Source organism: Paenibacillus xylanilyticus, from assembly GCF_013359935.1.
Classification (GTDB): Bacteria; Bacillota; Bacilli; order Paenibacillales; family Paenibacillaceae; genus Paenibacillus; species Paenibacillus xylanilyticus.
The window spans coordinates 173,015-288,357 of the sequence record NZ_JABMCB010000201.1; the positions used below are offsets into that span (position 1 = coordinate 173,015).

Here is a 115,343-nt window from a genome sequence, read left to right on the forward strand (position 1 = left end):
CTCTTATCTACACCCAAGACTTGAGCAGAACCTGCTAGCTCGTTGGTTAACAGTTTATTTGGCGGAATCTGCTGTTTGTCCACTTCACTCACGTTAATATCAAACCCGAGTGAGGCCAGCTTCAGCATCTGTGTAGGGCTGAGATCTGTCTCAATATACGGAGCAACAGCCTCCAGGATGTCCGGAATTTTAAAGAGTGACGTGGTACTTTGCAGCTTTTTGGCGAGCTCGGTCATGAAGATTCGCTGCCGCTCGGTACGGGTGAAATCGGAGGTGGCATCATGCCGGAAACGCACATATTGAAGGGCCGTTTTGCCATCCATGTGCTGAAGTCCTTTTTTTAGATCAATATCGTACATATGTTTATCAGCTTTGCTGGTGTAATACATGTCTTTTTCCACATCAATATCTATACCATCGACAGCATCGACAAGAGCCATAAATCCGATGAAATCGGTGTATACGTAATGCTGGATCGGGATACCGAGCAGATTGCTTACGGTTTGTTTGGTCAATTCTGCGCCGCCGTAGGAAAAGGCAGCGTTAAGTCTACTTTTGCCATGTCCGGGAATATCCACATACGTATCTCGCAGGACGGAGAATAAATGCGCCCGTTTGGACACGGGATCAATGGAAGCCACCATCACGGAATCCGAGCGTCCTGCATCGTCACCTCTGGAGTCACCCCCGAGAAGCAGGATGTTTACACGTTCCTTGCCTTCCCACTTGGGAATTGGAGTCGTTGAAGTGTCGTTGCCAGGGTCTGTCTGAGGAGTGGATGTGGACGATGAGGAAGTACCTGAAGCGGTTGAGATGCTATTGGCAAAATGAACAATGGAATATCCGTAATATACAAGGACACCCGTTACGGCAAGTGCCAGGGTCAGGGTCGTCCCCCACAACCATTTTTTAAGCATAATCTTCACCTTTCTATTGTTGAACTGATATGTAACCCAAACCATTTTAACAAAAAGTAAGGAAAAAGTCCTCTTTGATTTCGAATATTCGGTCAGTAGTCGTATTGTTTGACAAATAGTTGGTGGGTATTATAGTGTAAAAACGAATCACGTTTTATGTAATGGAGGTATGAACACACTTATGAATCAATCTGTCTTTAACTGGATCAATCAGTTCGCGGACCAGGTTCCGCCTCTGGACTGGTTCATGATTACTTCAGCCGAATATGCAGTGTGGGTTATGATTGCCCTTCTGGTTATAGTCTGGTTTCTGGGTAATCCGTCCAAGCAGCGTATTGTCTTTTATGCATGTGTAGCGTCCATTCTGGCCCTTGGTCTTGCCAAGTGGGGCATTTCCCCGGCAGTAGGTCATCCAAGGCCGTTCGTGGAAGGGAATGTGCATCAGCTGGTTCCGCATGTACCGGATCCCTCTTTTCCAAGCAAACATGCCTCGTTTGTATTTGCGCTTGCTGCCGCTTCATTTTTCATCGGACGCCGTTTCGGATTGTGGATGCTGCTGCTTGCCGTGCTGACGGGTGTCTCGCGTATATATGTGGGTGTGCATTATCCGGGAGATATTTTGGGCGGATTTATTCTGGGCAGCCTGGTCAGCGTCATTCTGATCGCGACGCGTCACTATACCAAGTCGATTCCGGATTTCTTTATCAACATCCATCGGCGGGTTTTTCGGTAGAAATGAATGGATGCCATTGAGTAGGGAAGGGCGTACACTTTACATTAGAGTCTTGAGTTTTTGGCTAGACCAAAGACTTAAGGCTTTTTTGTTTTTATTTTCGAAGTTACATGAAATTTCTGAAAATTAAATTCGCATATCTACAATTCATGTCGATAGGTGTCGATATATTATTCATATGTATTAGTTTATGGCTAATTTGAGGAGTGGGGAAAATGAGGTTAACGATTCGCATGAAGTTGTTGGCTGGGTTTCTGGTTGTGGTTGCATTGCTTGCGTTTGTAACTACCTATGCATTGACTCAGATTCAGGGGATGTCCAAAACTTCTGAAGAAATCGACCAGATGTGGATGCCCAGCGTTAGTCTGCTTGGCACGATGAACGGTGATGTTTCCGATGTGGAGCGTCAGGCTCTTGCAGCCATTGTTGAGACGGATGAGAATTCAATTGCAGAGATAAGTGAATCCTTGGAGCAGCTGAAAGTCAAGATTGAGGATGAGCGCAAACAGCTACTTGAGCTTGTTAAGGGCAGTGACGAGGCAATGGCACTGTATAATACGTTCAGCACCAACTATGATGCCTATTTGGCGAAAATGCCTGAATTTGTAGAGCTGGGTATGGCTAATAATTTCGGGGGAGCCAGCAGGCTTCATACAGAAGCCTATCCATTATGGGATAAAGCCAATGATAGCATTGCCCAGTTGATTACGATGAGCAATGAATTAGCGGGACAAGCTACAGCTGACTCGTTGGATGAAGCCAATAGTGCCTTTATCATCATTTTGGTAGTAACAATTATTGCCTTCCTGATCGCAGTCTTTATTGCATTCTTCATTGCTAGCATTATCTCGAGACCGATTCAAAAGATGAACGCTTCAGCGATGCTGATTGCGAATGGTGATCTAACAGGTGAAACGATCATGCTTAAAAATAAGGATGAGCTTGGCACGTTGGCTACTTCCTTCAACACGATGACGGAAAACCTGCGTGCGATGATTCAGTCCGTTTCCATGACTTCCGAACAGGTAGCCGCTTCGTCGGAAGAACTGCTGGCGAGTTCAGAGCAAAATACGCAAGCATCCGAGCAAATCTCCGCGACGGTCGAGCAGTTGGCTGTCGGCACTTCGGACCAGGTGAACATGGTGAAACGTTCTTCCCAGGCGATGAGTGAGATGGCCATCGGTTCGGAACAGATTGCAGAGCTTGCTCAGAGTGTATCCGTATCTGCTGTGGATGCAGCGAATCAATCGGCTGAAGGGAATATGATTATCCAGCAGGCTGTGGATCAAATGGGATCGGTTCGTACTTCCATTGCTTCACTTACTGAGCTCGTTACAGGGCTGGGAGAACGTTCTGCTGAGATTGGCAGCATCACAGAGGTAATTAACAACATCGCCCGTCAAACCAACCTTCTTGCATTGAATGCCGCGATTGAGGCTGCACGTGCAGGGGAACACGGACGAGGTTTCGCCGTTGTTGCCGGAGAGGTTCGTAAATTGGCTGAAGAATCATCGGAATCCGCGCAAAAAATTACGGAACTGGTACAGCTCATTCAGAATGATACGAACCATGCGGTACAGGCGGTAAAAGTGAACAGCAGTGAAACCGAAGCCGGAATAGAGATGGTTACTGCGGCAGGACAAGCCTTTGAGCAAATCTCGGAAGCAGTAAACAAGGTCGCTGGAGAAATTCAGGAAGTATCTGCCGGATCGGAAGAAATGTCAGCAAGTACGGATGAAGTGGTTCGGTATGTGGACCAAATCTCCAACATAGCTGAAGAGGCATCAGGCGGAGTACACAATGTCTCTGCGGCAACCGAAGAACAGCTGGCTTCCATGGAAGAGATTGCATCTTCAGCAGCTTCTCTTTCCAAAATGGCAGAAGAATTGCAGGAACAGATCAACAAATTCAAAGTATAGAAACTACCAGAGACGGTTACTTCATGCGCGCGATCAGGCGTCATGAGTAACCGTCTTTTTTGCTCTAAGGTAATTTTGACCTATCTATTTTTCGAGAAGAGAAGGAATGCCTGAAGTAGCTGTTAGGAATTTGAATCAATAAAGCGGCAGTTTCTGTTGATTGTGGACATAGTAATGTTTACCACTTATGGAAATTAACATTGCGATGGTGGGTATATGGACCTATATTCTGATTTAGTTGAAATAAACTACCCGTAACGGCTGGAAACGAAGTGGTATCAAATAGTTACAATATTTTAACCTTTGGGAAACACTTCATATTCCTGCTGTTTTCCATGTGGATGACGGTTTCATTCCTGATTCTTAGTGCTCAAATGGCCTGAGATGAATACAGGACTTTGGTCTGATGATCGCAATGGACAGCCCGTTTACAATGGGGCAAGCCCGGAGAGAACGAAGCCAGGTTAAAATTCTGTAACATCAGGGGGAACACGACATCATGAACTGGAAAAGCAAAATCATTACCGCAAGTCTAACAGCAACGATGCTGATGGGAAGTCTGACAACAGGAGTACTAACGGCACCGGTTTCCGCAGCAGCTGTTGAACATTCCAAACTGAAAGTAATCTGGGGAGTTAACATGCGTACTTCACCATCATCTTCTGCTGGCGTTGTTCGTATGGTACCAAAAGGGGAGACTGTTACCGTACTTAAAAAATCCGGATCTGCATGGTATAAAGTACAAGATTCCAGCAATCGGACAGGCTACATATCCTCTTCTTCAAAATACACAAAAGCTGTTAGCGGAAGCACAACGACTTCCGGTTCGGGCAGCAGTACTTCTGAGACAGGCAGTGCAGCTGTAGAGAAAGTTATTGCCGCTGGCATGAAATATTGGGGAACACCTTATGAATTCGGAGCGAGCAGAAACAGTACCGCTACTTTTGACTGCTCCAGCTTTGTCCGCCAGGCATTTATCGATGCACTCGGAATCAAGCTTCCTGCAGATTCACGCCAGCAGGGCACTTATGTAAAAGGCAAAGGTGCCGTTAAGACGGATTGGACTAAACTGAAGCGTGGGGATTTGATGTTCTTTATGTCGTATAAAGGCACGAAAGCTTCCTCTTACGCTGGGGTTAACAAGTCTACTGCAAGAATTACGCATGTCGGAATCTATCTTGGAGACGGAAAGGTACTGCACACCTATTCCAACGCTGGTGGCGGAGTAACGACCAGTGACATCTCGGGCAAGCACTGGGAATACCGCTTCCTCTATGGCGGAAGTGCACTGTAAGATCAGCAACAGGCCAATTTCGGAGCTCACGCAGAATAAATAGGATCGTGAGATAGGAAATTTGGATACAGCAAAGGACCTTCCATCATTGCCGAAGACGGCAGATGGAAGGTTTTTTTGGTCCTGTTTTTAATCCTGGTAGTAGAGACGGAACATAATATCCTGATTATAGTTACCGAATCCTTCACCGTATAAGGTAAGGCCGCCCACATGCTGCGCGTCCTCCTCAACAGACAGCCGCAATGTCCATTGATTGCGTTCCACCGGAATATCCGAAAGTGTGACTTCAGAGACACGCTGCCCATCAATAAACGTTCCTTCCTGGGTAATTCGCAGCACCTTCAGCATGCCGTATTGATTGACACTCTCACTCCACCAGTCAGGGGTAAATACACCCCGTCCATTCCCCGAATCACCCGGGCTTGTCCATTCACCCACAACTATTCCATTGAGCATAAAAGTAATATCCGAGGGCCAATTCGGATTGACCGAGGGCGCTTCAGAACCGATCTCCAGCGAAAGTTCAATGGAGTTGATCTGCTGTCCGGATAAAATGTAGTTTGGAATTTTGTATTCCACAAATCCGCGTCCAAACCAGAGAATATGCGCATGCATCCGTTCCGGGTCCAGGAAGTAACGCGGATCGTCGTATTGCCCGATCACATGGCTGGACGTAGCCAGACCACAAGTGGGATATACATCAAAATGGGTGTAATGTCCGACGGGAACGGCAACTTCATGAACCTTGCTGGATGTTCCGGTTTCCTGCGGCATGGAGATGCCAATCCAATCAATGGCAAGGCTGTTCATTTTGTGAGTACCACCATCCTTGCGGACCATCTTGGACTGGATGATGCCTACATCCTGCAGCTTTCGAACGTGCATCGTTACAATCGCACTGCTTAGGCCAAGAGAAGCCGCAATATCTTTTACGTTCATCGGGTTCTCCGCAACAAGTCGTATAATCTGCAAACGGACCTCGCTGGCGAGTGCTTCATATAGGGGCAGCCATTCTGCATCAGTATTTGCTCTAATCAAGGGGGTTCCTCCATTATCAAGTTCTAGAATTAAGTCAAACATAAATCCATCCAAAAGAATAACATTTTTAAAAATTCAGGTTGAAATTGGCGTTATAATCGATTTTAATATAAATATGAACGTTGATCCATAGATTATCAATTAATTTTTATATTAATCTTAAGGAGCTGAACTTCACGATGGTAAAAGCAAAAATGACGGTAGACAAGGATTTCACAATTGGTGTAGTTGACAAACGTTTATATGGTTCATTCATTGAGCATCTCGGACGTGCCGTATACGGCGGTATTTATGAGCCAGGACACTCCTCGGCGAACGAGGCGGGATTCCGTACGGATGTGCTGGAGATGGTCAAGGAGCTGCAGGTTCCGATTGTCCGTTATCCTGGGGGAAACTTTGTATCCGGTTACAATTGGGAAGATTCCGTAGGCCCGGTGGCAGAACGTAAACGCAGACTTGAACTGGCCTGGAGAACCATTGAGACAAATGAATTCGGTTTCAATGAATTTGTGGACTGGTCCAAACTTGCAAATTCAGAAGTGATGATGGCCGTCAATTTGGGAACAAGGGGTGTGGATGCAGCCCGGAACATCGTGGAGTACAGCAACCATCCGGAAGGTTCGTATTACAGTGATCTGCGGATCAAGCATGGTTACAAAGAGCCTCATGCGGTCAAAACATGGTGTTTGGGTAACGAGATGGACGGCCCATGGCAGATTGGTCATAAAACGGCAGAAGAATATGGACGGGTTGCGCTGGAAGCGGCCAAAGTCATGAAATGGACAGATCCCACCATTGAACTGGTTGCCTGTGGTAGTTCATCGCTTGGCATGCCGACGTTCCCGGAATGGGAAGCGACGGTGCTCGATCATACCTATGATCATGTTGAATACCTGTCTCTCCATCAGTATTACGGCAACGCGGATCAGGATACACCAACGTTCCTGGCGCGTTCACTGGAAATGGATCGGTTTATAGAGACGGTTATGGCGACTTGTGATTATATCAAAGCGAAGAAGCGCAGCAAGAAAACGATGTACCTGTCCTTTGATGAATGGAACGTATGGTACCACTCCAACGAGAGTGACAAGAAGCTGGACCCATGGCAGATTGCACCTCCACAGCTGGAGGACGTATACAACCATGAGGATGCGCTGCTTGTCGGCTGTATGCTGATTAGCATGCTCAAGCATGCGGATCGTGTGAAGATGGCTTGCCTGGCACAGCTGGTCAACGTTATCGCTCCGATCATGACAGATACGGGTGGTGCGGCCTGGAGACAGACGATTTTCTATCCGTTTATGCACGCTTCCGTATTTGGACGCGGAACAGCGCTTGTGCCGCTGATTCAATCTCCGAAATACGATACCAAACAAATTACGGATGTTCCGTACCTGGAAGGTATTGCGGTTCATAATGAAGAGCAGGGTGAAGTGACTGTGTTTGCCGTAAACCGCCATCTGGAAGATGCACTCCAGCTTGAAGTGGATCTGCGCAGTTTTGGTCAATGCAGCCTGCTGGAGCATATCGTGCTGGAAAGTGATGATCTCAAAGCAGCGAATACCGCTGCACAGCCGAATCGCGTAGCTCCGCATAATCGTGGTGGTGCAGAAGTGTCAGGTACCCTGGTTACCGCAAGTTTGGCGAAAGCTTCATGGAACGTCATTCGACTGAAAATTCAGCAATAGAATTGAAGGTTCAAGATAAAAAGACTGGATGCGAATCAAACGCATCCAGTTTTTCGTTTTTAGGGTGACTTTCAATTCTCGAAAGTTCACAACTTCGAATCAAAAACAAAGCTTTCTCCATCCCGGGGAATGAGCACCTGTTCGTGCAATTGTTCGGAAGCCAAATAACTGGAGAGGTCCGTGCGGGACATCATGCAGTGATTAATGGCATCCATATGAACAGCAATGACATGCGCATCCGGTGCTTGCCTTATCACTGCAGCCACATCAGGACCGTCCATGGTGATCGGATCGCCATGGGTAAAACGTGCGCCTCCCGCATTCACAACAATCACTTCGGGTTGATAGCGCCGAATAGCCTCGGCCGGTTCGTTACACCAGATCGTGTCCCCTGCAATATACGATACGGGTTCCCCATCTGCCTCCAGTACAAAACCGGACACCTTACCCATCCGTTCCCCAATTTCTCCTGTACCATGCTGCCCAGATGTTCGTGCAAAACGAACCGAGTGGTATTCATGCTTCTCATCCACAGCAGTAACGTTGGTGAAGCCGGCTTCGGTAAATACATTCTCATCCCCTGGCTGACACAGCAGGGGTACATCCTTGCGAAGCTGCTCCGCAGCGGCTGCATCCCAATGATCCACATGGGTATGAGTAACAATGACCAGATCCGGACTCGTGTAATCTGTCTCTGTTTCCGGCAGGGAAACCCTCGGATTAGGCAAATCATTAGGTGTGTCAGGAAAAGCAGGCATCATCTCAGGGTCCATAAACATGGGATCAACGAGGATGTTCAGATTTCCATATTCCAGCCATAGGGTGGCATGTCGAATCAATTGAATTTTCATTGAACCTGCACTCCTTCAAGATGTAATGATATTCTCCTATATGTTATACAACCCGTTTTCGCGGTGAATAACACGCCGATACAATATTTACATGAGATAGGTAATGTTCAATCTGCCCAAAAGAAAAACATGCCGCACTGCAGCGCAGGCGGCATGTATAGGCATTCGTTTATCCTGAGATGGCTGTGTCACCGCCGGCTTCCCGTGCATGGGTGTACAGATCCGCGTAGATACCTTTGGCTTCAATCAGATGCTGATGAGATCCTTCCTCGACAATTTCCCCATGCTCCATGACCAGAATACGGTCGGCGTGCATAACGGTAGACAGGCGATGTGCGATGACGATCGTGGTTCTTCCCTGAGAAACGGTTTCCAGTGCTTGTTGCACCAGCTGTTCCGTATGGGAATCCAGATTGGCCGTAGCCTCATCGAGAATGAGGATACGTGGCTGGAACACCACAATCCGTGCAAAAGAAATCAGCTGGCGCTCCCCGGCAGACAGTCCGCTGCCGCGTTCGGAGAGGCGGGTATCATATCCCTGCGGCAGCCGTGAGATCATGACATGTGCGCCGACAAAACGGCAGGCTTCAATGGCCTGCTCTCGCGTAATATCCTCGCGAAACATGCGGACATTGTCAATAATGGAGCCTGAGAACAGGAAAGGTTCCTGCTGAATAAGGCCCACGATCCGGTGAAGTTTGGCCTGAGGCAGACGCCGAATGTCTGTGCCATCAATTTCGATGCTGCCCTGGTTTACATCGTAGAACCGATTAAGCAGGGAGATCAATGTGCTTTTGCCAGCTCCCGTTGTTCCCACAATGCCGACCATTTCCCCTGGGTAAAGGTGCAGGTTCAAATGTTGAATAAGTGGGCGGTCTGCCCGATAGCCGAATGACACATCGTTAAAATCAATTTGCCCCATCACGTCACGTGGCTCCAATGAAGAGGCCGTTCCGGTTTTCGGATCAGCGACTTCCGGACGGGTATTCAGAATGTTCCAGATTCGATCCATGGAAACGGTGGTGGATTGGAACGTATTCCATTGCATCGTAATTTGGTTGATTGGCTGAAAAAACTGGCGGATATAGCTGATAAACGCGTAGAGCACCCCGACCTGCAGCGACTCACCCAGCACGGCACGTCCGCCAAGCCAGACCATCATCACCAGAGCCGCATTGCCCAGGATGTCAAACGTTCGGTTAAAGATGACATTGGAGCGGGCCTGGGTAATGTTGGCCTTTAAGTGAAGTTTATTCTGCTCCGTGAAGCGTTTCTTCTGTTCTTCCTCCTGATGGAAAACCTGAATCAGAAACATGCCGGACAGATTCTCCGCCGTAAAAGCAATCAGACGGGAGAGACGGGTACGGGCATTCTGATAGGCTTGGCGCAGCTTGCTGCGAAACAATACCGCAACGATGGCAATCACAGGCAGTACAATCAGGGAGTACCCTGCGAGTACCGGATCAAGCTGGAACATAAAGAAGATAATGAGCACCAGCATCATGCCATCCCGAATCAGGCTGAGCAGAACCTGGGTGAAGAAGCTGCTGATCGTCTCCGTGTCACTGGACACATTCGTGACCAGGCTGCCAATATGGAAGCGGTCGAAGAAGGACATGGACATTTTGGAGATATGCCGGAAGAGGTCTTTGCGAATGAGAGAGACGATGTTCTGCCCGACATGCTGCAGCAAGTTATTTTGTATATAGGTGAAAATAAAGCTGATTATGGCCAGTGCCAGATAGACGGCTGCCAGTTTTACGAGAAATCCCACGCTGGTCTGGCCAATCGCCAGATGGTCATCAATAGCTATTTTGACCAGATACGGCTGGAGCAGATCGGCAGAGATCCCAAGCAAGGAGCATAAAAAAATGCCCAGAAAGGCAAACCGGTGTGGTTTGGCGTAGCCCATCATCGCTTTAAAAGAAGAACGTTTACCGTGTTCTTTTGCTGAAGCTGAATCAGCGTTGTTCCCGGATGGAGACTGCAGTGCGGAACTCGTTTCGGTATGGCTGCGACCCTTATGATCCCTCATGATGCAATCCCTCCTCCTGTAAACGGTAGGTTGCAGCATACAACCCTTCCGCAGCCATCAATTGTGAGTGAGTTCCCTGTTCTGCAATTCGTCCTTCATCAAGGACGATAATTTCATCCGCATGGCGGACGGCACTGATGCGGTGAGAAATAATCAGGGTGGTCTTGCCTTTGCCGATTTCCCGCAGGCTGCGCAGAATGCCGCTTTCGGTGACAGCGTCCACCGCACTCATGCTGTCATCCAGAATGAGCACCTGGGCTTTTTTGATCAATCCACGGGCCAGACTGGTTCGTTGACGCTGACCACCGGACAACGTCAGCCCGCGTTCACCGAGCAGCGTGTCGAATTGATCCGGGAAACGAATGATGTTGTCGTAGATCATGGCCTGCTTTGCACTGCGTTCCACGGTATCGAGTGGTACCTCCCGGTCGCTGAATGCAATATTGTCACGAATGGTAGTGCTAAACAGGAAACCATCCTGCGGGACATAGGCGATGCGGGAACGAAGACTTTCCAGCGAAAGCTGCCGTATGTCCGTACCATTCATTTGAATCGTTCCTTCAGGCGGTTCATATGTACGAAGCAATAGTTTAACCAGTGTGCTTTTGCCTGATCCGGTTTTGCCTACAATACCTACGGTCTGTCCAGCCCCAATCTTCAGACTGATGTGTTTGAGTGCCGAAGCCGAACTGCCTGGATAGGAAAAGGACAGGTCATCAATGGTAATGTCATTGACCGCACCGAGTGTTTTAGCCCCGGAGACTTCCCGCACATCCGGTTCTTCCGTCAGCAGATCGTTAACCCGTTCGAGTGACGCTCCCGATCGCTGCATGGTATTGATCACATTGCCAATCTGCTGAAGCGGGCCCATGATGATTCGCAAGTATAGTGTCAATGCCACAAAGCTTCCGAGTGTAATGGAATTTTGCATCGTCAGAATCCCGCCAACCAGAAGGGAAACGACCAGCGAAATGGCACCAAGCAGTGGCAGCAGTGCTTGAAACAGGGAAGAGAGGCGAACGAGCCGCAATTGCTTTTCCTTGATGGCATCCACCGTTGCTCCAAATCGTGCCCGAGCGCCGTCTTCGATGGCAAAGGTCTTCGTTACGCGGATGCCGCCCAGCTGCTCTTCTGCAGATTCGGTCATGCTCGCGAGGGCGTCCTGCACATCACGGGAACGCTTCCGAATGCGGGGACCGAAAAACACAACCAGAAAGGGAATCGCCAGCAAGGGCACGATACTGATCAGGATGAGACTCATCGGAATTCCGCTAAGCAGCATCATCACGATACAGGACAACAACAGGAAGGTGGCGTTTGTCATCATCGTCACTCCATTGGATATGGCTTCACGCACGGAGGTGACGTCATTCATGACATAACTGAGCAGCTTCCCGTTACCCTGCTTGGAAAAGTAGTGCTCACTCAGTTCGGAGAACTTGCCGAATATGCGCTCACGTGTCATGAATTCGAAGCGTCGTCCAAGTCTCATAATCATGAACTGCCCAGTACCGAAGAGAAGGTTATAAGCGATGGCTATAGCCAGAAGCCACAGACTATACCGGATGACGGTGTCCATTTGAAGAGTATTTTGCATGAGCTGGTCCGTGAAACTGCCCAAAATTCGGGGTAAAGAGGCCTGACCGACATTGGAGGCAATAATCAGCACAACGGCAACCAGATACACGGGCCAGTTGCTGACGACATAGCTTCGAAGTAATCCTGTCTTGGACATATCATTGGTTCTCCTTTGTTCAGGTGGAAGTTGGTTACGCTGCGGAGGCAAGAAAAGGGCCGACACCTGAAATTAGCGCGTCGTGCCCTCTTACTTTATGCGATCCCGTTTGCTGTTTATCCGTAAAACAAATGATTTCTTTCTTTATCTTATTTTTGCGCTAATCCGAATCATTGTCAACGAAGCATGGAAGAAGGGCATAAAAGTGAAAGTTCACAGGCCATTCAGACATGGATATGTAGTTTTTTGCACAGGTATTGTCCCAATGTCGAATTCTCTGAAACATTTCTTGAAGATGTCCCGTCTGTAGGATTGAAGAAGTCAAAAATAGGGTTTACTACTACTTAGGAGGTGCCAGGAAATGAAACATAAAAAAGGATTGGCTGCAGCACTTGCACTTTGCGTTTCTCTGACGGCAGGAGGTGCATCTGTACTCGCTTTTTCGGACGTAAAAGATGAAGGACAAAAAACGATTGTGGATTCCCTGAGATCAAAAGGGATTGTCAGCGGTGTAACGGCGGATTTGTTCCGTCCGGATCTCGCATTGTCCGAGCCGCAGGGTGTTCAACTGATTGTGAAGGCATTTGGATTGAAAAATGAATACGCAGCCGCTTCCGCGCAAAATAAAATCAGTCCGGATACCTGGTATGCAGATGCGGTACAGGCTGCAACCCAGAATGGTCTGTCCATTCCGGTAGAATTGAATCCCCAAGGCAAGATGACACGTGAGCAATTTGTTATTTTGCTTCATGAAGGCATTAACACAACCGGGAATTATCCGGTCATCATGAAGTATAATCTTGTTAAGGACGAAAATAAAATCGGTAAGGACGCCATATCTGCAGTCCAGAACCTGCTGAACATGAACATCATTGAACTGGATAAGGACGGGAATTTCCGTCCAGATCAGTCGCTTACCCGTATGGAGGCTGCAAGCATGATCTTCAATGCACTTGAGTTTGTGGATAAACACGGCAATGGCGGCTCGGCAGAGCCCGCTCCGACGAATCCCGGTGAAGGCCAGCAAGCCATCGTACCTGAAGTGACAACCACCAAGGTCGATGACAAAACAACCAAGGTCAAGCTCACTGCTGAAATGCCACATCCTGGTTACGGTTTGAAGATTGATGATGTCAAACTGGAGAAGGATGGACGTGCCATCGTGCTGTACTCCATCATTCAGCCAGATCCGGACATGATGTACCCGATGGTTATTACAGAGGTTACGGCGGAGACCGACATTCCGACCGGTTATACCGCTGAAGCTCAGCCTTCCGGCAAATAAGCCGAACCGTTTCCGGTTTGTCCTTTCAAGGATCGCTTCATGAAGGAACGTACAACTTGCTATAATATACTTAAAACCCGCCGCAACCATATAAACATGGACGGTGGGTTTTTGGTTTGTTTTTATTTTTCAATCTGATGTTTGGTCTTGTGTTTCCAGGCAAAATCAATCCGATTAAAGCTTTGCTGTGCGACACGTAGGGGATTGAAGAATTCCGGGTAGATGCCCAGGAGTTTAAATGAAGTAACCATAGCCGCTTCAACAACGTATACAATCCATAGCGAAAGAATTAATCGAACATACAGGAGGACCACATATGGATTCACGCGAGACATTGGATCAGGAGCTTGAACAGATTTTGAAGTGGGAAAAAGAACAGAAGGACTTGTTTATTTGGGATAAAATCGGTCGTTTGCCATTTGCGATGCTGGATAAAGTAATGCCAAAAGCGATCAAACAAAAAATTGGTGACGCCTTGAACGAAGTCGGACAGTACGTGCAGAATGGCGGCAAATTTCTCGTTCAAAAAAAGAAGGTGACCAAGCTGCTTCAAGAGGAAGCGGAAAAGTCCGGTTATTCCATGACAGACTATACCTATCGCCTGGAACAGGATGCCGAGGCAGAAGGGACCGCAAAAATTCATAGCGTGGAGAAGCTGCCACTTGAAGTTTTGGACCGTGTTGCCGACAATATTACCGAGAGCAGAACCAAGTTTGCCGCAGCACAAGGTGCCGCGACGGGAATTGGCGGAATTGTAACGATTGCAGCGGATATTCCGCTGGTGATGGGGCTTTCCCTGAAAGTACTTCAGGAAATGGCATTATGTTACGGTTATGACCCGGATGATCCCCAGGAGCGGATATTTATCGTTAAATGCCTGCAATTTTCCTCCGCCGATATTGTAGGCAAGAAGGCCATTATTGATGAACTGGCCGAGTACGACAATCCGGACAAGCAGGTACAGGTGGTTTCACAGATGCAGGGCTGGCGGGAGGTTTTTAATTCCTACAGTGAATCCTTCGGCTGGAAAAAGCTGTTCCAGCTCATTCCGATTGCCGGCATGGTGTTTGGTTCGGTGAGCAACAAAAATACGATTCGGGATGTCGCCGAAGCAGGTAAAATGTTATACAAAAAAAGGCTGATTCTTCAGCGCTTGAAGTAATCATTCATAACAAAAGGGTTCCCGCTTATCTGCGTACCAGACGAAGGCGGGAACCCTTTGTGATTGTATTGGATGCTATCTAAATCTGATTCTGAAAGATACAGCAAGTGGAGTGCAGCAAGTTGTAAGATATCTCATGTTCAGATCGATGTATATCCGTTATTCTTCACTTCCGTTTTCTTCCGCCCAGCGTTTCAGCACCTTATCCGATGGGAGCAGGAAGGTGAATATGCCGATCAGCGGCAGGAAGCTGCACATCTGCATGACTGGAGATACACCGAACACGTCGATCCAGTTCCCCAGCACGAGTGCACCGAGCCCTCCCATACCAAATGCCAGTCCAGTGATCAGGCCGGAGACGGTTCCGATTTTGCCCGGAATGAGCATTTGTGCATACACTACGGTCACTGAGAAGCTGGACAGCATGATGAATCCGATAATGGTCAGCAGCACGCCGGTCCAGAACAGATTGGCATAAGGCAGCAGCAGGGCCAGCGGAGCAGCTCCGGCCATCGACAGGAAGATCATGTTGCGTTTGCCGAAACGGTCCGCGAGGGGACCGCCGAAGAATGTGCCCAATGCACCTGCAGCCAGGAACAGGAAGATATAGATCTGTGCGTCCTCCGTGGACAGGTTAAACATATCCTTCAGATTAAACGCATAAAAGCTACCGATGGAAGCGACATACCACGAACGGACAAAGACGAGCAGGATCAGAATGGTGATGGCAGCTGCAATTTTTTTGCGTAATGCCGGATTGGGGGCACGGCGGGCAGCCGCCTGTTTGCGCAGGTAACCTCCCGATTGCAGCATGCGGCCATACCAGCGGGCTATATAGATCTGTACCGCGATCCCCATGGCTGCAATGCCAGTGAATCCGATGGCACCAAACAATCCGAACGGGATGAAGATCCATCTCGTCAATAGCGGAGCGAGAGACTGTCCGGCGTTACCACCCACCTGAAAGATGGATTGGGCGAGACCCCGGCGTGGTCCTGCGGCCATATGGGATACCCTGGAACCCTCCGGGTGAAAAGCTGCCGAACCAAGTCCGACGAAGATGACCGAGATCAGGACAGCCATATAACTGTCGGCAAATGCCAGCAACAGCATGCCGGTAAATGTGAAACCCATTCCGATCGGCAGGATCGAAGGCGTAGGTTTTTTGTCCGCAAACCAGCCAACGACAGGCTGCATGATGGATGCGGTAAAGTTGATGGCGAAGGATATCCATCCGATCTGGGTATATGTAAGGTGCATGGAGTCTTTCAGGATTGGAAAAATAGCCGGAATGACAGACTGGATCGAGTCGTTAAATAAGTGAACCAGACTGATGGCAATTAGAATCCGGTAAACGGTGCTTTGGGCATCCAATCCGGGTTGGTTTTTCGAACGCATCGCAGCGTCCTTGGATAATGAAGTTTGCATGGACATGTACTTTTCTCCTTTGGTCGCGGTCACGAGGGATCAGCGCCTGATAATGTATTGTGCCTAAGCATATTGTTACATAATAGGATAGATTCATTGAGGCGACAAGGGGAACAGGTGAAATAAATGCCGACGTTGGAAACGGAAACACAAGGAAGGACATTGAAAAACCAGATAGCATATATATCACATTTATGGTTATTTTCGTTTCGTTTATTGAATACCCTCTTAGCCGTTCTTATTAACATGAATACTCGGTGGCACATTTCACCTGAACTTCACTGATGGATACGTGCCTGCAAACGATGCTGTCATTATGGTAATTTCAAAATTGATATTAGAAATTGAACATGAAAAAACAAGCCGAACAATCTTCCATGTGAAGAGTTTGGCTTGTTTTTTTAGTAAAGAATAGCAGAAGTGCTGGCCAATTAACGATTATCAATCGTCTCCGGGTACATATCGTGGTTCATCATGCGATGTTCAGCCATCTGTTCATACTTTGTTCCTGGTTTGCCGTAGTTGGTGTACGGATCAATGGAAATGCCGCCACGCGGCGTGAATTTGCCCCAGACTTCAATGTAGCGGGGGTCCATCAGCTTGATCAGGTCATTCATGATGATGTTCACACAATCCTCGTGGAAATCACCGTGGTTGCGGAAGCTGAACAGGTATAACTTGAGGGATTTGCTCTCTACCATTTTTACATCGGGAATGTAACTGATATAAATGGTGGCAAAATCAGGCTGACCCGTGATCGGGCAAAGGCTCGTGAATTCTGGGCAATTGAATTTTACAAAATAATCGCGGTACGGATGCTTGTTATCAAAGCTCTCCAAAATTTCAGGATCATACTCAAATGTATATTTCACGCCTTGGTTGCCCAGCAGCGTCACATCTTTCATTTCATCAGGTTGTCTCGTCAATGTCTTAACTCTCCTCGTTCCGTTCAAGCGAGAAGCTTGCCGGTATATATGATAGGGATCCCAGGTCTTGAATTCAAAGCCTTTGGTTGTTCCTGAAAATTACATCATGCTGCCCATTCCACCCATACTGTCCATCAGACGCCGCGTTTGTTTCCCCACACCAAGGTGTGCAGCTGGGGAAGCACGCGGACATCGTTCAGGTCGTCCGATGCACTGACTTGATCAATCAGCCATTCATAACGGGCGAGCAGGGATGACGCCAGATCCGGCGTATCCGCAGAAGTGACATCCGGGTTTCCGGTCTGCAAAAACAAATCTGTGCCGGGATACCGTGCATGCACACGACGGGCATAATCCAGGTCTGTTTCATCGAAAATTACGATTTTCAGACTGTGGCTGCGTTCCGCCTGTCCAGCGGATAATCGTCCGATCAGGTCATCCAGCACGTCCCAGTCCGTGTCCATGCCTGAGCTAGGCGGCTTGGGCGAGACCGTAACTTCGTCAATGTCTGCTAGCCAAGGCTGCCAGCGGGAGCCCTGCGTTTCCACCGCTGTGCGGATACCGTGCTCCCGCAGCAGGGAGACCAGGCCGCCCAGCGAGGCGAGCAGGGCGGGGTTGCCGCCGGAGATGGTTACATGGGAGAAACGCGAACCGCCAACGCGGCGCAATTCTGCCCATACGTCCTCCGGCGTAATCATCCGGATTTGGTCCTTGCCACTGCCGTCCCAGGTAAAAGCCGAGTCGCACCAGGAGCAGCGGTAATCGCAGCCCGCGGTGCGGACAAACATGGTTTTCTGCCCGATCACCATGCCTTCGCCTTGAACCGTCGGACCGAAGATTTCCATCACGGGGATCCGTTTCTCTTGGCCTCGTACGGAAGCAGAAGCCGCGTTTTCTTGCAAGCTACTCATCGATCATCCACTCCCGTCTAGCCTCGGCGTAGCTGGTTGGTGTCTCGTAGAGGCGCACGAATTCGGTTCGGCCACCTTCAGTAAGCCCGGCATATGGTTCAGTCTGCAGCGCATGTTCCATCTGTTCGAACAGCCAGACGACCATATTCTCAGCCGTTGTATTCATAAGGGGAAGAGTCTCGTTCAGGTACTGATGGTCCAGATATCCTTCAATTTGTGTTTTCCATATATCCTTGATATGTCCAAAATCAACGGTCAGCCCGGTTTCACCCGGATAACCGCTAATGCCAAAAACGACTTTATACGTATGGCCGTGCAGGTTTTTGCACTTGCCTTCATAACAATGCAGATGATGCGCAGCATCAAAGGTGAATTCCTTGCTGACGAGTACACGTTTGCGGTGGTAACGCAGCTGTGATGGCAGAATATCCTCTCCAATCCGCTGCAGATGCTCAACAATACGGAACGTTCCTGGCTCCCTCATCGTACGTCTGCTCCCACGGATCCGGCAGCGGCGCGCTGCTCAACATAGCGATCCAGTCCGGCTTTGCGCAATTTGCAGGCAGGACATTCACCGCATCCATCACCGATCACCCCGTTATAGCAGGTCAGTGTCCGCTCGCGTACATAATCGAAGGCTCCGAGGTCATCTGCCATTTTCCACGTTTGAGCTTTATCCAGCCACATCAACGGAGTATGAATGACAAATGGGTAGTCCATCGACAGGTTGAGGGTCACATTCATCGATTTAACAAACGAATCCCGGCAATCCGGATATCCGCTAAAATCGGTCTCACATACACCTGTAACCAGGTGACGTGCTCCTTTTTGCTTCGCCAGGATGGCCGCAAAACTGAGGAAGAGCAGGTTGCGTCCATCCACAAATGTGCTGGGCAGCTCGCCTTCTTCATGAGTAATCTCGACATCGGTACGGGTCAGTGCGTTGGGCGCAAGCTGATTGAGCAGGCTCATGTCCAGCACGGTTTGCTGTACACCTAGGTCATGTGCAATGGCGGCAGCACATTCGATCTCCTGCTTATGGCGTTGTCCATAATCGAAGGTGACAACCTCGACTTCGGCAAATTGCTGCTTGGCCCAGAACAAACAGGTGGTACTATCCTGACCGCCGCTAAATACGACGACCGCTTTTTCTTCGTTCAACATAAAAAAACCTCTCCATCTTCTTAAGATCAATCCATGCACCTAGGCACAGAGTGTCGGAAGAACAGAGAAGTTCATGAACTGGCATCCATCAAAAAACACACCTTCCCTTAAACTGCTTCAAAAAAGCAGCACGGTAAAAGTGTCCTTAGTTTTTTACGTACGTTATCATTGTGTACGCAAGACTTGTAATGACCATTACAGGGTCAACGTCTTATAGAGGGAGTTCGCGAACCTCTCCCATGCCGAAGGCATGGATTTTCTTCTTCAATTGTCTGAACCATTATAACACGAAACCGCCCGGTGACCACCCCGCTTGTGTCATCGGTATTTTGCATCATTCGATTACACTCGCTCCAGGGTGCAATATATAGACGAATAGGACCATTTCGATCTATATATTGAAGATTGGGAGTCGCTAATTGGATTTTTGCAAAATGCTCATCATAAATGCGGTGATCACCGGGCAGTTCATTTAATCAACACATTGCCGAAGGGAATAACTTCCTTGAGAATGCGTTTAAATAGCCCTTCGTCATTAAGGTCCCGTTCCAGTCTGCTATTCTCGCGTCCTGCCTGGAAGAGCACCGAGCCCTGTCCCGTCATTTTCCAGTGGTAGTTCATATGCTGGCTGGCGAGATTGTTTCCATACACAGTGAGTTCCAGATGTGCATTTTCGGGATAAGCGATGATGCTGCCTGCATCCACATATAGTGGAGCAGTAGGGTGCAGTTCCTGTTGGCAGACCTGACCTTGGGTCAGCAGTCCAATCTTGCCCTTGCCGGAGAACTTCATTTTGACCGCATCCTGAGTGATCAGCATGTTTTTGATCTTCTGAATTTTGGTATGCATGGTCACACCGTCCGAGTAAAAAAAGAGATGCCGAAAATCGTACAGCAAATCGCTGTTCTCGGTGAGTTCAACTTCCTTCATGGTGAATCCAGGAGGCAGTGCCGCCACAAATTGGCAAGGCCCGGTGATTTCTGATTTGATCAGCTTTTTTTTGCGAACCATGCCTGTGATGTTCATGAACTTGTCATTGCGGCTGCCGCTCGAGCCGCGAAAGGCAACGATTTGCTGAGGATGCAAAATATGAAGCCGGTCATCCTGGACCAGCGAGAAAGTAACCACTTGTCCAGCTCCGCCGGCTTCGGTGTTGTTCAGGTGAATGTGCATGTGCTTGCTCCTGTTCTTTTATACTCGGCCCGAACGACGACGCATTCCCCAACGCATAACACGAATCAGAACGAAATAGCCTAGTATGAGGCAAATTACAGTAATAATCATCGTTTGGATGCGTTTGGTCGTGGCATTTTTGGCATCCTGATCTTCCTGCAGTTTGGTGACCATATCGGTCAGTTTCTGATTCTGTTCTATTAATTGCTCATTTTGGGCCTTGAATGCTTCCACATTGGCTTGGGCTTGTCCCAATTGAGCCGAAGTCTCATTAAGTTGGTTCAGCGTTTGTTGGTAGCTTTCCTGCAGGGCGTTCACTTCCCCGGGTAGCTCGGAGACGCGTTCCCACCCGCTGTATATGTCTGAAAATATATTGGCACTAGCTGCACTTACGGTTGATGTCAGAGAGACGGTGAATAAAATGCAAGTGGTGAATAACACCCGAATGTAATGACCCTTGATGGGTTTTGGCATCATTGGCACCTTCTTTCGGTGAGGATTGTCTACTGCCGAATTCGTCATTATTTGTTGAAATACGACTCTTACATTATACGTCAAAACCAGCGTGTTGGGTTCAGGGCATTGTATTTTTTCCAAGAGTAGATACCTGTTTAATTCAGCGATCTGCAGGGTAATATACGTTCAAGGCAGCACGCGGACAGTTTGACAATATATCATTACCCCGGTTCCGGGTGTTTGCCATTCACAATGACGAAAATTATAAAAATAACAATATATCCGATTTTGGAAAAAGATCGTGAACGAAGGAGAAGAAATTTATGTATACGACAGAACAAACCACACCAACCAAAACAATTATGATTACAGTAAACGGCGAGCCAATTGGACGTAAATTGATCATTGACAGCGTGACCTATGCCCCGGTGACAGAGCCAGAATGGGCACCATCCATGACTGATTTGGGGATGAATCAATCTACCCTCTAAGTTGGGACTTGTCATAAATTCGGAGAAGAAAAGCTTGGCTTAATGCCAGGCTTTTTCGTCGTTTTTTGTCGTATTAAGGCGGATTTGGGGGTGAAAAATTATTTTATTGGAAAAATATTATACGAACATATGTTCCGTGACAATATAGTGTCCATTCACCCTGATAACTTATAAGATAATACATATAAATCGGGGGAGAGACTACCAGTGAACTCAGTCTTTGAAGTATGTTATTCGTGGAATAGAGAGGCCATACCGACAGGAGGGGCCGACCCCGTATATATGATGGTTGAATGGCGTTACGGGGCCCCTGCCAAAAGACTTAGGAAAGTAGCACCTAAAATTGTATCGAGAGACATGGAACTTTTGCTCAAACCGGAATTTGGAATTGAACTTAAAGGGATTTATGGTTGCCGATCCAAAGAGACGGACATCGGTTGGATTCTGCGGCTTGGCGACGTATACAAGGGGGAAAGTAAGCAGATTCTGCTTGAATTTGCGATGGGCCCCCGTGTATCGGGAAAAGCAGCCATATGCTCTGCCTACTGGAGTACACGCAAGGTGAAGCAAAGTCAGAGAGTGCTGCTGCGTCGGGAGCAATTATATATTCAATATACGAGTCATTTGGGAATGTTGAGACAGCCGGAGGATCCGAAGGTAGAGAAGACGATTAAATTAAGTGAGACCGTACCCTTGATCAAACAAGCCTTACGAGCTTATGAAAGAGGCCGTGCACAAGAGGGAAGCAATCTGCTTCGCAGGCACGCAGATGCTCTGTTAATCGAAGCGGCTCGCAAACAGGATCTGGATTATTACCAGGAGGCTGAGATTGTGGAAAAACTGCGTCACCACTATGAAATTACGTATGGTGCATCACATAACAGCCATGGAAAAGCCATGTCAGGCGAATAGGGACAAAGAACTATTGATGACCAAATAAAAAAGGATGTTTCTACATAGAATTTAAAGGTGAAAATAAAGAATGAGTCGAATGTACTATATATCATAATGATAAGTTGGTTGGGATTGTATCGAATTTTTTGAACAACAAGTGGAGGGTCCGGCAAAATGACAGACCGACTGATCCGGTTAATGCGCATTATAACTCTTGTGCAGGCGAAACCGGGGATTCTTGCCCGTGAGCTAGCCGAGCGGTGCGAGACAACGGAAAGGACGATATATCGCGACATGGAGGCCCTCAGCGCAATGCATATTCCGATCGCCAATATGGGACATGGCAGAGGGTACAGATTTATCAGCCACTTTGCCATGTATCCGTTAAACTGGTCTGACGAAGAAGCTCAAGCTTTTGTACATCTGGCGGAAGTTATGGATGATATCCGCCCTTTGCTGAAGCCTGCCTTTGAGAGCGCATATGAGAAAGTGGTTGCATCAAATCAGAAGAACAAAACGGAGCGGGTGGAATGGTCGGAGCAAATTAGCGGTTTATTTCAAATTGGAATGTCCGCATGGCAAAATGACAAAGAACAGAGGGATAACTCACTGGTAACCCTGCTTCAAGCCGGCATTTCACAAAACACGATTGAAGCAGAACATCTCTCTCAAGGCACGAAGAAGATTGTGCGACTTGATCCCTACGGTCTGATTCCTCGTGAGTACCGCTTCGATTTGTTGGCATACTGTCATTTTTCGGAGAGGCTACAAATCTATGAAGTAGGGAACCTACAGAAAGTTCGGATTCTGCCTCGTACATTCCGCAAAGATGACTTCCTCTTGCAATCCCATTTACGTACGATGGGAGCCAGTCAAGGGCAAGAGAGGATTGCCTTCAAGATTCGTTTCTCCCGCGATGCAGTTGAACATGTGATGAAGCAAAGATTTTTGGTGCGTCCCATTTTAACGATGGAACCCGAGGGAACGTTATTGCTTGAGACCATATTGAGTGATGATCATGAGTTCATGGGGTGGCTTGCCCAATATGGGCCAGAGGCTGAGATCCTTGAACCTGAGGCATACCGGATCATGATGAAGGAACGTCTGGAGCGCTGGCAGCAAATATATCGCTGAATCCGGCGTAACAGGCGTTCCTTTTTGCGTCATGAAGCGGAAGTTAACGTGGACATGCTATTCGTTAGTCTTGAACAGATGTGCCAGATTGCCAAAAGGTGATTCCTTCACATCATCATCTGTGCTGCTTGAATAGACGACTTTGGATGCAATTCCTTCATCATCAGCGGCACAATTGGTTTCCAGACTGAAGCGGTCAAATTGATGCATGAATACTTTGGCGGTATTAATGGCATCATCCAATGCACGATGCTGAGTACCGTCGAATTCAATTCCACATAATTCCAGTGCCTGGGTTAGGCCCAGCTGACGGAATTTGCCTTCCTTGCGAACAGTTCGCGACCACTGCTGCTGCAGATCGTTGTGGTTCGTGATCCAGGCAACATCAAGTTGATGTGTACGACAATGGGAAATCAATTTGCTGCGGTCATCCGGCCCCCAGGAACACATGTAATACACATCGTTCCCCATCCAGGCAATAAAGTTTTGCAGTGCCTCTGGAAAAAGTGGAGCGGCATCAATATCTTTTTGCGTAATTCCCGTAAATTGAATGGTGTCAGTCGACAGGACGGATTTGTTGGAGGGACGAACATATGTATGAAACGTGTCAGATACGTAAAGGCCGTCCGCTCCCTCTGTAACTTTTACCGCACCGATATCTATTATTTCAGAAGAGTAGCGAGCATTACGGCTAACCGTGAATTCAAGATCATAGATAATATATGGCATAGGACAAGCTCCTTTATCATTAATACATGTTCTATTTCTCTATATTACAGGGAAGCCTGCGGGATGTCAGCCTGTATTGCAATTCATTTTCACTGCATACTCGATTTGCACACAGGAGTTGACAATTTCTTGTAGATGCTCTAATGTGATCAAAAATGCTAACAGCGATTATCGAGGATATGATTACGTAAGCCGGCTTCAGGCAGAGAGGGAACCGATCGGTGTGAGGTTTCTGTTGCTGCTTCGTAGTTCCCACCTCGCGAGCTGCGGAGGAGAATGCCATCAGGCTGCAACCACCGCCGGAAGGGCCCGTTATGCCCAAGAAGGACTGCGTGATCTCGCATTGGACATATGGTGAACGGGACCGGTTTGTTCAGCATGCTCAGGGAAGCTTGGGATATATCAGCGAACTGAAATGCGCAGTTAAATAAGGGTGGTACCACGACACATTCGTCCCTTGACGAATGTGTCTTTTTGCTGTTTACAAGCGCTAGTTTGCAATAAAAACGATCAGAAAGATAAGGGGTGTGGAATGGATGCGTCAAAGTGAAATGCTTGTTCCAACATTACGTGAAGCGCCAGCAGAGGCGGATGCAGCCGGGCATCGCTGGTTACTCCGCTCTGGCATGATTCGCCAGCTGGCTGCAGGGATATACAGTTATTTGCCTTTGGGGCGACGTGTGCTGCTCAATGTTGAACGGATCGTCCGCGAGGAGATGGACCGTGCCGGTTGTCAGGAAGTACTGCTTCCTATTATGCAGCCTGCGGAACTATGGGAAGAATCCGGAAGGTACAATCAGTATGGACCGGAACTGATGCGTCTGCAGGATCGGCATGAGCGGGAGTTTGCCCTTGGACCAACTCACGAAGAAGTGGTGACTGCTCTTGCACGCGATGAGGTGAACTCCTATCGGAAGCTGCCGTTCACATTGTATCAGATCGGGACCAAATTCAGGGATGAACGGCGTCCGAGATTTGGCTTGTTACGGGGACGGGAGTTTATCATGAAGGACGCATACTCTTTTGCTTCCGACTGGGAAGAGCTGGACCATACGTATCAGGCGATGAATAAGGCGTATTCACGGATTTTGGAGCGCTGTGGCCTGGAGTATATTCGTGTAGAGGCAGATGCAGGCACAATAGGCGGTCAGGGAGAAACGCATGAGTTCATGGCACTGGCTGATGTGGGAGAGGATACAATTGTATCCTGTAAGGATTGCGGATATGCTGCAAATCTGGAGAAGGCAGGATATCAGACCACTGCAGTTGTAACACAGGATACAGAACAGCAGGTGAGCAAAGACGTTTCCGAGTCCGTGAATGAATCCCAGATCAGTGCCTTGGAACAATCGCCCGTTCCAATTCATACACCTGCCATTCGTTCCATTGCCGAGCTCAGTTCCTTTATGGGCCAGGGACCAGAGCACATGATCAAAACGCTGCTCTATCAAGCAGATGGTCAACTGGTTGCTGCACTTGTTCGCGGAGATCATGAACTCAATGACATTGCACTGAAGCAGGTATTGGGCGTGGAGGAACTCATTCTGGCTGATGAAGAGGCGCTTGCAGGGCGTTCTGATCTGGTGGTAGGTTTCTTGGGTCCGATCGATCTCCATTTGCCGATGGTGGTGGACGCTGATGTGGCTGCAATGGAGAGTGCCATTACGGGGGCAAATGAAGTGGATATGCACTATTCCGATGTACGTCCGGGAATTGATTTTGCCTTGGAGAAAGTGGAACGAATCCGCTTTGCAGCTGAAGGAGATAGCTGTCCGGCATGTGGAGCGAAACTTGTGTTTACCAAAGGCATTGAAGTAGGCCACATCTTCAAACTGGGTACCAAATACAGCGATGCGATGGGGGCTTCCTTTCTGGATCGAAATGGCCGCCAGTGTGCACCAGTGATGGGCTGTTACGGTATTGGGGTCTCCCGTCTGATGGCTGCCATTGCCGAGCAATATGCAGGAGATGACGGAATCAGGTGGCCAGCAGCCGTTGCCCCTTATCAAATTCATCTGATTCCGGTCAGCTGGAAGGATGAACAGCAGCGTCAGCTTGTCCTGGAACTTGAACAACAATTATTGGATGCGGGATACACCGTATTGACTGATGATCGGGATGAACGGCCTGGCGTAAAATTCAAGGATGCGGAATTGATTGGTCTGCCTGTTCAAATTGTGGTGGGTAGGGACGCTGCAGAGCAGCGTGTCGAATTATGCTCTCATGCTCTTGCCGACAAAGGGGAGACAAAACGGATCAGCATGAGTGTAGAAGAGGCACTGAATCATGCAAAGGAAGTGCTCCAGCTCAGATAAAGTCTGATCCGTTGGTGGATCAGAACACTGTACAGTTACATCGTAAAGTGACATATTTATAGGTCCGAATATTATGCGAAAATGCTTATTAGGCGTATTATGCGGAAGAAAGAAGGAAAAGAAGGTCTATAGACATATAAATATGCAGAAGTGTCTGCGTAATATCGTACCAAATAACTAGTCTTTACTAATGGTGTATTCTGTATATTGGCAAATTAAAAAGTAGACATCCCGGGGAATATGTTTAACCATACAAACAAGTGCAGGTATGCAAATCAAAGTTGTCCATTTTGTTTGCTTGGAAGGCGGGAAAATCGCGTGATAGTGGCAATTATGCATATATTTTCTATAGTCCGTGGTTAGGGACTCTGGAAGCGTGTGTACGATGAAGTACGTTTACGGATTTATTTTTACGGCAAAGCCTTTCCCGGTTATATGTGCTGGTTTAACAAGTCAGCAGCATCTCATTGTTGCTTCCAAATACGAAGAAGAAAGGGTGCTCCTTCAGCCATGTTGGCTTGAGGAACACCCTTTTTGTCGTTGCTGTTATGATCCCTCTTGGTCCTGTCGTACCGTGAAGCAGATCACGTTAATATCAGATCTTGCCTTAACTTAAGAAGCAGCAGGCAGTTTCAGTTGTTGACCCGGATAAATCCAGTGAGGATTTTTGATGTTGTTCAATTTTTGCAGTGCTTGCCAGGTTGTGTTGTATTTTTTGGAGATGGAATACAGGGAGTCTCCGGATTTAACAACATATACTTTGGCTGGAGCAGGTTTGTTCGGTGTCGGTTTCGACGGTTTTTCTGGTTTTGGTGTTTCCGGTTTTGGTGTTTCTGGCTTCGGTGCAGTTGGAGCCGGTGTCTCTGCAGTTGGAGCCGGTGTCTCTGCAGCTGGAGCTTCTGGTTCAACTGTAGGTGCTTTCGCTTCCTTGATTCGGCCATCTGTTTTGATATCTACAGCGCCAAGTTTTTGCATGTATTCAATCAGCGCTTCGTCCATTGCACCGTACATGCCGGTAATGGTGTATTTGTTGAACATGGTGTACTCGTCACCACCAACAGCTGTGAAATCGTTGGTAGCCAGTGTATACGTTGCTTCCGGATCAAGAGCTTTGTCGCCAATCATCACGGAATGTACGCGGCTGCCTTTAGCAGCTGAAGAATCAATGCTGAACGTCATGCCGGATACTTGCGGGAAACCACCGCTTGGTTCCGGGTAGGAGGCTGCGCCGTTTTCAAGGGCTGCGAGAACATCGGAGCCTTTTACATCAAGCGTTACAACCTGATTACCAAAAGGAAGTACAGTGATAATGTCGCCTTTGGTTACGGTACCTTCTTCAATGGAAGCACGGATACCGCCGCCGTTTGTGAGCGCGATATCTGCGTTGCTGACATCACGGAGGGCGTCTGCGAGCAGGTCACCCAGGTTCGTCTCACCCGCACGAACTTGTTCGCGTTGACCATCGAGCAGAATGGCAGTATTTGCTACCTCTTCTTCGAGAATTGGTTCCTGTTCTTTCTGAATGGAATTTACGAGTGCTTCTACTTTTTCATTCGGTTTAATATCTTTTGCTTCTGTTTCATCAATGAGCGTAGCTTGTTTCTTCGTTACCTTGCCACCATCTACCCACAGATCGATGACACCTACAAAGTTGGTATACTCTCCTGCACTCGCGATCAATGTCCCGTTATCGGATACGAGACCGTCCTGCAGGATGGTGTGGCTATGTCCGTCGATGAATACATCGATACCCGGAACTTCTTTTACAACTTTGAAGCTAGTGTCTGTACTGGAAGCATCTTGTCCAAGGTGACCGAGTACAATTACAACATCTACTTTGCTGCGAATTTCGTTCACCAGCACTTTGGCTTCCGCAGTCGGGTCAGTAATATCCAGACCTTCAACATTTTTCGGATTCGTTTTGTACATCGTTTCAGGTGTAGTCAGTGCAATGATACCGATTTTGACACCGTCAACTTCTTTAATGAGATAGGGATCGAAGAGACGTGTTCCGTCTTTTTTCTTCACATTGGCACTGAGCATTGGAAAGTTCATCATATCTGCAAGTTCGATGAGGTGTTCGGAGCCGTAGTTGAATTCATGGTTACCCGGAACGATGGCCTGATAGCCCATTTCGTTCATGACTTTGACGATACTCTCGCCGTTCACGAGTGTTGCAAAGGTTGTGCCATGCACCGCATCTCCTGCATCAAGCAAAAGGGTGTTGGGGTTCTCGCTGCGGTATTTGTCCGCAATCCCGGCCACTTTGGCATAGCCCATCGCAGGCGAAGCTTCGACTGCACGTGCATGTGTGTCATTCGTATGTAGAATCGTAATGTGTTTACCTGTGCCCGGAGTCGTGTCCGTTGCAGCAGCCGCAATTCCTACACTGCCAAACAGTAAGCAAACCGTTAGCAGAAGTGAAACGTATGTCTTCCAGAGTTTCATATGAATCGGTAACCTCCCCAAAATATGATCTGCTTGAGCTCGCACAGCTCAAATTGTATTTTAGCAGACTATGTTTCGGAAATCTCGTGATTTACGTAAAAATAGGTAACCTGAAAGTAACATCTAATCTGTCAAATGGGAAATAAAGTTTAAATTCCACAAGAAAGGAACATGTGTTCTTATATAGAGTAAAAAAAATGCTGCGCTTCACGCGGCAGTCCTGTACGCAAACAGAATTTCTCCAGGGATTCATCCGGTTCCGGCTTGACCCCTGAGGTCAGTAATTGAATGGCAAAGCGATTGGCCTGTCTTTCCAGCTTGCCGGGAGCAAAATAGGAGTGCTCTTCCAAAAAGAAACGGTTGATGCCTTTGTGCAATCGGTCGTGTCCAAGTTCATGAGCACATACAAACCGCTGCCATTCCGGCGGCAGTTCACTGTGAATGACAATAAACCTGCGACGGAGCTTGCGGAAATACAGCCCTTTGGTGGACTTGCCCAAATTGGTGAAACGGATCTGTATTCCAACGGCTCTGGCAATGCTGAAGGGGCAGTTTGTCCGATGTTTGCGAATCAGCTTTGTTACAATGTCATCCATATCATCTCACCTGCTGCTTCATTTTGATCAGCTTGCTCTGCCTCATGGGCGTTTGTCCGGTTCATCTGTTTTTTTGCGCTTGTTCATCTGTTTGGCTTCCCAGAACAGACCTGTCAGCACATCCTTGATGCGTTTTTTGTCCTCATCATCCAGTGGAATTCCGTCAAACATCAGGTCATCCTCGTCCTCCAGCATTTTCTTGAAATCGCGGCGGTCCTTATAGGTCGCCCATTCCGGGATATCCTGAGGTTCGTTTACTGCGCTTGCTGCTTCAATGTATCCAGCCTGCTTCATCATGTCGGCATAGGAAACGGAAAGGGCATCTGCCAATTTGCGGATCGTGGCGGGTTTCGGAACACCGCGGACTCCATTTTCAATGCGTGAAATTTGTGAGTTGCTTATTCCTGCTGCTTCGGCGAGCTGATTGATGCTATAGCTCTGCTGTTCCCGCAGTTGTTTCAGATAAGGGCCAAAAGCGTGCTCCACAATTCATGCCAACTCCTTCAATTTGTATAAGTGTATTTCATTAGATACTAAGAAACCCTTGATGCTGCGTTAACGCTCTAATATCTGCTGGTACCCCGTTTCGGATACGGATCGTTCTTCCAATCGCCGTTATCCCCAGATTTCCTTGATCCCTTGTTGAAGGGAGAAATCCGGTGATAAATGCGAACGCTATCGCTTTTTCAGAATCGATTCCGTCTCCTCCACTACTTTAGCACTTATACGAGAATTCGTGTTCGCATTAACATTCAAGTACCTTCTTAATATTAAAAATGGAAATTCGCTTATACGAGGATCTGTGATTATCTGTACTATAACGTATATATACCATTAGGTAAAGGGAATTGAAACATTTATGCCAAAAGGTATAGGAAATGAGAGCGAGGGTTTTATTTTATCGTCAAAATGACCCGAAATGAAGGTTTACTCCAATCTCCAATAAGTGGTATCCTCAAATAGAAATACGAACAAAATACGAACACAACATTAAAATGAAACCATCTGTATGTACTGGAAACCGGAATCTTCATGGTTACTAATCCTGCGGAAGTGATTCCAAAAGGCAACAAAAGAAACCTGGACAATGGCCGTTACTATTTTAGCAAAATGCACAACCCTAATAAAAGAAGAGATGTTTAAGGAAACCAACCCTTAAGGAGGAGAACGAATATGGAATTATTGCTGCCCGAACTGGATCGACGCAAAACACAAACTGCCGTGGAAGCGGCGCTGGAAAAATACCGGATTTACAAGACGATTGCATTTGAAGAACGCGAGGTGATGGTCACGGCGAGTTATACGGAGCGTTTCCATGGTCCCACCAACGTCACTGGGGATTCAACGGCCAGAACGGCGATCTACAATGTCGATGTACAGCGTGCACGTCAGGCGTATTGCGATACGATTGATTTTATCGTGTCTCGTCTCAGTGAGAAGGAACGGGTGCTGGTTTGTGAACGGTACCTGAAAGATGATGATGTGTTTGATTACAAAGTGTACAACCATGTATTTGATCCGCCTGTGAGCAAGGATACGTATACCAAAATCAGAACCCGTGCTTTCTATAAAATGGCGCTTGCCTTATCCGACCGGGGATTGATCAATGTGGAGCCATTGTCTGTATCCCGAAAGAGCCGTCAGAAACTTGGCTAAGACGAGCGCAAGTTCATCCTTTAAACTCCCCTGATGATTGTATACAATAATTGAACAACAACAAGCGCAATCGAAGGAGTGGAATCTGCATGTCGCAAGAAGCCGGAATGCAGGAAATGTACACGCTGAAGACCATTGCGGAGACGCTGAATACGTCCAATGACCTGAGTCCGATGCTGGATACAGTGGTAGGCAAGCTGCTTGAGCTGACCGGATTAACGACAGGTTGGGTGTTTCTGATTGGTGAGCGTGGAGACTATTCCTGCGTTTCTGACCATAACCTGCCGCCAGCCCTGCTGCATAAAGAGAAGGAGCCCATGCGCTGTGGTACTTGCTGGTGCGTAAACCGTTTCTGGGATGGAAGACTCGATAATGCTGTCAATATCATAAATTGCAAACGGATTGAGGATGCGACAGAGCATCAGTGGGGAGATACCCATGATATCACCCATCATGCAACGGTTCCGCTGCGTTCAGGCGATAAAATGATGGGACTGTTGAATGTTGCGTCACCGGGGAAAGAGCATTTCAGCGACAGCGAGCTGGCGCTGCTGCAGGCTGTAGCCTATCAGATCGGCAGTGCCATGGAACGGATGCGATTGTACAGTGCGGAGCAGAGACGAGCTGATCTGTATGCCAGGCTGGGAGAATTCAGCAGATCGCTGGGCCTGAAAATGAACGAGTGCAGCAATGCTGACGACATGGCCAGAACAGTTGTAAAACTGCTTGTGCAGCACTACGATTGGCCTTTTGTCGCACTGTTAGCTCAAAAGAATGGAACTTTATCCGTACAGGCTGCGCATGCCAATGGCTTGGAGGAGACGAAAACATTCTGCGAGATTCCTCCAGAGGTGGGACGCCGGCTGCATCGTGTGATTGATTCTCATCGCGCTGCACAATTATCATCAGCGGAGATTGGGGAGTTGGCTGCGCTTTGCGATACATCGCTCCCCGTATCCGCGATGTCTTCGGGCCTCGCCGCTGCCATTCCATTAAGTCCTCCTGGGGAAACGGCTGTGCTGGTTGTGGGGCTCGGCTCAGCGAGTGATCTGCTTCAGGCAGATCGGGAGGTCATGGATGCACTGGCAGAACATATTACAGCTTCCTGGGAAAGTCTGAGACTGGTGGATAAACGCCGGGAGTTAACCCGTCTGGAGGAACGAAACCGGCTCGCTCGGGATCTGCATGATTCCGTAAACCAAATGTTGTTCTCTCTTTCATTGACCGCCAAGGGAGCGGAGCGCATGTTATCCGGTTCAGCGGAGCTGCATCCGGCAGCTGAAGCCATGAGAGATATCCGCTCGTTATCCCAGGAGGCGTTGAAGGAAATGCGCGCCTTAATCATGCAGCTTCGCCCGGCGGGACTGGAATCCGGTCTGCTGAGTGCACTGCAAGAATATGGTACAGGGCAGGGTTTGCAGGTCATTGTAAACCGAACGGGTATGCGTACCTTGCCTCGCAGTATTGAAGAGGGACTCTGGCGAATTGGACAGGAAGCCCTGAATAATGTACGCAAACATGCGGGAGTAACCGCGGCAGATATTACCCTCCAGTTAACCGATACTGAAGCGGTACTGGTGGTTGCGGACCGTGGGAAAGGTGGAGCCAAAAGGCGGCAAGCCATGCCTGCCAGCTCGCTGGGTCTGTCGATTATGAGAGAGCGTGCCCAATCGCTGGGAGGCAGGCTCGAACTCGCAAGTTCATCCCGTAAGGGAACATCGGTAACGGTAGTAATTCCACTCCCGTCCGAATTGGGTTAAAGTCAGGGGGAAAAGACATGCCGATTACGATTTTACTGGCGGATGATCATGCCATGGTGAGACGCGGACTGCACGTATTTTTGTCCACGCAGACGGATATGAAAGTGGTGGGCGAAGCCTCCAACGGGCAGGAGACGCTTGATCAGGCGGAAAAGCTGCAGCCTGATGTGGTGCTGATGGATCTGCATATGCCTGTGCTGGATGGGATTGAGACTGCCAGGCGCCTGCGCACGCTTTTGCCTGGAATCCGTATTATTGTACTAACGTCGTTTGCCGATCAGGATCATGTTATTCCTGCCGTACGGGCTGGGGTAAAAGGGTATCTGATGAAGGATATTGAACCGGAGGATCTTGCCGTTGCTATAAGGAATGTGTATGCAGGGCAGGCTGAACTTCATCCTGTCGCAGCCGGACAGTTGATGCATGTGATGGCATCATCTGACGTGTCGCTGCAAGAACAGCAAAGTGTAAGTGCGGATCCATCAGCAACCGGGCAAATTCAGGAACAGCAGAAGCTTAAGCAGCCTCTGCAAATGAACGGAACATCGCCAGGACCGGATATGCTGACGCGCCGTGAACAAGAGGTATTGGGCCTTATTGCACGGGGGTTGAGCAACAAAGAAATTGCGGTGCAGCTCGTAATTACGGAGAAAACCGTAAAGACACATGTCAGTCATTTACTCGACAAATTGGGGCTGGCCGATCGAACTCAAGCAGCCATTCATGCCGTGAAAAACGGCTGGGTCTGACCCATTTGGGCTCTATTCTCAGCCTAAAGTCGTAGAAACTCAACCGAAAGGTTGAGTTTTTTTGTGCTGCAAGTTAAGTCTATCTGCTGAGGAATTGGAAGATAAAGCAAGGTAAGATAAGAACAGAAGAAATGAAGGTTGATGATGGAAGATCTCACAAAAACAAGTAGGAGTGTGGCATAGATGAAGATTATCATATTGGCAGGCAGCAACCGCAAGAATGCAACCAGTACACGTTTAGGAGAATATGCGGTGGAGGTCATCCGCAGTCAGGGACATGAAGCCAGCCTGTTTGATCTGTACCAAACACCGGTTCCATTCTACGCACCGGATGAAAAGCAGGCGGATGATGACAATCTGGCAGAGCTGAACTCGCGCATGCTCGAGGCGGATGCCATTATTTTATCCACACCAGAGTATCACGGCAGCATCAGTGGGGTACTCAAAAATGCGCTGGATCACCTGAGCCAGGCTCACTTTAGCGGCAAACCGGTGTTGTCCATCAGCTCTGCGGGGGGAGCGGTAGGTGTGAGTTCCCTTTTGCAGCTGCAAGCCATCGTTCGCAATCTGCATGGTATTAATGCACAGGAGTGGATATCCATTGGTGGTGCACAGCGCAGACGTTTCGAGGCTACCTTTGACGGATACGAGGAGTATGAAGGCAGCCAGGACATTGAGGATCGAATTCAGCGGGTAATCGGTTCATTCCTGAATCTGGCTCAGACATTAACAACTGCGCGGAACTCATCCGGAAGCTGAGAATTGTTGATTTTCACCTTAAAAGCTAAAGAGATAGTAACAGAAATAGAGAGAAAAGAGGTCATCCACTTGATAAAAGGCATATTTGAAACGCATTTGAACGTGACGGATTTGGAGAAATCACATCATTTCTATGAACAGATTGTTGGATTGCCGCATGCCTATGGGCAGAAGGAACGCGGGAGCTCATTTTACTGGATTGGTGGAAAAGGTAATGCCATGCTGGGATTATGGCAAAAGGACCCCGCGCAGGTGCAGCGGCAGCATTTTGCTTTTCACGTATCACTGGAGGACATGAAGCACGCTGTCACGTATCTGGAGGATAAAGGGATCGAGACACACAACTTCCTTAATGATGATATTGGGGAGCTGTACGTATTTGGCTGGATGCCGGCTGTGTCGGTTTATTTTACCGATCCGGATGGTCATTCCCTCGAATTCATATCCATGCTTCCGGATGAAGCGAAGCCGGAGCTGGGTATGGTGCCATGGAGTCAATGGGAGAAGATGCACGGACGGGCGTGATTGAGCAGGAGGTAGTCAGATGATATTTGAAGAAGTGAAGCTGTATACCGCTCGTTTGGCAGAGACCAAACATTTCTATAAAGAAACGCTCGGACTGAACGTGGTTACTGAATCCGATTCTTCATTCACCCTGCAGATCGGTTGGACGAACATGATATTTGTTCACAGCGAAATGGAACAAGAGCCCTTTTACCACGTTGCCTGGATGATCCCGACGAACCGTTTTCAGGAGGCCAAGGCCTGGGCAGCGGCACGTGTAGAGCTCAGCACGCAGGAGGGGGAGGACGAGACCTATTCTGAGAACTGGAATTCCCATTCCCTCTATTTCGAAGATCCGGCTGGCAACATTCTGGAACTGATTGCTCATCACAGTGCGCATAATGAGAGTGACCGTCCTTTCACGACGGAAGATGTTTTGCACGTTTGTGAGGTGGGGCTTGTATCAGAAGATGTATTGTCCACGGTAGGAGAATTGGAGCAAATGGGACTGAAGCGGTGGGGAGCGATCAGCAATACCTTTGCCCCGGTAGGGGACGTAAACGGTTTGTTTATCGTGGTGAAGAGGGAAAGGATTTGGTTCTTTTCGGAACAAAAGGCGCAGATCTTTCCGCTGGAAGTTGTCATTCAAGGTGTCGGCAGGCTGCAGATTGGGTAAATGATTGAATCTGGAAGCGAAACGGGCATATATGCACGATTTGATTCATTTTATAGAAGTAAACACAATGTAAACATGATGTGATGAAGTTCATTTTCGGTGAAGGAGTGATGACGTTATGGATCGACGTTTGTTGGAGGAGGGCCTGATGGTCATCGTTTCGAGTCGGGAGCGTACAGGTGATCTGTGGCATGCCCATTACGGAGCAGGAGCGATAGCAGCCTATTTCTGGGTTCGGGAAAATCGTCTGTCTGCCCTTGCGGCGGGCAGCGTTACCGCAGAAGCGAAAGCGATGCTTCGCAAACACGGAAGTGATCAGCGGCAAAATTCCTCAAGTGGTGAAATGCTCGAAAGGGAAGAAGCTGAGGCGCGGATCACGGAAGCGCTGGATCGTACGATCGGCGAACTTCACTGGGTTGGACACCAGGCGATCTATGGCGCACTCACCTTGAAATCTATCCGTGAACTGGATGGATGGGGAACGGAGCAGGATATCGAACGGATGGTTGAACTGATCGATTCGTTTGAGAAAACCATACCGGGAAGATCGTGGCTAAACACAACGGTTAAGGAAATCCGCAATCTGCAGATTGATGAGACAGACGAATTTCCTGATATCGAAGGACCAGAGCAGCTGTCCCGGTTGATTCTGGATGAGCTGGGAGCCTTCCCTGCCATCTATCAGGCAGAAGCTCATCATGATCTGATCGGCCATATGCTGACCTATGGACATGCGCTCAACATCTTGCATGAGCTGGGCTATCCGGCACTGTTTCACAAAGGAATTCCACCGTTCCTGACAATGGTAAAAGCCCTGCGCTTGAGCCGGGAAGCAGTCGGTGAGAACGGACAGTGGACACTGCAATCTCCGGTAGATGTGCTGCCATTGGTTCCTGCCGAACGCTCGGTGGCTCTGCCGCATGAACTGGAATACTGGCATACTGACCGTCGCTCCCGCGATTGGAACGAGGGCCATGTATTCAAATTTCCGTTCAGCTTCTATCATCATGCGAGAAATGGGAACTCGTTCCCGGAGAGCTGGGAAAATTTCCGATATATTATTGCATAGGGATATAACTTTAAGGTGCTCACTTATGGCAATGAAGGATGCCTAGTAAGCAATGGCAAACATATAATTAATAAAGAGTTACTGCCTGAACTGGCCAGTGCTCTTTATTTGTTTTTAATGGGACCAGAGCTCAAGGATGAATAGGATCAGAATCACTCTGGACACGAGTAGGAATGGTTGTTTAATGGAAGGTTTGTGAGCAGCCCAGACTCCCCAGGAACTCATAAGCGCAATACTTTCCCAGAACACCAATAATGGAACGCCTTCGGGTGACAATGGAAAGGATAGCTCTGGAAGCCCGGAGTTTCGGGATCCCATAAGAACAGTGGTCATATATACGGGTATGAGGGAGAGGACCATATAGAGCAGCGTTTGCAGCCAGAAGAAATAGATCTTTAAAACGCGCAGCAGAATGACAGCGAGCAGGAAAAACAGTACAACGACTGAGGCGAATGTTGCAGCAGTCCATCCAAGGAGTACTTCTGTCACAACGTCCGTTTCTTTATAGAGGATGTACATCGTCACGGCATACATGACAGGTCCTGACAAATAACTGGGTATGGCTATCCACAAATAAAACCAATCCGATTTTTTCATGAGATCCATCCTTTATAAGGGTCTAATGTATATGTATTAGAACGTAATATATGAGGAGAACGTTTGATGACTACATAGCGAACACATGGAACCGACTTTTAACCTCCCGGAAGGCGGCGACAATCAGGCGTAAACCGTACGGATTACCGTCAGCACAAGCGAAAAAAGGGTGTAAGATTGTATTATCGGATTAGCAGCAAGGAACACATGCCGATAGCACATACGCTAATGTACAGCCGGCCTGGTGGCCGGTTTTTTGATGCGGTGATGGTGTGCCTGCTCTAATCGGGTATTTATGTAAGACGAATTTAATAAACAGGAGGTTACGTGATATGAAAACCGTTTTGTATGTTCCACTGGATGATCGGCCAGCTAACTTGGATGACGTCATTGTTCAAGGGAGGGCAGCAGGCATCCATATCGTTACGCCGAACCTGGGTGATATTCAAAACCGTCTTGATTCGGAAAAAACGACAGAAGGCACAACGCTGCTCGGCACGTCTGCACCTACGTATGGCATTCCGACCAACATTTATGCGTTTATTCTGAAGCATGCTGCCCAAGTCGATGGATTCATTATTTCATCCGATATGCTGGCCTATGGGGGCCTGATTGGCAGTCGTCAGCTTCGGGAGGACGGAGGAGGCACCTATCCGGAATATGACGAAGAAACGACTCGGTTGCTAAATGTGATCCAAGTGATCAAAGAAAAATATCCGCGTAAACCGGTGTATGTCATGGATACGGTTATGCGGTTAGCGACCACTTCATTTGCAGACGGTCTTGCTTTGGATGCTTACAACGAGTCCCGTGCACTCATGCAGCAGCCGCGTCAAACGTATACCGAATTTGAAGACATTATAAACGGCTACAACCTGTCTCCGGATGGAGTGGAGTATGGCGAAACGACTTATTTCAATAAAGAGCAATATTACAATACCAGACAGCATAAATTCAAAACGAACCTGTACATTCTGGATCAGCTCGCCCGCAAAGGGTACATTGATTTCCTCGCTGTAGGTGTCGACGATGCCAATACACAGGGGGTTCAGATTAATGAAATTAATTATGTAGAGGCACGGATTAACGAATGGTTGGGGGGAAATGAAGGACAAAATCCGGAGCGGGCCATCATCCTACCGGATGCGGATGGTCTCGGTCATGCGCTGGTCGCGCGGATGGCGAATCAGCTGCTGCGAGGAGGTACGAAAACACGTTACGCTGTGAATTATTACGGGCCGCACGGTTCAACGATTATAAATACCTACGAATATATGAATGTGCATGAGAATGTCTCTCGTCACATTGATATTGTAGGTGGAGTGCTGGTGGCGGATGCAGCTTATCCGGTAGATGATGAGGAAACTACTTCGTTTGACATCTCTTCGGAACTGGATCGCATGACAAGCCGACCTCCAGGGAAGCCGGATAAACAGCATGGTGTGGATATCGAGATTATTGCGATTACGGCACTGGATCAAGTCCAAGCGGCAGTTGAACGGCTCACAAGTATTAGCGAGCAAGGATTGCCAGCGGTACTGATTGATTTTGTCGGAAAAGGACCTGCCAATGTGGATGTCGCGGAAGCACTGCTAAACAGTCCCTATACCGGCCGGGTTCTGGGGTACAGCGCATGGAATACACCAGGGAACAAAATTGGCCTTGCCGTGGGCATGGGACAATCCAGATATGCTTTTGTCACAACGGAAACGCGGGCATCCGCTCTTCGCGATGCTGTGAATGCACATGGATCCTTGCTGTTTAAACGTTTCCTGAAAGATTACTATTATAAAGCTGTAGCGATTGCAGATATCCGTACGTACTCCAGGGCTCATGCACTCTATACCAATGTGGCTACTCTGGCCGATCAGAATATGGTGCTGTTCAATTCCGAGGAAGATTATGCTCACCTGCAAACCTTGCTTCGGGATCTGATGCAGACCTACACTGCGGGGCTGGCCAACAAAACAGCCTTTGCTCCGGGTAATGTGGCCATCAAACAAATCCACGCTTGCGATGTGTCGTATGCGAAATACTGCAATGCAGCACTCGCATATGCAAATCCGGATTTCATCTGGGGACGTGCGTTTGAGATTACCTTGAATCCGCAGGTTACCCTGAAATAATGTGAACCTATAAACTTTACACTAGACTACTACGATTGCAGAACCATCTTACGATCACTGTTATACCCGGCTTTTTGTGATTCCCTTCTCTAAAGGGAAAAATCCGGTGATAAACGCGACCGCTCTGCTTCTCCAGATTGATTCTGCACTCTTCGTTCTCGTGTAAATGTTTCAGTTCATCTTATATTGTGAGAAACGTGGACTCGTCTTTTTTCCACCCAAGACACGCCTTAAACCACACGGAAGTCATACGATTCACCATCCGCGCTAGGGAGAAAAGGGTGTAAGATTGTATTATCGGATCAATTGCAAACGGACACACACCGAAAGCACATACGCTAATGTATAGACCGGCCAAGGGGCCGGTCTTTTTGATGCGGTGAATCGTGTCCGGCATTGATTTCGATATTCACTCAGTCCATAAAGGGGGAGTCCTTTGCTGCCGTATTGAAAGTTAAATTCAAGATGTACACCGTTACGGAGATAGCAGAAAAAACCTAAAGAAGCGAAGCTAAAAGCTTTTTGAAAAAAAAGCTACTTCGGAAGCATATGCTTCGCCTTTATCACCGGATTTCACCTTTGTAAAAGGGAACCAAAGAAATCTGGGGATAAGAGCGATCGGAAGGTGGTTCTGCTAGCGGAGTTTAAGAGTGTAGTATTCTTTTATTTAACTTATTGGCTGCATCATGCGAGCAGATGACAAACTTGCAGCTGAAGGGGGCGAAATGAATGTGTCTATGAAAAGTGAGACGAGCTTAACAGCTACAGGGACAAGTCAAATGAGTGTGGCTGTGAGACAGACACTGAAGCAAAAGCTTGCGGCACTTGTTCCGGCATGGAATGGCCGGGTGCTGGATGTACTTTCACAGGGAGAGGTGCTGACTGGACCTTGCGCTGTGATTGCTTTTGCCGAAGAAGTGCTAAAGTCTGCCTGGGCGGGATATCGACGTATTATTAAGATTTCCCCATATGTACGCCCGGAAGATGGAGGAGCAGAACAGCTTGAAAAGTGGTCCGCAGAGCTGGTGAAGGGACTGCATCAGGTGCGGCTGGAGGATGAGGAGGGTGCAGCTTTTACCTGCATCTATTTTGGCTCTTCCGACTGTGACAGGGTGGACGCCGGATCGGGCATGATGACGCGAAGTCTGCGGTTCGGGGTGTATGTTCCTGAATCTATTGAGGACAATGCTTCTCTAACTACTCAGGATCCTTGGATGGCTGCGCTCCAAAACTGGACACGGACAGAGCTTGGCTCCGAATGGTCTGTGTATGGCGATGTTTGGCCGGGAGGTTACGAGAAGCAGTCTGTGTTGTGGCGATTGACGGGATACAGTTCAGCTGCGACGGGTACTTCGGCCCTGGAGATCCGAAAGCAGTGGACTGGACACGTCGTTACTGCGGATGCGGGGGCGACCCGGCATGCGGTCACACGCCTGGTTGAACAACTGGCTGTTCAGAGCCGTATTGCTTTGGCGAATACAGACGACACAAGGTACCTGACTGTGGACGAAGTTTCAGCTGATTTGCAGGCAGATGCCTACCTGAATGGGCAGATCCGTCTGACGCTGCAGCAGCGTATTCGTCGTCCGGGAACGGAAGTGCCACTTATTCGCGAGATTCATCACAGCAAGGGAATCGAGTAGTCATTATGGCAAGAAATCGTGAGTAGGTTGGATGGGAATTTGTAATCTAAAGATGAGGTGAGATGGCGATGGCAAGCTCCGTTAAAAAAGGCAAACCGGCTGACCCGCAATATACGCGGGCGGAACTGATGAATCATGCGGAAGCCCTCTTTGCCGTTAAGGCAGAGGTGCTGCATGGTGCGCTGTACGAAGCAGCGCAGCAGACGTTTTCCATTGAAGAAACACAAGCAAGAATCAACCAATTTATGAAAGCGAAGGTGAAGGGATAATGGCAGGCGGAACATGGGAGCAAACGAATCGTCCGGTCCTTCCGGGCTTATATATGAATTTTCAGGCGGCAGCATCTTCAGCCATTCAGGCAGGCAATCGGGGAACCGTTGTTGTTCCGATCAAGGCAAACTGGGGTCCGGTGGGCACATTTGTGGAAATCGGTAGTGAAGCGGCTATTGAACGCATTTTCTCGGCGCATGCGCTGGATAATGGTACAGCCTATACGTCCTTGAAGCTAGCCCTGCTGGGCGGCCCGAAGAAGCTGCTCGCCTATCGGATAGCGGGAGCCACGGCAAAAGCAGCCAGTCTTACGTTGAAGGACAGCAGCGACACGGACGTACTGCAGCTGGATGCCAAGTATCCGGGGGATCGTGCGAACGGATTCTATGTCACGATTCAGCCGGGAGTAATTGATAACACCAAGCATGAAGTGCGCCTGTTTGAAGGGAACCGGATGCTGTACGCACTCCTGACTGCGGATATTTCGGCAGCTTCTTTGGCCAAACAGATGAATGAGGATGAGTCCAATGAGTGGGTGAATGCTCAGGCGATTGGCGATGGTACGGGTGTGGTTGCGACCGTTTCAGGTGCGGCATTCAAAGGCGGTGTGAGTGGCAACGATGATCTGACGAACGCGGAATATATTGCAGTACAAGGCGCGCTGGAAGGCGAGCAATTCGATGTATTGGCACTGGATCAGGCGGCGGATGCGCCTTTGCTGGCAAGCTTTGCGGCTTGGGTGAAACGTGTACGCAGCGAAGGCAAACCGGTGATGGCTGTATTTGGCCGGGACTACCGCAGACGATACGTCTGCAGCAGCTGCACAGAAGGCTGCCGCACGTTCACTCACGTTGAATCACGAAGGCGTGATTAATGTCGGTACTGGTGTGCGTCTTGGCGATACTTACTACAGTTCAGCGGAGACATCTGCATATGTCGCCGGTCTGATCGCCGGACAACGTCTGAACGAATCGACAACGTATGCAGCGACTCCATTCGATGACGTGACGCGCCGCTGGACTCGTGCCGAACAGGAGCAGGCTGTGCAGAATGGTGTGTTTATTTTCTTCCATGATGGACGTCAGGTGAAGGCACTTCGCGGTGTGAACACGCTCGTGACCCCTGCTGCAGGACAAAACAACGCATGGAAAAAAATCCGTTCCATTCGTGTCATGGATGCGATTAACACGGATTTGCAGCGCTCTGCAGAAGATGCGTATATCGGTAAGGTGAATAACACTGAAGAAGGCCGCCAGGCACTGATTGGTGCGATGAAGGCCTATCTTGCGCTGCTCGCACAGAGCAATGTGATTGAGGCTGAGGGGTATGACGTCATTCTCGACCCAGCCTATTATGGCGCAGCACCGATCCTGAAACCGGAGGCAGATCAGGTATTCCTGCAGTGGAATGTGAAGCTAACCGATGTGATGGAGCAGTTGTTTGGTACATTTTACGTGCAATAAGTCGAGTGGAGGGAAAGGTCCGGGGTTAAGCGTAACCGAAAGATTGTTCTTACCACGGAGTTAATCTGTGTAACCATGAATTAGATCAAATTATATACATTTCAAAAGATCCCAAGGAGGAATTAACCATGTTGGATGCATCAAGAGTTATTCTCGGTACCCATGGTCAGCTGCATATCGATGGCGTGTGGCAGACGAACATTAACAAGTTGGAGGCCAGTGTGGAAATTGAAAAACGTGAGCTGAACCTGGTCGGAAACGATTGGAAAGTTCACAAAAATGGTGCGAAAAAGGGAACAGGCACGATGACAGGTTACAAAGTTACTTCCGACATGATTCAGCGCGGTTTCACCAAGTTCCAAATCATCTCGAAGCTGGACGATCCAGAGTCGTATGGACATGAAAGTGTCCTGCTTAAGGGCTGCATGGTGGACAAAATCCAGCTCGCAAACTGGACAGCGGGTGAGGAAGTGCCGGAGGAAACAGGCTTTACGTTTGAAGGGTTTGAACTGTTGAATCCGATTGTAGCGAATTAAGATCAAGGATGGCCTTATAAGGATGACCTTGTAATGGAATTTGTCTGATCAAGCATATGAGCAGGTTGATATAACAAGATAGGGACACACATGGAGGCTGAGAGCATCTCGGTCTATTTGTTGCCCTAATTGTTGAAATGAGTTATCCAATTGTGAGATGAGAAGGAGATTGCGCCCTATGAGTATGAATGAAAACATGTCCGAAGAACAGATTTTGGACCAGCTGTTTGAAGCAGCAGAACGTTTGCCGGAGGAGAATGTGCGCATTCAGCGTCTGGATCTGCTGCTGACCCTGCGTGGACTGACGTCCTCCAAAGTGGATCAGATCCGTGAGCGCTGCACGATTCGCAAAACGACGAAAGGCCGCACCGAGGAAAAGGTGGATACCGAAACGTTTAACGCACTGCTGATTTCCGAAGCAACGGTAAAAATGAATGTCCGCGGCCTAGAACTGTCTGGTTGGGGAGATACCCGTATCACCGGCCGCATGAAGCTGTCTGGTGGGGAACAGGCAGTTCGCCGCATGCTGCTCGCGGGTGAACTGGATGCCGTAGGAGACAAGGTACTGGAGTTATCCGGCTTCGGTGTGGAGATTGAAGACCTAAAAAACTGATTCACTCCGGCGGGATGACCACGTTCCTGTATCACATGTGGGTTCGTCACCATCTTCGTCCCGGAGAGTTTTGGTCTTTGCCGCGAGGCGAGCGCTCGCTGTTGATTGCGTTCTCGGAAGAGGAAATGGCGGCGATCACCTCACAATTGAATCGATAATTAGCTTAGACAGGGGGTGAATGAAGTGGCAGAAATGATTGTGGGTTTATCCAAATCCAATGCGGAAATGCGGACCACGATCCGTTACCTGGATCAGATCCAGCGTTCCACGGAACGTCTGGGGAGAGTTCGTTATCAAAGTCTAATCAAGGTGAACAATGAATTGAGAACGACCGGGCGCAGGTTGGAAAGCATCTATAGTACGGCTGTTCGATTGAGCAGGCTGCGAATCACGCCGAAGATTGGACTGGATGATCAATTGAGCCCGGCACTGGACCGTGCATTAGCGAAACTGAATAGTTTCCGTAACCAGATGGTGAAGGCTTCGGGAACGGTTTCGGTAGAGGTGAAGCAGAAGGTTGAAATGGCTATGGGGAAGTTGAGTCCGGCGAGCGGTCCTTCGTTGTCTCTAAACATTGGGAGCAACAATAATACGGTAACTAATGCTGCAAAGGAAGAGCCTCTGCCCAAATGGCGTGAGTTTGCTCAAATGTTTAATGATATTGTTGATCCGCTTAATAATGCAACAGACTTGCTTGGTAAGTTCGGAAATGGTGTTAAGGTCATCTACGATAAATTTAAAGGGAAACCAAGCACAAGCAGTATTTCCCAATGTTGCTGCTGCTCTGGCGGAAGCCTCGTGGGGAGGCTTTCAAAAGGCGGAGCTAAAGGTGGCAAAACCAAAAGTGCAGGTGGTGGCAGTGCTAAAACTGTAGCCGCAACAGAGAGCGGGAAAAAAGGCCCTTACAAGAGCGGCTCCAAGTCCTACCAAGAACGTGCGACGGGAACTGTAAAAACGCCTGCTTCCGATCCGGCGAAAAAAATTATTACTAACATCTCTGGTGCAGAAGAGAAGAAGCTGAAAGTGGACTTTGATCAAAAACTAAATTCTAACCGAATCGGCTTCAGTGCAAATGTGCCCTCAGGATCGCCAATGTCCAATATGTCTTCTGGCAATGGTATGTTCAGCAAACTGAGCGGGGGACTCGCGAAGGGAGCGGGTAAACTTCTTGGACCAATTAGCATGCTTGCCGATGTAGCGAATGTTGTCACTGCTCCTCCTGAGGAACGGGGCAGAGCAGTCGGATCCATGATCGGTGGAACTGCTGGTACCGCGATTGGTAGCGCCATTGGCAGTTTTATTTTACCTGGGATCGGCACGTATATTGGCGGTGCATTAGGTGGATGGGCCGGAAGTTCGGCAGGAGGCTGGATCGGGGACAAAGCGAAAGATATTGGGAACTTTATGTCCAACGCTACGGAAGGTGCAGGCAAAGCGTTGTCGACTGCAGCGGATTTTGTTTCTGAAAAAACGAAGAATATTGCAAGTGGCATCTCCAATTTCTTCGGCTTTGGTTCTAAAAAAGAAGAAAAAACCGTCTCAGCATCAACAACAGTCGCTAACCCAACTCCAGTACCTACTGGTCCGTCGATGCCACCAGCCTATATTCCATCTGCGCTCACAACAACTGGGCCTATGGCTTATGCGAACAGCAATGGCGGTCAATCTACGACAGCTGCTCTCATGGGAACAAGTGTGATGCAGTCCCAAGCGATGGCGCTCGGTAACGGCGCTCAGACGAATGGGAAATCATCTACGATGACAGTACAAATTTCAGAAGACCAGATGAGCAGTCTGGCCGGTTACCTCAAGGATTTTAAAACCGAAACGACCAACCAGATCGCCGTCAACGTGCCTCAAGGGGCTGTGCAGGTGACTGTCCGTGAAAATGCCATCGACTACGATGCGATCACACATCAAGTTGGACAGCGAATTTCGGGAGAGTTCCGCCGAGCGATGGAAAATCGTAAAACCATTATGGCCTAAGCAGAAAGGAGGGCTGTTATGAGTGTACTTAAAGACAACGTGGAAGGAATTCAAATGGAATTCACCCTGAAGGACGGAACGACATCGTTCAAATTCCCGGTGAAGCCGGAGGAGCTGACAATTTCAAGGTCCAAAGGATTTGAAACGATCAATATGCTAGAGTATGGCGAGTTTGATTTTGCACAGGGAGAGAAGGTGAAGGAGATCACTTTCTCTTCTTTTTTTCCGAAAGAATATGATGCGTCCTATTGCATGTACGAGCCTGTACCTGATCCGCGGGTGGCGATGAATATCCTGAATACGTTTCTCGTATCCAAAAAACCACTTCGTTTCATCATTTCCAACACAGGGGTGAACGTGCCGGTGTATCTGATCTCGCACAATACGACCTTTCGGGGCGGTGAGAGTGGGGACATTTATTTTGACATTACGCTGCGCACCTGGCGGGATTCCAAAGTGGAGAAGATCGGCGCGGCAACATCAGGAAGCAAGTCGGGTTCTCGTACCGATCTGAAAAAGAGCAGCAAGACCTACACCGTCAAATCTGGCGATTCTCTGTCCAAAATTGCAAAGCTTGAGCTGGGCAGCAGTTCCAAATGGAACGAGATCTACAAGCTCAATGTGAAAACCATCGGCAGTGATCCGAACCGGATTAAGCCCGGACAAAAGCTGGTGATGCCATGACCTACAAGGTTATTGTGGACGACAAGTATGACCTTACCAAGCTGGTGGAGACGATTACGCTAAAGGATTCACTCGATCAGATTGCCTATCAGGCCAGCATTCGGCTGGCGGTGTCTGCATCTTCCGGTTTGCCTGCGATAACACCAGGGATGGCGGTGCGGATCAGCGGGGTTCCTTTTGGCGAAAAAACCATGGTTCATCTGCTGCATCCTGCGGTCATCTGGGAGGTGGAGAGCTCGAATAGCGGCACCAAACGGTTGTCTCTCACGGTGTACGACCGGATGATCTATCTGGAAAAATCGGAAGACGAGTTTCTCCTGCCCAAAGACCAAACGGCCACGCAGCGGCTCAAAACGTACGCCAAGGAGTGGAAGATTCCATATGGAACCTTGCCAGACACCAAAACGAAGCTGGGCAAAGCGGTGTACCGGTCGCAGACCATCTTTTCGATGATGTTTGCCGATCTGAAGGAAACCGCGAAGTCTGGCGGAGACATGTATCATCCCCGGATGACGCCGGGAGGGCTGCAGCTCTTCAAGATAGGCAGTAATGCGAAGGTGTACGAGCTGGATCGGCTGATCGATCTGACCCAGATGCGTACGCTGGAAGGCGCGGTCACCAAAGTAAAAGTCATGGCTGCGTCAGAATCCAGTAGCGGCAAGGAAGTTCCATCGAAAGTGCTGGCGATTGAGCAGGAGGGCGTGGAGGAACTGGGAACATTGCAGAAGCTGATCGAGGACGATCAGGTGAAAACGGCGACAGCGGCCAAGAAGCTGGCGAAGAGCCGTCTGACAGGCATTCAGGAGACCTTTACCGTTTCGGCACCGGATGTGAATACGATTCGTGCTGGAGATGCGGTACTGCTCAAAGGCCTGAAGCTGATCGTCATGTCCGTCAGCCGAGACCTATCGGCCGGGCCTGGTACGATGACGCTGGAGCTGGGCACGGCGGAGCTGGTGAAAAGGAGGTATTACCTTGAATAAGGAAGATCCGTATGGGCATTTTGCCGAGGTCATGCGGGGTGCGATGAGTACGCATACCCGTCAGGCCGTAAGCGGCATGGGAGCGGTGCTGGGTACAATGACATCGTCCGGCGTGAAGCTGGATGATTTTAAGCACGAAGTGAAGGATTATCTCGTGGCCGAGCTGCCGGGCACGCTTGGATTGCCGGAGCGCGAGGCTGCTGGCGCGATCTCCGGAATATCTGACGTGGCGAATGGCGGAACGACTGGCACGGGAAGGTTTCTTTTGCAAGAAGGGGAAGTGGAAGAAGCGGTGTGGTCTCTGGGGAAAGGCCTGAAGGCTGGGGACCGTGTGCTGGCGATGCGGGTGAATGGCGGTAACGACATTGTGGTGCTGTGTAAGGTGGTGAGTGCGAATGCCTAGTTTGTTCCCGGAAACGGGTGTGGTCTGGGGAGATGAAGAGGACCTGTCGGGTGCGACTTCGGAAGAGGTACGCTTTGGACGGAGCTGGCGATTCGATTACGATGCGGGGGATTTTGTGGTGACCCCAAGTGGCAAAGTGGCTGCGGCAGGTCCGCAGGAAGCCTGGGTGCAGTGGTGCATCAAGGCGGTGAAAACGCCGCGGTACAGACATGTGATTTACTCCCGGAACTATGGCTCGGAGCTGGAAGAGTTGGTGGGTCAAGGGGACAGCCGGGGTGTGATGGAAAGTGAGATTACCCGAATGGTGACGGAGACGCTGCTGGCTGATCCACGCACGGATTCGGTAGACCAGTTCACGTTCGATTGGAATCGGGAGCAGTGCATGTTCTCGTGCTGGGTGGCGAGTGTGCAGGAAGAGATGTTTATTCTGGAAAGTGAGGTGATCTGACGGGATGGCTGAGATTCCGCGTTATTTGGAGGACCAGACGGAGGAACAGATTATGCAGCGCATGCTGGATCGTCTGCCCGCGGATCTGGATAAGTCGGAGGGATCGTTTCTGTGGGATGCGGAGGCTCCGGTTGCGTTTATGCTATCCGAGGCGGCGTTATGGGCGCAGGAGCTGCTTCGGCGAGGGTTTGCCAGTACGGCTGCGAGCAGCGATCCTAATTTTCGTTCGGAAGAGCTGGATCTGCGGGCGGGAGAGCATGGTATTACGCGGCGGGCCGCGGTAGCGGCACAAGGCACGGTGAGGTTCACGGGTACACCGGGGAAAGTGGTGCCAGAGGGTACAGTTGTGGCTACGCTCGCGGATGAGGTATCTGGCGAAGCTTCGCTCGAATACGAGACCGTTGGGAGCGTAGAGCTTGGTGAAGATGGATTCGGTGTGGTTGGTGTGCGGGCGCTCGTTGCCGGAAAAGAAAGCAATGTGCCGGCAGGCACGTTAACCGTGCTGTCTACACCGGTAAGTGGCGTGACGTCTGTGGTGAACGCGGACGTTATCAAAGGCGGTGCGGATATCGAGGCAGATACGGCGCTGCTGGAACGCTTTTATGCCAAAGTCCGCAACCAGGGGACAAGCGGCAACAAGGCACAGTATGTGCAGTGGGCCAGCGAAGTGCCAGGTGTTGGCGCGACACGTGTAATTCCGTTATGGAAGGGGCCGGGCACGGTAGGACTGTATCTGCTGGATACGGACAAACGTGCTGCAGGCAGCGATCTGGTGGCGGCCGTGCAGAAGTATGTGGACCCGACGCAGGATGGTCAAGGTGAAGGCGTTGCTCCGGCAGGTCCGGTGGTGTCGGTCATGCCAGCCGAGGAAGTGCCCATGAACATTGAGGTGAAGTTGACGCTGGCGAGTGATGCAACCTTGGCGGATGTCCGAGCATTGATCGAACGCGGGGTGATCGCGTATTTGAAGCAGCTCGCTTTTGCCGATCCGCTCGTGCGATACACCCGTATTGCCGCGATCCTGCTGGACATTCCCCCGATTATCGACTATTCGGAGCTAACCGTAAACGGCGTAAGCGACCAGAATATCGAGATGACCGCGAGTCAGGTGGCGGTACTGGGGACGGTGGATGTCCATGAGTAGTCTGCCGGGGGTTGTGGCTTCTACAATCTCAAGCCCGAAGGGGAAAGAGCTGTTCTCGTATTTGCCGAGTTATTATGAGACTTCACGTGTTATGCAGGCCGATATGCAGTCCAAAGGTACTGAGATGGATCTGCTGTATCAGGCGCTGGATGAGACATTGGATCAGTTTTTTGTCCGTACGGCGACGTGGGGATTGGATTTCTGGGAGCAGGAACTTGGCCTTGAGACGGATCGACTCAAACCCGTGGAGCAACGACGTGCCGTGGTGGAGTCGAAGCTACGCGGTGCCGGGACATTTTCCGGCAGGCTGGTTGCAAATGTGGCTGAGGCATATGCTGGAGGCAAGGTGGACGTGACGTTTCAACCGGAGGCGTGGAGCTTTACGGTGAGCTTTGTGGATACGATGGGTATCCCGCCCAATATCGATGATCTCAAACGCGCGATTGATGAACTGAAACCGGCTCATATGGCTGTGGAGTATGAATATCGCTATCTGGTGTGGGACGATTTGGATAGGAAACAGGTAACTTGGGATGAACTAGACGCTGCGTCCTTGACGTGGAATGAACTGGAGGTGTGGGCGTAATGCCACAAGAAACGGATCGACTGAAATTGCCTCTTCCCTTGGGGAACGAGACCGTAACCCGGGAGAGTATTAATGGGATTTTTGAGAAAATTGATAGAGGTGTTGCGACACAGGCAGATTTGGATACGCTTCGCGAAGCAGTCAGCCAGATGGATATTCCTGATGCGTCTTTGACGCAGAAAGGGAAGGTGCAGTTGTCTAGCAAGACGGATGGCACGTCCGAGACGGTGGCGGCAACTGAGAAGGCGGTAAGGGATGCGAGGGTGGCGGCTGAGACGAATGCGAAGAATTCGAGTTTGCCAATAGCAGGTGGGGATGTTGGTTCTGGATTAGCAGGACCGCTCAACCTTGTATCAACTCCTACTACTAATCATGTCTACATGGGTTACTATCCTGAAGGGAAAACGGCTGGAAGAAAGGCTTATATAGGATTTGGCAGCGGCACAGCCCCAGCAGCTTCAGATTTTACAATCTCTAACGAACGTGGTGGAAATATTATCTTTCGGGATGTGAATGGGGTCACGAGTGTCGCTGATTTAAAGCAATCTGTCAGTAACGGGAAAGCATCAATTGCCGCTGCGATTACTGGCAAGGGAGTACCAACAGCGGCAGACGCACAATTTGCAACGATGGCGAGTAATGTAGCGAAGATACAACAAGGACGATACCAAAACTTAAATATCACCAACAGTCAGAGCGATGTAACGATAGGAACATCTTATGAGGGGACTAAATGGACTTCATTTGCGAAATTTCCTGCCGGAACAAAGCTGATTACAATGATTACAGGTTCAATCAATTTCGGAAACAGCTATACTCCAACGAGAGTAAATCAATATGCAGCAAGTATGGATATATGCCTATTCGATACTAATGCTAACAGAATCAGTCTTCTGAGTATATCAGGTGGTAATATAAACAACGACAATTATAGCTGGTACAATTTTGATATAGGTGCAACTTTGACTAGTTTATTTTTGGATTCGACGAGAAAGAACGTTGGTTGTAGCGGTTCTATTAAATATGTATCTTACCAAAACGGCAACTCAACTAGAAACAAACCATACACTGCTATTAATATCCCACCAGGCTTCAACGTGGACGGTGAGTTGGAACTGGCACTGTATATCACAAAATCTAATATAACTGACGGTGCCTGGGCAGGAGGTCAAGGTACTGGAATTCACTATTATAGTAGTAGTACTACTATAGTGTCAGTATAAAGAAAGTGCTTTAAATTTTACCTGGTGGAGCTGATTATATCTTTTATAAGACATGCTTAAACGTATATATTCTTCTTCAGAAGCAGTCTCTGTTTGACCGGATAGTCTAGCTTAGATTTCACCACTAAAAAAGGAGGTGAACCATGACCACAAACCAACTAACCACAGCCATCGCAACTACATTAGCGCAGCATTTCCCTAACATCCCAATCCATCCGGCAACTGGCAGCATCAGCCCCAACCCAGACTCCAAAGGCATCACCTACCGCCTACTGTCAGCCCAACTTACTCGGGAACGCAGCGATCGCTTCGTGCAATCCCATGCATATGAAATCCGCTGGCTCGAAGCAGACAATATCCCAGCAACCCTGCCGGACGAGTTATTTGAAGCACTGGAAACGATCAGTGTAGAGGGAACACCCTATCGCGCAACGGAACTGCGGTGGGAGACGGAGAACGACAATCCGCGATTACTGGTGTACTATACCATGCGAACCACCAAAGTATCAGAGTCCGGTACTACCATGCAACATCTGGAACAGCGACATACCGCACTTAAAGCAGCTAACGAATAACAACCAAACGAGGAGATATCCATGAAAGGAATGGGAGGCGTATTTGCGATGTTTACGAAGAAAGAACCTGAAAGTAAGCTCTCGGAAACCAAACAGAAAAACAACCAGAAATACAGCAAAGCACAGTTCGCTGAATCCCGGCAGTTGAGCCGGATAGAGAAAGACATTCTGGCAGCCGTACTGCGGGAGAATGTGACATACACAGTAGAAGAAGCGCAGCAACACATCCAACAATTTATGAATGAGGAGGCACAATAATGGCTGGAGGAACATGGACAACACAAAACAAGGTACGCCCCGGCGTATATATGAATTTTGCATCGGAGGGCTCGCTGCCGGGTACGGTAGGAGAGCGAGGAACAGTGGCTTTGGCGCTTCCATTGTCATGGGGAGAAGCAGGTACGATCCTGACCATACAGGCAGGTGAAGATGTACAAGCCAAATTGGGCTATGACTGGACGGCACCTCAACTGCTGCTGATTCGAGAGGCATTGAAACGGGCACAAACATTATTACTATATCGTTTAAATGCAGGGACACAGGCTAAGGCCACGCTGGAAGAACTAACGGTTACAGCCCAACACGGCGGCGTGCGGGGTAATGATCTGGCAGTTGTGATCTCAGCCAATATCAATGAACCGGACCAGTTCGATGTTACGACGCTACTTTCAACTAAAGAAGTGGATAAACAAATGGTGTCCACCATTGAAGAGTTGAAACCCAATGCATACGTTACATTTACTGGCGAAGGTGCCCTTACAACAACAGCTTCACTTCCACTAACAGGCGGATTGGATGGCACAGCAACGAACCAGGAGCATGCAGATTTCCTAACCAAGCTGGAAGTGCTGGATTTCAACACTGTGGGTCTGATCTCAGACGATGCTACCCTCAAATCTGTGTACACTGCATACATCAAGCGGCTGCGCGATACCGAGGGCAAGAAGGTACAGCTAGTGCTGGCAGATTATCTAGCTGCGGATCACGAAGGTGTAATTAGCGTCAAAAATGGCGTTGTGCTCGCAGACGGTACCGTCCTAACTCCTAAACAAACCGTAGCATGGACAGCTGGCGCAACAGCTGGAGCTAATCTAAATGAATCTCTTACGTTCCGTGCCTATGACGATGCCGTTGATGTTAACGGCCGATTGACACACAGCGAGACGGAAGCAGCCCTGCGTAATGGTGAGTTCGTCTTTACAGCGAGCAGTAACCGGGCTGTGGTAGAGCAGGATGTGAACACATTCCGTTCCGTGACACCGGATAAAGCACGTCATTTTGCCAAAAACCGTGTTGTCCGTGTACTTGATGGTATTGCCAACGACATGAAACGAATTTTCGGGTCCTATTACATCGGCAAAGTGAACAACAACGAAGATGGGCGCAGCTTGTTCCGTTCCCAATGTGTTACCTACCTGAAGCAGCTTCAGGATATCGGGGCAATTCAAAATTTTGACTCCAACACAGATATCACTGTGACTCCAGGGAATGAAACCGACAGCATCCTGATCGAGGTTCAGGTCCAACCAGTAGATTCCGTTGAAAAAGTATACATGAAAGTGAAGGTGGTTTAAGATGGCATTTTTGAAAGCAAGCGATACGATCTCCGGTCAGGAAGGCCGCGCATATGCAACCATTAACGGACAGACGGAAGAAATGTTCTACGTGAAGACACTCGAAGCAACCGTGGAGAAACAAAAAGCAGAGGTCAAAACCTTGGGCCGCCGCGGCGTTCAGCACAAAGCAACCGGTTGGTCCGGCTCGGGTTTCATGACGATCTTTTATACAACATCCCGTTTCCGTGAGCTGATGCTCCAGTACATGCAGAATGGTGTGGACACCTACTTCGACATTGAAGTGACGAATGAAGATCCTTCGTCTACCATTGGCAAACAGACCGTGACTCTCAAAGGCGTCAACCTCGACAGTGTAATCATGGCATCCCTGGATACCGAGGCCGAGGCGCTGGAGGAAGAAGTGAGCTTTACCTTTGAAGATGTCGATATGCCTGTATCGTTCAACTTGCCGAAGTAATCTTGAAGTGGCAAACATATTATCCATAGATCTATAACGAGTTTAACTTTAGCAGCGGGTTTGTAAAAGAAACCTGTTCAACTTGCCTGTGTTACGGGCTATTTGGCGTGTCCAAATTCTTATGCAGTCTCTCTTCGTTTGAAGATGAGCATTACATTAACAGTACATTACACATGCTCTTCGCCGCTTCTTGCGGCGGGGAGCCTAACTTTAGAGGAGGAACGAACAATGAGTGGATTGAGCATGTTTTTTGCACAAAATGCAGCGTCGGATACAACAGAGGAGTTTATCGTATCACCCCGTTTTAAGGATGAGAAGGGGGAGCCGGTTGCCTGGAAACTGCGCAGCATGACCGAGGATGAGAACCAGGAATGTCGCAAGGCCGCAACTCGCAAAATCAAGGGCAAGAACGGTGTTTACACGCCTGACATTGATGCCAACGATTATATGGCTCGCCTGATGAGTGCCAGCGTGGTGTATCCTGATTTGAAAAATGCAGAACTTCAGCGCTCGTATGGCGTGATGGGAGCAGAATCGCTTTTGCGGAAAATGCTGCTGCCTGGGGAATTTGCTGCACTCGGCGAACAAGTCCAGAAGCTGAACGGTTTCAATCAGGACATGAACGAACTGGTGGATGACGTAAAAAACTAATTAAAGAGGGCGATTCGGAAGCCAATCTGGCTTATTACGCTCTCCATGAATTGAACATTCTCCCGCATGAGCTGATGGCCTTCTCTACACGTGAACGAGCGGCTATATACGCCATGATCTCCATCCGCGTGGAAGAAGAGAAGAAAGAACGGTCCAAGAACCGTGCGAGGAAAAAATAAAGGGGAAAGGAGGGAGAAATGAATGTATGCCATGTTTGCAAGACTGTATCTGATGTCAAACAAAATGGTTCAGCAATTTCAAAATCTGCCTGTAGTGATCAATTCGGTTTTTAATCCTGGAAATCTGAGCAGAATTCAGCTTGCAGGTAACTTATTGAGAGGTGTGTCAGAAGAACAGGCTAAAGTAAATGCCTCTTTTGCGGAAGGTGCTCAGCGAGTACGAGCTTGGATCGGTATGATCAAGTCAGCAGGGCAAACCGTTCTTGTTCCAGCAGCGCAGGAAGAGGATTTGAAACAACGTTACATGGCTGCGACTGGCAATGATGCGCAGGGAGAGACGATATTTAATCGTTATCGCGCGGAAGCTTTTAAGAGTGGGCAAAATGTCACTGATGCTCTGAAGGGAGCACTATCTTTCATTCCGTATGCCCAAAATACGGATCAGGTTGATCAACTCAGAGATATGACTAAACGGTTAAGTATGCTTTCTCCAGATGGGAAAAGTGTGTCGGATGCATCCAGTGCATTGCTAGCTGCGATGAACGGAAATAATGGTGACCTTGCCAAATCCTTCAACATTCCTGCTGAAGTGCTGAATGGGGCTGGCTTACAGAAAAATATTGAAGCATCGGATCTGGATGGGTTTATCCAAAAACTTGATGTTATTCTGCAAAAACAAGGCTACACGCAGCAGGCTTTTGATACCATGTTGGACTCACCACTACAGAAGTGGAATGCACTTGTAAATCAGTTCAATGGGGTACTGGGTCAGATCGGGCAGGCGGCACTTGTTGCTTTATCGCCTTTGTTGGATCGTTTGAACGAAGCTTTTGCGAATGGAGAGTTTACCGTCATTATTGGTTGGATTAGTAATGCTTTTACTATTGCAGTAAATGCACTAACGATGTTGGTAAACGGAATTTTGTTTTTAGCAGGTGTGATACAACAAAACTGGGATATTATCCAGCCTATATTAATGGCGCTTGCAATCGTTGTTCTGGCCCTCGTTATTGCGCAAGTCTACAGTCTAGTGGCTGCGTGGTTGCTGCTTAATTGGCCGATCCTTCTGGCAATTGCTGCAATTGCGGCGATTATTGGCATTCTGAATCTCATGGGGATATCAGGCACGGAGATTTTGGGAGCAATCATTGGTACATTTATGATGTTGGCTGAAAGAGTCAGGGTGGTCATTGCAACAATTTGGAATCTGTTTGCTGCATTAGGAGATTTTCTAATCAATCTATTCAATGATCCTGTCTATGCCATCCAAAAACTGTTCTATGATTTGGGAATGTTTGTATTGCAAATTTTCTATAATGTAATGTTAGGTATAGAGGATTTTCTTAATAAAGCTGTAAGTGCAATAGGGAGTGTTGCCTCCTTTATCAATGATACTTTTGGTACGAACTTGACTGTGATGTCCGAATCGGATATCAAAATTGGCAGTAATACTGTCAAGGGATGGATGGACTCGCTAGAATCACTGGAGCCGCACAGTGATCAAAATGTATTCCATTCCATAAGAATGGATGGAGAATACAATCCTGATGCGTATGGGAAAGGACCGGAGATGGCGGAGAAGTTGCTTTCCGGTTTTTCAACGGGTTCAAAAGCAGATTCCAAAGAAACAGATTTACCTGGGAATTTTGGTGGCTTTACTCCCAAAACACCTTCCATACCATCTATACCAACTGTACCTGCTCCCACTGTAGTTCCCAATAACAACATGAGCAACATTAACAAAATCAACAATATCGGACAGGTGGACAAAATCGGAGACGTTGAGGGTACGGTGGATGTAACCAGTGAAGATCTGAAACTGATGCGTGAGCTTGCAGAAATGCAGGCTATTCAGCGATTCGTCAGTCTGACACCAACTGTTCAGGTTACCACAGGAGATATCAACAGCGGACATGATGTTGACAGTATCATCAGCAAAATCACCGATGGACTGAACAGTCAGATCGTTTCCAGTGCTCAGGGGGTGTATGGTTAAATGGAATATTATATCCAGCTCAGCTTTAACAATCGATCCGAATACATGTATTTCCCGGTGACACCAGAGAGTATTGAGTTTTCGGATGCGGGGGATGGCAGTACGTTTAACGTCAGCGCGTTAGGTGAGATTAACGTGATCAAGTCGCCCAAGCTGCGAGAAGTCAGTTTCAGCGGTATTTTTCCGGCGGACTACAGCCCATATCATCTGAATTACGATGCGAGTCATCCGGCAGTACAGAAGAAATATTATAGTGATCCGTATGAATATGTGAAAAAGATTATTCGCTGGATACAGACAGGCAGGCCCGTCAGGCTGTTCTTTTCCAGTGCAAGGTACACGATTAACATGGCTGTTTCCATTGAGAGCTTCGACTGGAAGGAGACAGCGGGGACGGTGGGCGATATCCAGTATGATATCAAGCTGAAACAGTTCATTTTTTACGCCGCCAAAAAAGTAGTGCCACTCAAGGACAGCAAGGATAAAGCTGCTTCAATAACGAAGACCAAGGACTCGCGGCCTAATGAAAAAGTCCAGTCGAAGACCGTCACACTCAAAGCAGGGGACTCCTTGTGGTCGGTAGCTAAAGCCCATCTGGGAGACGGATCTCGCTGGAAAGAACTGCAGAAGCTGAATGGCATCAAGGATGCACAACTGAAGAAGCTTCCCATCGGTCTGGTAGTCAAGCTTCCGTGAAAGGAGGGGGAACATGCAGCAGCAGATCAGTTTGGATGGCAAGCAGGGAAAGTTGAAGGAGCAATTATGGCTGGATGATAAGCAGGGAAACATCTGGGATATTAGCGAAATTGCCGGCGAAATTACCTACAAAACCTCCCGCATCGGCAAGCCGTCCTCTCTGGAATTTACGTTGGTCAAGGGCAGCCTATACCAGAATTCGAAATTCACATATGAGAATGGATATGTCGTAAAGTATATCAGCAGCGAGGTAGAGATATTTTATGGATATATCTTTTCGGTGGATAGTGGCAAGGACGAAAGTGTCAAAATCAAGGCCTACGATCAGACGCGTTATCTTACCGCAAACCAGACGTACAAGTTCGTCAACGCAACCGCTGCTGATGTGATCAAACGAATTGCCACTGACTTTCAGCTGAAAATGGGTGATCTAATTCAGCCCAAATACGTCATTCCACGCTTGTTATTTGATAACAAAAAGCTTATCGACATGATCTGTGAGGCGTTGGACCGAACGCTGATTTATGGCGGCAAAAACTATATCTTTTACGACGACTTTGGCAAGCTTGTGCTTCGGGATGTGGAAGAGATGCCTTACGGCTTTGTTATTGGAGATAACAGTCTGCTTACGGATTACAGCTATACAAGGTCGATTGACGACCAGACGTATAACAAGATTAAGCTGTATCGGGACAACAAGGATACGGGAAAAAGAGAAACGTTCGTCCATCAGGACTCAGGCAGCATCCGTCAATGGGGGCTGCTTTTTTTGTACCAAAAAGCGGACGATGGCCTGAATGAAGGCCAGATTGATGCCATGCTAAAGACCCTGATGACGCTGCGTAACCGCGAGACTCAATCATTAAAAGTGGATGCGCTTGGCGATTTCAGAGTTAGGGCAGGCAGTTATGTCAATATTCAGATTGAGGAACTGAAGATAAATCAATATTTTCTGGTAGACGAATGTACACACAAGGTACAGGGAGGCGTGCACACGATGTCGCTGGATTTGAAGGTGGTGTAACGATTAATGATGCTGGATGTGATTAAAAAGGCGGCCGTAGCCGCCGTGGATGCCAAAGTTCCTGTTCAGGTCATGTACGGAACAGTGACGAGGACAGAGCCCTTGGAGGTTACCGTTGAACAACGGCTGGCTTTGGCTGAGCCTTTTCTGGTGCTGCCGGAATCCGTAGCGAGGAAGAATTGGGCTGTGGGTGACCATGTCCTGTTGTTACGGGTGCAAGGTGGGGACAGTTTTGTTGTACTGGATCGGCTGGTGAAGACATGATTCCACAAGGCGCACAAATGAGTGTAGAAGATCAGGAAGAAGCGGCTGTTCTTCCAGGTTTGACGTATGTGCTTCAACCTTCTGGGCAGCGGATTGGAAGGCTACAGCTTGATGGGAAAGATGCGGTGAAACAAGCTGTGTACAAAGCGTTGTCCACCCGCCGCTACGAGCATCTGATCTACTCTCCGGATTACGGCATGGAATGGTCCTGGGAAGGAATGGCCGGACGATCCATGGTGGAATCCGAACTGGATCGTTGGATTCGGGAAGCGTTGCTTCCGGATGATCGCATTTCGGATGTAACCGAGTTCGATTTTGTTCATGAGGCGGATGGGGTACGGGTGTCTTTTACCGTAGAAACGGATTTCGGCTCTTTCAGGGGAGAAACGGAGGTGACCATGAATGTATGAACAACAGACGTTTGAAATCATTCTAGACCGAATGCTGGACAGGGTGCCGGATGGTGTGGATAAGCGTGAAGGCAGCATTATCTATGATGCGCTCGCGCCAGCTGCTGTGGAAATGGCTCAGATGTATATTGAGCTGGATATTAACGCCAATTTAAAATTTGCGGACACAGCTTCAGGTGAATACCTTGATCGGGCGGTGGCCTGGTCAGGCATTACTCGGAAAGCGGCTACCCGTGCTCGCTGGATCGGCAGCTTCAAAGATAACGCGGGTAAACCCGTTGAAGTTCCTTTGGAGAGTCGTTTTTCCACAGGGGATCGGGTGTATGTTGTTGTGGAGCGCATCGCTGCAGGGAAATATGTGCTGGAATGTGAGGTTGCGGGAGCGGAAGGCAATGAATATACAGGGGGGCTGCTGCCCATCGATTATATTGCCGGACTGACGACTGCGGAACTGACACAGCTGCTTGTTCCTGGTGAAGATGAGGAAACAGATCAAGCTCTGTATGACCGATATCAGGACAAAGTTTCCCGTCCGGTCACGAGTGCCAACAAATATCAATATGAACTGTGGGCAAGAGAAAACTCAGGCGTTGGTAAAGCAAAAGCTTTTCCGCTATGGGACGGTCCGGGGACGGTAAAAGTGGCGCTGTTAAACAATGAGATGCACGCACCCGCTGAGGCGGTGATTCACGCGGTACAGGAATATATCGATCCAACCCAGGATGGGATGGGCGAAGGCGCGGCTCCAATCGGCCCCGTGGTCACGGTGGTGGGGGCAGAAGAAGTACCGATTGATGTGGAGGTGCAGGTCACACTTGCTTCAGGCTCAACGTATGAGGGCGTAAAAACGCTGATTGAAGAGGGCGTTACTGCCTATCTGAAAGAGTTGGCATTTGCCGATCCGCTAGTCCGTTGGACACGAATTGCCAATGTCATTCTGGATATCCCGCCTGTGATCGATTATAGCGATCTGTTGGTGAATGGCGGCATGTCCAATCTGGAGATTGCACCCGGTGCAGTAGCCGTTCTCGGGATGGTGAAGGTGACATGAGTAAAGCTGAGGTGCTGATGTCCCTTTTACCCCCGTTGTATGAAAATGTACTTGAGATGCAGTTGCTTACGGAGACCGAAGGCGAAGAACTGGACAAGATTGCGTTGGGATTGGAAGGCGTATTGGACCAGTTCTACCCGGAGTCTGCAACCTGGGCATTGGAACGGTATGAGCGGGATTTGCAAATTCCAACGAATCCAGCCAAGCCGGAAGAGCAGCGGAGATCCGTCATCATCTCCAAAATGCGGGGCAGTGGCAAAGTCTCAGGTTCAATGCTCAAAAATGTGGCACAGGCGTATGAAAGTGGCGGGATTGATGTGTCCGTCTCACCCGTGGAATATCTGATTCGAATTCGCTTCATAGATACATTGGGATTGCCGCCTAACCTGGACGATCTGAAGGCAGCGATTGAGGATATCAAACCGGCACATATGACTGTGGAATATCGACTCCGGTATTTGACGATTGCCGAAGTGGAGAGCATGACGTTGGCTGAGATCGAACAGACCCGGCAGGATAAATTTTCAGGAGGTGGAGCTTAAAATGAATGATCCAAATACACCGAATCTCGGGCTAAACAAAATTGACCGCAGCTCGCCATCGACAACCTATTTTGATCTGGACAAGTATCTGGATCAGAACTGGGAGAAGGTTGATGGTTTTGCAGAGCAGGTAGAGGAGAAGACCGAAGAGACGGCTGCACAGGTTAGTAACATCCAAGAGCGGCTGGATACGGAAAAGCGTAGATCTATGACACTGGAGCCAGGATTACAGATTATCAATGCTGAACGTACCTCGGCGTTTAAATTGGAAGGGTTGAAGGGCCGTACGCTGGTGAATTTGTTGGGGCGTGACGGAAATTTTGAAGATGTTACGAAATGGAATGTAGGGCTGGGCACAAGAACAGTCGTAAATAACGTCATTACGGTTACAGGTAACGGAACGGGCATAAATCCTCAATTGACGAACTACAATCATATTTCAGCCCTAAATCCTAGGGTAGGCGATAAACTGTTTTTGCGGGTTCGCGCTACTCACATCGTTGGAACAGCTAAACAATTACAGCTTTACCTGTATTCAAATACTATCGGTAGATTTACAGCGATGAACATTGATAACCCTGTTAACGGAACAACTTATGATATGTACGGAGTAATTACAGTAACTCAAGCTATTGTGGATGGATGGGACACAACATTTGGATTTAAATTAACTGCAGAATACGCTACTTATGAAGCTTCGAACGGATCACAAGTGCAGTTCTCTAATGCAGCTATCTACAAAGTTTCTGATGAGGATAAATCCCTGACATCGAATCAAATGGCTTTAAAGTATCCTTATGTCGACAGTCTCCAACCCGTTCGAAATCCGTATGCGATTCGTTATGGAGAGAATTTGTTGCCTTCACTTATGAACTCATCATTTGTTCTCTCTAGTAATTATGTAAACGGTCCGTATGAATGGTCAAATTCATTAGGAGCTGACGCAACAGGATACACAATCGTGAAGTTTAATGTTATGCCCAAGACGAATTACACGTTTAGCGCCGAAACATTTTTAAATTTAAGCACATCGGTGTACCCTTTAGATCTGCAAACTCCTGCACCACTCAGGCCTTGGACTAATGATTCAACGTTCACTTTTAATAGCGGACAAAATTCAGAGATTAACTTCTTATGGAGAGCGTCATCAGGAGGGAATCCAGCTTCGCTCAAAAATCCGATGATAGCGCTCGGCACGACAGCCAAACCATTCAAACCACGTGAAGATGCTATGCTCGCATTGCAAACGGATTTATATGCTGATCCATTAACTGGGGCCAATGCTGACGAAGTGTTTGAGAAGGATGGGCAGTATTACAAACTGGCGAAGTGGAAAAAAATATCGTTTGATTCCACATACACATACTCTTTTTTTAATTCATACGCAGGAGGAAAGTGCGTCAGATTAATGGACGGAATATCAGATAGAAATAAAAACTATCTCCCTATTGCAACTAAATTCAATGGAGTTCGCTTATCTGATGGATCACCTTCTTTAAATGTGGATCAATACAGCAGAGGAGATTGGGACACAGGAGCAAATGGCGCAATTTTAGGAATAGGAGTTTCAAGTGTAGACAGCGGATGGGGAGACTCATACACACCTACACCTGAAGAGATTAAGGCGTATTTCATGGGATGGAAAATGAGTGTAAATGGTTCGCCTCGGGCTACAGCGTACGACGGTACTGGCACGAAAGTTTGGATACGTATTACGCGGATGTTGGACTCTATAGCTTTAGCAAATGGCGTCGACTATACAACGGTTCTCCCAACAACTTTCGCGGGTACGGACTCTCTAGGCAATTTGTATACACCGTACCAACTCGTCTACCAACTTGCAACGCCAACTGTCGAACCAATCACGTCAGAAGGACAATTGACGTTTACTGAGGGCAGTAATCAGGTGGAAGTGGGAACGGGGATTGTGTTAAGAGAACCCGCTAAACCTATTAAATTTGACAATTATGACATTAACACTGGAAAGACAATGGGGAACGCCACTGTATACGCGGTTGGTAAATGGATTGCTCTTTACGAAAATGGACATTTGAAACCTAACGGTTGGGGGGTGTTTGAAGGCCAAGACAATGGAAAGGCAATTGCAATATATGGATACCGGTATAATCCATCAGCAGCATATTCCGTCACTTACTTGATGAAGGATGTGTCCCCGGTAACATCTTTTCTTGGCTCAATCTCAGTAAACGAAAAGGCGCTGCTGACAGATCTGACTAAAAGTGTGCATCGGAACACGGCTTCGTTATCCATGCTGCAAATTTCCGCTGCAGACGGAGGAGTGCTTAAAAACTACGTCGATAATAAGCCATGGCAAAAGTACAAAATTACGCAGGATAACGGAAGTGTAATTCAACTTCCACACAATTCAAACTTAAATAATATTAAAACTGGCGGGCAATACGATTGCTTCAACGCTGTAAATGTACCCGGCGGCGTGGCAAATGCTTGGTTTTACGTCGAGGTTCTAGTTCATTCAAATGCTCCAACTCATGTAATCCAACGTGCTTCAAGATTGGATACGCATAACACACCTACCTTATTCATGAGGACATGTATGGATAATACATGGAGTGCTTGGAGTCCTGACGTTTTTCAATCTGGCGTTGATGCAAAAAAAGGTATCGTGGATGCCATTAACGCCAATGGTGGGAATGCATCCACATCTGATCCATGGGCAACGTTATCAAATAAAGTAATTGCTTTACGCAGGCCGATCCAAGAAATAACCCCCAATATCGCTTTCGGTCCACAAGAATTCACAGACGCAACGAGGCTTTTCTATTTGGATATCGCAACCCTTCCAGCAGGAACACGGTTTATTCAAATCAATAGGGTGGGCACAGGAACCAACGCAGTCCGATTAGGAAGTAGTTATAGTGGAACAACAGCAAGTGTTGTCCTTCATGACTCTAATGGTGTGGAATGGGTTATTTCCACTAGCGGTGTTGGTAGTGGAAAGTCTTTTATCCACATAACTATTGACTTGCAAAGGGGAACCGCTAGTTATCTTGAAGCCATTGCCGTGGGTGATCAAATTACCAATATGCCGAAAGGGTTTAATGTTACCGGGCCATTGTTCTTTAAATATAAACACACAAAAGGTCCCAATTTTTCGGATTTTTATGGGTACTTCACCGCAGGAGCTAAGATTATTTATACATGAAAACGTACAGAGAACAGTTAGTTGAGTATATGGATTTAAAACCGCAACCTTACAACGCTGCGTAATCAAAAGAGATCAACGTAATTACTATGAACATAGATGTTTGACAACAGAAAAGTGTGAACGGGTTCAGTGAAGTAAGTGCTTCATACTACGAGGATCATAACTATGGAATAATGAGCATGTTGTGGTATTAGACTTTAGTTAGGAGAGACGTAATATGTTCGGAAGTGGACTTGTTGTCATGAATAAACGAAAGCTCGTAAATCCTACTTAAGGAGGTGAAAACCATGGAAAAATGGGACACCATATGGAAATCTTTTATTGCTCTGCTAAGCAGCTCAGCAACCTATTTCTTCGGCGGCTGGTCAGGTGTACTTGGTGTACTACTGGTATTCGTTATCCTTGATTACCTAACGGGTATCGCAGCGGCGGGGGCGAGTGGCAAGCTCGAAAGCAATGTCGGGATGTTCGGCATCGCGCGAAAGGTATTTATATTTGCTATGGTATCGGTGGCTCATCTGGTGGACGGTGTTCTGGGAGACGGACATTTGTTCAGGGATGCGGTCGCCTTTTTTTATATCGCAAATGAACTGTTATCCATTATTGAAAATGGGGGCAAACTGGGAGCACCGATTCCGCCTGCGATCCGGCAGGCCATTGAAGTGCTCAAGGGCAAGGGAGGGGACGGGGGAATTCCCGGTAACTACACTCCTCATTCCAGAGAATCTATTGCACCGTCAGATCATAAGGATGTAGATCAACAGATTAGAGACGATACGAAGTAAGGATCTACCATTCATTCCAACGTGTCTTGTGATAACAGACAGGGCACTACCAATTCAAAAGTATGTGCCATTAGCTACAAGTAGTGAAAGAGACGGAATCGATTCTGAAGAAGCGGAGCGGTCGCCTTTGTCTCTGAATTTTACCCTTTAAATAATGAATCAAAAAAATTCGGAGACAACAGCGATCGGAAGGACGATCCGTATCTGGAACGGTCGCGTACTGATTGGTATGCTTTCCTAGTGGATAATTGGTACACAATAGACTGTCGATAGAAGTTTATATAGCACCGACTAGCTTGCGCATTAGATTCAAAACGACATAACCATAACCAACTGAGCTTATCTTTTACCATCAACAAAGGACACGCACACAAGCAACCCCAAGCCTCCTGGCATTAACTATATACAAACGGCAATTTGCCGCATAAAGGGTGTGAGAAACATGCAAACCAGAAGCTCAGGCAACACGCAGGGCATTGACGTCTCACGTTACCAGGGCAACATTGACTGGGCCAAAGTGAAGGCAAGCGGCATGACGTTTGTGTTCATCAAGGCAACCGAGGGACAGACGTATACCGATCCGAACTTTCAGAAAAATGTAAGCGGCGCACTAGCGGCAGGCATGCTGGTCGGAACGTACCACTTCTTCCGCGCAACCTCCACGGATGGGGCCAAGGCGGAAGCGGCGCATTATGCCAATACACTGAAAAAAGTCGGAGGCGCCAAGGCACTGCAGCTGCCACCGGTCATGGACTATGAAAATAACCCGGGCAATCTGAGCAAAGCACAGATCAACACGGTAGCCAAAGCCTTTTTAACTGAATTGGAGCGTCTTACGGGTGTAAAACCAATCATATATACGGGCAATTCATTTGCCGGGAATTTTGACACTTCACTTGGCACGTATGATCTGTGGATTGCGCGTTACAGCAGCACACGTGTGCCGGATGACCAGCCTGCCTGGAAACGTTGGACGTTCTGGCAGTATACGGACTCGGGTAAGGTGAATGGAATTGGCGGCAACGTGGATATGAATGAGTTCGAGGGATCGGCAGCCGAGCTGCGGGCCAGATATGCAGCAGCAGCACCGAAGCCACCAGAACCATCTGAGCCGACGAAGCCGACAAAACCGACTGAACCATCGAAAGGGGGCGAACCGATGACAGCCGAAGAGAAAGCCGCGTTTGACGCGTTGAAGGCACAGGTAGATAAACTACAGGCACGTCAGCAGATGGAAGTTCCGGTGTGGGCCAAGGCAGCCGTAGATGCAGCCCTGGCGTATGACACCAAAAATCCGCTGTTCAGCATCGACAATGGGGCAAGTTATGATTTTTACCGTTTTCTCACGGTCATGTATCGCAGAGGTTTGTTCAAAAAGTAAGTTAACTCAGATCTGATTGATAGAGGTATGATAGACGTTAACAGTACGTGGGATCGAGGGGACACATCGGCATTTTTCTGTCGAATGGTGTTCCTTTTTTGTGTTTTATGTAACTAAAATTAATGCGTGAATAAAGTTAAAGACTTATGTCCGCAAAATGCTTGTCTAATTGATGAATGTGATGTAAAGTAAGTTACACGAAATTGTTTTCAACCACTGTTTATTTACATAAACCTCCTCACCATGACATAAACATAACATAACAAGTTATTGTAATGTCTCCCTGTTGTACAATCCTGCATCTGTGAACACTCACATCCATGCGCAACTCAAAAACTGCCTTCATGATAAACCACTGACGTGCTTCATCCTTATAGGAATTAACCATTCATTATTAGATGCTGCCCGATCCTTCCAATCGCAATTACAAACTCAATTACCAAACAAACAAATTTTCACTAAAGACGTTCCTTATCCCATACTTTTTGTTTGCTATCCATCATTTTTGCTCTCATCAAGAGTAGAAGACTACTATTGCTAATTGACCTCAGTTCAATTTTTGAGCAACTAGGCTATTTTCCCGACTCTATACATCTCGTTCTTCATTATTTGATCCATATATTACATCTGTAAATTCGGTCAAAACAAACTTTTAATCCTATTCTATTACAACCACTATCACTGGTATCACAGGCATCTAAAGCCTTTTAAGGATACAAGCAATACACAAGCACCAAACCGATAGCCATCATTGGAGTTTTTTCACGCCAGCATCACACACATTATGAGACAGGGAAGGGTGTTGTACGTATGCGAATGAGAAAAAAATGGATGTCCGGAATCATGGCGATGGCCATGAGTACAGTCTTGATCCTATCGGGCTGCTCCAGCAATGAGGGGGCTGGGAATTCACCTGCTCCGGCCGAAGGCAGCGAACCTCCAGCAGAAGTGAGCGAGGCTCAGGATACGATGATCATGGGCCGCGGTGGCGATTCCGTGGCGCTCGACCCGGCAATTGTAACAGATGGAGAGTCGCTCAAAATTGGACATCAGGTATTCGACTCATTGCTGGACTACAAGGAAGGCGAGACAGAAGTGGTGCCTGGTTTGGCAGAGAGCTGGGAGATTTCGGCGGATGGCCTGAAGTATACGTTTAAGCTGAAGTCCGGCGTGAAGTTCCATGATGGTACAGATTTTAATGCCGAGGCTGTCGTGTTTAACTTCAACCGTTGGAGCGATCCGGCGAGTGAATATAAATTTGAAGGGGATTCCTTCGACTATTATGATTCCATGTTTGGGCCAGAGGATGGCCGTGTCATCAAGGAAGTGAAGGCGATTGACGAGACGACTGTCGAGTTCACGTTGAACCAGCCGCAGGCGCCTTTCCTGCAAAACATCGCGATGACACCATTCGGTATTGCCAGTCCAACGGCGATTCAGGAGAAAAAAGAGAATTTCAAAAGCGAGCCCGTGGGCACAGGCCCATTTGTATTCAAAGAGTGGAAGCGGAACGACTCCATCACTCTGGAGAAAAACCCGAATTACTGGAAAGAAGGATTGCCGAAGCTGAACAAAGTCATTGTTCGTTCGATTCCGGACAACACGGCACGCTTCAATGCGCTGCAAAATGGCGAGATTGATGTCATGGAAGACCTGAACCCGGATGACCTGTCGATCCTTGAAGGCAACAGTGAGTTGCAAAAGATCGAGCGTCCACCGTTCAACGTGGCGTATATTGGCTTTAACTTTAAGAAGAAACCTTTTGACGATGTAAAAGTAAGACAAGCCCTCAACCATGCGGTGAACAAGCAGGGCATTATTGATGCTTTCTTTGCTGGACAGGCTCAGCCTGCGGTGAACCCAATGCCACCGACACTGTGGGGATATAACGATTCCATTGAGGATTATCCGTATGATCTGGAAAAAGCAAAAGCATTACTGGCCGAAGCCGGCTTCCCGGACGGATTGCCTGACCCGGTGACATTCTATGCAATGCCTGTGTCGCGTCCTTATATGCCTGACGGCAAGAAGGTGGCCGAAGCGATTCAGGCTGATTTCGAGAAAATTGGAGTGACCGTTAACATCGAATCGCCGGAGTGGGCGACTTATCTTGATGATGCGAAAGCTGGGGAGAAGGACGACATCTACATGCTTGGCTGGACCGGAGATAACGGCGACCCGGATAACTTCCTGTACACGCTGCTGGATAAAGACGCGATTCCGGGTAATAACCGCAGCTTCTATGTAAACGAAGAATTGCATGTGCTGCTGACCGAAGCGCAGAAAGAAACGGACCAGGACAAACGCGCCGAGCTGTACAAACAGGCTCAAGTCATTATCAAGGAAGATGCACCGTGGATTCCACTTGTGCACACGACACCTATTCTGGCAGGTAAAGCCAACCTGAAAGGTTTTGTACCTTCCCCACTGGGAAGTGAATCGTATGCGAATGCCTACTTTGAATAAGTCCTTGTAAGTTGACTGACTACATTTATTCATTCAAAGCGCTGGTGAACATGTAATGCTTGGCAGAACCCACATCTGGTTGTAACGATCTAAAGCATTCTTGTCTGCCGGCGCTTTTATGATTACATTTTGCATGATACGTCAAAGGCAGGTGAATGTGAAATGAACAGCTATATTGTCAAACGCATCCTTGTGCTTCTGCCCGTTTTGCTGGGCATGACCCTGATCGTCTTTTCTATTATCCACGCCATTCCGGGTGATCCTGCAGAGACCATACTTGGGCAAAAGGCAACCGAGCAGTCCAAGCAGGCCCTTCGTGACCAGCTCGGCCTCGATAAACCGTGGTTTCAGCAGTATTTCGCCTACCTTGGCGATTTGCTCCAAGGAGACTTGGGCACATCCATCCGCACCAAGGTACCTATTGCCCAGGAAATCGTGCCTTATCTGACAGCCACCCTCGAATTAACGATGGCGAGTATGTTATTTGCGGTCATTATAGGCGTTAATGCGGGGATCGTCAGTGCATGGAAACATAACTCCTGGTTTGATTACTGCTGTATGGTCATTGCGCTCGTTGGCGTGTCGATGCCGATTTTTTGGCTGGGTCTGATGGAACAATGGCTGTTTGCCAACAAGCTGCACTGGCTGCCTTCCATTGGACGAATGAATGCGCGTGATCCCGTTGAAGCCATTACGGGTCTATATGTACTTGATACGATGATTGCCGGGCGTTGGGACCAGTTGTGGACCGTAACCAAACATCTGATTCTGCCAAGTGTAGCACTTGGAACGATTCCGATGGCCGTTATTGCCCGGATGACTCGCTCCAGCATGCTTGAGGTCATGAGCTCGGATTATATCCGCACCGCGAAGGCGAAGGGACTCGGTCCGTTTTTTGTCGTATATGGACATGCCCTCAAAAATGCCTTTATCCCAGTCCTGACCGTTATCGGCATACAGACGGGCTCTTTGCTCGGTGGTGCGGTGTTGACCGAAACCATCTTCGCCTGGCCGGGTGTGGGACGCTATATATATGAAGCCATTAGTTCGCGGGACTACCCCGTGATTCAGAGCGGCATTCTGATCGTGGCCTTTTTCTTCGTGGTGATTAATCTGATTGTCGACTTGCTCTACGCTGTGTTTGATCCGCGGATTAGCTATAAGTAGGAATGGTCCATCTCATCTTTCATTCATATCCAAGAAGGGAGACGCCGCATGGCCAAATTATCAACCAACACCGGACAAACTATTGACGCCGCATCGGCACGTACATCCGGTCCATGGCGGGAAGCCTGGAGAACATTTCGGCGCAATCGGCTGGCGCTCGCTGGACTGATCATTATCGTGTTTTTCATCCTTCTGGCCTTCCTTGCTCCATACATTGCCCCTTACGATTACAAGGAACAGGTGCTGACAGACCGGCTGCAGGCCCCTTCGGCAGAGCATTGGTTTGGAACTGATGATCTGGGGCGTGACGTGTTTTCCCGTGTATTGCATGGTGCACGCATCTCGTTGTGGGTGGGATTCTTCTCGGTCATCGGTTCCATTATTGCGGGAGCGTTGCTTGGTTTGATTGCCGGGTTTTACGGAAAATGGGCGGATATGCTCATCTCACGCCTATTCGATATACTTCTGGCGTTCCCGGGCATTCTACTCGCCATCGCCATTGTAGCGATTCTCGGTCCATCTCTGCAAAACGCGTTACTTGCCATAGCCATCGTGAACATTCCGACCTACGGACGGTTGGTGCGTTCACGTGTACTTAGCTTGAGACAGGAGGAATTCATAACATCTGCCCGCACACTGGGTGCGAATAATATGCGGATATTGTTCCGTCATATCCTGCCGAACAGCCTTACTCCGCTGATTGTACAGGGTACGCTGGGCATTGGGACAGCCATTATTGAGGCAGCAGCACTGGGGTTTCTCGGCATGGGAGCGCAACCGCCTGATCCCGAATGGGGCAAAATGCTCTCCGATTCCCGTCAGTTTCTGCAGAAAGCACCGTGGACGCTTATCTTTCCCGGGCTTTCCATCATGTTGACCGTACTCGGCTTCAACCTGCTTGGGGATGGGCTGCGTGATACCCTTGATCCGAAGATGGTGAAATAAAACAAGTAACGCACTCCAGCCTTACGACATTATCTTCTTAAATTCTTCTAAGTTATTGCATCCTATCATTAAGCCGCGCTAAGCCGGTTCGAGTTTGACTCGAGCTGGCTCTTTGTATTGTCTAATTGATTACGTTAAAATCAAATGTGCATGCATAAATGAAGTGTTAATCACCCATTTTGTTAAAATAACGCCCAGCGTATTGACACCCAATTTTGCCATATGTTATATAAAAGAAAGGGTTTAGCACTCCAGACTTCTGAGTGCTAACAAATGATGGTTTTTACTACAGGACTACATATGGAATGATTAATTTATTTCATAGAACGAACTTAGATATTACACGGGAACGAAGCGTGCAGAACCAATCTGGAGAAGCGAAGCGTTCGCCTTTATCCCCGGATTTTTCCATCTAAAATAATGGAATCAAAAAAAATTGGGGATAACAGCGATCGGAAGATGGTTCTGTTTAGCGAAGTGGTATGGTGTAATGTTAAGGAGTTTGTTCTATAACTCCAATTCAATCATTCTATATCCCAAATTGAAAGGAGAACACCCATTCATGGCCAAGAAACAGTTCCAGGCAGAATCCAAACGTTTGCTGGATATGATGATCAACTCCATCTATACCCAAAGAGAAATCTTTTTGAGAGAATTGATCTCCAACTCCAGTGACGCCATTGACAAAATATATTACAAAGCTCTCACCGACGATACTCTCGTCTTCAACAAAGAGGACTACTACATCAAGTTGACCATCGACAAAGAGAATCGTACGCTCACACTGACGGATACCGGAATCGGGATGAGCCAGGAAGAGCTTGAGAACAATCTGGGGGTTATCGCGAAGAGTGGTTCCCTGGCATTCAAGAAGGAGAACGAAGCCAAAGACGGCCATAACATCATCGGACAATTCGGGGTTGGATTCTACTCTGCATTCATGGTGGCGGACAAGCTGACTGTAACGAGTAAAACACTGGGCAGTGACGAAGCGTGGAAATGGGAATCCGAAGGTGCGGACGGATATACGATCTCACCAGCCGAGAAAGATTCCGTAGGTACGGAGATCGTCCTGACGATTAAACCGAATACCGAAGAGGATTCGTATGATGAGTTTTTGGAAGAGTATCGCCTGAGATCCATCATCAAGAAATATTCCGACTTCATTCGTTACCCGATCAAGATGGATGTGACAAGTCAGCGTCCGAAGGAAGGTACCGAGAACGAGTTTGAGGAGTACAAGGAAGAGCAAACCGTCAACAGCATGGTGCCGATCTGGCGCAAAAACAAAAGCGAGCTGACCGAAGAAGACTACAACAACTTCTATATGGAAAAACGCTACGGTTTTGACAAACCGCTCAAACACCTGCACATCAGCGCAGATGGCGCAGTGGTTTACAATGCGATCCTGTTTATTCCGGAGAACACGCCGTTTGACTACTATACAAAAGAGTATGAAAAAGGCCTTGAATTGTACTCCAACGGTGTCCTGATCATGGACAAATGCGGTGATTTACTGCCAGACTACTTTGGTTTTGTAAAGGGTATGGTGGATTCGGAAGACCTGTCCCTGAACATCTCCCGTGAAATGCTGCAGCATGACCGTCAGCTCAGCCTGATCGCGAAAAATATCAAAAACAAAATCAAGAGCCAACTGCAAAGCTTGCTGAAGGATGATCGTGAGAGCTACGAGAAGTTCTATCAAGCGTTTGGACGTCAGTTGAAATATGGCGTATACAGCGACTATGGCGTAAACAAGGATACACTGCAGGATCTGCTGCTGTTCTCTTCTTCCAAAGAGAAAAAGCTGGTGAGCCTGGACGAATACGTCTCCAGAATGCCTGAAGACCAGAAGTATATCTACTATGCATCCGGTGAATCCATTGAGCGGATCGAGAAGCTGCCTCAGATCGAGGGCGTACTCGATAAAGGATATGAAGTGCTGTACTTCACCGAGGACATTGATGAATTCGCGATCAAAATGATCATGAACTACAAGGAGAAAGAATTCAAATCCATCTCCAGCGGTGACCTGGGTATCGAAGACAGCGAAGACAAAGAGAAAAATGAAGCAGAGGACAACGATAATAAAGAGTTGTTTGAAGCAATGCAAGCACAGCTCGCAGGGAAAGTAAAAGCCGTGAAAGCTTCGAAACGCCTGAGAAGCCATCCGGTATGCTTGTCCACCGAAGGTGAATTGACCATCGAGATGGAGAAAATCCTGAAAGCCATGCCGAACAGCGAGAATGTACAAGCGGATAAAGTGCTGGAGATCAACGTGAATCACGATGTCTTCAAGTCCCTGAAAGACGCATTTGCACAGGATAAGGAAAAACTGAGCCTGTACACTAGCCTGTTGTATCATCAAGCATTGCTGATCGAAGGCTTGCCAATTCAGGATCCGGTAGAGTTCACAAACGACATCTGCAAAGTGATGGTGTAACCGCCTCGCCGAGCATTGAGCATTAAATTATGCGCGCAGCTTAACGCTGTCAGCATTTCCTATGAATAGGGCAGCAGGCGCAGCGCTGACCATCTCCACCCGACAGGGCAATTCCGTCCCTGTCGGTTTTTTATTTTCTCCCCCACTAAGGACAAAAATGGGAGACGGTGGGTCATGGGAGCGCTGAATGGGAATATATAAATGGCTAATCAAAGAATAGGGTTTTATCTTTTCAAACAAATAATGAACCAACGGAGTAATGAAGGGGACGGAATCGATTCTGGAGAAGCGAAGCGCTCGCGTTTGTCTCCGGGTTTTCCCCTTGCAGAGGGGAATTCAGAAAACCTGGAGACAACAGCGATCGAAAGAACGATCCGTAACCGGAACGGCCACCGATGCACATTAGCACTTATTTTCTCTTCCTCACCAATGGAACGAATGGAAGACAGAGGAGCAGGGATGCGATGACGGCAATATACAATGACTAGCCATAAGAAAAAAAGGTTGTGAGCTTTTTAGACTATTTAGTTGGAATACAGCGAAAGTAGTGATGGGGACGGAATCGATTCTGGAGAAGCGAAGCGTTCGCGTTTGTCTCCGGGTTTTCCCCTTGCAGAGGGGAATTCAGAAAACCTGGAGACAACAGCGATCGGAAGAACGATCCGTAACCGGAACGGCCACCGATACACATAGCACTATTTTTTCTATTTTTGAATTGTCTGAATGTATTCCTATTTCATGTATATCATTTATTCATTTAGGTGCACGGACGATAGTCTGTCAGGGTATAATAAAAGAAGAAGACTGTACATCACAGTTTGATGTGAGAAGAGATGACAATCGCAGACAGGTTTTGCTTTTCGAAACGACTGATGTTGTGTATAATCACTCAAAATAGAGACAGTCGGCTAGGAGTGATCACATGCAATGGAACGATCTGAGAGAACATAGACAATACCCTGAACTTACGAAACTTGATGGCGCTCGCGCTGCATATGAGCGGGACTATTCCAGACTGATTCATTCACCGACCTTCCGTCGGTTGCAGGGCAAATCCCAGGTGTTTGGTGCCGGGACAGGCGATTATTACCGCACCCGGTTGACCCACTCGCTTGAGGTGGCGCAGATCGCCCGAGAGGCGGCAAGAAGCCTGCTTCGTCGTTATCCCCAAGTGGATTGGAGTCAGGCGGACAGCCCGGGACTTATTATTGATTCGGAAGTGGTGGAATGTGCCGCGATCGCGCATGATTTCGGACACCCGCCTTTTGGACATAAAGGAGAAGAAGTGCTGGACGGCATTTTGGATGACCTGATCAACACCGAGGTCAAGAAGATTATGAAGAAAAGCCGGGGAGCCAAGTCTCCCCAACAGGAACCGGAGATTCGGGCAGAGCTGAAGCGGAAATACGAGCATTTTGAAGGCAATGCACATAACTTTCGTCTCATCATGTTCCTGGAGAAACGGGAGGATATTGATGGACTGAACCTATCTGATGCCGTGCTGCTCGGAATAAACAAGTACCCCTACCCTGGGACCGAGAGCAAGAAAGGCATGTACCATCATGAATGGCAATATATCCATGAGATCCGTAATCGGTGGAGCATGCCGGCAGGCAAAAAGACGCTGGAAGCCCAGCTCATGGACCTTTGCGACGATATTGCCTATTCCGCGCATGATCTGGAGGATGGGATCAAGGCAGGCAAAATCGAAGTGCATGAACATTTCCTGCAGGATCCGCATATCCATCGATTGATTGTGGATAAGATCACAACGCTGGAGGACCTGTTCTGGAACGGATGGACCAGAGAGTCGATTGGGCAAAAAGTAGAAGAAGTGCTCGCTTCGTTCCTGCGTGTCTGGAATGAGAAGATGCCATTCTGCGAGCATGATTACTCCCGTACTCGCCGCGAGGTCAAAGCGTACTGGGTCAGCCTGTTTGTAGGCAGTCTGGGCGTAATTGACGACGGAGACTGGAAAAAGGTCACGTTTGTCCGTGAAGGTGCCGAGGATCTTGATATGCTGCGTACGGTGAGTGTGCTCAAAAGCTTTGCCTGGGTAACCATGATTCGCGACCTGCGTGTGCAGCGCCTGCAAAAACGCAGCGAATGGATGATTAAGCGGCTGTGGGATGCGTTCCTTGATCCGGAAACGTCCAAATCGATTATTCCATCCGACTGGCTGCAGCGATATGAGAAAGATCAGGCCAAGGCGCATCCGATCTGGACCTGGGAGCATATGGTGATTGATTATATTGCGGGTATGACCGATGCGTTTGCTGAGAAAATATACAATGAATTATATGGCCTGAAGGTGGGTTCCATCTATGATCTGGACTAGGGATAGGGAGTGAAACGCTTGGATACAAACACAGGCGAAGGCGCAAACAACACATTAAGCCAGGCATTCAGTCTGGGCGTGCTCGACCTGGTGCCAAGGTTGAATGGCGCATCTGCGGAACAGGCTTTGCAGCAGTCCTTAACATTGGCCCAACAAGCCGAAGCCTGGGGGTATACCCGGTACTGGACGTCTGAACATCATGATATGGATGAGCTGGCATCAGCATCACCTGAAGTGCTGCTCGCGCATATCGGGGCCAGGACCAATTCGATCCAGCTTGGTTCTGGTGCCGTTTTGCTGCCACACTACAGCCCGCTCAAGGTGGCTGAGTCCTTTCGGCTGCTGGGCGCACTCTATCCGGGACGGATTGAACTGGGTCTTGGGAGGGCTCCGGGTGGTGGGCCGCATGCAACTATGGCACTCAGCGGCAATTACTTGCAGCATGTGTCCAAATTACCGGAATCACTGGCCGCACTGACCGAACTGCTCGAAGACCGATACACCTATGAGGAGCATCCGGTATCGGCCCGGCCAATCCCGGAACGTCCCATCTCCCTGTGGATGCTGGGCACAAATGTCAAAAGTGCTGAATTTGCAGCACAGTTTGGGATGGGATATGTATTCGGTCAATTCATGAGCGATGCCGATGGTACGGAGGCTGTAAGGCGGTATCGGGAGGGTTTCAAACCTAGCAAAACCATGCATGAACCAAGAGTTATGGTTGCGGTTAGTGCATTGTGTGCGGAGACAGAGGCAGAAGCTCAAGCTTGGAGTCGAGAAATGACAGATCGGCGCAAAAGGAGTGGACAAGCTGTATCAGCTCTGCCGTCCACCAAGAGAGAGTATGACAATAACACGAATAACAATACCCCCAACAGCGAAGCGAGAGGCATGGATGATGGCGAGGCGCGCAAACACTTTGCTGGAACAGCACCGAAGATCTGGGAACAATTAAGCCAGGTAAGTGAGCGACTGGAGACGAAGCGCTTCCTCGTTGTTACGGCTGGTCCGGATTACGAACGGAGGCTTAAGTCTTATCGATTGTTGGCTGAGGCGGGGAAGGTATTCGTTTGAGTGAGTGACGGTTGCTCGGTTCGTTAGTATCTGCCCTGCCAACGGTCAACCTTGCACGTCTGAAGGGCTGCAGATCGGGTTTACCCGTATGCTGCAGCTCTTTTCTTATTTCACTTTGTGCACGTTACATAATGTATCATTGTTGAAATGTGGTGTGTACGAGGCACAAGATTTTACAAAACAGATCATGTTCTAAACAAAATAATGTTATAATACTTTACGTCAGTTTACCTATGGATATATGATGAAATAGTATTTTACAAGATGCCAAAAGAAGGGTAAAACCAAGACCAAAGTACCGTAAATTCGGATCGGTTCCGAATAAGGCATAAGGGGGAAATCACATGTTCAGCAGATTCAAGATCAGGAGTATCGGTCTGCGTATCAGCATCGCGTTCTATTTGTTAATCCTCTGTTTAATTCTCCTTAGCGTCACCGTCATTTCCCGGTTGAATGCAATGGAAGCCAACACCAATGAGATTACGGGCAACTGGATGCCTTCGATTCAGCAAATTAACCGGTTGAACTATACTACGGAGCATATTTTGTCGTTGAGTTACCGCCACTTTGATGCTCAGGACGAAGACAAGGCTGGGCTCGCTGAAGAGCGTACCAACTATATTCGCGAAACGGTGCAGACCATTAAAATATACGATCAGCAGGAGAAAGCAGCAGATGAACAGGAGCATTGGGATGCATTCAAGACGAAGTGGGCAGCTTACCTCAAGCTGAATACCCAAGCGATCAATTTGAGTGATGAAGGACAATCCCAACTGGCCAAGGAAGTATCGGAAAAAGGAGCTGATTCCTTCGATGCTATGCAGGTCGATCTGGATTATCTGGTGGAATACAATCAGAATCAGTCGGATCTCTCTGCTGCGCAAACGATCAGGTCTGTGCAGGATGGAAGAATGATCATTATTGTTGGGGTACTGATTATGATTGCGATTACGGCTATTGCGATTCCTATTATCCGTTCCCAGGTTGTTAAACCGCTGCTGCGGGTCATCAGTGCGGTGAAGCTGATTGCAGAAGGTCAATTGAATGTGCAGGATGTACATACCAAACATGAAGACGAAGTAGGGCTTCTGGCCAAAGCGGTAAATATGATGAAAGGTAATCTGACTTCCATGGTATTGAATGTCAGACGTATTGCAGAAGCGGTGAATCGTCAGAGCAATGAGCTGGCCATTTCTTCGGAGGAGGTCAAGATCGGCAGTCGCCAGATTGCGATAACGATGGAAGAGTCCGCCAAGGCAGCGGAGAGTCAGGCGGTAACCGCAGTGGAATCGGCACGTACCGTTGAGGGGCTGAACGAGCACATTCAAAAGCATGCTGATCAGGGAAACCAGCTAAGTCTGATGTCAGATCGTGTGCTGGAGCAGGGGTTGAACGGAAGCAGGGCCATGGAGCAGTCGGTGCAGCAAATGCAGCAGATCGCTGGTGCTGTCTCGGCTTCCATGAACCGGATGGAACAGCTAAACCGTAAAAACGAGGATATTTCCAAGCTGGTTCAGGTCATTCGTGACATTGCTCGCCAAACCAACCTGCTGGCATTAAATGCTTCCATTGAGGCGGCTCGTGCGGGAGAGAGCGGACGCGGGTTCGCCGTTGTAGCAGCAGAAGTTCGGAAGCTGTCTGAGGCTGTCCAGACTTCAGTGGAGGAGATTACGGTGATTACCGAAGATATCCAGCAGGATTCCCAAGGCGTAGTTGCAGAATTACGTACGGGCGTTCGGGAGACTGAGCTGGGACAAGAGCATGTGCGTACTTCGGGCAATCTGTTCCAAACTATTAACGAATCGGTAGAGGGAATGGTTCAGGTCATAGGTACAATGACCGCTGGCCTGGAAGGCATGCAGGAAGCGAGCGGGCGCATGAATGATTTTAGCCAACAAATCTCTGCTGTATCGGAACAATCCGCAGCCAGTGTGGAGGAAGTTTCTGCCTCGGCGGAAGAACAAGTAAGCTCCATGGAAACGATCGGCGGCAGCATTCAAACGCTGAAGGAACTGTCTGACGACCTGCTTGCTTCCATCGAGAAATTAAAAATATAAACCTTCTTCTTATAATAGAAGAAACATGAAGGACGGCTATGGTTTTGACTGATTCAGAAAGAAGTTTAACCCACAAAAAATATGTGTATACTTTTGCCTGTCATGAAAATGAACGTGAATTATGTACGCTTGAGCTTAGTACAATGTTTGGTTTGGATTCGGCGGCACATTTGGATTCCAGGTCATATGTCCGGTCCAATATTAACGTTCCACCAGGCAGAAGTCCATTTATCCATGGGAGGCTGGATGTGTTATCGGAAGCTGACACGGTGAATGACCTGCTTCCAGCTGCTGCGCGTATCCACTTGCTTCCGGAACAAACGTTCAAGGTAGTTTGTCTGAAAGAAGGAGATCATATGCCTGACTATGACCGTTCCCGCCAGTTGGAGCGAGAAGTGGGGATGTGCATCAGAGGCAAGGCACAGATGAAACAGCCGAAAGTGACTTTTGGACTAATAAAGACAGGTGAAAAATGGATCTTGGGTCAGTGGACAGTTGCGGATCGCTCGTGGCAAAGTCATCAGCAAAAGCCGCAAAATTATTCAACCGGTCTCGGCGTTACACTAGCGAGAGCGCTCGTCAATATAGCCATACCGAAAGTGGAAAACCACCGGCTGCTTGATCCATGCTGCGGCATGGGTACGGTAGTCATTGAAGCTCTGTCCATGGGCATCGAAACAAGAGGAAACGATCTGAATCCTTTGGCGGTTCAGGGAGCGCGAATCAATCTTCCGCACTATGGCTATGATCCGGCTTGCATCACGCTTCGGGACATGAATGAATTAGACGGTACTTACGACGCGGCAATTTTGGACATGCCCTACAATCTGTGCTCCGTTCTCCCGGATGAAGAACAGCGGCGCATGCTGACAAGTCTGCGCAGGCTGACGAAACGAGCCATAGTTGTATCCACCGAATGGGTGGAAGAGCATCTGCTCGCAGCGGGATGGGAAGTGAATCAGTATTGCACCGTTCGTAAAGGAACGTTTATACGTCACATTTGGTTATGCACATAGTTATATAATAGAAGAAACCTCCATGCCGGAATGAAACAATTTCCGATGTGGAGGTTTTTTTATTTCGATTTTTAGAAATAATAGTAAAGCATTTGTACAATTATGCATGGAAAATAGCGGATGAATTAGTATTTATGACTATAGTCAACCAAGTTGCGTGGGAGTGTTTTGCCAGCCAGATGAGCTTCCAGATTTTCTACAAAAATATCCAGCGCACGATCGGTATATTGCTCCGTACTTCCTGCGATATGGGGAGTAATTAACACATTGTCCATTTTCCATAACGGGTGTTCTGCAGGAAGGGGCTCTTCCTCAAATACATCGAGTGCAGCAAAGGCAATATGCCCACTGTCCAGGGCATGAAGCAGCGCTTCCGTGTTCACGCTTGGACCTCGTCCTACATTTACGAAGCAGGAACCTGGTTTGAAATGTTCGAATGCAGTCTGATCATATAAATGGTGGGTTTCGTCAGTAAGGGGCAGTATGTTAATGACATAATCACCTTTGCCCAAAGCTTCATGCAGTCCGGACATGTCGTACATGTGGTCCACATTAGGGACGTCCTTGCCGGAACGGCGAACCCCAATCACATTCAGGCCAAAGGCCTTGAGAATACGGGCTGTCTCGGTGCCGATTTCTCCTACACCTACAATAACGGCTGTTTTGCCGTGCAGTTCTGGCAGAGGTTTGCCGGGAGCTTTCCACTCGGCTTCTTGTTGATGAAGCATGGCTTGTCTCAGCCAGCGGCTGTGCGATAACATCATGCCTATAATAATTTCGGTGATTGGAATGGCATGTACGCCATTTGCACTGGTCACCTGAATGTTTTTTTGTTCCAAATCCGAAAATGGGAGGTTATCCACACCAGCGGACCAGACCTGGATCCACTTCAGTGAACTGTCTTCATTTAGTGCATGTTCAGTGACAAGGGGAGACCAGCCTACAATGATTTCAGCTTCCTTTAACTCTGCTGGGTCAATTTCCTTGGCTTTGCCAACGGTCAGTGAATAGCCTGGTGCGGCATCTAAAATGCGCTGCTTCTGCTCCGTAGATAAAGATGGAAAACATACAATTTTACCCATAGTGTGTAACCTCCTGAATTCAATTGATTTTGTGAGTTAAGTGTAGCAGATTTGAGAAGATTATGCAGAAAGGCAGGAATACAGCCTCATGTGCAAGTGCCGACACTTGTGTCAATCTATAATTACCCAGCTTGAAACAATACATAGGAATATGAAATAATAGAACGAACTTTAGAGAGGTGTATACGATGATGAATAACTATTCATATACGGATCTACCATCACGGCGGGAAAGATTGTTTACAGCGATTCGCCTTCCGGCAGCTGTTCAGGAGTCCATCCAATTTGATGCAGGGCTGGTGAAGAACAAGCTCGACTTTCGCAAATGGACGGATCATCGGGATTATCACATTACCTTGCAATTTCTGGGTGATACACTCGTGAGTGATATCGGGCATCTGCGCAAAGCGCTGCGCACAGCCAGCAGTGGATTTCAGCCGTTTGAACTGCAAACTTCCGGGTGGGGGACTTTTGGTCTCAAGGATGCACCGAAGGTTTTGTGGAAGGGTGTGGACGGAGAACTGGAGTCATTGAATCGACTGCACAATAAGATTGTGGAGGCCACATCGGCTCTTGGGTATGTATCAGAATTAAGACCGTATTCGCCACACATTACAATTGCGCGAAAATTTCTGGGTTTGCTTCCAGGAAATGAAGATAAAGGGATTATTGGAGTGCTTCCGGAACATTCCTTGGGTGCTAAATCATGGCTGGTAGAGGACTTTGTACTTTATGTGACAAGGCTGGGACAATCGCCAATGTATGAGGTTGTGGATACGTTTTCATTTTCCTGAAACTCGTTTTTATGACATAAAATCACATTGACATTACGTTTATCCCTATGTAATATTAGCCATCGTTATTCAAATTCTTTTTTTTGGGTTACTTAGTTAAGGGAATTGTTGCGACAGGAGGAATCTTCGAATGGATATCATAAGCAAGAATCGTTGGGTAGCACCGATGTTATCTGTGCTGCTTGTATGTATAGTGGGGGTTAATGTAGTTCAGGCAACTGGAAAGTGGAACGAGGCAAGTGATAGTAGACAGATGACTGAACTTGCGTCTTCTGTGCAAAATAACGGATCAACTTCTTCTGAAGGGGACAGGCGAATGATGGTAGACGGGACAAGTCTGTCTGCTGAACCATCGGTTCATTCTGCAAACTGGACAGTTTCACTGCCAGCCAAGGACTGGCTTACGGCTGCTCAGGAAGAGCAGGAACTGAACAAAGCCAAGGCCAAACAGAAGGCCAAAGCTGCGGCTGCGGCGAAAGCCAAAAATGAAGCTGCCTTGAAATTGGCCAAAATAGAGAAGGCCAAAGCGGCTGCTGCATTAACAACTCCCCCCCAAAAACTTTACTTTACGCGGACCAAACTTCTGACGCAGGAAGAATCGAAACTTGCAACCTGGTCATACAGTGTGTCCGATAAAGAGCTGCTTCTGCTGCAAAAAATTGTCATGGCAGAGGCGGAAGGTGAACCGTACGAAGGCAAAGTGGCAGTTGCCAATGTTGTCTTAAACCGGCTGCGGTCAGCCAATTTTCCCGATTCCATTTACAAGGTAATCTATCAGAAATCCCAATTCAGTCCAGTAGCCAACGGGCGTCTGAAGCGTATGGTTCCCAATGAGGACAGCGTAAAGGCAGTCAATGCTGCATTGAACGGGCAGAAGGAAGTCGCCGATGATACGTATTATTTCCTTTCATTGACGCTTGCCGATGATCTGACAGTTGCCCATTCCAAGAAAAAAGTAAAAACGATTGGTCATCATACTTTTTACAAGTAATTGACCTGTAAATTCTGCAAACAGGCGGGGTAGTTAACTGTGTTTACATTACACTAGCCCTGAAATGTCCTGAAACGGAGTTTTATTTCAATATTTGAAATGATCTTTATATTCTAAATTACCCTTTTTTCTGGTAAATCATACGTCATATGAAATGAAATTGAAGAAGGTTCCCTTCCAAAATGCGGAGGGGAACCTTTTTGTGTGCTTTTATATTTATGGTATCAGATCTTAGACCAGGACTTGCGTATCCTCAACCAACACCCTCGTAGAGACGTTACAAGGGCCCTTAGAAGACTTAGAATGGAATTCGGGTACCTGACAGCGTCGTGGCAGGAATTCCGGCTTTGAAGCGTTCCTTGGACGTGGAGGAGAACTCGGCTGTAGCCGGGAACAATAATTCATGTACAGCCTGTGCACAAGACGTAGGATCATAGGACTGTCGGTTCCATGGTTTGCGCACAACTTTCAGCTGGCTTTCAGCTTCATGCGGTGTCTCGGCCCGCTCGCATAATTGTCTGAAGCGCTTGGTAATCACGTCTGATGAATGTATAACCTGACCATATCCGGCTTGTACAAAATACTCACAGTTTTCTTCTTCCTGGCCTGGGAGCGGTGGAATGAATAACATGGGCAGCCCTTTGGCCAAGGCTTCGGTGCAAGTCATGCCGCCTGGTTTTGTAATGAGTACATCGGAAACGTCCATCAGCTTGCTTACTTCACGGGTGTAACCGAGAATGCGGATGTTCGGATGCTGGAAGCAGGACATCTCCTTCATTTTGGCGATCATTTTCTCGTTGCTTCCGAGACAGAACACGAGCTGTATCCGATCCGCCCAGGAGGTTAATAGTTTCATATGCTCTTCGTCAAAAGAAAGTCCCCAGCCACCGCCCATCAGCAGTGCCGTTGGCATGTTTTGCAATCCCATTTCCTGACGGAGGCGCACTTTGTCACCTGCTTCCCAAAAATCAGGATGCACGGGAATTCCCGTCACCTGGATTCGGGACGGATCGACTCCGCGGATTTCGAGCAGTGCTTTCACCTGAGGGGTGGAGACGAGATACTGGTTTACTTCCGGGTTGATCCATGTGCCATGTACATCGTAGTCGGTGATAACGGTATACAGTGGGATGTTAAGCCCCTGACGTTTCAGCCGGGAAATAACCGCATTCGGAAACGGATGGGTGCAAATTACGGCATCCGGCTTCAATTGGGATACAACCTGTGCGGTCTGAGTATAAAAAATCCGATGCAGAGCGAGTTTGGTGAGTCCGTTCAACGATTTATTATATTGTGTCCGATACAGCATGCTGACGAGTTTGGGCTGGACGGATAATGTTTTTCGATAAGCGGAAAAAATAAGCGGGGCCACCGTCGGATTCAAAAATTTGCCGAGTTCGATGACACGACTATGGACATGTGGACTGACCTTTTTGATGCCGCTTGCCAGTGCATGGGCGGCTTGGGTGTGACCGGTGCCGAAACCTTCGGATAATAAGAGCACTCTTGGTTTTCGCATGAGTTCACCTTTATTCATAAATTTAAATTTGATAAGTTCCCCGTTATGCCGTACCCTTCATTACTACATGAATATACAGCGAAACGGAAAATGATGTTCATTCCATAAATATTTACACGGAACTCGATGTTCTGAGACAGTCCATCTTCGTTCTATCCGTATTATTGGAACCATCATACACTATAGACGACGATTGAATCACTTTCCACTGCATTTCGGTTAAAATAAATTAACACAAATTTGTAATGTTAGGGTTGCAATCTGTTGACGAAGGTGATAATGTAATTTTTGACCGAATGACCAGATTGTATTTTTGGTCATTTCATGAGGTGAATTCAATTAAAGGAGGGGATATGATGGCTCCGATTGACCGGAGGCAGCAGGTCATCCATGCAGCAGCTCAGTCGTTCGCCATGTTTGGATACAAAGCTACCACGATGGATCAGGTAGCCAAGATTGCGAATGTTGGCAAAGGAACAATTTACACCTTTTTTACGAACAAGGAGCAGCTGTTTGATCAGATTCTGGTAGAAGTGATCCAGGAGATGAAGAACATTGCTCACCGTGAAGTTCATCAGGAAAGTGCCTTTTTTGATAACCTGTTTCGTGTGCTGGATTCATTGCTGGAATTCCGTCGTGACCATGACTTACTGATTAAGTTGTCCCAGGAGCTCAAGGATTTTGGAACAGTTCAGGCCAAGGAAGGACTGGACAAGGTGGAGAAGGTCATTTCCGATTTCTTGTCCAAGGAGCTGGAGAAAGCCAGAGACAGCGGTGAGATTCGGGATTGTGATCCGCAAGTAGTGGCCTTCATGATGATCCGGTTGTACACCGCGCTCACCTCCGATTGGAACAAGCAGCATGAACCGCTCAGCAAAGAGGAAATCAAAAATTACTTTCGCCTTTTCTTAATGGAAGGAATTGCTGCCATCACTTAATTTGAAAATTCCCTACTATAATATGGGTTATTTACTAACGAGAGGGCAGTGAGGCTTGTCGAGAGACAGGTTTGTTTTTTTGTCTTGAATTGACCGTTTGAGGAAAATGGTCATTTCGTATTTCAGCAATTTGCTGAATTGATTCATTTTTTTACATGAAGTTATTCCTGCTCACGGAGCAGAGAGTTAGGGGAGAAAATGACATGAAATCTTTATCCGTGTTTTTCAAGGATGTGGGATCGGCCGTGAGAAACCCGAAGGTGTTGATCCCCGTCATTGCAGTTATGTTTATCCCGATCCTGTACAGCGGCATCTATCTGGCTGCCTATTGGGACCCATATGGTCATGTTGACCAGATGCCGGTGGCTGTAGTCAATCTCGACAAGGGTGCAGAACTCGAAGGCAAATCCTTGCAAGTGGGCGACGATCTGGTAGATGAGTTGAAGAAGAATGGGGATTTTGAATGGGAGTTTGTCAATGCGTCGCAGGCCAAAGAAGGCATGCAGAACGACAAGTACTACATGCAAATCACGATTCCTGAGAATTTCTCCTCCCAGGCAACGACGCTGCTTGATGATAAACCGCAGCCAGCTGAACTGATCTACGAACCAAATGGCAATTATAGCTTCGTAGGTGCACAGATTGGCAAGACGGCGATCAAGGATCTGAAAGCGAAAGTATCTGCCAAGGTGACTGAGGCTTATGCGGAAACGCTGCTCGACAAGTTTACCGAAGTGTCTGACGGACTGGCGGAAGCCGGTGATGGTGCGGGTGAACTGAATACGGGAGCAGGCAAGCTGGATGATGGTGCGGTCAAGCTGAAGGACAATTTGGCCAAACTGGCATCCGGAACGCTGGAACTTCAGGATGGTTTATCACCATTGAGCGACGGAGTTAACGCATTGCATACCGGGGCGGCCAAGTTAGAAAGCGGAACAAGCAGTCTGGTATCCGGTCTGCAGCAGCTCCAGACGGCAGCCTCGGATCAACTTCAAAGCGGGGCAGACCAATTAAAGGATGGCAGTGACAAACTGGCAGCAGGCCTCCAGTCGTCTCTTGATGGCACTGGCAAGCTGCAGACAGGACTGCAGTCATCCGAACAGGGCAGCGCGAAGCTGTCCGAAGGTCTGCAAAGCGCAGTGCAGGGTAGTGGCACTTTGGCGGCAGGTTTGCAGTCAGCCGTAGATGGCAGCGGCAAGGTGGCAGACGGCGCCCAAGGTGTGGCAGACGGATTGAAGCAGCTGGCTGCATCCAATCCGGAGCTGGCTGCGAGCGAGGACGTACAGAAGCTGCTCGCAGCAAGTGAGGCCGTAGCAGAAGGCAGTGCGCAGCTGCATGAGAGCGAACAGAAGCTGGCACAAGGTGCTGATCAGCTTCACCAAGGCAACCAGCAGCTCGCTGCAGGTGCGACAGAGCTGCATAGTGGCCAGCAGCAGCTTCTGGCTGGTGCAGACCAGCTCGCCGATGGGCAGCAGCAGCTGCTGGCTGGAGCCAACCAGCTCAGCGAAGGCGGAGCACAGCTCTCCGACGGACTGAAGCAGTTTAGCGGCAAGCTGGGCGAAGCGGCAAGTGGCGGTACTCAGCTGGTGAACGGAGCCAAGCAACTTGGCACAGGTACAAGTGCCCTGCAAACGGGTGTAGGCAAGCTGAGCGGTGGTGTGAGTTCCCTGACTGACGGTTCCAAACAACTTGGAGATGGAGCTGGTGAACTGGCTGATGGTTTGACCGAGCTCAAAGATGGCTCAAGTGAACTGGCGACCAAGCTGAATGATGCCGCTCAGAAAACGTCTGAAGTGAAGAAAACCGATGACGTGGTCAATATGTTTGCTGAACCGATCAACTCAGCTGAGAACGAAGCGGAAGCCGTGTCCAACTATGGTACAGGATTAACACCGTTCTTCCTGTCCATTGGATTGTTTGTCGGATCCCTGATCTCGACCATTATTTTGAAAATGCGTGATACGTCCGTACCCGGCGCATCCGGCTGGAGCCGTTTTGTAAGCCGTACGCTCGTATTTGGTTCCATGAGCATTTTCCAATCGGTTATCGTTGCAAGCTTCATGCTCTATGGTCTTGGTTTGGAGACACACAGCGTACCGCTGTTCTATCTGTTCACGATCATTACAGGACTGACATTTATGCTGATTGTTCAGGCGCTGGTAACCTGGCTTGATCTGCCTGGACGTTACGTGGTCATTCTGCTGCTGGTATTCCAGCTTGCGGCAAGCGCAGGTACTTTCCCGGTAGAATTGATTCCATCCTGGCTTCAGGCGTTTACCCCATGGCTGCCGATGACTCACAGCATTATGGGCTTCAAGGCAGTCGTATCCAGTGGGAATATCGATGTGATGTGGCATCAGGCAGGAATCCTGGCGATCTACGCAGGAGTATCCGTTCTGTTGACACTGGCATTCTTCCTCTGGAACGGCCGGCGTCCGAAAAAAGAAGCCGAAAAGGCCGAATCAGGTCAAGTGGTGACAGCATAGTTCTGAAGTATTGCGGAGTATTAGCTCGGATCCAAAAATAAACTTTGTTGCACAGTATCAAAATTATGCAATATAGTAGTCAAAAAGTGCAAAGAGCTTGTGACCCCAAAAAGGGTCGCAGGCTCTTTTTGTATACAAATGCATGTTCGGGCAGCACTTTGCTCGAAAATGAATGGAGATTTTGGTGATAGGAAGCAGAAACGCAGGCTGTATATGGAATGATTTTCTTTTGTCAGCAGATAAATTCAGTTGTACTCTAACATAAAATGTGTATAATTATTCGAAAAAGAGATGATTTTAAACGTCATTACACTAAAGCTGTACTGCAAAACATTTCTTATCAGAGGTATTAAAAAGTTTAAATTGCGCTGATGTTAGGTCAGTGTTAAAATAATAGAACTATATCAAAAAACGTCGCTCCATTTCAGCAGTCGTGCCAGCGATTGCGAGTAATTATATTCAGTGCTTTCTACCCGGCTTGCCCGGAAGCACTTCAATCAATGACTTCTTCTCCTGCAGCAGAAGTACTTTTAACTTGATGACCTGATTGCGGTCACCCCGTTCATTCCAGCAGGCTCTTATCCAAAAGGCCCGCTCCTCCCGTTTCATTGTTGCTTGTTGCCTATGTTCTTGATCTTTCCGAAATACTTCATTATAGAAAGGTTGCGTTCCATGAGACACATCGGATTACCTCCTAAACAGGGTTTGTATGACCCGCAGTTCGAAAAAGATGCATGCGGTATGGGTTTTGTTGCCAACATCAAAGGAGTACCTTCACACGATATCGTAAGTCAGGCACTGACCATGCTCAGTAATATGGAGCACCGCGGAGGACAGGGCAGTGAGCCGAATTCCGGTGACGGAGCCGGTATTTTGATTCAGATTCCACATCGTTACTTTGCACAGGAAGCAGAGCGTCTCGGTTTTGCGCTGCCAGAGCAGGGAGCATATGGCGTAGGGATGCTGTTCCTTTCTCAGGATCCTGAGATTCGTAACGCACACCAGGAGAGCCTGAAGAAGATCATTGAAGAAGAAGGACAGACGTTCCTCGGTTTCCGGGATGTGCCGACCTTTGATGAGATGCTCGGTCGTTCTGCACTGGCTGCGAAGCCTTATGTTCGTCAGGTGTTCATTGGCAGATCAGCAGATCTGAACGATGAGCTGGCGTTCGAGCGCAAGCTGTATGTGATTCGCAGACGGGCTGAGCTGGCTATTCGTTATTCCGCGGATGAGAAAGAAGGCAGTTCGTTCTACCTGCCGAGCTTGTCTTGTCGCAAAATTGTTTACAAAGGCATGTTGACCACTGAACAGGTTGGACAGTTCTATCTTGATTTGCAGGAAGATCTGGTTGAGTCGGCGATTGCACTCGTACACTCCCGTTTTAGCACGAATACATTCCCGAGCTGGGAACGTGCCCACCCGTACCGTTTCATGATCCACAACGGTGAGATCAACACGATGCGTGGTAACGTGAACTGGATGCATGCACGTCAATCGCTGTTTGAGAGCGAAGTGTTCGGCAACGATATCTCCAAAGTGAAGCCGATTATCAATCCGGACGGTTCGGATACCGCGATGTTTGATAATACACTCGAATTTTTGTATTTGAGTGGACGTTCATTGCCACACGTGGCCATGATGATGGTTCCTGAGCCTTGGAGCACGGACGAGGGAATGGATCCGGCCAAAAAGGCATTCTACGAATATCACAGCACAATGATGGAGCCTTGGGATGGACCGGCAGCGATGGCCTTTACCGATGGTTTGCAGATTGGTGCAACACTGGACCGTAACGGTCTTCGTCCGGCGCGTTACTATGTAACCAAAGACGACCGCATTATTTTGTCCTCCGAGGTTGGAGTGCTTGATATTGCTCCGGAAGACATTCTTTACAAAGACCGTCTGCGTCCAGGTCGTATGCTTCTCGTGGATACACAGGAAGGCCGCATCATCTCGGATGAGGAAGTAAAAGCTCTAATTGCAGCCGAAAATCCGTATCAGGATTGGCTCGATGAGCACTTGATGGATCTGAATGAATTGCCGGAAGCACCGGAACTTCCCGATCCAAAACATGATAACGTGACCCAGCTTCAGCTGGCCTATGGATATACATTTGAAGAACTGCGCAAAGTGCTGGAGCCAATGGCCTCCACAGGTATGGAAGCTACAGGTTCCATGGGTTATGATGCACCGCTGGCAGTGCTGTCGGATCGTCCGCAGCGTTTGTATAACTACTTCAAACAAATGTTTGCACAGGTAACCAATCCGCCGATTGATGCGATCCGTGAAGAGATCGTAACGTCTACGGCAACAACGATTGGACCGGAGCGCAACCTGCTCAATCCTGAACCGGAAAGCTGTCGTCAGATACGCCTGGATACGCCGGTTTTGTCCAACGAAGATTTCGCTAAGATTCGTCACGTGCGTCGTCCAGGATTCCGCTCGATGACCATCCCGATTTTCTTCACGGCCAAAGAAGGAGCAGAAGGACTTCGCAAAGCGATGGATTTGCTCTTCGAAGCAGCTGACCGTGTCATTGATAAAGGGCATAATATCCTGATCCTGTCTGACCGTGGCGTGGATGCTGAGAATGCAGCCATTCCGGCACTGCTCGCAGTTGCAGGTCTGCATCACCACCTGATCCGTCAGGGTACAAGAACCAAAGTCAGCATTTTGCTGGAATCGGCAGAGCCGCGTGATATTCATCACTATGCATTGCTGCTGGGCTACGGTGTAAGTGCCGTGAACCCTTATCTGGCGTTTGAAACGCTGGATGACATGATCCAGCAAGGGCTGCTGCGCGGCATCTCGCACGAGAAGGCTGTCAAAAACTACATTAAAGCCGCAACCAAAGGTGTTATTAAAATATTGTCCAAAATGGGAATCTCGACGATCCAGTCCTATCGCGGCGCACAAATTTTTGAAGCGGTTGGCCTGAAGTCTGATTTCGTTGATCGTTACTTTACATGGACACCTTCCCGTATCGGCGGTATTGGTCTGGAAGAAGTGGCTGCTGAGGTATTGACCCATCACAATCGGGCCTTTACGGACAAAGACGGCAATGACAAAGTACTGGATTCCGGCGGTGAATATCAGTGGCGTAATGATGGGGAAGAACATCTGTTCAATCCTCAAACGATTCATACGCTTCAGCATGCGGTTCGTACAGGGGATTACAACCTGTACAAAAAGTATGCCAAACTGGTACAGGGTGAAAATGATCAATTGCTGACCATCCGCTCCATGCTGAAACTGAAACCGGTGGGACCTGCAGTTCCTCTGGAAGAAGTGGAATCCGTGGAAAACATCATGCGCCGTTTCAAAACGGGTGCGATGTCCTTCGGTTCGATCAGTAAGGAAGCACATGAGGATTTGGCAATCGCCATGAACCGTGTTGGCGGTAAATCCAACACAGGTGAGGGCGGGGAAGATCCGGCTCGCTTCATTAAAGATAGCAACGGCGATTCACGTCGCAGTGCAATCAAACAGGTTGCATCCGGACGTTTCGGTGTTACCTCAAACTATCTCGTGAATGCTGACGAGATCCAGATTAAAATGGCACAAGGCGCGAAACCGGGTGAAGGTGGACAGCTGCCAGGACGTAAAGTATATCCTTGGGTCGCTGAGGTTCGTGGATCGACACCAGGTGTTGGTCTGATCTCACCTCCACCGCATCACGATATTTACTCCATTGAGGATCTGGCTGAGTTGATCTATGATCTGAAGAACGCCAATCCGCGTGCGGACATCAACGTGAAGCTGGTTTCCGAAGTCGGCGTGGGTACCATCGCAGCGGGTGTAGCCAAAGGACGTGCCGACATTATCCTCGTAAGTGGATATGATGGTGGTACGGGTGCATCGCCACAAGGTTCGATCCGTCATGCCGGTATGCCATGGGAACTGGGCCTTGCCGAGACACATCAAACGCTGATGCTGAACAATCTGCGTGACCGCGTTGTTTTGGAGACAGACGGTAAAATGCTGAATGGCCGCGACCTGGCGATTGCTGCATTGCTTGGAGCGGAGGAGTATGGTTTCTCCACAGCACCACTCGTGGCACTGGGATGTATCATGATGCGGGTTTGCCAGATGGATACATGTCCGGTAGGTGTGGCAACGCAAAATCCGGAGCTGCGCAAAAATTATATGGGTGATCCGGCTCACGTCGTTAACTTCATGCGTTTTGTCGCTGAAGATGTACGCGAAATTATGGCTGAACTCGGATTCCGGACCATTCAGGAAATGGTTGGTCGCACGGATTGTCTCGAGACGGTTGAAGCGGTAGATCACTGGAAGAAAAAAGGGGTGGATCTGTCTGTGCTGCTGCATGTGCCTGAGATGCCGGAAGGCTCTGCACGTTACCGCACACAGCATCAGAATCACCAATTGGAAGAGACGCTGGATATGCAGCAGTTGCTGACGCTGGCTCAGCCTGCAATCGAATCCGGTCAGCCGGTTGAAGCGGTACTTCCAATTACCAACGTTAACCGTGCAGTCGGTACGATCCTGGGTAGTGAAATTACCCGGAAATACGGTCTTGCCGGATTGCCTGAAGATACGGTTCAATTCAAATTTGTCGGCTCTGCCGGACAAAGCTTCGGGGCCTTTGTACCTAAAGGTATGACCCTGACGGTTGAAGGGGACTCCAATGACTATGTAGGTAAAGGATTATCCGGAGGTAAACTGATTGTTATGCCTTCGCCTAAAGCAACGTTTGAAGCAGAGGATAATATCATCATTGGTAACACGGCTCTGTACGGGGCAACCAGTGGTGAAGCCTATATCCGCGGTATCGCCGGTGAGCGGTTTGCGGTGCGGAATTCCGGTGCCAAGGTGGTTGTTGAGGGTGTAGGTGACCACGGTTGTGAATATATGACCGGTGGACGTGTTGTTGTTCTGGGTGATACAGGTCGTAACTTTGCAGCCGGGATGTCCGGAGGTATTGCTTACGTCTATGATCCGGAAGGCACATTCCTGCAACGTTGTAACCTGGAAATGGTACTTTTGGAGCGGATTGAAGATGTAGCCGAAAGTGCAGATCTGCGTGGCATGATTCAACGTCACGTGGCGTATACAGGCAGTGCTGCAGGTCAGCGCATCCTGGATCACTGGCAGGATTCCGTGAACCAGTTCGTTCGGGTTATTCCGAAAGACTTCAAACGGATGACCGAGCAGATCGAACGTGTTCAGGCGACTGGATTGACAGGAGAAGAGGCTTTGCTGGCTGCATTTGAAGCCAATATGCGTGAGCTTGCACGTGCAGGTGGTTAATCTTCTCCTTTAGCAGGAGTGCATGAACAGGTTGTATGAAGAATAATAGGAGCTTTATGGCTGCCAATCAGGCGCTGTAGAGCTCCTATTTGTGTTTCGACAAAATTAGAACCCGAACCAAAAACGCTATCGCCATGAGACGACAACATTGAGGAACATTCTCAAGTATAATAAGGCTAGTTTTGGAGTGCAGGGAAAGTATATAGATAAGAGAGGTTAGCGGAATGAATATGAAGAATCCAAACAGGGGCGAACGTAAGCCGACGAGTAAACAAGTTGAAGCAACCCAGATGGACATCAAGAAGGTTTTACTGCAATGCGGAATCGACCCGGAGCGTTGGAACGATTTCATATCCTCCGTCAATAATGAGCACCAATGACAAAATTACTACATAAAGACGAAGAACTGGAGGGAGTTCAAGACACAAAAAAACCCAGGAACCGAAGAGATGACTACTCGGGACTGGGTCTTCCTTTATTGGCATTAATCCATGCTGCGCTCCATTCGGACAAAAGCAATAAAACGACGTGCCTCTTCTTCTGTTAAGGGTTTACCATCAATCATCAGGTCAAAGCGCTCCAGCACTTCCTTATCCGATAATTCGAGGGAGTCCACAAATTCCCGGACGTCTTCATCCATAACCACATCGCTCTGCTTTGTACGCCCAATGAGATAATCAATGGATACGCCAAAAATGTCAGCAAGCCTGGTTAATACTTCAAAATCCGGCTTACGTCGATTTTTCTCATAATGGGAGAGAGCAGCCCTGGTAATATGAATGGAGCTCGCAAGTTCTTCTTGAGTAAGTCCCCGCTGTTCCCTTAATTCAGCAATGCGATTTCCGTAGTTCATACGCTTTTTCCCCCTGAACGCCATGTCAAATATATATTATAACAATCCTGAGCTATTTTTTGATCAGGGCAGCTTTCCTGCAAAATGATGACATCTGGACAGACCTATATCCAAAATAGGTCTGTCTAAGTACATCTCATATTGTCGTAAATCAAAAGAACCATGTCCAAATACTGCTTGACATGATACAATTTGTATCGTAAATTGAACGTATGGAAGTTACAAAATGTATCATTTGGAATAATTTAAGTGTCTCCAAGTTGCCTATGCAATATACCCGTGAGAAGGAATAATGGCAACACTTGAAGGCTAATCCATTCTAAAGGAATGAAACCATGAATTCAATGATTCAGGAATGGGCCGATCTAGATTTAAATGTCCATATGTACATTCAGGAGTTTCAGGGTAAGACAGTAGATCGCAAACGACGTCCCGTTCTCCTACTTGGGATGGATACAAGAGCGATTACCTTCCTGAGTGACCTGGTTTTACCGGTATCGTCAACCATGTTGATTGGTTTGGATGTAGAAGATCGCCAAGTATGTTTAAGGCTTCAGGCAAGCTTGCAATGGAAACAGCCCTTTGGGGAGCTCACATTGTATCATTCAAGCCTGCATATTCAGCAAGAGCAGACACTATATATAACTGGACAGTTAAATAACATGCTTCGCGAAGTGCAGTTTCCTTCGGTATCCCGATTTGCATATGAAAAAGCAGCGGAGCAACCAAATTTGCAGGAAACCTATCATTACATCGATTTTACCATATGAAGCCTGGCAAATTCTAAACATTTTCTGAACAAGCATGTACTTAACGCCATTTTACTATATTTCATAGCGTTGTGCATTAGTTCTTTAACACCAAAAGCATTTTGCGCGATGAATAAAAGGGCGAGGGGGATCATACATTGAGGAAGTTTGGATATGGTTGAAATACACTGCCACATTTTATCAGGTCTTGATGATGGTCCTGTTCATATGGAACAGTCCATCGACATGGCTGAAAAGGCGGCAGCCTCGGGAGTTACCTCGATCATTGCAACTCCGCATCACCTGAACGGGCATTACAATAATGAACCGATTGTGGTCAATCAGGCAGTGGATCTGCTTCGAGCAGAGCTTCGCAAACGCAATATCCGCTTGGAGATCCGCCCCGGACAGGAGATCAGGGTACATGAGACTCTAATTCGAGACTTACACGCAGGAAGATGCTGCACACTCGCCGGGAGTCGCTACATGTTGCTGGAATTGCCCTTTGGCTACATTCCCTCGCAGTTCACCGGAATACTCCATGAACTTAGGGTAGCCGGTATTGTCCCTATTATTGCTCATCCGGAAAGAAACATTCCAATCCAGAACAATCCTGGCTTATTGGTTGAATATCTCCATCAGGGCGCATTGATTCAGATCACAGCCCAGTCGATCATAGGACTTTTCGGTCGAAAAGTTCAGAAATGGTGTTTTCATTTTTGCAAAGAAAACCCGTTTCATTTCATTTCATCAGATGCTCATGACATACAAAATCGGTCATTTGCAATGAATGCTGCATATGAGCAGCTTGAACGACGATTTGGGCGTGACTTGGTTGAGCGATTGAAAGATAATGCTTGGTCGTTATGGCACAATCAATGTATAGAGAGAGAGCAAGAAAAACCGCTGGTCCTAAAGCGCAGGTTGTTGTTCTGGTAATCAGTCAGATCAAAAGAACGACCATCATAATTATTGCCGAGTTGAATGGGAGGAATAAAAGGTGGAACTGAAAGAGTACATGCAAATATTACGCAAGCGAATTTGGATCATCGTAGCCTTTGTTGCTGTTGCTTGCATTGGGGCAGGTGTCAAAAACTACTTTTTTACCGTACCTGTGTACGAGGCAAACGCCAAATTAATCGTCAATCAGGCATATAATGCAGAAGGTTTCCCCAGTCTCGATATAAGCTCCATTCAAACTAATATTAAGGTCATCAACTCCTATATTGAAATCATTAAATCTCCAGCAATCCTCGATAAGGTGGCTACTACATACCCCGATCTTGGCATGAGTGGGAATCAACTGGGACAGAACATCCAGGTTTCCACGGCAAAAGAATCCCAAGTAATGAGTTTAACAGCTACCGGTGTATCTTCTGAGAAAGCGGCCAAAACAGTTAACGCCGTTGCCAAAGTGTTTAAAGCCCAAATCCCCGCAATTATGAAAGTTGACAATGTGACCATTCTGAGTGAAGCCAAACCCACGGACTCCTCGAGACCCATTAACGTAAATCCTTCTTTGAATATTCTGGTCAGTTTCCTTGTTGGTCTTTTACTGGCTATTGGTTTTGTATTCCTCTTGGAATACTTGGATGATACTTTGAAAACTGAAGATGAATTGGAAAAAGAATTGGGTATCCCAGCGCTCGCTGTCATATCCAAAATCAAGAAAGAGGAAGCTCGCATCTCCAAACAAACAACATCTCAAAAGCAGGTAGGTGATGGCCAGTATGCCACGGTTAACCAATGATAAAGGAAGCCTAGTTACAATGGCTAACCCCAAGTCCAATTCATCTGAGGCTTATCGAAAGTTAAGAACCAACATCCAATTTTCTTCCATTGATAGTCAAATCCAAACAATTATGATTGCTTCTGCTTTACCCGAAGAAGGAAAAACAACAACAATAGGAAATCTAGCAGTTACCTACGCGCAGGAAGGGAAAAAGGTTTTGCTTATGGATACCGATCTGCGTAAACCTGCCGTACATCGCATGTTTAATGTTCCCAATCATGTAGGGCTGACCAGTGTATTGTCTAGTCAATATAAAGTTACGGAAGTTTTGAGAGAAACAGATGTGGAAGGATTGCATGTTCTCTCTTCCGGCCCGATTCCTCCTAATCCTTCTGAAATGCTAGGTTCTCGTAAGATGACAGCTCTGCTCGAGAGTCTGAAGGAAGAATATGATGTCATTCTGTTTGATACTCCTCCTGTTCTGGCTGTAACGGACGCTTTAATCATCAGTTCATTGTGTGATGGCGTAATTCTGGTAGTCAGTGCGGGCAAGGTGAGAAAGGATCTGGTGAAAAAGGCAAAGGCGCATCTTGAACATGTAAATGCACGGATACTCGGAGCTGTACTGAACAATGTGCAGGTACCAAAAAGTCGGAATGCCGACTATATCGAGAATGCATAAAAGATGCATGTTTTGAATTGAAAATAGGTTGTCAAGGTCATGTCTACTACACCTCTATCAAGGTAGGCACTCGGTCACACTGTGGGTAGTGTACCTTAGACGTAAATCGTCAAGGGTGTGACGTGAGGTTGGGTTGAATGCCCCTTTATGAAATTGAAAGTAAGAATTTCATCAATTTATTTCAAGGTTTCATGGATTAAATGGTTCAACTCATACTTTAAACTATAAAAAATTAGGATAGGGTGGTATTTATGACTAAAGTGAGGAAAGCAATCATTCCCGCAGCCGGTTTGGGGACCCGATTTTTACCCGCTACAAAGGCAATGCCTAAAGAAATGCTCCCTATCGTAGATAAACCGACGATTCAATACATTGTGGAGGAAGCAGTAGCTTCCGGTATTGAAGACATTATTATTGTAACAGGCAAAGGGAAGCGTGCCATTGAGGATCATTTCGACAGTGCGTTTGAACTGGAACACAATCTGTTGGAAAAAGGTAAGCTGGGTTTGCTGGAAGAAGTCCGGAAATCCTCCAACGTTGATATTCACTACATAAGGCAGAAGGAAGCACTTGGTCTGGGGCATGCAGTCTGGTGTGCGCGGAATTTTATCGGCAATGAACCGTTCGCCGTGCTGCTTGGCGATGACATTGTTGTGTCCGAAGTACCGTGCACCAAGCAGTTGATTCAACAGTACGAGAAAGTTAATCAATCGGTGCTCGGTGTGAAAACGGTAAGCCCGAGTGAAACTTATCGCTATGGAATTATTGACCCGCTGCATACTGACGGAAGACTCTCTTCTGTAAATAGTATGGTAGAGAAGCCGCCACTCGGCTCCGCGCCTTCCAACCTGGCAATCATGGGCCGATACATTTTGACGCCTAAAGTATTCGAGTATTTGGAAGAGCAAAATGTTGGTGCTGGTGGTGAAATTCAGCTTACAGATGCGCTGCAAATGCTTAATCACGATGAGGGAATCAGCGCGTATGATTTCGAAGGTTCCAGATTCGATGTGGGCGAGAAACTGGGATATATCCTTACTACGCTAGATTTTGCTCTGAAAAATAACGAGCTGCGTGCACCCGTCTTAATGGCAATCGAAGAAATTCTGATGAAGGAAAAATTGAATCAAGTGCTTGTTGCAGGAGGGGATGGTCTGTGAATCTATCGGGACCAGAGTACTATGGAAGCGGCGGAGAAGCCATAGCCAAAGAAGGTAATGGAAAACTGCTTGACCAGCCGTACTCACAACGCGTTGGCGGGTATGCAGATGTGATCAAGCCGTTCATTGATTTCTTTGTAGCTGCTGTGCTATTGCTGCTTACATCACCGATCATGCTTGTCATAGCGGTGATGATCAAACTCGATTCCAAAGGACCGATTATATTCAAACAGGAGCGTTACGGGAAAAACGGAATCAAGTTTAATATTTATAAATTTAGAACGATGCGAACGGATGCACCGAAGTATGGGTTATCTCCAACGACAAGCACTGATCCCAGAATTACACGTCTGGGCCGGCTGCTTCGCAAAACGAGTCTGGATGAGCTGCCGCAATTGCTTAATATTATCAAGGGTGATATGAGCTTCGTAGGTCCCAGACCAGAAATGAAACGAATTGTAGAGGAAAATTATACGGATCTGGAGCGCAGACGTTTTCTTGTGAAACCAGGTATAACCGGATTGTGGCAGGTGAGCGAAGCTCGCAAGGAGCCCATTCATCACAATTTGCAATATGATTTCCATTATATCTCCAACGTCTCACTGCAGTTAGACATTAAAATTATCTTCAGAACCGCCATGGTTATGATTAAAAGCAACACATTTTGACTGATGGAGCGTGAACGAATTGAAACATATTGTAGTGACGGGCGCAGCCGGCTTCTTGGGCTCACACCTGGTCAAATCACTAATTCACCAAGGTCACCAGGTTACAGGAATTGATAACCTGTCGACAGGAGTATCCAGTAATTTGCAAGAGGTGGCGAATAGCCCCCTCTTTTATTTTCAAGAAGCTGATGTTACTCTGCCCGATTCACTAGATTTTCTGGTGGAACAACCTGTGGATGAGGTGTACCATCTTGCGTCGCCTGCTTCACCCAAATTCTATCAAGCGGATTCGATCGGTACCATTTGGGTGAACACCAAGGGAACCTATCATTTGCTTGAGCTCGCTCGAACCAAGGGAGCAAAGTTTTTATTTTCCAGCACGAGTGAAGCTTATGGAGACCCTGAAGTGCATCCACAGCCTGAGAGCTATCGCGGTAATGTGAACACTTGGGGCCCAAGAGCCTGTTACGATGAGGCCAAACGTTTGGGCGAAGTTTTTTGTTATGAATACTACACGAAACACAGAGTTCCCGTTAAAGTAGCACGCATATTTAATACGTATTCCTCCGGACTGCGTAACGATGATGGCCGTGTCATTTCTAATTTTGTGACTCAGGCACTTACGGGTCAGGATATAACCGTTTATGGGGATGGCTCGCAAACCCGTTCGTTCTGTTATGTGGATGACAATATCCGTGGTTTGCAAAAACTGATGGAAACGGAAGAGGCAAATGGAGAGGTTATCAATATCGGCAACCCAACGGAGTACACTGTCCTTGAAGTGGCGTATTTGGTAAAAAAGTTGGCCCAATCCGACAGCAAGTTGGTGTTCCTGCCATTGCCTCAGGATGATCCCAAAGTCCGTCGTCCTGTGATTGATAAGGCACGTACTGTGCTCGGCTGGGAGCCAGAAATTTCACTGGAAACCGGATTGAAGTTAACGATTGAGAATGTACGTGCCACGCTACAGGAAACCCCATGAAGCTGATTAAAGTGAGATGAGATAAGTGCATAAAATATTGATTGCCCACAGTTTGTATCCACCGCATGTTATTGGCGGGGCTGAAATATCAACGCAAATATTGGCACAGACGCTCAACCCCAGTTATGACGTCAAAGTCATGACAGTGGGTGGGCACAAGGAAGGCGAAGTTCTGACTGATACGGTGAACGGAATTGAGATATTAAGATTGCCATTTCACAATCGGTATTGGATCGGTGATTCTGCCCAACAAGTATCAACTCCAGATAAAGTGCTATGGCGAGTGCAAGATATTTTTAACTTCAGGCAGTATCGGCATATTAAACGATATCTTTCGGAGACGATGCCGTCGGTAATTCACACCCAAAATATCCCAGGGTTGAGTTTGGCGATCTGGAAGGCAGCTTATGAACTGGATATACCAGTAGTGCACACCCTTCGGGACTTCTCATTGATTGAGCCTATCAAGATATCGGCATACTCCAGAATGTACAGAAAAATCTCCAGGAGATATAGCCGAATGATCTCAGCCGTCATTGGTATATCAGGGCATATTCTCATAACACATACAAATATGGGATTATTTGAGAATTCATCCAAACATGTGATCCATAATATTGTTGAGAAAAATGCGGCAGTTCAGGACCTGTATGCAAGTAAAGAGGTACACCATAATAAACCGTTGGATATTGGATATTTTGGTCAATTAACTGAAGTGAAAGGTGTTCAATATTTGATTGATGCAGTAATACGAATGGATGAGAAGATAGCAGGAAGACTATTCATTTTTGGGGATGGACCAATGCTGGATCAGTTGAAGAGAATGACTGGTTCAGACCCTCGCATTATTTTTAGAGGTAAAGTAGAGAAATCACAAGTTGCCCAAAAGATGAAAGATATGGATCTTAACATTGTTCCTTCAACTTGGGATGAGCCATTTGGTAGAGTAGTCATTGAGTCTTATCAAGTGGGTACACCCATCTATGCATCAAGGGTTGGAGGGATGCCAGAAATCCTACTAGATGCCCGACAATTTTCATTTGCGCCCCATAGTGTAGACGAAATCGTCAAGGCCATTCTTCACTATTACAATCTGTCTGAGCAGGACAAAAGACATTTGAAGCATCAATGTTTTACTCATTGCCAGTCCTTCAATGAAGATTATCTTCTTAAGGAACATAGTGATATCTACGAAAAGATAATCACGCGTAGAGGTTAACGTGCAAATGATTACACTGATTGAAAGGACTCATTTTATTATCTCAGGGCCTTGGTGCTGTGGATTGTGTACCAAGTGGTCATGTTTCTCTAGTAATTTGAAAGTATAACTAAAGGAATACACTAATATTTGCATGGCTCAAGTAGGGTCTCGTGATGATTATAATAAGCCTCAGAAAGCGGGGTGAGCACAGTGAAGATTTTGCATATTGGAGAATACGTAGTTGGTGGTATGGCAACCTATCTCAATGAGGTTGTTGCATATCAGCGGCAACATTTTGATGTCTATTTGCTGATGAGCGCCTATAACAGTGTCACAACTTTTGATTTGGAGCCAGATCATATTTTGCAATACAAATACAAGCGTCATCCCAGGCACTTTCTTTCGGCTATGTGGCAGATTCATCAGACTATTCGCAAATTACAACCAGATATCATTCACATTCATAGCTCATTTGCGGGTTTGCTCGCTAGGGGCTTGTTTTTCGTTCAGCCGAGAAAGGCTCGTATTTTTTATTGCTCTCACGGTTGGGCATTTCTTATGGATACGAAGCCATTATTAAAAAAGGGATATTTGTTGATCGAGAAATTGATGGCCTATAAAACGGATGTAATTATTAATATCTCTAAACATGAGCTGGAAAGTTCCATACAACTTGGGCTATCAGCTTCTAAGTCCAGGTTGGTGTATAACGGTGTTCGTGAGCGAGAAGTTAACACCCTGATTCCATTGGTTGAGGCAGAAAGAGGACCTGATGTTGTGCAATTGTTGTTTGTAGGTAGGTATGATCGGCAAAAAGGACTGGATCTGCTGCTGCAAACATTAATTGAAAATCCTGAATTGCAGAATTATATTCGTTTATATGTCATTGGAGATAGTGTGATCGAGAATAACGAATGGATTTTTCCGGACAATGTTATCCGTTTGGGTTGGGTGGATAATGCAGATATTGATCGCTATTATCAACAGTGTGATGCAGTAATTATGCCTTCTCGCTGGGAGGGGTTTGGATTGGTCGCTGTGGAGGCTATGAAAAACCGCAAGCCTGTTATTGCAAGTCGCCGTGGAGCTCTGCCTGAACTAGTTGAGCACGGAGAAAATGGATACTTATTTGACATTGAATATTCTCATGAACTGCTACACATTCTCAAGCATCTTAATAAAGATGAATTGAAAAATATGGGCGAAGCAGGATATGCCTTGTATAAAAATAAGTTTAGTGCCGAGCGGATGAATGAAGAGCTTGTGAATCTCTATCAGCATGGCTATGCAGACAGTGTAGTCCAAGGAGCTTCAGCACCAGGTCGTTTGGAACTTTCTAAGAGAGCTGGAGATGTACATGACTAAAATATATATTAATGCACGATTTCTTACCCAAACGATCACTGGAGTTCAACGATATGCACTTGAACTTGTGAAAGAGATGGATGAAATGATTGATCGAGGAGAAATCGATTCTTCCGAATACGAATTCTGTCTGCTGTCTCCTTCAAATATAGTTACTCGACCTGACTTTAAGCATATTCGTCACAGAGTGGTCGGTAAACTAAAAGGACACTTATGGGAGCAGTTCGAGCTTCCTTTCCATACGAAAAGTGGGCTGTTAATTAATCTATGTAACACCGGGCCCGCTTTTAACAAAAATCAGATTGTTACAATCCATGATGCTGCTGTTTTCAACTACCCACAGGCATTCTCCTTTGCTTTTCGTGCTTGGTACAAATTCCTAATGGTTCGTTTGGGTAAAAACTCTAAAAAAATTATTACGGTATCCCACTTCTCCAAAGGAGAGCTCATGCAACATTGTAAAATAGCAGAACACAAGCTTGTCGTCACTCATCTGGGTATTGATCATATTCATCGAAAAAAGGCCGCTACAGGCACTAAAGAGAAATATGGTATTGATTCTCCGTATATTTTGGCTGTTAGTACAATGAACCCCTATAAGAACTTTAATTTGATTTTTGATGTGCTGCCTGAGATCGAAGCCCATAATTTGAACGTGGTTATTGTGGGATCCAAAAATAGCAAGGTTTTTGGTGAACAGGCATGGACTGAATCTGATACAGTGAATTGGGTGGGATACGTTACAGACGAAGAACTAAAAGCGTTATACGAAGATGCTGCTGGGTTTATATTCCCTTCCTTATATGAAGGCTTCGGTTTACCACCACTGGAAGCAATGGCTTCGGGTTGCCCAGTGATTGTATCTTCCCGTGCCTCCATTCCTGAAGTATGTGGGGATGCAGTTCTGTATTTTGATCCTAACAGTCCAAAAGATGCTGCTTCACGATTAATTGAAATTACATCAAATCCAGATTTAAGCCAGCAATTGTCGTATAAGGGCAAAAATCATTCAGGTCTATTTTCCTGGAACAAATGTGCAAAAGACACTGTGAATATCATTATGAGCACGGTGTGAATAGTGAACCCATATGGTCTTTCAAGGGAGATAAGTTGCATGCATAAAGTTTTTGTCGCAGTAGATTTTCCACCGGAAAAAGGAGGAATTCATGATTATGCTTATGGGCTAATATCACAGATTCCTGCAGAAGAGGTTACGGTTTTAACCAATATAATCAAAGATACGGAGGAATCCGATCAGTTTGACCGGAAAGCAGACTTTGAGATCATTCGGAAGCGGATATACTGGAACTCCAACAAGGTTCTGCTAATCCTATCGCAAATTATCTTAATTCTACAGCTTATTTTTCTGAAATGGCGTAGAAAAACGGATGAGATACACTTTGTTAATGTGTTTCCAGTAGGCGTAGCCGGACCGTTCATGAAAGCACTCTTTGGAGTGAAATATTTCCCTTACGTTCACGGTCTGGATGTCATGGGGATGGTAAACAGCCGGTTATTCCCGCTCCTAATGATTATTCTTAGACGATCTGACAAGGTAATTGCGAACAGTCAGTATACCAAGTCAAAGTTGATTGAGCTAGGCATATCTGAACAGCAGATCGTTATTATTCCTCCAGGTTTGAATGTTAGCAAATTGAGTGGGAATTCCGAATTAAATGAAGATGTCCGGGACAAATATGACCTGCATTGCAAAAAAGTAATGATTACTGTCTCGCGCCTTGTTGAGCGGAAGGGGCATGATATTACGCTAAGAGCGATTCGCCATGTCATCCCGCGCATTCCCCATCTGAAATATGTCATATGTGGTGATGGACCTTATCGAAGTGAGCTGGAGCGTTTGGTTCGGCAGTATGCTCTTGAGGATGTAGTCGTTTTTACAGGAGGTATCTCTGATGACGAACTTCATCAATTGTATCAATGCTCCGATCTGTTTATCATGCCGAGTCGAGACATTAAGGAAAAAGGTGATGTTGAAGGTTTCGGGATTGTATTTTTGGAAGCTAACTATTACCGGTTACCTGTCATTGGTGGCAACAGCGGCGGTATTCCGGATGCCGTCAGGGATCACGTTACCGGCTATCTTGTTGATCCATTGGACGAAAGGGAGATTGCAGACCGGATCGAACAATTGGTGGTGGATGAGGAACTAGCACAAAAGCTCGGCGATAATGGCTACGACTGGGTTATCAATCATTGTCTTTGGTCACATCGTGGTCAGCTGTTAAGACAATTGGCCTGAGCACAAAAAAACTGCATATTTTGGGGTGAGAAGATGAGGGCATCAGTAGCCATCTGTACACACAACAGGGGACATGACACCATGCAGGCTGTTGATAGTATATTAAGAGGCGAGTCTGACTACAAGACATATGAAATTTTGGTTATTGATAATCGTTCTACGGATAACACAAAAGAATTGTTCGAATCCATGAACTTCCCGGAACATGTGCGATATGTTTTTGAGCCGCAACTAGGATTGTCCTATGCAAGGAACAGGGCCATTGAGGAGGCAAAGGGAGAGTTTGTCATGTTTTTGGATGACGATGCCCTTGCTGCTCCAACATGGGTTGATGAAGTTATAAAAATATTTGATATGGATCCTGCCATTGGTTGTGTAGGAGGCAAGATCGTTCCCATTTGGGAAGGTGGAAAACCGGAGTGGATTCCAGATGAAATTGTTACTTTGTATACAGTAATGGACTTCTCGGACAGTGTTGTGGAGATGAAGGCTCCTCATATTCCGTTTGGGGCGAACGTATCATTTAGAAAGAGCATATTTAGGGAAATCCAGCCGTTTAGAGTAGATCTTGGTCGTGTCGGAAATAACCTGATGTCGAGTGAAGAGAGTGAACTCATTGGCCGGGTTCGATTAGTTCATAAGATTTATTACAGTCCATATGCGGTGGTAGAACATAAGATTGCTAAAAGCAGATTGAATAAACGTTGGTTGTTTCGCCGGGTATACTGGCAAGGTATTAGTGACGCAACCCGATATCAAAAAAGCGCATGGGGAATTTATAAACATCTGATTCGAATCGCACAGTCGGTTTTACTTATTGTGATCTCGTTTAACAATGTAAAAAAAGTGACCAGTCAGATGGCTAAAATATCTTATCGTAATGGAACGATTGTTGGTTCATTCCGAAATGGCAAAGGGTTGAACACCTAATGAACATGGCCGTTGCCAAAAACAGACGAGAATACAGCATGATTCAAAACATTCTCATGACCAGTTTTGCCAATATTCTCATTATGGGTGTTACAACACTGACGTCCATTGTGACAGCCCGCATGTTTGGGGCTACGGGTAAAGGCGAGCTTGCCGCTGTGCTGTTCTGGCCTGCATTTATATCAGGACTTGCAGCTCTCGGGTTACCGACTTCACTAATCTACAATGTTAAAAAACACAGTGATCAATTGCCGACATACATCAGCATGAGTTTTGCCGTCCAGCTTCCCATTAGTCTAATTGCCGGCATAATCAGTTGGTTTGGTATTCCCTTATGGCTCTCAGGATACTCTGAATCCGTAGTTACCATTGCACGTTGGTATACGGTCTCCATGGTACCTATTCTATTACTTATGGGAGTGCTGGCGGCATCAGCTCAAGGCACGGAAAAGTTCCATATTTATAATCTGTCCCGACTGCTTGCACCTCTTATTAATTTGTTTGGACTTGTTGCACTATGGGCTACAGGGTTATTAACTGTGGAGAAAGCCATCATGATCAGTTTTGCTGCCAATATTCTGGTTCTGCTTGGTTACATGTTCATGATGCGACGACAGATTTTCGGTCCGATCAATCAATTAGTCGCCCAATTCAAAACTTGCATTCACTTGTTTAGTTACGGCATCCGCGTGTATGGAGTAGAGTTGTTGGGAACGTTGTATAACCAGTTCGACAAAATTATTATTCTGGCGCTATTAACACCGATGGATTTTGGTTTATATTCTGTTGTTTATGCGCTGTCCCGCATGTTCAATGTAGTACAGATGGCAATCACGAATGTGATATTTCCCAAAGTTGCAGGAATGGAACAGGAGAAAGTGCTGACACTTGTAGGAAGAGCTTTTCGAATCAGTATGGTTCTTATGACGATCATCATCATACCCAGTATGCTGATTGGTCGTTTTTTTATTGGCCTACTATTTGGACCTGAGTTTCTCCAGGCGAGCAGTACCTTTTATCTGCTTTCTCTTGAATGCATTGTAGGCGGAGGATCATGGATTCTGGCTTCAGCTTTTAATGCACTGGGTCGACCAGGCGTAATTGTTTTACGTCAGGTTATTGCACTTGGTGTGACGATTACCTTGTTTTTTGTGTTAACTCCGTTGTTTGGACTGTTTGGGATTGGCCTCGCCCTGTTGCTGGGCTCATTTGTACGTATTTTGATGTCACTGGTATCCATATCTGTAATCTTCAAGATGCCGATTCGCAAAATGCTCTATGACCGAGCAGATATTTTATTCCTGAAGGATCGTTTAAGAGAGAAAAATATACTCAAAGGAGCCGGAAAAGATGCCAAACTTGCAAAAGACTCATCGCATGGATGAGTTGAAGAAGAAGCTTGAGCAGATATTGGAGATCATGCCTCCTGAGTCCAAAATCTACTATATTGATTATCCTGTGCATAGCAATTGCGGCGATCTGTTGATTATGAAAGGGACGGAAGCCTTTTTCAAAGACTATCGAATAAAAGTTGCTGAACGTTACAGTGTTCACGATTTTAATGAACAAACGGTGATCCCGAAAGACCACATTATTGTGCTGCATGGTGGTGGGAATTTCGGCGATTTATACGAAGCCCATCAGCGTCTCAGGGAAAATATAATCCGAAAATATCCCGAGCATCGGATCATTATTCTTCCTCAAACGATCTTCTTCAAGGAGGAAACAGCTCTGCGTAAAACGGCTGAAGTATTCAGCCAACATTCCGATCTTCATCTGTTTGTACGAGATGAACCCTCTTATCAGATAGCAACGGAAAACTTTAAAGGGTGCCACGTTTCATTAATACCAGATATGGCACATCAATTGTGGCCGATCGAGAGAAATAGCTCTCCGCGTAAAGAACGATTGAATTTTTATAGAACAGATATTGAAAAAGCCGCAGAACCCTCCCATATGGTTGCAGATCAGCAAGGAGATTTCCTGGATTGGCCTACCTTGTACAATCGGTACGAGCGCAAACTGGTATATTGGCTGGGACTTGGACTTCGGAAAGGAAAAGGCAGACGGCTGCTTCAGAAGATCTGGATGAAGTATAGTGATTATTTGGTAAACAAAGCGATTCGTTGTTTTAGTGAATATGAGATGATCCATTCTTCCAGATTGCATGGTCACATCTTGTCCTGTTTGATGGCAAAGCCCAATCTTCTAATTGATAATTCCTACGGTAAAAACTCCGGATATTATCGAATATGGACCCACCAGGTCAACACGGCAACATTGGATTTATCTTCTAAGAAAAGTGCAAAGATCGATCATAATTACATTGAGTCAACCGTGTCTGTGTAGGTTGCACATCAATTTCAAGGAGCATCCGTTTTTTGAAAAATATAGAGTGGAGTGATCATATTGCGAATCGTGCTTCTCTCAGGAGGATCGGGGAAAAGGTTGTGGCCCTTGTCCAATGATACACGTTCCAAGCAGTTCCTCAAAGTGCTTGAAGGTCCCCAGGGGCAGTCGGAGTCAATGGTGCAGCGGGTATGGAGACAGTTACAGCAGACCGGATTGAGTGAACAGGCGACGATTGCAACGAGCAAGCCACAGGTGGAGATTTTACAAAGCCAACTGGGTGAGGAGGTTGACCTTGTGGTTGAGCCGGAACGCAGGGATACCTTCCCTGCCATTGCTTTAGCGGCTGTCTATCTCTACTCGGTGCAGGGTGTCAGCTTGAACGAAACCGTAGCCGTACTTCCGGTTGACCCTTACGTGGAGGAATCTTTCTTTTATAAAGTTATGGATCTTGAACAGATCCTGGCGGAATCCAAAGTGGATTTGGCATTGATCGGAGTGAAACCCACCTATCCTTCGGAAAAATATGGTTATATTGTAACGGAACCAAGCGAAACAAGAGAAAAAGAACATATGCAATATGCCAAGGTAACCCGTTTTCAAGAGAAACCTCGCGAGGCTGAAGCAGCAGAGATGATAAAACAATCTGCCCTTTGGAATTGCGGGGTTTTTGCGTTCAAACTCAATTATCTGATTAATCTGCTGATCGAGCTTGAGCTGCCAATTCAGTATGAAGAGATGCTCAAGCAATACGGAAGGTTGGAGAAAATCAGCTTCGATTATCAAGTCGTTGAAAAGGCCTCTCAAATTGTAGTTACACCTTACGATGGATATTGGAAAGATCTAGGGACGTGGAATACGCTGACAGATGAAATGAGCACCAACATTGTGGGCAAGGGTGTAGTTACAGAGAGTTCAGTAAACACCCATCTGGTCAATGAGTTGAATATCCCGGTATGCGTATTGGGCGTTTCAAACGTGATTGTTGCTACGAGCCCGGATGGTATCCTGGTCAGCGAGAAAGAAGCAAGCCCACAAATTAAAGAACTTCTCAAAGATAGTACGGAACGTCCCATGTATGAAGAACGCCGCTGGGGCTGTTACAAGGTTCTTGATTATACACGGAATGCTCAGGGTGAAGAGGTACTAACCAAACGCATTATTATTGGAGCCGGAAAAAATTTATCTTACCAGTACCATCTGAAACGAAACGAAGTATGGACAGTCGTTTCCGGGCAAGGTGAATTGATTCTGGACGGTGATATTAGACAGATTAATCAGGGCGATACCATTTCAATTCCGTCTGGCGGAAAACATAGTGTGAAAGCTGTTACAGAACTTGAAATTATCGAAGTCCAGATGGGCAGTGAACTGATCGAAGAGGACATTGTAAGAATTGAAATGGAATGGGCAGACATCATCCAAAATTGTGTGAACTGGGGGAAAACAAGATGAATATTGCAGTAATTGGAACAGGGTATGTAGGTCTTGTATCGGGAGTCTGCTTTTCGGAGATCGGCAATCGGGTCATCTGTGTAGATAACAATCAGGACAAAGTAGATATGCTTAATGCAGGTGAAGTTCCCATTTACGAGCCTGGACTCAAAGAACTCATGGTCGCCAACAAGCGAGCAGGCAGGTTATCCTTTACGTCCGATATCGCTGAAGCCATTCGTGAATCCGATATTATCTTCATCGCAGTAGGAACCCCCTCTTTGCCAAATGGAGATGCCAACCTGGGGTATGTCGAGCAGGTAGCCATCGAGATTGGGACCCATCTGGAGAGCTATAAAATTGTTGTGACCAAAAGTACAGTGCCTGTGGGCACCAATGATCGCGTCAGAGAACTGATCCAGAGTATTTCCACTCAACCGTTTGACGTTGCGTCTGTCCCTGAATTTTTGCGAGAAGGCTCTGCAGTGAAGGATACGCTGAATCCGGATCGTATCGTGATTGGTACGGACAGTGAACGGGCAATCAAGGCACTCAAGAAACTTCATCGCCCACTAACCGAAAATCTCATCATTACTGACATCCGGTCAGCAGAGATGATTAAATACGCGTCCAATGCATTCCTCGCAACAAAAATATCATTTATTAATGAAATTTCAAATATATGTGAAAAGGTTGGCGCGGATGTTACGCGTGTAGCCGAAGGCATGGGATATGATAAACGAATCGGTTCTTCATTCCTGAAAGCTGGTATTGGTTATGGAGGGTCTTGTTTCCCCAAAGATACACAGGCTCTGATTCAAATCGCGGGCAAAGTTGATTATGATTTCAGACTTTTAAAATCCGTTGTTCAGGTTAACCAGGATCAACGATTTAATGTGATTCGCAAACTTGAAGAGATTTTCGGTACCGTTAGCGGTAGAACCATTGCCGTCTGGGGACTTGCTTTTAAACCGGATACGGATGATGTAAGGGATGCACCTGCTATCGATATTATTAGGTATTTAACAGAAGCGGGGGCTGTTGTTAAGGCTTATGATCCGATTGCCACAGCCAACTTCCGCAAAGAAATGGATGTCGCCTCGATCGCATGGGAAGATAACCCGCTGAAGGCTGCCAAAGGAGCTGATGCACTTTGCGTGCTGACAGAATGGAAGGAGTTCTCCCAGATGAACCTGATGGAACTTGCGAGCATGATGAATGAAGCGATTATGATTGACGGGCGTAATGTCTACAACAAAGAACAAATCCATGCTTCTGGGTTCCAATATTACTCTGTAGGCCGCCCTGGCCTCAATCATGCAGAAGGTAAAGCCGCAGCGATCATCTAAACAGGAATATCATCATAACGTGAGTGAGGACATACCATGAAAAAGTGGATGAAAATTTCGATCTGGGTGGTTTCCATTTTTGTCATTGCTGTGTTTGGGTATGCGATGTATTTATACCAATCCGTGAAGTCTACAGCTGATCAGATTTACGAGCCGCGTGATCCAGCGCAGCCTGTCTCTATTTCGGACAATAGAGGCGGGCTGCCAGTAGATATCAATAGCAAGGAGCCATTCAATGCTCTTATTCTGGGAGTGGATGAACGTCCGAACGATCCGGGGCGCTCGGATACAATGATCGTATTAAGTGTGAATCCTGGGAAAAAACAAGTGCTCATGTTTAATATTCCGAGGGATACACGAACCGAGATTGTTGGCCACAGCACAGAAGACAAAATCAATCATGCGTATGCCTTCGGCGGTGTAGACATGTCGGTGAGAACCGTAGAACAATTTCTGGATGCCCCCATTCATTATTATATGAAAGTGGACATGGAAGGTTTTGCGAAAATCATTGATCTGGTCGGAGGTGTAGATGTAAATAATCCATTTGCATTTGATTATGAGGGTCATCGTTACGAGCAGGGGAATATTCATTTGGATGGTGTGGCTGCCTTGGGTTTTTCGAGGATGCGGTATGATGACCCCCAAGGAGACTTGGGGCGTAATGGACGGCAACGTGAGGTTTTGAAGCAAATGATGAAAAATACGATGCAATTCTCCAGTGTACTCAATCTTCAAAATATGCTGGATGAGCTGGGTACACATGTCAGAACAGACCTGACTTTTGATGAGATGAAGGAACTTATTCTTGATTATCGCAGTGATCTCGAAAATGTGGACACAGTGGAAATCAAGGGTAAAGGCGAAAAGATCAACGGAATTTACTATTATATTGTGGAACAGCAGGAGCGAGATCGCATTCACGGGATAATTGAAGAGAATTTAAAGAATTAAGAATCTTCGATGGGCAACGAAAGTGGTGATGACAATAATTGTGGAGGAGGGCTCCAGAAAAAGGAGACACGGTCGCAAACGAAGAGTGTACGGTTTTATTCTGTCCCTGCTGTTGATCGCAGCCTGGGTTTTGGTGATCTGGTCCATGTCCAACCAATCGTATCAGCAGCAGACCATCCAGCCTTGGCTGCATCAATGGTCCGAAAAAGTCAAAATCGGATTTGTATTGCCTGATGTGCAATTCACTTACGGAGAGCATGACTATTCTTTGAGACAGAGACCTTATGACTTCGCCGAGTTTATATTTCGCAAGAGTGCGCACTTATTTGTGTATGCAGTGCTGGCGGTGCTTGTCTTCGGCGGACTGCGGTACAGGAAAATGCATATGCTGACCTGTATCGCTGCTTCCCTGATTGTTGTAGCGATTATTGCCTCTATTGATGAGTATATCCAGCAGTTCAGCCCTAACCGGACAAGTTCGATACGTGACATCGGAGTGGATCTGATTGGTGGCTTCTGCGGAATTACAATTTATGTGGCGATGAAGACCATGATCCGGAAACGAAGATCTCGCAGGCATTCGTCAACTCCAAACAAGTGATTTCCCAGGAAATGCTCTGTGCCAACCAGCTTCTACTTTCCTGCTATCCATCATAAGAATGGAGTAGGACAGGAGGGGTGGACATGCTGCGAAGACGCAATCGCAATGCTTTGTTCAAAAAGATCGGGTTCATCGCACTTGTGCTGCTGCTGTTATGGCTTATAGCCAAAACCATTCCATATCTTTTTCGTGCGGATGCTCCGGATGAAGCTGCTTCGGTGGTTGAAGAGTTTTACCATTATGAGCAGGCGGGAGATTTCGGCAGTTCATGGGAACTGTTTCACCCACTGATGAAGGAACGTTTCTCCAAAAGTGCCTATTTGCAGTCCAGAGCACATATTTTTATGCAGCATTTTGGCGTGGAAACATTTGAGTTCGAGATGGAAAAACCGGAGCGGGAATTTGATGTCACGGTGATTGACGGCGTAGAGCCATTTGCCGAGGCTTACAAAATCGGAATAATCATGAAGTACAGAAGCACCTTCGGTCAATTGAATCTTGTACAGACCTGCTATGTGGTGAAGGATGGGGAGGACTGGACATTGCTCTGGTATTACCCTGGAAAGGGTGGGGAGCAGCACTCCGGTGAAAGCCATAAATGATCTTCTGAGGCGGGTAGGCGGATGATATTGATCGATACTTTGCATCACTTTGTATCATTTTCCCGAAGAAAAGCTCTATAAATGCGAGACTTTTGTCGCATTTATAGAGCTTTTTTTGCGTTTCGGCCCTATTTAAAGGGCGATGGGCTTGACAATAGTCCTGGGGTCAAGTAAATTACGAGTTAGATACAAAATGTATCAAAATTCAGCTTCTAACGACAAATAACAGGGACGACATCGCTCCTTGTTGAGGGGAAGGAATTTCAGTGATCGAAACGAGCCGCTTTTACTGTGTCAGTTGTGGGATGATTGTGTCGGTTGGTAGAGGCTCTGTCGAATCAAAGGAAGAGGGCTATGGAGGCAATCACGTATTTCGCACCGGATTTTATCGGAGTGAAATGCCGCTTGGATGCTGTGGAGCGTGTCTGATCCATACAAAGCGCAAGGAGAACACCCAGTTTACGGGACAATATACTAAAGATTATGATACACTATGTTCATATGAGAAACGGGCCTGATTAAATATGCCCGTTGATGAGGGAGTGAATTGAATGCAGCAGGAGCCGGTCGTCCGACTTCAGGGCGTCAGTAAAATCATATCTTCCCGATCGTTGGTCAGCGACCTGACTCTGGATATTTCTCCGGGGCAGGTTTTTGGTTTTTTAGGGCCTAATGGTGCCGGGAAAACGACAACGATTCGAATGATGGTCGGACTAATGTCCATTAGCAAGGGAGATATTTTCATCTCGGGACACAGTGTAAAGAATGAATTTGAACAGGCAGTGGCTAATGTGGGAGCCATTGTAGAAAATCCGGAAATGTACAAGTTTCTCACCGGATACCAGAATCTTGTGCATTTTGCCCGCATGTCTCCAGGGATTACGAAAGAGCGCATTGCGGAAACCATTGAGCGTGTAGGGTTAACGGCCCGTATTCATGATAAAGTGAAAACCTATTCTCTGGGGATGCGTCAGCGCCTTGGTGTGGCGCAGGCCATATTACATAAGCCAAAGCTGCTTGTGCTGGATGAGCCAACCAACGGTCTTGATCCGCAGGGGATTCGGGAATTAAGGGATTATCTGCGCCAGCTCAGCCGTGAGGAAGGCATTACCGTCTTTGTTTCGAGCCACTTACTGTCGGAGATGGAACTGATGTGTGATACGGTTGCCATCATCCAAAACGGTAAACTGATTGATGTGAGAAACCTCAGAGCCGAAGCCGGGGCAGATGCACTCACGGAAGTTGCCTTTGAAGTGAATGACGCGCAGCGTGCCGCAGAACTGGTTCATGATGCTGCGGTCCAAGGGAACATGCTTGTGGTACGTATATCACGTGACCAGATTCCGGATCTAAATGCCAAACTGGTGAGTGAAGGCATTCAGGTATACGGGATCCGTAACGTAACGCACACACTCGAAGACCAATTTTTACAAGTGACTGGGGGCGGAGGTATTGTCTAACTTTGGTAATCTTTTATTGAATGAAAATATGAAAATATTTCGGCGGCCCCGTACGTGGATCATGCTTTCATTTTTGGCGTTAATCTCGCTGTTGTTTCCGGTGCTGCTGAGAGAAGGCATGGCAGCCGGTGACGTTTACTTCTGGGAAGCAGCTATCACTACGGTTCAGATCGTGTTCTTCCTGAATACCATCTTCTGTGTTGTCATTGCAGCTGAAGCGGTAGCAGGGGAATTCACATGGGGGACCATCAAGCTGCTGCTCATTCGTCCATGGTCACGAAGCAAGATTTTGGCCTCAAAATACGTGACTGTCATTGCGTTCAGTCTGCTCAGTACGATTCTGATCCTGTTGCTCGCAACGGGCATGTCCTATCTGCTATTCTCCCATGATGGATCTGTGAGCGGGAGCGGCAGCTCGGCGTCATATGCGTTTGAGTTATGGGCATATCTGTATGTCGATCTGTTTATTACGCTGGCTATTGCTTTTATGGTTTCTTCCGTGTTTCGTTCGGGGGCATTGGCGATTGGTCTGTCACTGTTTATCATGTTCACCCAGAGTATATTCGCCTTGATTTTCAATCCGGATCGGTATGAATGGGCCAAGTTTGTCCTGTTTAATAACATGGATCTCAGCCGGTATATGAGTTCAGGAATGGACTTTGGATTGCTCGGCGGGGGTAACGCGGGAATGACCCTTGGTTTCTCCGTTGCTGTACTGGCGGTTTATTATGTCATCTTTATGGTCATTTCATGGGTAGTTTTCAATAAAAGAGATGTGGCAGGCTAACCGCCTGCTGTTTTTTTTTGCCCATTTCACTCACTGAGAAAAGGAGACCTCACGATAACAGACTCCAATTGTGGCAATACTTGCGTTTAAGGGTACATATAATCAAGTGACCGTCAAAGAGTGCACCAGATTATCGCCGCAATACGGGGAGCGCAGCGTATGGAGGGATCAATTTCTTGATAAACAATAAGTTTTACCGAATTTGCACAGCCATTATTTTGCTGCTGCTCATTGTCTATTTGGGAGATAAAGTGAATTTTATTTTCCGCCCGTTAACATCACTAATACATATCATCATTATTCCGCTACTGATCGCGGGCTTTTTCTATTATTTACTTCGGCCGCTCGTTGACTACATGGAACGACATCGGATGAAGAGGGCTCTGTCCGTTCTCATTATTTATGTCGTGATTGCCCTGCTGATTGCCGGATTCAGTGTGCTCGTATGGCCCTCACTCCGGGAACAACTATGGAACTTTATTGAAAATACACCGGTTTTGATGTCCTCACTTAGTGCTCAGCTAAACGAACTGGAGAGAAGCGGCTTCCTGTCCAAATATCTGCCCGAAGATTCGGATATCGTTTCACGATTCTCTGACTTCCTGACTCAGGGAATTGCGCAGGTAACGGATTATCTATCCGGGCTGTTCTCGGTTGTATCCA

Annotated in this window: 103 protein-coding genes and 1 pseudogene (2 of these 104 running past the window's edge); 83 read left to right on the forward strand and 21 right to left on the reverse strand. The window is 47.5% G+C overall.

The genetic code is table 11. The features are described 5' to 3' along the window. Nucleotides 1-917, reverse strand: partial view of an LCP family protein gene (locus HP552_RS25035; protein WP_175398109.1) — the 5' portion only. The gene continues 58 nt to the left of window position 1, outside the view; 917 of the gene's 975 nt are visible here — the first part of the coding sequence; it begins with the start codon at nt 915-917; the stop codon falls past the left edge of the window. Between the two features lie 181 nt (nt 918-1,098). Between HP552_RS25035 and HP552_RS25040 the strand changes: the two genes are divergently transcribed. From HP552_RS25040 to HP552_RS25050, 3 genes are all read left to right on the forward strand, one after another. Further along, nucleotides 1,099-1,650 carry an undecaprenyl-diphosphatase gene (locus tag HP552_RS25040; protein WP_175398110.1) on the forward strand — a complete coding sequence of 184 codons (552 nt, stop codon included), beginning with the start codon at nt 1,099-1,101 and terminating at the stop codon, nt 1,648-1,650. Nucleotides 1,651-1,865: 215 nt separating this feature from the next. Next, a complete protein-coding gene (locus tag HP552_RS25045; RefSeq protein WP_175398111.1) occupies nt 1,866-3,569 on the forward strand; it encodes a methyl-accepting chemotaxis protein in 1,704 nt (567 codons plus the stop codon). 499 nt (nt 3,570-4,068) lie between these two features. After that, nucleotides 4,069-4,863 carry a C40 family peptidase gene (locus tag HP552_RS25050; protein ID WP_175398112.1) on the forward strand — a complete coding sequence of 265 codons (795 nt, stop codon included), beginning with the start codon at nt 4,069-4,071 and terminating at the stop codon, nt 4,861-4,863. Nucleotides 4,864-4,992: 129 nt separating this feature from the next. Here the strand turns inward: HP552_RS25050 and HP552_RS25055 are convergent, their stop codons facing one another. Continuing rightward, nucleotides 4,993-5,898 carry an ArsR/SmtB family transcription factor gene (locus tag HP552_RS25055; protein ID WP_376768990.1) on the reverse strand — a complete coding sequence of 302 codons (906 nt, stop codon included), beginning with the start codon at nt 5,896-5,898 and terminating at the stop codon, nt 4,993-4,995. A 182-nt stretch (nt 5,899-6,080) separates the two neighbouring features. Between HP552_RS25055 and arfA the strand changes: the two genes are divergently transcribed. Beyond that, complete coding sequence (gene arfA / locus HP552_RS25060) at nt 6,081-7,589, forward strand: arabinosylfuranosidase ArfA (protein ID WP_175398114.1); 1,509 nt, start codon at nt 6,081-6,083, stop codon at nt 7,587-7,589. Nucleotides 7,590-7,675: 86 nt separating this feature from the next. On the opposite strand, the gene HP552_RS25065 is transcribed toward arfA, so the two are convergent. The 3 genes from HP552_RS25065 to HP552_RS25075 form a co-directional block, all read right to left on the reverse strand. After that, a complete protein-coding gene (locus HP552_RS25065; RefSeq protein WP_175398115.1) occupies nt 7,676-8,440 on the reverse strand; it encodes an MBL fold metallo-hydrolase in 765 nt (254 codons plus the stop codon). A 169-nt stretch (nt 8,441-8,609) separates the two neighbouring features. Further along, nucleotides 8,610-10,475 (reverse strand): ABC transporter ATP-binding protein, encoded by a 1,866-nt coding sequence (locus tag HP552_RS25070; protein ID WP_376768986.1) that lies wholly within the window; start codon nt 10,473-10,475, stop codon nt 8,610-8,612. Beyond that, entirely contained in the window at nt 10,462-12,210 is a 1,749-nt protein-coding gene (locus tag HP552_RS25075; protein WP_175398116.1) for an ABC transporter ATP-binding protein, read from the reverse strand. The genes HP552_RS25070 and HP552_RS25075 overlap by 14 nt, the downstream gene beginning before the upstream one ends. A 361-nt stretch (nt 12,211-12,571) precedes the next feature. Between HP552_RS25075 and HP552_RS25080 the strand changes: the two genes are divergently transcribed. Together HP552_RS25080 and HP552_RS25085 are read left to right on the forward strand one after the other, a co-directional pair. Then, the gene (locus HP552_RS25080) at nt 12,572-13,495 is read left to right on the forward strand and encodes an S-layer homology domain-containing protein (RefSeq protein WP_175398117.1); all 924 of its coding nucleotides are present in this window, start codon (nt 12,572-12,574) and stop codon (nt 13,493-13,495) included. Between the two features lie 316 nt (nt 13,496-13,811). Continuing rightward, nucleotides 13,812-14,657, forward strand: a complete 846-nt coding sequence (locus HP552_RS25085; protein ID WP_175398118.1) for an EcsC family protein — start codon at nt 13,812-13,814, stop codon at nt 14,655-14,657. A gap of 159 nt (nt 14,658-14,816) precedes the next feature. Here HP552_RS25085 and HP552_RS25090 read toward each other — a convergent pair whose 3' ends face one another. The 7 genes from HP552_RS25090 to HP552_RS25120 form a co-directional block, all read right to left on the reverse strand. Beyond that, on the reverse strand, nt 14,817-16,091 hold the full coding sequence (locus tag HP552_RS25090) for an MFS transporter (RefSeq protein WP_175398119.1): 1,275 nt from the start codon (nt 16,089-16,091) through the stop codon (nt 14,817-14,819). Nucleotides 16,092-16,516: 425 nt separating this feature from the next. Next, nucleotides 16,517-16,990 carry a preQ(1) synthase gene (gene queF, locus HP552_RS25095; RefSeq protein ID WP_175398411.1) on the reverse strand — a complete coding sequence of 158 codons (474 nt, stop codon included), beginning with the start codon at nt 16,988-16,990 and terminating at the stop codon, nt 16,517-16,519. 155 nt (nt 16,991-17,145) lie between these two features. After that, entirely contained in the window at nt 17,146-17,922 is a 777-nt protein-coding gene (queE, locus tag HP552_RS25100) for a 7-carboxy-7-deazaguanine synthase QueE (protein WP_175398120.1), read from the reverse strand. Then, nucleotides 17,915-18,406 (reverse strand): 6-carboxytetrahydropterin synthase QueD, encoded by a 492-nt coding sequence (gene queD / locus HP552_RS25105; RefSeq protein ID WP_154893068.1) that lies wholly within the window; start codon nt 18,404-18,406, stop codon nt 17,915-17,917. The genes queE and queD overlap by 8 nt, the downstream gene beginning before the upstream one ends. Continuing rightward, nucleotides 18,403-19,083, reverse strand: a complete 681-nt coding sequence (gene queC / locus HP552_RS25110) for a 7-cyano-7-deazaguanine synthase QueC (protein WP_175398412.1) — start codon at nt 19,081-19,083, stop codon at nt 18,403-18,405. The genes queD and queC overlap by 4 nt, the downstream gene beginning before the upstream one ends. 471 nt (nt 19,084-19,554) lie before the next feature. Further along, complete coding sequence (locus HP552_RS25115; protein WP_175398121.1) at nt 19,555-20,259, reverse strand: AIM24 family protein; 705 nt, start codon at nt 20,257-20,259, stop codon at nt 19,555-19,557. Nucleotides 20,260-20,277: 18 nt separating this feature from the next. Beyond that, nucleotides 20,278-20,736, reverse strand: coding sequence for a hypothetical protein (locus HP552_RS25120; RefSeq protein ID WP_175398122.1), 459 nt, complete (start codon nt 20,734-20,736; stop codon nt 20,278-20,280). 302 nt (nt 20,737-21,038) lie between these two features. Here HP552_RS25120 and HP552_RS25125 point away from each other — a divergent pair, with 302 nt between their 5' ends. The 3 genes from HP552_RS25125 (at nt 21,039) to HP552_RS25135 (ending at nt 23,234) form a co-directional block, all read left to right on the forward strand. Then, entirely contained in the window at nt 21,039-21,206 is a 168-nt protein-coding gene (locus HP552_RS25125) for a hypothetical protein (protein ID WP_175398123.1), read from the forward strand. A 207-nt stretch (nt 21,207-21,413) separates the two neighbouring features. Further along, the gene (locus tag HP552_RS25130) at nt 21,414-22,118 is read left to right on the forward strand and encodes a hypothetical protein (protein ID WP_175398124.1); all 705 of its coding nucleotides are present in this window, start codon (nt 21,414-21,416) and stop codon (nt 22,116-22,118) included. A 156-nt stretch (nt 22,119-22,274) separates the two neighbouring features. Then, nucleotides 22,275-23,234, forward strand: a complete 960-nt coding sequence (locus HP552_RS25135) for a helix-turn-helix transcriptional regulator (RefSeq protein WP_175398125.1) — start codon at nt 22,275-22,277, stop codon at nt 23,232-23,234. A 57-nt stretch (nt 23,235-23,291) separates the two neighbouring features. Here the strand turns inward: HP552_RS25135 and HP552_RS25140 are convergent, their stop codons facing one another. Beyond that, nucleotides 23,292-23,963, reverse strand: coding sequence for a 3'-5' exonuclease (locus tag HP552_RS25140; protein ID WP_175398126.1), 672 nt, complete (start codon nt 23,961-23,963; stop codon nt 23,292-23,294). 536 nt (nt 23,964-24,499) lie between these two features. Between HP552_RS25140 and HP552_RS25145 the strand changes: the two genes are divergently transcribed. Next, nucleotides 24,500-26,278 carry a proline--tRNA ligase gene (locus HP552_RS25145; protein WP_175398127.1) on the forward strand — a complete coding sequence of 593 codons (1,779 nt, stop codon included), beginning with the start codon at nt 24,500-24,502 and terminating at the stop codon, nt 26,276-26,278. A gap of 612 nt (nt 26,279-26,890) precedes the next feature. On the opposite strand, the gene HP552_RS25150 is transcribed toward HP552_RS25145, so the two are convergent. The 3 genes from HP552_RS25150 to HP552_RS25160 all read right to left on the reverse strand — a co-directional run bounded on the left by HP552_RS25150 (nt 26,891) and on the right by HP552_RS25160 (nt 29,811). After that, nucleotides 26,891-28,726, reverse strand: coding sequence for a 5'-nucleotidase C-terminal domain-containing protein (locus HP552_RS25150; protein WP_175398128.1), 1,836 nt, complete (start codon nt 28,724-28,726; stop codon nt 26,891-26,893). 179 nt (nt 28,727-28,905) lie between these two features. Beyond that, nucleotides 28,906-29,322 carry an ImmA/IrrE family metallo-endopeptidase gene (locus tag HP552_RS25155; RefSeq protein WP_175398129.1) on the reverse strand — a complete coding sequence of 139 codons (417 nt, stop codon included), beginning with the start codon at nt 29,320-29,322 and terminating at the stop codon, nt 28,906-28,908. A 42-nt stretch (nt 29,323-29,364) separates the two neighbouring features. Then, nucleotides 29,365-29,811 (reverse strand): helix-turn-helix domain-containing protein, encoded by a 447-nt coding sequence (locus HP552_RS25160; protein WP_175398413.1) that lies wholly within the window; start codon nt 29,809-29,811, stop codon nt 29,365-29,367. A 684-nt stretch (nt 29,812-30,495) separates the two neighbouring features. On the opposite strand from HP552_RS25160, the gene HP552_RS25165 reads away from it, so the two are divergent. The 7 genes from HP552_RS25165 (at nt 30,496) to HP552_RS25195 (ending at nt 36,495) form a co-directional block, all read left to right on the forward strand. Further along, the gene (locus HP552_RS25165) at nt 30,496-30,978 is read left to right on the forward strand and encodes an ArpU family phage packaging/lysis transcriptional regulator (protein ID WP_175398130.1); all 483 of its coding nucleotides are present in this window, start codon (nt 30,496-30,498) and stop codon (nt 30,976-30,978) included. An 89-nt stretch (nt 30,979-31,067) separates the two neighbouring features. Continuing rightward, nucleotides 31,068-32,738 (forward strand): GAF domain-containing sensor histidine kinase, encoded by a 1,671-nt coding sequence (locus tag HP552_RS25170; protein WP_175398131.1) that lies wholly within the window; start codon nt 31,068-31,070, stop codon nt 32,736-32,738. A gap of 17 nt (nt 32,739-32,755) precedes the next feature. Continuing rightward, the gene (locus tag HP552_RS25175; RefSeq protein WP_217506554.1) at nt 32,756-33,487 is read left to right on the forward strand and encodes a response regulator; all 732 of its coding nucleotides are present in this window, start codon (nt 32,756-32,758) and stop codon (nt 33,485-33,487) included. Between the two features lie 183 nt (nt 33,488-33,670). Next, the gene (locus HP552_RS25180; protein ID WP_175398132.1) at nt 33,671-34,246 is read left to right on the forward strand and encodes an NADPH-dependent FMN reductase; all 576 of its coding nucleotides are present in this window, start codon (nt 33,671-33,673) and stop codon (nt 34,244-34,246) included. 69 nt (nt 34,247-34,315) lie between these two features. Further along, the gene (locus tag HP552_RS25185) at nt 34,316-34,771 is read left to right on the forward strand and encodes a VOC family protein (RefSeq protein ID WP_175398133.1); all 456 of its coding nucleotides are present in this window, start codon (nt 34,316-34,318) and stop codon (nt 34,769-34,771) included. 19 nt (nt 34,772-34,790) lie between these two features. After that, a complete protein-coding gene (locus HP552_RS25190) occupies nt 34,791-35,426 on the forward strand; it encodes a VOC family protein (protein ID WP_175398134.1) in 636 nt (211 codons plus the stop codon). A 118-nt stretch (nt 35,427-35,544) separates the two neighbouring features. Continuing rightward, nucleotides 35,545-36,495 (forward strand): hypothetical protein, encoded by a 951-nt coding sequence (locus HP552_RS25195; protein WP_175398135.1) that lies wholly within the window; start codon nt 35,545-35,547, stop codon nt 36,493-36,495. A gap of 114 nt (nt 36,496-36,609) precedes the next feature. Here HP552_RS25195 and HP552_RS25200 read toward each other — a convergent pair whose 3' ends face one another. Beyond that, a complete protein-coding gene (locus HP552_RS25200; protein ID WP_175398136.1) occupies nt 36,610-37,092 on the reverse strand; it encodes a hypothetical protein in 483 nt (160 codons plus the stop codon). 332 nt (nt 37,093-37,424) lie between these two features. Between HP552_RS25200 and HP552_RS25205 the strand changes: the two genes are divergently transcribed. The 38 genes and pseudogenes from HP552_RS25205 to HP552_RS25390 all read left to right on the forward strand — a co-directional run bounded on the left by HP552_RS25205 (nt 37,425) and on the right by HP552_RS25390 (nt 79,481). Next, nucleotides 37,425-39,218: a DUF4127 family protein gene (locus HP552_RS25205; RefSeq protein WP_175398137.1), complete on the forward strand. Its 1,794-nt coding sequence runs from the start codon at nt 37,425-37,427 to the stop codon at nt 39,216-39,218. 731 nt (nt 39,219-39,949) lie between these two features. Beyond that, entirely contained in the window at nt 39,950-40,861 is a 912-nt protein-coding gene (locus HP552_RS25210; protein WP_175398138.1) for a hypothetical protein, read from the forward strand. Nucleotides 40,862-40,929: 68 nt separating this feature from the next. After that, on the forward strand, nt 40,930-41,130 hold the full coding sequence (locus HP552_RS25215; RefSeq protein ID WP_175398139.1) for a YqzN/YkzM domain-containing protein: 201 nt from the start codon (nt 40,930-40,932) through the stop codon (nt 41,128-41,130). Next, nucleotides 41,130-42,594, forward strand: a pseudogene (locus HP552_RS25220) (phage tail sheath family protein). The gene HP552_RS25215 and the pseudogene HP552_RS25220 overlap by 1 nt, the downstream one beginning before the upstream one ends. A 128-nt stretch (nt 42,595-42,722) precedes the next feature. Then, complete coding sequence (locus HP552_RS25225) at nt 42,723-43,130, forward strand: phage tail tube protein (RefSeq protein WP_110897169.1); 408 nt, start codon at nt 42,723-42,725, stop codon at nt 43,128-43,130. Nucleotides 43,131-43,308: 178 nt separating this feature from the next. Beyond that, complete coding sequence (locus tag HP552_RS25230; RefSeq protein WP_175398140.1) at nt 43,309-43,743, forward strand: phage tail assembly chaperone; 435 nt, start codon at nt 43,309-43,311, stop codon at nt 43,741-43,743. A 183-nt stretch (nt 43,744-43,926) separates the two neighbouring features. After that, on the forward strand, nt 43,927-45,729 hold the full coding sequence (locus HP552_RS25235) for a hypothetical protein (RefSeq protein ID WP_175398141.1): 1,803 nt from the start codon (nt 43,927-43,929) through the stop codon (nt 45,727-45,729). Between the two features lie 54 nt (nt 45,730-45,783). Continuing rightward, on the forward strand, nt 45,784-46,413 hold the full coding sequence (locus HP552_RS25240; RefSeq protein WP_175398415.1) for a LysM peptidoglycan-binding domain-containing protein: 630 nt from the start codon (nt 45,784-45,786) through the stop codon (nt 46,411-46,413). Beyond that, a complete protein-coding gene (locus HP552_RS25245; RefSeq protein ID WP_175398142.1) occupies nt 46,410-47,396 on the forward strand; it encodes an XkdQ/YqbQ family protein in 987 nt (328 codons plus the stop codon). The genes HP552_RS25240 and HP552_RS25245 overlap by 4 nt, the downstream gene beginning before the upstream one ends. After that, nucleotides 47,389-47,799 (forward strand): hypothetical protein, encoded by a 411-nt coding sequence (locus tag HP552_RS25250; RefSeq protein ID WP_175398143.1) that lies wholly within the window; start codon nt 47,389-47,391, stop codon nt 47,797-47,799. The genes HP552_RS25245 and HP552_RS25250 overlap by 8 nt, the downstream gene beginning before the upstream one ends. Next, a complete protein-coding gene (locus HP552_RS25255) occupies nt 47,792-48,247 on the forward strand; it encodes a DUF2634 domain-containing protein (protein ID WP_175398144.1) in 456 nt (151 codons plus the stop codon). The genes HP552_RS25250 and HP552_RS25255 overlap by 8 nt, the downstream gene beginning before the upstream one ends. Before the next feature lie 4 nt (nt 48,248-48,251). Next, a complete protein-coding gene (locus HP552_RS25260) occupies nt 48,252-49,391 on the forward strand; it encodes a baseplate J/gp47 family protein (protein WP_175398145.1) in 1,140 nt (379 codons plus the stop codon). Beyond that, nucleotides 49,384-49,977, forward strand: a complete 594-nt coding sequence (locus HP552_RS25265) for a YmfQ family protein (protein WP_175398146.1) — start codon at nt 49,384-49,386, stop codon at nt 49,975-49,977. The genes HP552_RS25260 and HP552_RS25265 overlap by 8 nt, the downstream gene beginning before the upstream one ends. Next, nucleotides 49,977-51,200 carry a tail fiber protein gene (locus tag HP552_RS25270; RefSeq protein ID WP_175398147.1) on the forward strand — a complete coding sequence of 408 codons (1,224 nt, stop codon included), beginning with the start codon at nt 49,977-49,979 and terminating at the stop codon, nt 51,198-51,200. Before HP552_RS25265 ends, HP552_RS25270 begins: the two co-directional genes overlap by 1 nt. Nucleotides 51,201-51,343: 143 nt before the next feature. Then, a complete protein-coding gene (locus HP552_RS25275) occupies nt 51,344-51,775 on the forward strand; it encodes a phage tail terminator family protein (protein ID WP_175398148.1) in 432 nt (143 codons plus the stop codon). Between the two features lie 21 nt (nt 51,776-51,796). Next, on the forward strand, nt 51,797-52,033 hold the full coding sequence (locus HP552_RS25280; RefSeq protein WP_175398149.1) for a YqzN/YkzM domain-containing protein: 237 nt from the start codon (nt 51,797-51,799) through the stop codon (nt 52,031-52,033). Beyond that, nucleotides 52,033-53,349, forward strand: coding sequence for a phage tail sheath family protein (locus HP552_RS25285; RefSeq protein WP_175398150.1), 1,317 nt, complete (start codon nt 52,033-52,035; stop codon nt 53,347-53,349). The genes HP552_RS25280 and HP552_RS25285 overlap by 1 nt, the downstream gene beginning before the upstream one ends. 1 nt (nt 53,350) lies before the next feature. Beyond that, nucleotides 53,351-53,809, forward strand: a complete 459-nt coding sequence (locus HP552_RS25290) for a phage tail tube protein (RefSeq protein ID WP_175398151.1) — start codon at nt 53,351-53,353, stop codon at nt 53,807-53,809. Nucleotides 53,810-54,037: 228 nt separating this feature from the next. Then, nucleotides 54,038-54,460 carry a phage tail assembly chaperone gene (locus HP552_RS25295; RefSeq protein ID WP_175398152.1) on the forward strand — a complete coding sequence of 141 codons (423 nt, stop codon included), beginning with the start codon at nt 54,038-54,040 and terminating at the stop codon, nt 54,458-54,460. Nucleotides 54,461-54,661: 201 nt separating this feature from the next. Continuing rightward, nucleotides 54,662-56,635 (forward strand): phage tail family protein, encoded by a 1,974-nt coding sequence (locus HP552_RS25300; protein WP_175398153.1) that lies wholly within the window; start codon nt 54,662-54,664, stop codon nt 56,633-56,635. Then, nucleotides 56,636-57,331: a LysM peptidoglycan-binding domain-containing protein gene (locus HP552_RS25305; protein ID WP_175398154.1), complete on the forward strand. Its 696-nt coding sequence runs from the start codon at nt 56,636-56,638 to the stop codon at nt 57,329-57,331. A gap of 13 nt (nt 57,332-57,344) precedes the next feature. Beyond that, entirely contained in the window at nt 57,345-58,355 is a 1,011-nt protein-coding gene (locus HP552_RS25310) for an XkdQ/YqbQ family protein (protein WP_175398155.1), read from the forward strand. A 6-nt stretch (nt 58,356-58,361) separates the two neighbouring features. Further along, the gene (locus tag HP552_RS25315) at nt 58,362-58,619 is read left to right on the forward strand and encodes a DUF2577 family protein (protein WP_376768987.1); all 258 of its coding nucleotides are present in this window, start codon (nt 58,362-58,364) and stop codon (nt 58,617-58,619) included. Beyond that, nucleotides 58,616-59,029: a DUF2634 domain-containing protein gene (locus HP552_RS25320; RefSeq protein ID WP_175398156.1), complete on the forward strand. Its 414-nt coding sequence runs from the start codon at nt 58,616-58,618 to the stop codon at nt 59,027-59,029. Before HP552_RS25315 ends, HP552_RS25320 begins: the two co-directional genes overlap by 4 nt. Beyond that, entirely contained in the window at nt 59,022-60,080 is a 1,059-nt protein-coding gene (locus HP552_RS25325) for a baseplate J/gp47 family protein (protein WP_175398157.1), read from the forward strand. The genes HP552_RS25320 and HP552_RS25325 overlap by 8 nt, the downstream gene beginning before the upstream one ends. Further along, nucleotides 60,077-60,622: a putative phage tail protein gene (locus HP552_RS25330; protein ID WP_175398158.1), complete on the forward strand. Its 546-nt coding sequence runs from the start codon at nt 60,077-60,079 to the stop codon at nt 60,620-60,622. The genes HP552_RS25325 and HP552_RS25330 overlap by 4 nt, the downstream gene beginning before the upstream one ends. 1 nt (nt 60,623) lies before the next feature. Then, nucleotides 60,624-63,806, forward strand: a complete 3,183-nt coding sequence (locus HP552_RS25335; RefSeq protein WP_175398159.1) for a pyocin knob domain-containing protein — start codon at nt 60,624-60,626, stop codon at nt 63,804-63,806. A gap of 290 nt (nt 63,807-64,096) precedes the next feature. Further along, a complete protein-coding gene (locus tag HP552_RS25340; RefSeq protein ID WP_095288966.1) occupies nt 64,097-64,594 on the forward strand; it encodes a phage holin family protein in 498 nt (165 codons plus the stop codon). A gap of 442 nt (nt 64,595-65,036) precedes the next feature. After that, nucleotides 65,037-65,975, forward strand: coding sequence for a glycoside hydrolase family 25 protein (locus tag HP552_RS25345; protein WP_175398160.1), 939 nt, complete (start codon nt 65,037-65,039; stop codon nt 65,973-65,975). A gap of 816 nt (nt 65,976-66,791) precedes the next feature. Then, nucleotides 66,792-68,441: an ABC transporter substrate-binding protein gene (locus HP552_RS25350; RefSeq protein ID WP_175398417.1), complete on the forward strand. Its 1,650-nt coding sequence runs from the start codon at nt 66,792-66,794 to the stop codon at nt 68,439-68,441. 162 nt (nt 68,442-68,603) lie between these two features. After that, entirely contained in the window at nt 68,604-69,608 is a 1,005-nt protein-coding gene (locus HP552_RS25355) for an ABC transporter permease (protein WP_175398161.1), read from the forward strand. A 48-nt stretch (nt 69,609-69,656) separates the two neighbouring features. Further along, nucleotides 69,657-70,553, forward strand: a complete 897-nt coding sequence (nikC, locus tag HP552_RS25360; protein WP_175398162.1) for a nickel transporter permease — start codon at nt 69,657-69,659, stop codon at nt 70,551-70,553. A gap of 562 nt (nt 70,554-71,115) precedes the next feature. Continuing rightward, nucleotides 71,116-72,996: a molecular chaperone HtpG gene (gene htpG, locus HP552_RS25365; RefSeq protein WP_175398163.1), complete on the forward strand. Its 1,881-nt coding sequence runs from the start codon at nt 71,116-71,118 to the stop codon at nt 72,994-72,996. A 201-nt stretch (nt 72,997-73,197) separates the two neighbouring features. Continuing rightward, nucleotides 73,198-73,464, forward strand: a complete 267-nt coding sequence (locus HP552_RS25370) for a hypothetical protein (protein WP_175398164.1) — start codon at nt 73,198-73,200, stop codon at nt 73,462-73,464. A gap of 454 nt (nt 73,465-73,918) precedes the next feature. Beyond that, nucleotides 73,919-75,334 (forward strand): deoxyguanosinetriphosphate triphosphohydrolase family protein, encoded by a 1,416-nt coding sequence (locus HP552_RS25375; protein WP_175398165.1) that lies wholly within the window; start codon nt 73,919-73,921, stop codon nt 75,332-75,334. Between the two features lie 18 nt (nt 75,335-75,352). Further along, nucleotides 75,353-76,408 carry an MsnO8 family LLM class oxidoreductase gene (locus HP552_RS25380; RefSeq protein WP_175398166.1) on the forward strand — a complete coding sequence of 352 codons (1,056 nt, stop codon included), beginning with the start codon at nt 75,353-75,355 and terminating at the stop codon, nt 76,406-76,408. 344 nt (nt 76,409-76,752) lie between these two features. Further along, entirely contained in the window at nt 76,753-78,465 is a 1,713-nt protein-coding gene (locus HP552_RS25385; RefSeq protein WP_175398167.1) for a methyl-accepting chemotaxis protein, read from the forward strand. A gap of 44 nt (nt 78,466-78,509) precedes the next feature. After that, entirely contained in the window at nt 78,510-79,481 is a 972-nt protein-coding gene (locus tag HP552_RS25390) for a TRM11 family SAM-dependent methyltransferase (RefSeq protein WP_246311046.1), read from the forward strand. Nucleotides 79,482-79,606: 125 nt separating this feature from the next. On the opposite strand, the gene HP552_RS25395 is transcribed toward HP552_RS25390, so the two are convergent. Then, entirely contained in the window at nt 79,607-80,563 is a 957-nt protein-coding gene (locus tag HP552_RS25395) for a D-2-hydroxyacid dehydrogenase (RefSeq protein ID WP_175398169.1), read from the reverse strand. 188 nt (nt 80,564-80,751) lie between these two features. Here HP552_RS25395 and thpR point away from each other — a divergent pair, with 188 nt between their 5' ends. After that, on the forward strand, nt 80,752-81,357 hold the full coding sequence (gene thpR, locus HP552_RS25400; protein WP_175398170.1) for an RNA 2',3'-cyclic phosphodiesterase: 606 nt from the start codon (nt 80,752-80,754) through the stop codon (nt 81,355-81,357). Nucleotides 81,358-81,487: 130 nt separating this feature from the next. Next, the gene (locus tag HP552_RS25405) at nt 81,488-82,348 is read left to right on the forward strand and encodes a cell wall hydrolase (protein ID WP_175398171.1); all 861 of its coding nucleotides are present in this window, start codon (nt 81,488-81,490) and stop codon (nt 82,346-82,348) included. Nucleotides 82,349-82,646: 298 nt separating this feature from the next. Here the strand turns inward: HP552_RS25405 and HP552_RS25410 are convergent, their stop codons facing one another. Continuing rightward, complete coding sequence (locus HP552_RS25410; RefSeq protein WP_175398172.1) at nt 82,647-83,867, reverse strand: MGDG synthase family glycosyltransferase; 1,221 nt, start codon at nt 83,865-83,867, stop codon at nt 82,647-82,649. Nucleotides 83,868-84,223: 356 nt separating this feature from the next. Here HP552_RS25410 and HP552_RS25415 point away from each other — a divergent pair, with 356 nt between their 5' ends. Beyond that, a complete protein-coding gene (locus tag HP552_RS25415) occupies nt 84,224-84,805 on the forward strand; it encodes a TetR/AcrR family transcriptional regulator (protein ID WP_175398418.1) in 582 nt (193 codons plus the stop codon). Nucleotides 84,806-85,008: 203 nt separating this feature from the next. Further along, nucleotides 85,009-87,291: a YhgE/Pip family protein gene (locus HP552_RS25420; RefSeq protein WP_175398173.1), complete on the forward strand. Its 2,283-nt coding sequence runs from the start codon at nt 85,009-85,011 to the stop codon at nt 87,289-87,291. A 459-nt stretch (nt 87,292-87,750) separates the two neighbouring features. Here the strand turns inward: HP552_RS25420 and HP552_RS25425 are convergent, their stop codons facing one another. Next, nucleotides 87,751-87,972, reverse strand: coding sequence for a hypothetical protein (locus HP552_RS25425; protein WP_175398174.1), 222 nt, complete (start codon nt 87,970-87,972; stop codon nt 87,751-87,753). On the opposite strand from HP552_RS25425, the gene gltB reads away from it, so the two are divergent. Continuing rightward, nucleotides 87,964-92,562, forward strand: coding sequence for a glutamate synthase large subunit (gene gltB, locus HP552_RS25430; protein ID WP_175398175.1), 4,599 nt, complete (start codon nt 87,964-87,966; stop codon nt 92,560-92,562). The two genes, HP552_RS25425 and gltB, sit on opposite strands and share 9 nt — an antisense overlap. 224 nt (nt 92,563-92,786) lie before the next feature. Then, a complete protein-coding gene (locus tag HP552_RS25435; RefSeq protein WP_175398176.1) occupies nt 92,787-92,942 on the forward strand; it encodes a hypothetical protein in 156 nt (51 codons plus the stop codon). Between the two features lie 104 nt (nt 92,943-93,046). Here HP552_RS25435 and HP552_RS25440 read toward each other — a convergent pair whose 3' ends face one another. Continuing rightward, nucleotides 93,047-93,415, reverse strand: coding sequence for a helix-turn-helix domain-containing protein (locus tag HP552_RS25440; RefSeq protein ID WP_175398177.1), 369 nt, complete (start codon nt 93,413-93,415; stop codon nt 93,047-93,049). Nucleotides 93,416-93,750: 335 nt separating this feature from the next. Here HP552_RS25440 and HP552_RS25445 point away from each other — a divergent pair, with 335 nt between their 5' ends. The 22 genes from HP552_RS25445 to HP552_RS25550 all read left to right on the forward strand — a co-directional run. After that, a complete protein-coding gene (locus HP552_RS25445; RefSeq protein ID WP_175398178.1) occupies nt 93,751-94,185 on the forward strand; it encodes a hypothetical protein in 435 nt (144 codons plus the stop codon). A gap of 153 nt (nt 94,186-94,338) precedes the next feature. Then, on the forward strand, nt 94,339-95,103 hold the full coding sequence (locus HP552_RS25450) for a tyrosine-protein phosphatase (protein WP_175398179.1): 765 nt from the start codon (nt 94,339-94,341) through the stop codon (nt 95,101-95,103). 61 nt (nt 95,104-95,164) lie between these two features. Next, on the forward strand, nt 95,165-95,914 hold the full coding sequence (locus HP552_RS25455) for a YveK family protein (protein ID WP_175398180.1): 750 nt from the start codon (nt 95,165-95,167) through the stop codon (nt 95,912-95,914). Then, complete coding sequence (locus HP552_RS25460) at nt 95,895-96,578, forward strand: CpsD/CapB family tyrosine-protein kinase (RefSeq protein ID WP_175398181.1); 684 nt, start codon at nt 95,895-95,897, stop codon at nt 96,576-96,578. Before HP552_RS25455 ends, HP552_RS25460 begins: the two co-directional genes overlap by 20 nt. A 251-nt stretch (nt 96,579-96,829) precedes the next feature. Continuing rightward, on the forward strand, nt 96,830-97,738 hold the full coding sequence (galU, locus tag HP552_RS25465) for a UTP--glucose-1-phosphate uridylyltransferase GalU (RefSeq protein ID WP_127538123.1): 909 nt from the start codon (nt 96,830-96,832) through the stop codon (nt 97,736-97,738). Then, on the forward strand, nt 97,735-98,406 hold the full coding sequence (locus HP552_RS25470; RefSeq protein WP_175398182.1) for a sugar transferase: 672 nt from the start codon (nt 97,735-97,737) through the stop codon (nt 98,404-98,406). Before galU ends, HP552_RS25470 begins: the two co-directional genes overlap by 4 nt. Before the next feature lie 19 nt (nt 98,407-98,425). After that, nucleotides 98,426-99,388: a UDP-glucuronic acid decarboxylase family protein gene (locus HP552_RS25475; protein ID WP_175398183.1), complete on the forward strand. Its 963-nt coding sequence runs from the start codon at nt 98,426-98,428 to the stop codon at nt 99,386-99,388. A 25-nt stretch (nt 99,389-99,413) separates the two neighbouring features. Further along, the gene (locus tag HP552_RS25480; protein ID WP_175398184.1) at nt 99,414-100,607 is read left to right on the forward strand and encodes a glycosyltransferase; all 1,194 of its coding nucleotides are present in this window, start codon (nt 99,414-99,416) and stop codon (nt 100,605-100,607) included. A gap of 192 nt (nt 100,608-100,799) precedes the next feature. Further along, the gene (locus HP552_RS25485) at nt 100,800-101,954 is read left to right on the forward strand and encodes a glycosyltransferase (RefSeq protein WP_312884344.1); all 1,155 of its coding nucleotides are present in this window, start codon (nt 100,800-100,802) and stop codon (nt 101,952-101,954) included. Then, the gene (locus tag HP552_RS25490) at nt 101,947-103,029 is read left to right on the forward strand and encodes a glycosyltransferase family 4 protein (protein ID WP_175398185.1); all 1,083 of its coding nucleotides are present in this window, start codon (nt 101,947-101,949) and stop codon (nt 103,027-103,029) included. Before HP552_RS25485 ends, HP552_RS25490 begins: the two co-directional genes overlap by 8 nt. 39 nt (nt 103,030-103,068) lie before the next feature. Continuing rightward, on the forward strand, nt 103,069-104,214 hold the full coding sequence (locus HP552_RS25495) for a glycosyltransferase family 4 protein (protein WP_175398186.1): 1,146 nt from the start codon (nt 103,069-103,071) through the stop codon (nt 104,212-104,214). A gap of 33 nt (nt 104,215-104,247) precedes the next feature. Continuing rightward, entirely contained in the window at nt 104,248-105,144 is an 897-nt protein-coding gene (locus HP552_RS25500) for a glycosyltransferase (RefSeq protein ID WP_175398187.1), read from the forward strand. Further along, nucleotides 105,144-106,529 (forward strand): oligosaccharide flippase family protein, encoded by a 1,386-nt coding sequence (locus HP552_RS25505; RefSeq protein ID WP_246311048.1) that lies wholly within the window; start codon nt 105,144-105,146, stop codon nt 106,527-106,529. The genes HP552_RS25500 and HP552_RS25505 overlap by 1 nt, the downstream gene beginning before the upstream one ends. Then, nucleotides 106,495-107,493, forward strand: coding sequence for a polysaccharide pyruvyl transferase family protein (locus HP552_RS25510; protein WP_175398188.1), 999 nt, complete (start codon nt 106,495-106,497; stop codon nt 107,491-107,493). The genes HP552_RS25505 and HP552_RS25510 overlap by 35 nt, the downstream gene beginning before the upstream one ends. A gap of 60 nt (nt 107,494-107,553) precedes the next feature. Beyond that, complete coding sequence (locus HP552_RS25515) at nt 107,554-108,948, forward strand: sugar phosphate nucleotidyltransferase (RefSeq protein ID WP_175398189.1); 1,395 nt, start codon at nt 107,554-107,556, stop codon at nt 108,946-108,948. After that, nucleotides 108,945-110,276, forward strand: a complete 1,332-nt coding sequence (locus HP552_RS25520) for a UDP-glucose dehydrogenase family protein (RefSeq protein WP_175398190.1) — start codon at nt 108,945-108,947, stop codon at nt 110,274-110,276. Before HP552_RS25515 ends, HP552_RS25520 begins: the two co-directional genes overlap by 4 nt. 36 nt (nt 110,277-110,312) lie before the next feature. Then, entirely contained in the window at nt 110,313-111,230 is a 918-nt protein-coding gene (locus HP552_RS25525) for an LCP family glycopolymer transferase (protein WP_175398191.1), read from the forward strand. A 28-nt stretch (nt 111,231-111,258) separates the two neighbouring features. Continuing rightward, nucleotides 111,259-111,831 carry a VanZ family protein gene (locus tag HP552_RS25530; protein ID WP_246311071.1) on the forward strand — a complete coding sequence of 191 codons (573 nt, stop codon included), beginning with the start codon at nt 111,259-111,261 and terminating at the stop codon, nt 111,829-111,831. 83 nt (nt 111,832-111,914) lie between these two features. Beyond that, nucleotides 111,915-112,433, forward strand: a complete 519-nt coding sequence (locus HP552_RS25535; protein ID WP_175398193.1) for a hypothetical protein — start codon at nt 111,915-111,917, stop codon at nt 112,431-112,433. 551 nt (nt 112,434-112,984) lie between these two features. Then, nucleotides 112,985-113,893 (forward strand): ABC transporter ATP-binding protein, encoded by a 909-nt coding sequence (locus tag HP552_RS25540; protein ID WP_175398194.1) that lies wholly within the window; start codon nt 112,985-112,987, stop codon nt 113,891-113,893. Beyond that, the gene (locus tag HP552_RS25545; protein WP_175398195.1) at nt 113,886-114,680 is read left to right on the forward strand and encodes an ABC transporter permease; all 795 of its coding nucleotides are present in this window, start codon (nt 113,886-113,888) and stop codon (nt 114,678-114,680) included. Before HP552_RS25540 ends, HP552_RS25545 begins: the two co-directional genes overlap by 8 nt. Nucleotides 114,681-114,856: 176 nt before the next feature. Then, on the forward strand, nt 114,857-115,343 hold the start of the coding sequence (locus tag HP552_RS25550) for an AI-2E family transporter (protein WP_175398196.1). Its footprint extends 590 nt past the window's final position; 487 of the gene's 1,077 nt are visible here — the first part of the coding sequence; it begins with the start codon at nt 114,857-114,859; the stop codon falls past the right edge of the window.

Bases quoted from the DNA above. Each gene is read 5' to 3' on its own strand.
- HP552_RS25040 (WP_175398110.1), top strand. From the start codon at position 1,099: ATGAATCAATCTGTCTTTAACTGGATCAATCAGTTCGCGGACCAGGTT.
- HP552_RS25045 (WP_175398111.1), top strand. From the start codon at position 1,866: ATGAGGTTAACGATTCGCATGAAGTTGTTGGCTGGGTTTCTGGTTGTG.
- HP552_RS25050 (WP_175398112.1), top strand. From the start codon at position 4,069: ATGAACTGGAAAAGCAAAATCATTACCGCAAGTCTAACAGCAACGATG.
- arfA (WP_175398114.1), top strand. From the start codon at position 6,081: ATGGTAAAAGCAAAAATGACGGTAGACAAGGATTTCACAATTGGTGTA.
- HP552_RS25065 (WP_175398115.1), bottom strand. From the start codon at position 8,440: ATGAAAATTCAATTGATTCGACATGCCACCCTATGGCTGGAATATGGA.
- HP552_RS25070 (WP_376768986.1), bottom strand. From the start codon at position 10,475: ATGAGGGATCATAAGGGTCGCAGCCATACCGAAACGAGTTCCGCACTG.
- HP552_RS25075 (WP_175398116.1), bottom strand. From the start codon at position 12,210: ATGTCCAAGACAGGATTACTTCGAAGCTATGTCGTCAGCAACTGGCCC.
- HP552_RS25080 (WP_175398117.1), top strand. From the start codon at position 12,572: ATGAAACATAAAAAAGGATTGGCTGCAGCACTTGCACTTTGCGTTTCT.
- HP552_RS25085 (WP_175398118.1), top strand. From the start codon at position 13,812: ATGGATTCACGCGAGACATTGGATCAGGAGCTTGAACAGATTTTGAAG.
- HP552_RS25090 (WP_175398119.1), bottom strand. From the start codon at position 16,091: ATGTCCATGCAAACTTCATTATCCAAGGACGCTGCGATGCGTTCGAAA.
- queF (WP_175398411.1), bottom strand. From the start codon at position 16,990: ATGAAAGATGTGACGCTGCTGGGCAACCAAGGCGTGAAATATACATTT.
- queE (WP_175398120.1), bottom strand. From the start codon at position 17,922: ATGAGTAGCTTGCAAGAAAACGCGGCTTCTGCTTCCGTACGAGGCCAA.
- queD (WP_154893068.1), bottom strand. From the start codon at position 18,406: ATGAGGGAGCCAGGAACGTTCCGTATTGTTGAGCATCTGCAGCGGATT.
- HP552_RS25115 (WP_175398121.1), bottom strand. From the start codon at position 20,259: ATGCACATTCACCTGAACAACACCGAAGCCGGCGGAGCTGGACAAGTG.
- HP552_RS25120 (WP_175398122.1), bottom strand. From the start codon at position 20,736: ATGATGCCAAAACCCATCAAGGGTCATTACATTCGGGTGTTATTCACC.
- HP552_RS25125 (WP_175398123.1), top strand. From the start codon at position 21,039: ATGTATACGACAGAACAAACCACACCAACCAAAACAATTATGATTACA.
- HP552_RS25135 (WP_175398125.1), top strand. From the start codon at position 22,275: ATGACAGACCGACTGATCCGGTTAATGCGCATTATAACTCTTGTGCAG.
- HP552_RS25140 (WP_175398126.1), bottom strand. From the start codon at position 23,963: ATGCCATATATTATCTATGATCTTGAATTCACGGTTAGCCGTAATGCT.
- HP552_RS25145 (WP_175398127.1), top strand. From the start codon at position 24,500: ATGCGTCAAAGTGAAATGCTTGTTCCAACATTACGTGAAGCGCCAGCA.
- HP552_RS25150 (WP_175398128.1), bottom strand. From the start codon at position 28,726: ATGAAACTCTGGAAGACATACGTTTCACTTCTGCTAACGGTTTGCTTA.
- HP552_RS25155 (WP_175398129.1), bottom strand. From the start codon at position 29,322: ATGGATGACATTGTAACAAAGCTGATTCGCAAACATCGGACAAACTGC.
- HP552_RS25165 (WP_175398130.1), top strand. From the start codon at position 30,496: ATGGAATTATTGCTGCCCGAACTGGATCGACGCAAAACACAAACTGCC.
- HP552_RS25170 (WP_175398131.1), top strand. From the start codon at position 31,068: ATGTCGCAAGAAGCCGGAATGCAGGAAATGTACACGCTGAAGACCATT.
- HP552_RS25175 (WP_217506554.1), top strand. From the start codon at position 32,756: ATGCCGATTACGATTTTACTGGCGGATGATCATGCCATGGTGAGACGC.
- HP552_RS25180 (WP_175398132.1), top strand. From the start codon at position 33,671: ATGAAGATTATCATATTGGCAGGCAGCAACCGCAAGAATGCAACCAGT.
- HP552_RS25190 (WP_175398134.1), top strand. From the start codon at position 34,791: ATGATATTTGAAGAAGTGAAGCTGTATACCGCTCGTTTGGCAGAGACC.
- HP552_RS25195 (WP_175398135.1), top strand. From the start codon at position 35,545: ATGGATCGACGTTTGTTGGAGGAGGGCCTGATGGTCATCGTTTCGAGT.
- HP552_RS25200 (WP_175398136.1), bottom strand. From the start codon at position 37,092: ATGAAAAAATCGGATTGGTTTTATTTGTGGATAGCCATACCCAGTTAT.
- HP552_RS25205 (WP_175398137.1), top strand. From the start codon at position 37,425: ATGAAAACCGTTTTGTATGTTCCACTGGATGATCGGCCAGCTAACTTG.
- HP552_RS25215 (WP_175398139.1), top strand. From the start codon at position 40,930: ATGGCAAGCTCCGTTAAAAAAGGCAAACCGGCTGACCCGCAATATACG.
- HP552_RS25225 (WP_110897169.1), top strand. From the start codon at position 42,723: ATGTTGGATGCATCAAGAGTTATTCTCGGTACCCATGGTCAGCTGCAT.
- HP552_RS25230 (WP_175398140.1), top strand. From the start codon at position 43,309: ATGAGTATGAATGAAAACATGTCCGAAGAACAGATTTTGGACCAGCTG.
- HP552_RS25240 (WP_175398415.1), top strand. From the start codon at position 45,784: ATGGAATTCACCCTGAAGGACGGAACGACATCGTTCAAATTCCCGGTG.
- HP552_RS25245 (WP_175398142.1), top strand. From the start codon at position 46,410: ATGACCTACAAGGTTATTGTGGACGACAAGTATGACCTTACCAAGCTG.
- HP552_RS25255 (WP_175398144.1), top strand. From the start codon at position 47,792: ATGCCTAGTTTGTTCCCGGAAACGGGTGTGGTCTGGGGAGATGAAGAG.
- HP552_RS25260 (WP_175398145.1), top strand. From the start codon at position 48,252: ATGGCTGAGATTCCGCGTTATTTGGAGGACCAGACGGAGGAACAGATT.
- HP552_RS25265 (WP_175398146.1), top strand. From the start codon at position 49,384: ATGAGTAGTCTGCCGGGGGTTGTGGCTTCTACAATCTCAAGCCCGAAG.
- HP552_RS25270 (WP_175398147.1), top strand. From the start codon at position 49,977: ATGCCACAAGAAACGGATCGACTGAAATTGCCTCTTCCCTTGGGGAAC.
- HP552_RS25275 (WP_175398148.1), top strand. From the start codon at position 51,344: ATGACCACAAACCAACTAACCACAGCCATCGCAACTACATTAGCGCAG.
- HP552_RS25280 (WP_175398149.1), top strand. From the start codon at position 51,797: ATGAAAGGAATGGGAGGCGTATTTGCGATGTTTACGAAGAAAGAACCT.
- HP552_RS25285 (WP_175398150.1), top strand. From the start codon at position 52,033: ATGGCTGGAGGAACATGGACAACACAAAACAAGGTACGCCCCGGCGTA.
- HP552_RS25290 (WP_175398151.1), top strand. From the start codon at position 53,351: ATGGCATTTTTGAAAGCAAGCGATACGATCTCCGGTCAGGAAGGCCGC.
- HP552_RS25295 (WP_175398152.1), top strand. From the start codon at position 54,038: ATGAGTGGATTGAGCATGTTTTTTGCACAAAATGCAGCGTCGGATACA.
- HP552_RS25300 (WP_175398153.1), top strand. From the start codon at position 54,662: ATGTATGCCATGTTTGCAAGACTGTATCTGATGTCAAACAAAATGGTT.
- HP552_RS25305 (WP_175398154.1), top strand. From the start codon at position 56,636: ATGGAATATTATATCCAGCTCAGCTTTAACAATCGATCCGAATACATG.
- HP552_RS25310 (WP_175398155.1), top strand. From the start codon at position 57,345: ATGCAGCAGCAGATCAGTTTGGATGGCAAGCAGGGAAAGTTGAAGGAG.
- HP552_RS25315 (WP_376768987.1), top strand. From the start codon at position 58,362: ATGATGCTGGATGTGATTAAAAAGGCGGCCGTAGCCGCCGTGGATGCC.
- HP552_RS25320 (WP_175398156.1), top strand. From the start codon at position 58,616: ATGATTCCACAAGGCGCACAAATGAGTGTAGAAGATCAGGAAGAAGCG.
- HP552_RS25325 (WP_175398157.1), top strand. From the start codon at position 59,022: ATGTATGAACAACAGACGTTTGAAATCATTCTAGACCGAATGCTGGAC.
- HP552_RS25330 (WP_175398158.1), top strand. From the start codon at position 60,077: ATGAGTAAAGCTGAGGTGCTGATGTCCCTTTTACCCCCGTTGTATGAA.
- HP552_RS25335 (WP_175398159.1), top strand. From the start codon at position 60,624: ATGAATGATCCAAATACACCGAATCTCGGGCTAAACAAAATTGACCGC.
- HP552_RS25340 (WP_095288966.1), top strand. From the start codon at position 64,097: ATGGAAAAATGGGACACCATATGGAAATCTTTTATTGCTCTGCTAAGC.
- HP552_RS25345 (WP_175398160.1), top strand. From the start codon at position 65,037: ATGCAAACCAGAAGCTCAGGCAACACGCAGGGCATTGACGTCTCACGT.
- HP552_RS25350 (WP_175398417.1), top strand. From the start codon at position 66,792: ATGAGAAAAAAATGGATGTCCGGAATCATGGCGATGGCCATGAGTACA.
- HP552_RS25355 (WP_175398161.1), top strand. From the start codon at position 68,604: ATGAACAGCTATATTGTCAAACGCATCCTTGTGCTTCTGCCCGTTTTG.
- nikC (WP_175398162.1), top strand. From the start codon at position 69,657: ATGGCCAAATTATCAACCAACACCGGACAAACTATTGACGCCGCATCG.
- htpG (WP_175398163.1), top strand. From the start codon at position 71,116: ATGGCCAAGAAACAGTTCCAGGCAGAATCCAAACGTTTGCTGGATATG.
- HP552_RS25370 (WP_175398164.1), top strand. From the start codon at position 73,198: ATGGCTAATCAAAGAATAGGGTTTTATCTTTTCAAACAAATAATGAAC.
- HP552_RS25375 (WP_175398165.1), top strand. From the start codon at position 73,919: ATGCAATGGAACGATCTGAGAGAACATAGACAATACCCTGAACTTACG.
- HP552_RS25385 (WP_175398167.1), top strand. From the start codon at position 76,753: ATGTTCAGCAGATTCAAGATCAGGAGTATCGGTCTGCGTATCAGCATC.
- HP552_RS25395 (WP_175398169.1), bottom strand. From the start codon at position 80,563: ATGGGTAAAATTGTATGTTTTCCATCTTTATCTACGGAGCAGAAGCAG.
- thpR (WP_175398170.1), top strand. From the start codon at position 80,752: ATGATGAATAACTATTCATATACGGATCTACCATCACGGCGGGAAAGA.
- HP552_RS25405 (WP_175398171.1), top strand. From the start codon at position 81,488: ATGGATATCATAAGCAAGAATCGTTGGGTAGCACCGATGTTATCTGTG.
- HP552_RS25410 (WP_175398172.1), bottom strand. From the start codon at position 83,867: ATGCGAAAACCAAGAGTGCTCTTATTATCCGAAGGTTTCGGCACCGGT.
- HP552_RS25415 (WP_175398418.1), top strand. From the start codon at position 84,224: ATGGCTCCGATTGACCGGAGGCAGCAGGTCATCCATGCAGCAGCTCAG.
- HP552_RS25420 (WP_175398173.1), top strand. From the start codon at position 85,009: ATGAAATCTTTATCCGTGTTTTTCAAGGATGTGGGATCGGCCGTGAGA.
- gltB (WP_175398175.1), top strand. From the start codon at position 87,964: ATGAGACACATCGGATTACCTCCTAAACAGGGTTTGTATGACCCGCAG.
- HP552_RS25435 (WP_175398176.1), top strand. From the start codon at position 92,787: ATGAATATGAAGAATCCAAACAGGGGCGAACGTAAGCCGACGAGTAAA.
- HP552_RS25440 (WP_175398177.1), bottom strand. From the start codon at position 93,415: ATGAACTACGGAAATCGCATTGCTGAATTAAGGGAACAGCGGGGACTT.
- HP552_RS25445 (WP_175398178.1), top strand. From the start codon at position 93,751: ATGAATTCAATGATTCAGGAATGGGCCGATCTAGATTTAAATGTCCAT.
- HP552_RS25450 (WP_175398179.1), top strand. From the start codon at position 94,339: ATGGTTGAAATACACTGCCACATTTTATCAGGTCTTGATGATGGTCCT.
- HP552_RS25460 (WP_175398181.1), top strand. From the start codon at position 95,895: ATGCCACGGTTAACCAATGATAAAGGAAGCCTAGTTACAATGGCTAAC.
- galU (WP_127538123.1), top strand. From the start codon at position 96,830: ATGACTAAAGTGAGGAAAGCAATCATTCCCGCAGCCGGTTTGGGGACC.
- HP552_RS25490 (WP_175398185.1), top strand. From the start codon at position 101,947: ATGACTAAAATATATATTAATGCACGATTTCTTACCCAAACGATCACT.
- HP552_RS25495 (WP_175398186.1), top strand. From the start codon at position 103,069: ATGCATAAAGTTTTTGTCGCAGTAGATTTTCCACCGGAAAAAGGAGGA.
- HP552_RS25500 (WP_175398187.1), top strand. From the start codon at position 104,248: ATGAGGGCATCAGTAGCCATCTGTACACACAACAGGGGACATGACACC.
- HP552_RS25505 (WP_246311048.1), top strand. From the start codon at position 105,144: ATGAACATGGCCGTTGCCAAAAACAGACGAGAATACAGCATGATTCAA.
- HP552_RS25510 (WP_175398188.1), top strand. From the start codon at position 106,495: ATGCCAAACTTGCAAAAGACTCATCGCATGGATGAGTTGAAGAAGAAG.
- HP552_RS25520 (WP_175398190.1), top strand. From the start codon at position 108,945: ATGAATATTGCAGTAATTGGAACAGGGTATGTAGGTCTTGTATCGGGA.
- HP552_RS25525 (WP_175398191.1), top strand. From the start codon at position 110,313: ATGAAAAAGTGGATGAAAATTTCGATCTGGGTGGTTTCCATTTTTGTC.
- HP552_RS25530 (WP_246311071.1), top strand. From the start codon at position 111,259: ATGACAATAATTGTGGAGGAGGGCTCCAGAAAAAGGAGACACGGTCGC.
- HP552_RS25535 (WP_175398193.1), top strand. From the start codon at position 111,915: ATGCTGCGAAGACGCAATCGCAATGCTTTGTTCAAAAAGATCGGGTTC.
- HP552_RS25540 (WP_175398194.1), top strand. From the start codon at position 112,985: ATGCAGCAGGAGCCGGTCGTCCGACTTCAGGGCGTCAGTAAAATCATA.